Raw genomic sequence first — 115,343 nt, 5'->3', positions numbered from 1 at the left:
CGATGGGCAGTGGCGGCATGATCGCCATCGCCGACGGACTCAAGGCCTCGCGGTTGCGTGTGGACGCGCCCGGACTGAGCCGGCTTCTGGCGTCGAGGGAGAAGGTGCCGTCCCGCATCAGGTGGATGCGGGCGCTGAGCCTTCTCGTGGGCGTCGCGGCGGGAGTCTTCCACTTTCTCGTCGAACCAGGGGCCGTCTCCCTCGGCTTCCTCGTCGGCGGCTTCGTCGCCCTCGTGGCGCTGTCGGTGGCCAAGGCCGTCCTCGACGCCACCGGCGGTGCCACGCTCCTGGCGACGACTCCCGCGGGTCGGGCGGTCGTCGCGCAGGCCGGGGAACGCTACGAGGTGGAGGCCCAGTCCACGGCCGAGTTGGACCGCGCGGTGGCGGTGCGCTTCACGGCGGTGACCGGCTTCCGCGCCCTGCGCGGGGTGGCCACCGCCACGACTCGCACCAGGCCCGCCCGCAGGCACACGTCTCCCGCGCCGGGCTCTTCTGGAGGGACGGTGAACTCGGGAGGTGCCGAGTCCACGATCGATGACGGCGTCCGGCTTCAGTCCCTCTGCGCTTTCGCCGAGACCTGCCAGGGCGAAACGGGTGGGGCGGGATCGAGTTCCGGTGGTGACGGCTGGGGCGGAAGTTTCAGTGGGGGTGGAGACGTCAGCGGCGGGAGTGACAGTGGTGGAGGCGGCTGGAGCTTCGGCGGAGGCGACGGCGGGTCCGGCGGAGGTGGGGACGGCGGTGGTGGAGGTGGTGGCGGCGACTGATGTCGCCCGTGGGCCCCTGCAGCCGAGTGCGGTGGCCGGAGGCTGCGGACCGGAGATTCGCGGTCGCGGGGCCGCGTGCCGCACTTCGCTCGACGGCCGGTGACGGGCGCACGTCGGAGCGGCAGCCGGATCGCCTGCTCGAGACCGGCGCCCTGTGACCGGTGCTGTGACCGGTGTCCATGCGGAACAGGCGCGGAGTACCGCGGTCCGGACGGGGGCCGGGTGGAGGTTGCACAGAGGTCGGGCGGGGCCGTAGCCACGGCCCCGCCCGCCTGACCCAGGCTGGGAAGGTGGTGCCCCGCCTGCCCGCGGGACACCACCACCCTTGCCGCTCCCGGCCCGGACCGATGTGGGATCAGACGGTTGCCGACTCCGGTGCGGACTTCGTCAGCTCGAACAGTTCGGCCAGTGCCTCGTAGGAGTTCAGCCGGGCCTTCTGGTCGTAGATCATCGACGACACCATGATCTCGTCGACTCCGGTGTCGGTGATGAACTGTTCCAGCTTCGGGCGCACCGTCTCCGGCGACCCCACGAAGGAGTAACGAAGCATGGCGTCCAGTCGTTCCTTCTCTCCCGGACGCCACATCGTGTCGAGGCTGTCGACGGGCGGTTGCAGCAGGCCACGGGCACCGCGGACGGTTCCGAGAAAGGCCTGCTGCATCGAGGTGAACAACCGCCTGGCCTCGGCGTCGGTGTCGGCGACGAAGACGTTGGCGCCCGCCATGACGTAGGGCTTGTCCTGCTGCTCGGAGGGGCGGAACCCGGCGCGGTAGGCCTTGAGCGCGTCGTAGAGGGCGTCGGGCGCGAAGTGCGAGGCGAACGCGTAGGGCAGTCCGAGCTGTGCGGCGAGCTGGGCGCCGAAGAGGCTGGACCCCAGGATCCACAGCGGCACCCGCAGGCCTTCACCGGGCACCGCGCGGACGGGCTGGCCGGGCTCGGCCGGCTCGAAGAAGGCCTGGAGTTCCTGGACGTCGGCCGGGAAGGTGGAGGCCGCGCTGTGGTCCCGGCGCAGCGCCATCATCGTGCGGGGGTCGGTGCCGGGCGCGCGGCCCAGCCCCAGGTCGACACGGCCGGGGTAGAGCGACTCCAGCGTCCCGAACTGTTCGGCGATGACGAGGGGGGAGTGGTTGGGGAGCATGACGCCGCCCGCGCCGATCCGGATGGTCGAGGTGCCCTCGGCGATGAACCCGAGGGAGACCGACGTGGCCGCACTCGCGATCGCCCGCATGTTGTGGTGCTCGGAGAGCCAGAAACGCCGGTAGCCCCAGCGCTCCAGGTTCTGGGCGAGCTCCCGGGCGGAGCGGAGCGCGTCGCCGGCGGTGGAGCCCTCGACGATGGTGGCGTGGTCGAGCACGGACAGCGCGATCTTGGACACGTTGGACATGGTGGCCTTCATTCCCCTGCGTGGATGCGTGGAGCGGTTCCGGCGCCGGACGGTCCCCGATCGGCGGCCCGGGAACCGAGCCCCCGCTCCGTGAGTGACGGGCTCCGGTGGTGACGGCGGGCGGTCGGAACGGGGTGGCGATGACCCGTTCCGACCGACCCTGCTGTTCGATGATCGACGAACGTCGAACTACGACGGTACACTCACCCTGAGCTCGAACCAAATCTCTCGGCGAACCGGTCCGGACGCCGGTACCGGAGGTGAGCCGGCCGGGGGCCGTGCCGGTCGCGGCCTGGCGCCGGTCGCCACCGAGCGGACCGGACGACACCGGACGCCGTCGAACCGACCGCGCCGGGTGATACACCGCATGAGACCGTCAGGACACGAGGAGGACCGCCTTGGCTCCCAGGGAGCACGCGCACCCCGCCCTCTGCGACGTGGAACTGGTCACGGTGCTGTCGGCGCTGGCCGAACCGACCCGGCTGCGGATCGTGCGGATGCTCGCCGCGATGGAGGGTGAGCGGGCGTGGAAGGACATCGATCTGCCCATCGCGCAGTCGACACTCAGCCATCACCTGAAGATCCTGCGCAACGCCGGACTCGTCCACAACCGGAGCGAGGGCACGCGCTGCTTCATCTCGCTGCGCGACGACGAACTGGAGAGCCGGTTCCCCGGGCTGCTGGAATCCGTCCTGTCCTGTGGGGACGGACTGGCGCCCGAGGGTACTCGCGACGCCTAGGACACGGCTCTCCCGCGCTGGGTGACGGCCGGATGATCGGCTCGTGGAGGTCGCGCATGGCCGCGTTCGAGCGGGCGGGGTCAGGGCGTGATGACCGCATCAGTCGAGGTCAGCGCCCGGTCACAGCCGGACGGTAGCGGTGACCGGGCGCTGTGCGTGCCAGCGTAGACGGTGGTTCGGGCGGGGGCCAGTAGCGACGGACCGTTCACGCAACGTCAGTCGCACGGGGGTGCGGTGAGGCCGGGCGGAGGCCCCGCGAGGTCGTCGGCGCGTCGATCGCACGGGCTGCGCGAACCGACCGATGGGACGGGCTGCCCGACGGGGACCCGGCCGAGCGCCGGGGGCGCGGCGAGCGCGCGGCGGCCCGGGGCGAGAGCCCACCGGCCCCGGGCCGCGTCCGTTCGTTCCTCATGGCGAGCGGATCGCCGTTGCGCCTGCCCGCGGCGCTCAGTCGGCCCCGGAGGTGAGGAGCTGTCCGGCGGCCAGGTCGCGGTACAGGGCGTCGTCGGCGACGAGTTCGGCGTGTGTGCCCACGGCCCGCACCCGGCCCGCGTCCATCACCACGATCCTGTCCGCGCTGGTGACCGTGGACAGTCGGTGAGCGACCACGATGACGTTCGTACGCCGGGCGGCTTCCAGCATGACCGCCTTGAGCGCGCCCTCGTTGGCGGCGTCCAACTGGGAGGTCGCCTCGTCCATCAGCAGCAGGCGGGGATCGCGCAGCAGGGCCCGTGCGATGGCCACCCGCTGGCGCTCGCCACCGGAGATGGTCACGCCGCGGTGACCGATGGCACTGTCCAGTCCTTCGGGCAGACGACCGACCAGGTCGCTCAGGCGGGCCCGGTCCACGACGTCGGCCAGGGCGTCGTCGCCCGCCTCCGGCGCGGCCATCAGCAGGTTCTCGCGCAGGGTGCCGTCCAGGACGGGGGCGTCCTGTTCGACGTATCCGATCTGGGCACGCAGGGCTTGCAGCGGCCATGAGCGCACGTCGATGCCGTCCAGCAGGACCTGGCCGGACGTGGCGTCGTAGAACCGTTCGATGAGGGAGAAGACGGTGGTCTTGCCCGCACCGGAGGGCCCGACCAGAGCGGTGAGCCCGGCTCCGTCCGCGGAGAAGGACACGCCGTGGTGGACCGGGGGGAGTTCCGGGCGGTAGCGGAAGGCGACGTTGTCGAAGATGACGGTCGCGGGCCGGTCCGCCGAGGCCGGAGAGGCTTCCGGCCGCTGGGGGCGGGGCTCACGCGGGACGCTCTGGCCGCTGTGATCACCCGATCCGCTCTGAACACCGGACTTCCCTCGCTCACCAGGCGTTCCCGGCTTGTCTGACCCGCCTGGCCCCCTCGCACCATCCGGCGTACTCGGGTCGGCGGACGTGTCCGTCCCATTGGTCTCACGGGCCCCACCGGTCCTCCCGACCGTACCGGCGTCGGAGGTCGGCGCCCGGCCCATGCCGACGTCCTCCTGTTCGAGTTCGGCGACCTCGTCGATGCGGCGGACGGCGGCCAGACCGGTCTGCAACTGGGTGAGCGAGGACGTCAGGCTGCTGATGGGCTGCATGAGGTAGAAGAGCAGCAGGAGGAACGCGATGAGGTCCGACACGTCCATCGCGCCGGTGGCCACGCGCGCTCCGCCGATGGCCAGGATGCTGAGGAAGGCGATGTTGATCGCCAGCCAGGTCGCGGTTCCCGACACGGCGGTCCACCCGGCCACCGCGATCCCGCGGCGCCAGGACTCCTGGGCCGCCAGGTCCAGGCGGGTGGTCTCGACGTCCTCCGCGGAGGAGGCCTTGACGGTGCGGAAGGCGCCGAAGACCCGTTCCAGGTGGGAACCCATCTCGCCCAGGGCCGCCTGGGCGGCCTGCGTCGCGGCGTCGATGCGGGGCAGGACCACGCCCATGAGCAGGCCGACCACCACGATCATCGCCGCGGTCACCAGGAAGAGCCGCCAGTCGAGGAAGACCATGATCGCGACACCGCCGACCAGCAGGATGGAACTGCTGACGATCTCCGTCAGTCCGCTGGTGGCGACGGAGCGGAGCAGGGTGGTGTCGGCGGTCAGGCGCGCGACGAGGTCGCCTGGCTTGAGCCGGTCGACCTCGCTCACGCGCAGCCGGACGAGAGCGCCGACAAGGTTGCGGCGCACGTCGAGCACGATGCCCTGACCGGTGCGCTCGAGGAGGAACGCTCCGAAGGCGCCGATCACCGCGCCGCCGACGATGACGGCCGTCAGGGCCAGGACCGGACGCATGATGGGCTCGCCCGCGCCGAGGGCGTCGATGACGTACCTGGCCATGAGGGGTTGGGCCAGGCTCGTCGCGCCTCCGAGGAAGGAGAACACGGTTCCCACCACGAGCACGCGCCAGTGCGGTCGGGCGTAGTCCCACAGCCGGCGCAGGGGAGCCTTCGGAGGCGCCTTCCCCGGTGGAGCCGTCACGTCGTCAGTACTCAAGGAGCGCACTCTCGGGTCGATGCCGGAAACGGGGAGTCGATGCCTTGACTCAACGTTTGCCGGAGGTGTGGGGGTTCCGCCGTGAAGCCTGATCTGTAGGCCTTTGCCGCGTCGCGCACGCCGCCTGGGTGACGCGTCGCATGGCCGACCGCGCCCGACCGCCGACCACTGCCGATCGTCCCGACCGCGCACCGACTACTGCTGCCAGCCGTCCCGAGCACCGACCACTGCTGACTCAGCGCGGGGCACCGGCCGGCTCTCAGCCGGCCAGACGCCGGGCCGTGAGGTCGCGGAGCGCGTCGAGTCGGACCGCCACCGGCGGGTGCGTGGAGAAGGCCCTCCGCCCCAGCGCCAGCAGCCTTCGCCCGAAGCCGTCCCCGCCGTCCTTCCCCCGCCGGTGCGGACGGGTGTGCGGCAGGATCGACAGCGCCTCCATGGCCCGGAGGTCGCGCAGGCTCTGGGGCTGGGACGCCGGGATCGCCTCGGTCATGGACGCCAGCGCCGAGGCCAGGACCGCAGGGGCGCCGGTCAGCTCGGCGGCGGCGCGGTCCGCCGCCAGTTCGCGGCGTCGCACCAGCCGCAGCACGACGATCTGGCTGGGGAGTGCCGTGAGGACGAACAGGATCATGCCGATCAGGGTGGCGGGGAGGAGCGCGACCGCCGCGATGCCGAGCAGGACCCTGGCGAGCAGGACCGGGCCGCGCACCAGGAACCGGACGGGGAGGGGGAGCAGCCCGGACCGGCGGATCCTCTCCCGCTTCTCCTCCTTGTCCTCCACGGTGTCGAACACCGGGTTCCAGGAGGCTCCGGAGCGGACGGCGACCACCCACAGGCCCTCGTCGGCCCGGTAGATCAGGTCCAACGCCGCGGATGGGAGGTTGACCATCCACTGGCTCATCCCCTCGGCGAAGGCGATGACGCGCTGGTCGCGGTGGGCGAGGTGGGCCAGTTCGTGCGCCAGCACGGCTTCCAACTGCTCGTTGTCGAGCCGCTCCAGCAGGGCGGGCGTAACGTAGACGCACGCGGGACCGCGGTCCGGCGCGTGGGCCACCGCGTTGGGGCCCTCGGCCCCGTACAGGCACAGGACCGGACGCTCCTGGTCGGTCAGGGCGCACAGGCGGTCCAGGACGGCGTGGACGCGCGGGTCGTCGTCGCGCTCGATGACGAACGTGTCCTTGGTCGGCGGCTTGTTCTCACCGAGGACGTGGAGGGTTTCCGCGCCGATGAGGGAGAGTCCGAACGGCACCAGGCCGATCCACCAGGGGAGCCCCGCCCACCACAGGAGGGCGCACAGCGCGAGGCTGTAGGCCGCCGACACTCCGAGGACGAGGAGGAGGGCACTGAGGACGGGCCAGGAGGAGCGGAACCGCGCGAACATGGGCGCAAGGCTATGGGGAACAGCGTGTTCCCGGCCACGGCCGCGGCGGCCGGAAGCGGTCATCTCCCTTTCGGCCGCGGCCGCTTTGTCGGCACTCTGGCAGAAAGGTGTCCTCCCGTGTTCTGACTGGCCAGCGCGGGTGCGCGGCCGCAAGTGAGCGTCGGACACGGGGGCGTCGCGCGTGCGGGTGGGAGTGCCCCGGAGGTCGGGGGAGGAGTTCCGGAACACACCACCTGTCACTCGTCGTGAGCCGCGGGAACGGCCCGTAGGCACCAGGCTCCGCGTGGAACTGCGAACCACGCAATGCCGTCATAGTGGACGGACAGGTCAAGACTGCGAGGTTTCAGGTGTCATCCCCCGGATCAAACCGTTCGTTCCGCGGAGTCCCGAGTGCCATGAGCACCGACCGTTCGCGCACGGCGCGACCGCGCCGGTGGCTGTCGCTGCGGGGCGACCAGGGACGTCCGCGCCGGTTCGCCGAGGTCACACCCGAGGACCTGGGCGTGCACCGGGCCGCATTCGGTCCCGGTGGGAACGCTCCCTACGTGCGACGGGAGGCGGACGAGGCGATCGAGGAGGCCCTGCGCGACGACGGCCGACGTGTGGTGGTGGTCTCGGGTCCGCGCCTGGCCGGCTCGACCCGGGCCCTCGCCCACGCGGCGCGGGAGGTGCTGGGCGACCACGTCGTGGTGGCCTTCCTCGACGACCCCGACGTCGCGTTGGCCGCCATGATCGCCGCCGCGGCGGCGATCACCGGATCCGCGGGTGGCCCCGCGCCCGGGACGGTGCTCTGGCTCGACCGACTGTCCGCGCGCCGCTACGCCGAACTCGCCCGGATCGACGCCGCCCGCCTGCCCGGGGGACTGCGGATCCTGGCCGTCGCCGACAGCGCGCTCGTCCGTGGCCTGCGCGTACCGGCGGAGGTCGAAGGAGCCATGCGGGCCCACGGGGTCCCGATCGAGCTGGGCCCGATGACCGAATCGGAACGTCGGCGGCTGCGCGCGGGAGCCGACTACGCCGATCCGGCACTGCAGGCGGTGTTGGACGCCGACGACGGCACACTGCTGCTGGGGCGGCTCCTGGTGGACCTGGCTCCGTTCCGGGCGGACCTGCGCCCCGGGAGCAGCGCCAACCGCACCGCCCTGCTGCGCGCGGTCACCGATTGGCGGCGTATCGACCCGCCGAAGCGGCTGACCTGGGACGACCTCGAACGGTTGTACCGCGCCTACCGCCAGGAACTGACCGGAGCGCCGCAGAGCGCGGGCGTGTCGGCGATCGGTTGCGAGGCGGCGTTGAAGTGGGCCGCCCGCCCCACCCGCGAGCGTCCCGCCCTGGTGGAGGAGCGCTCCGACGAGAGCGGCACCTACTACAGCCCGCATCCCCTGCTCGCCGTCGTCGCCGACGATGCCGGGCAGGACTGCGCGTGGCCGATCGCCGACCCGATGTGGGAGCACGGTGACACCCGGTTCGAGGGGGACGCGCGCCGCGACATCGGCTACGCGGCGATCGAGGCGAAGGCGCTGACGGCGGCCCAACGGCTGCTGAGCCACACGGACACCCGGATGGATCCGGTGGCGCTGCTCTACCTGGGCCAGGTGCTCATGGACTCGGGGGACCTGGACGCCGCACGGCACTGGTTCGTCCGCGTCGCCGACCAAGGCGGCGGTGGCCCCGACACCGTGCCACTGGCCTACTTCGTTCTCGGTGGTCTGGAGGACGCCCGCGATGATGCCGAGGCCGCCCGGCGGTGGTGGAGGCTCGCGATCGACTCCGGGCACGCTGAGTGGGCCCCGGAGGCGATGGTCAGCCTCGGCGAGCTGGACTGGCGGCAGGGGGACACGGAGAGCGCCCGTCGCTGGTGGATCCGCGCCGCCGGGGCGGGGGAGGGGCAGGCAGGGGAGGACGGGCGCGGGTCGGTCGCGCACGGGGCCGCATCGGGCACTCCGGGAGCCGGGACGCAGGCGGCCGCGGGCGAGTCGGGAACCGTCGCCTCGGATGCCGCCGCCTCGGCGATGTACAACCTCGCGGTCCTGGAGCACCGCGCGGGGGACCTGGACGCCGCGCGTGGTTGGTACCAGCACGCGAGCGCCTCCGGGATCGTCGACGTGGCCGCCAAGGCGATGGTCGACCTGGGCACGCTGGACCGCGAGCGCGGGGATGTCGACGGCGCACGGACGTGGTGGGAGAGGGCCGCACGGTCGGGCGACCCCACGGCCGCGCCTCGGGCGAAGGCCCGACTCGACGAGCTGAACCGAAGGGTCGCCGTCAGCGAGGGGGCCGCCGCCCCTCGCGGGTCCGTCGCCGACGCGGGTCCGCACGTCGGGCAGCCCATGGATTCGGGGCGTGCGGGGGTCCCCGGCGACACCGTGTCGCTGGGAGAGGTCGGTGTGGCGGGGGAAGCGGAGGCGCCCCGGGAGGAGAACGCCCCTGCTTCGCGGGAGATCGGTGTGGCCGGGGAGGCGGGTGTTCCTTCGGGAGAGACCGCTTCTGCCCCGGGGGAGGCCGGGCCCTCCGGCGGCACCGCCGCGGACGTTCCGACCGATCCGCGGGCGCTGCTCGACCTGGGCCAGAGCGCCGCCGAACGGGGTGAGGCGGACGTGGCCCGCGACCTGCTCACCCGGGCCGCCGACTCCGGTGAGCCCGAGGTCGCGCCCCGGGCGATGAACCGCCTCGGTGCCCTCGAAGAGGGTCTGGGCGAGATCCACGAGGCGCGCGGCTGGTACATCCGCGCCGTCAAGAGCAAGCACCCCGACCTCGCGCCCCGCTCCCTGCTCGAACTCGGGATGCTGGACCACCGCCAGGGGTGGGTCGAGAACGCGCGCACCTGGTTCGGGCACGTCGTCAGGACCGGGCACGCCGAGGCTGCCCCGCACGCCCTGTACCTGCTCGCGCGCGTGGAACAGGAACAGGGCGAGATGGACGAGGCGCGCGCGTGGTTCGCCCGGGCCTCCGGGTCGAAGCACGGGGAGTGGGCGCCGCGGGCGATGGCCGACCTCGCGGAGCTGGAGGACCGAAGCGGTGACCCCGGCGCCGCACGCACCTGGTGGGACCGCGCCGCCGCGTCGGGCCACGCCGAGTCCGCCGCGCGAGCGCGCGCGGCGCTGGACGCCGCCTCGCAGGACCCCGACGACCACCCCTGAACCGTCGGACCGCCCGGGCCCGACCGGCGGCCGTGATCGCGCTGATCGTCAGCCCGCAGAGGGGAGCGGTGAACGTTCGGGTGCGCGTGGCGGTGATGAGCGCGGTCGGCCTGTTCACCGGTTGTCCGTGCCGCGGCGCCGCCACCCCCCGGCAGCGGGCGGGATCGGGCGGGCCCTCCTCGGGCAGCGCGGCTTCGGGCCGAACCACCTCCTTCGAGGTGTCCTGACCGGTTCTGGCCACCGGACCCGCCCCTGACCCCGAGGGCCTGGGCGTCTCCCCGGTCAGGTCCCGCTCCCGCGCACCGGCGCGGGAGGGCCTTCGCCGTCTCGCGTCCTCGTCGTGGGTGAAGGGGCGGCGGTCCGACGGGCGGTGGGGAGTTCGCACCGAATGCCGTACGGTCGTGGTGGTCTGGGTGGATTGTGGCTGGAATCGCCCCCTACGGCACCGGCCGACCCGCTCTTCCCCCCGATCACCCGACTCGCGGTTCCCCCTGACTGAGAGAAGTGACGATGAGCCTCATCAAGACCCTCACCCGCCGTGCGACCGTGACGGCGACGGCCGCCCTGATGCTGCCCGCCCTGGTGGCGGTCCCCGCGGCCAACGCCGCGGCGCCGTCCGGCACGTCGGTGGAGGAGGTGGAGATCCTGGTGACCGACGACCACGAGATCGTCGAACTCGGAGACGAAGGCGAGTACGAGGACGTCGACGACTACCTGGAGGAGAACTCGGACGAGGCCGGGGGCCCCGGAGACGAGTCCGGGGTCTCGACGCTGGGCACCGGACTGGGCTACATCAGCAGTGGGACCCTGAAGATCGTCACCTCGAACTGCACGTCGGCCAGGGTCTCCTACACCAAGCGGAGCGGAGCGACGATCACGGTGCGGTTCCGCGTGCACGGGAGCAGCGGCTGGTCCTCGCGTCCGTCCTCCTGGCGCAGTGTGAGCAACGGCGGCTACACGTCGGCCTACTTCTCGAACACCAAGAACGCCCGGCTGCGCGGGGAGATGCAGGTCTCCGGCCAGGGAGAGTTCATCACGACCTACGCCCCCTGCCGCTGACCGGCGGCCACCGATGGGCCTGGCCCGCCGGCTCCGGACGTCCCCCGGAGCCGGCGCCAGCGGCCAAGGCACGGGAACGTGCCCCGCTCATACGCGGACGAGGGGACGGAACAGCGTCTCGGCCGGACCGGAACGCCGGGAATCGGCCCGAGCGACGAACGGCGCCTGGCCCCACCGCCGGCGGTCGTGTACGTTGTTCGCGTGTCGCGTGCCTCCGACCAGAAGCAGTGGGCCGGTCGGCGGGTATGGAGGCACCACGAACATCCGGGGAGCCGCACTGTGAGTACACACACCGCGCACCGCATCTGAGCCGGAGGCGTGGTCGGTGACCTGTGCACCGTGACCACGTCCTGACGCGCTGACCCTTCGCGGCCTCCCCGAATCCACGGACCTTCCGGGCTTTCGCGTGCCCGGGACTCCCACACGCCCCACCCGCGCCCCGCACCGCTGTGTGCCGGTTCGTCGCGGGTGCCTTCGGGGCGGTCGCGCCATCCACACCATGAGCGATCACACCCGAGGGAGAACGTTGACCCAGAACCCGCACGCCCCCACCGAACCGCACGTCAGCGACTTCAACATCCCCGTCGTGGCGGAGTTCCGCGCCAACGGCGGCCGTGTCGGCGGCATGTTCGAGGGCGGCGACCTGTTGCTGCTGACCACCGTCGGCGCCCGGTCCGGCGCCGAGCACACCACCCCGCTGGGATTCGTCCGCGTCGAGGGCCGACTGCTGGTCGTCGGCTCGGCGGGCGGATCGGACCGTCACCCGGACTGGTACCGCAACATCCTCGCCCACCCGATGGTCACCGTGGAGCTGGGCACCGAGACGTTCGGCGCCGTCGCCGTGCCCAGCGAGGGCGCGGAGCGGGACCGCCTGTTCGACGAGATCGTGCGACAGGTCCCGGGCTACGGCGAGTACCAGAAGGGCACCGAACGGATCCTGCCGGTCGTGGCCCTGGAACAGCGGTACGAGGAAGCCGCCCAGGTGGCGACCAACTTCGCGGAGAAGCTCGTCGAGATCCACGCCTGGCTGCGCGGCCAGCTGGCACACGTGAGGGTGGAGGCCGAGGCCTACCTCGCCGACCGTGCCGAGCGCTCGGACGGCGCCGGACCGCCGGCGCCGGGCCTCAGCCTGCAGCTGCGCCAGCACTGCCTGGCCTTCTGCGAGTCCCTGCACTTCCACCACGGCAGCGAGGAGCTGATGTTCCCGCGGCTGGAGGAGGGCGACCCGGAGCTGGCCCGCACCCTGGACCGGCTGCGGGAGGAGCACCGCACGGTCGACCGGCTCCGCGGTGAACTGGAGGCGCTCATCGCCGACCTGGCCACCGCCGACCCGGAGCGGTTCCGCGCGGAGGTGGAGCGGATGTCCACCGAACTGATCGCCCACCTCGACTACGAGGAGGCCGAACTGTTCCCGACCCTGTCCGCCCTCCCGTTCCCGCCCGGCCCTCCGGCCTGACGGGAATCCCCGGGCCCGGCCGCGCACGTTCGTCCGAGCGCGTTCGCCGGGCCCTCGGGGAGGCGCGGCGGCTATCCGCCCAGGATCGCGCCGATGTTGACCTCGGTGCCCAGGAACATGGACCCGACGATGAGCAGGAGCAGCCCCGGCAACAGGGTCACCGCGGTCACCATGGTCACCCTGGGGTTCATCCGCTGGGCCTTGCGGCGCATGTACTGGGCGTTGGCGCGCCGCATGTCCAGGCTGATGTCCACGAGCGTGTCGCTGAGCGGGGATCCCAGCTCCTCGGCCTGCTGGATCGCGGTCACGAACTTGCTGAGGGCCTCGTTGCGGTTGCGCCGGCGCAGCGTCTCGAAGGCCTCCCGGCGGGACGTGCCCAGGTCCATCTGTTGCAGGACCAGCGCGAACTCGTCGGCCAGCACACCCGGCATGGACTCCGACACCCGCGCCACCGCGGCGCGGAACGACATCCCGGCGCTCACCGTCACCGCGAGCACGTCCAGGAAGTCCGGCAGCTGCGACTGGACCTGGTCGGCGCGCTCCTGGCCCTGCACGTAGAGGCTGAGGTCGGTCAGCCCCGCGAACGCCAGCACGAGCAGCCCGATCAGCGGGTTGCCCGCCACGAACATGAGCACGCCGACCGTGCCGTACAGGGCGACCTCGCCGACCTTGCGCTGGAGGTAGCGCTCCAGGGTCAGGCCGTCGGGGCGGCCCGCCGCCTCGATCCGCTCGGAGATCGACCGGCGCCGCCGCTCCCCGAGGGAGACCAGGATCGAGGGCGCGAAGGGCCGCCCGATGGCCTCGGTGATCCGGTGCAGGATGAAGGTCTGTTCGCTCCTGGTCCGCGGCAGGTGCGCGGCGGGGTCGTTCACCGGCACACGGGTCTGGGACATGGTCATGTACAGGCCGTAGCACGCCGCCAGTACCACGAGCGCGCCGGCCAGCGCGGCCACGAGGGGGAAGAGGAAGAGCAGGTCACTCACCGGGGCCTCACTACAGGTTGAACTTGGTGATGCGCGACACCAGGACGAAACCGATGGTGAACAGGGCCGCGACGGCCAGGAGAACCGCGATGCCCGCGACGGACGTGGTCATCACGCGCATGATGCCCGGCTCGATCGCGTTGATCATGAACAGCGCGCCCACCGACATGAACCCCAGCGCCCACACGGTGCTGGTGGTCTCGCTGAGGATCGTCTGCACCTCGCGTCTGGTCTCCTTGCGGTTCTCCAGGGTGGTGGAGATGTTGCGCAGGGCCGTGACCAGCGAGCCGCCGGAGCGGGACGCGACCACCAGGGTGGAGACCAGCACCCCGAGCTCGCGCGAGGGCATGCGCTCGCGGAGTTCGCCGACGGCTTCCTCCAGGCTCGCGCCGAGCTTCATCGACTCGGCCATGCGGCCCAGCTCCTCGCCCGCGGGGCCGTCCAGTTCGTCGGCGGCCATCGAGATCGCCGTCGGCAGCGCCAGGCCCGCCGAGGTGGCGTTGCCCAGGACCCGGGCCAGGTCCGGAAGCTGGGAGGTGAACTCCTCGCGCCGCTTGGACTCGGCGCGGTTGAGATAGGAGAAGAACAGGAAGGCCACGCCCGCCGCCGCCAGGAGCCCGAAGAACGGGGCGAGCACCTGCCAGACGACGATGACCGCCAGCAGGGAGCCGCCGAGCAGGGCTCCCACGAACGTGGACAGCCGCACCTCCGCCCCGGAGCGGGCGATCCGGCGGTGCAGCCGCGCTCCCCACTGGGTGCGGTAGATCGCCGCGTCCAGTCGGGCGGTGGGGGTCGCGGCCTCGTACTCGGCCTGGGCCAGGGCACTGCGGGAGGCGATCAGCCGCCGCTGCTCGGCGCTGGACACGAACTCCCACAGAGCCCACAGGGCCAGGGCGAGGACCAGGGCGAGACCGCCGAGGATCGCCATGATCTGCCAGTTCAACGGGGACTCCATTCGGATCGGGGGGAGGTGGGTCGTCCGGTGCGGGGGCGGCGACCGCGGGCCCCGGGCGGCGACCGCGGGCCGCGAGGCGGCCTCGGGCGACAGGCGGGCGGTCGTCGTCGGTGGTCGGGGTCTGCGCGTCAGCACCGGGTCCTTCCGGACCGACGCGCGGTCCGGGGCTGGCTCCGTGGGCGGAAGGGATCGCGCGGAGGCGGTGGGCGGCCGCGGTCCCGGTCTAGCGACCTCCTCTCATCCGGTCGTCGCTGATCACGCCGAACGCCGCCGGGATGGTCTCGCCCACGTGGTAGATCCGTCCGGCGACGTGCCGGGGCAGGGGATGGTGGCGGAACTCGCCCTCGACGGCGCGGTTGGCGGTCATGGGCAGGGCCTCGAAGAGCATCACCGGGTCCAGCCGGAACTCCTCACGGCGACGGGAGGAGACCACGGCGATCTCGTTGATCCGGCGCGACCCGTCCGGCCACCGGCCCAGGTGCACGATCGCGTCCACGGCGTTGTTGATCTGGTCGCGGATCGCGTCGTAGGGCACGTGGCCCTCACCCATGGTGGCCAGGGTCTGCAGGCGGTAGATGGCGTCCTCGGCCGAGTTGGCGTGCACGGTCACCAGGGAGCCGTCGTGGCCGGTGTTCATCGCCTGGAGCATGTCGATGGTCTCGGCGCCGCGGACCTCGCCCACGATGATGCGGTCCGGGCGCATCCGCAGCGCGTTGCGCACCAGGTCGCGGATGGCGATCTCGCCGCGCCCCTCGATGTTGGGCGGACGCGACTCCAGCCGCACCACGTGGTCCTGCATCAGCTGGAGCTCGGCGGAGTCCTCGATGGTGACGATGCGCTCGGTGGCGGGCACGAACGCCGACAGGGCGTTGAGGAAGGTGGTCTTGCCGCTGCCGGTACCGCCCGACACCACGATGTTGAACCGCGCCCGCACCATCGCCGCGAGCAGGATGCCGGTGGCGGGGTCCAGGCTGCCCATCCGCACGAGCTCCTCGACCGGATAGGGCTTGGGGAAGCGCCGGATGGTGAGGATCGGACCGGACAGCGACAGCGGCGGGATGATGACGTTGACGCGCTCCCCGGTGGGCAGGCGGGCGTCGACCATCGGTGACGACTCGTCCACCCGACGGTTGACCAGCGACACGATGCGGTCGATGGTCTGGTAGAGCTGCTCCTCGCCGTTGAAGGCCGCGTCCACCCGCTGCATGCGCCCGCCGCGCTCGATGAACACGTGGTCCGGCCCGTTCACCATGATCTCGGTGACGGTCTCGTCGGCCAGCAGGGGCTCCAGGACCCCCAGCCCCAGGGCCTCGTCGACGACGCGGCGGATGAGCACGGAGCGCTCGCGCTCGGACATCACCGGGCCCTCGCGGGTCAGGATGTGCCCGACGACCTTCTCCAACCGCACACGGCGCTGGGCGAGGGTCAGCCGGGTCAGGTCCTCCAGGTTGATCTCCTCCAGCAGGCGCCGGCGCCAGTGCGTCACGCTGCTGCTGTCCGTCCGCCCCTCGGCGGCGCGGTCCTCCTCCAGACGATCCTTCAGACCCATGGCCTGCGTCCCCCTTCCTCGGAGCGTGTTCGTCGGGTGCGCGCCCGGGCGGGCGGTGCCTCCGCGGCCCCGTTGCCACGCGGAGCCTCCGCGACCCCGTCGTCGCACGGCGTTCCCGCGGCCCCGCCGTCGTGCGGGCCGCCGGCCGGCCTCCCGTCCTCACACATCTGGCATGTCCACACGTCTGGTCAGAGTGAGGTCGAAGCCCGCCGCGGAGAAGACGATCGGCAGCGGGTGGGAGACCTCGACGTAGAACCCCGCGCTGTCGTTGGCCGCGGCGGTGACGGTGGCGTCGTCCAGCCAGGTCGGCAGGGCCGCACGCGCCTCGGCCTCGGCGCCGCCCAGTTCCTGGGTGCCCGCGACCCGGGCCCCCGCACGGGCGGCCGACTCCAGTCGCTCGGCCGCCACGAAGGCCAGGAACGCCTCGACCGCCACCACCGCGGTGATCAGCAGGATGGGGAAGATCGCGGCGAACTCCAGCAGGGGCCCGCCCCGGTCGGCGCCGCGCCCGCGTGCGCGCAAGGTGCTCACGGCGCCACCTCGCGGGGCTGGACCTCGGGCGCCGACTCCTCCGGTGGCAGGTCCCCGCCGGGCGTCCCGCCGCGGGGCGCGACCTCGGACACCACACGGGCCTCCCCGGTGATGTCCCACGGCCCGGACGCGCCCGGCAGCAAGAGCGGCATGGCCAGGGTCACCTGGGCGTAGCGCCGCCCGTCGCGTTCGACGACCGCCACGGTCATCACGTCGTCGCCGTCCCACGGGGGGCGGACGCGTTTGCGGGCCTCCTCGTCGATGCGCGCGGGATCGTCGGGGGTCACCGCGGCCTGGCGCGCGGCCTCGGCCGCGCCGTGCGAGGCGTACATCGAGGTGAGGCCGAGCAGGAGCACCTGCCACACCAGGGCCAGGGCCAGCAGGAGGAAGGGCACCGCGGCGGCGAACTCCACGATGACGCCGCCGCGGTCGTTCCCGCGCCGGAGTGGTCGCGGCCCGCGGGCCGGCGGGCGCTCACACACCGAACCCACCTGGGCCTCCACCGGAGCCGGGGGCTCCGGGGATCGGCGGGCCGGGGCGGCCCATCGGCGGCATGGGCCCGCTGTGGTCCGGCATCCGGGCGGGCGCCCCGGAACCGTTGAGGAAACCGGAGACGTCACGGGTGGAGGGCTGGGGCTCCGCGCGCGCGGCGAGGCGGGCCGTCAGGCCGCCGGGCGGCGTGGGACCCGCACCGCCCTTGCCCCCGCTGCCCGGCTGGGCGGGCGCGTTGAGCAGGTCCAGCTCGGAGGCCAGGCGCGCGAAGGCCTTGCGCAGCCCCTCGTCGGTGACCTTGGAGGGGTCGCCGTTGTTCTCGCCCGGCTCCAGGGCGCGATAGGCGGCCGGGACCGGGGTGCGCAGGACCTTGGTGCCCAGCAGCTGCTGGAGGAAGTCCGGCTGGATCTCGTTCTTGCGGCTGTGCCGGGTGACCAGTGAGAAAACGTCCTCGTGGGACCGGATCTGCAGGCGTTCCCACATGGCCATCAGCCGCTGGGCGCCGCGCAGCGCGGGGACGTCGGGGGTGACGGTGACGACCGTGCTGTCGGCGAGCTCGACGGCCATCGCGGTGGCGTCGTTCATGATGGATCCGCAGTCCACGATGACCAGCTCGTACCGGGAGCGCAGCGCGCCCAGGACCCGGCGGGTGGCGCGCGCGTCGACGTCCTCGCCGCGCTCCCCGTGCTCGGGGGCGAGCAGCACGTGCGGTCCGCGCGCGTCGACGTACAGGGTCTCGGCTAGCATCCCCGGGCTGATGTCGTCACCGGCGTCCGCCAGGTCGCTGATGGAGCGGCGGTGGCGCAGGTTGAGGAAGGCGGGCAGGTCGCCGGTCTGCAGGTCCAGGTCGACCAGGCACACCACCCGGCCGGCGGCCGCGGCGGCCATGGCCAGGTGCACGGCGCAGGTCGTGGTGCCCACTCCGCCCTTGGCGCCGCTCAGAACCACGATCCGGCCCCGGACACCGGAGGCGGGCACGTCCAGGGACGCCGACTCCAGATGGCGGCGCAGGGTGCGCGACCACTCGGCGGCCTTGCCGATCCGGGTCTCCAGCTCGGCGATGCCGGAGTCGTCGGGGAGCACCCCCCGGGCGCCGGACTCCATGGCGCCGGTGAAGGTGTCGGGGTCCATCGTGGGAGAGACCAGCAGGATGGCGAGCTGCGGGTGGCGGTGGGAGAGGTCGCGGATGGCGTCGAAGACCGGCGCCGGGCCCAGGTCCTGGTGGATGAGGACCACGTCGATCTCCGGGTACTCCCCGGCCGCGTCGAGCAGCGCCGACGTGGTGGACCGGGTGGCCACGAGCTCGGCGGTGGCCAGCTCCTCGAACCGCGCCGCCAGGACCATCTCCGTCTCGGAGTTGGGCATACCGGCCAGGACTCGGAAGTTCAACGTCTACTCCTCTCGCGGCGCGGGCCGCTGGTCGGTCTGGTCCGTCCCGGCGGAGGCGCTGTCGAAGAGCTCGTCGAAGTCGCCGCTGCAGAACTCGGCGTCACCGGGCGCCCCTCCGCCCTCCGCGCTCACCAGGGCCAGTCGGAGCTTGGTCGCGAACTCCTCGGCGTAGGCCAGCCGCAGCGCGGACTCCGGTTCCAGGCGGAAGGTCACCGGGACCACGCCGGAGACGCCGCCGCCCTCCTCCTCCTGTGTGCGCAGCTCGCCGATGTCCAGGACCTCCACCTCCGTGATGACGCGCACGGCACAGGCCTCACCGTGGTCGCGGGGCTGGAAGGTGCCGAAGATGTCCACGACCGATCCGCGCCGGACCTTGCCCGCCACGCCCGTCTCGGCGTCCACCATGATGGCGATCTCCCGCTCACCGTCGACGAGCGTGGGCTGGGGCTGCACCATGCCGCGCTGCAGGTAGACACCCTCCTCCAGGTGGGTGGAGGCGACCAGCTGCTGGTCGGCGGGGGTGTCGATCTCGTTGAGGTCGGTGATGAACACCTCGGGGTCGAAGTACTGGCTCGGCACCTCCACGCGCTCGACGGAGTCGGCGTCGACGGCCTGGTAGGCGTCCACGTCCTCGGCCAGGCGCAGGACCGTGTCGAAGGAGCCCAACCGGTCCTGCTGGGCGCTGAGGTAGGTGAACACGGACGCGAACACGGCGACGGCACCGAGGGCGGCCACGACCATGAGCAGGACGCCGCGTCGCTGACGGGGGTTCATGTGGGGTATCCGTTTCCAGTGTCGTCGTGGGCCGTGCGCGTCCGGGAGGCGGCGCCGCGCGCGGCCCTAGCGGGAGTAGGTCCGGGGGATCTCGGGCCGGAGCGCGCGGCCGGTGAGCGGGGGACCCTCCAGCGGTCGGGCGAGGGTCGCGGGCGGCGGGGCCGGCGAGGCGTCGGCGGTCCCGTGGGAGGGGCCGGTTCCGGGCCGGGGCCCGCGCGGGGGGTCGGCGACCGGTTCGGCGATCGGTGCCGGCATCGGTGCGGGCCGGTGTCCGTTCGGGGACGCTGGCGCGGCGGCGGTGTGTCCGCCGCCCAGGGGTCCTTCGACGGCTCTCCCGTTGCGCGGGGGGCCCTGAGGGGTGCCGGGTCCGGGACGTCGGGTGGGCGGGCGTGAGGCCGTCCGGGTGGAGTTGGCCGCACAGAACGGGCAGGGCTTGGCGGACATGGGCTCACCGCACCAGGAGCAGGCGGAGGCGCGGATGGAGCTGGCGGCGTAGGCCAGGGCCTGGGGGTGCGCGCTGAGGGCGACGAACTCGACGTACTTGGGCGTGCCCCAGTACACGGGCCCCAGGGGTTGGACGGGCAGGGTGCGGGTCGCCACGGGCTGGACGGCCTGCGGCAGGTGGTCGTCGAAGACGTCGGTGTGGGCCGGGTCCGGTGTGGAGCACAGCAGCTGGACCGGCTGCACCGGGCGGAAGGGCAGGGTCGCGGCGACGTCGGCGGGCCGCATGCGCTGGACCTGCTGGGTCGGCGCGCAGTAGGCGAGGAAGGACACCGTGGGCGCCAGTGAGCCCACGTGGTGCTTCAGCGTCGTCGGAATGGTGGACAGCCCCGCGACCGTCCGCAGCCAGGCCCCGGCGAGCAGGTGCTTGGGCAGCTCACCGCACAGGGCGGCGACCATGCCGGGCTGGAGGTAGGGGGCGAGATAGGCGAGCTGGTCGGCGACCAGGGACAGGGCGAGCGGGGAGAGGTCGAGGGCGATCCCGGCTATGTGGTCCGTGCGCAGGGAACCGCGGGCGAAGTTGATCGCCCGCTCGGCGTCGGTCGCCCGCCAGGCCGGATACAGCGCGACCACCTTGCGGCCCGTGTCGATCTCCTGTTGGGCGAAGGTGACGAACGCGGCGCTGCGTTCGCCGATGCCGTCGCCGTGCATCGTGAACCGCCGCGCCCGGACCTCGCCCACGTGGCCCGTGCTGGGGATGTCCGCCAACAGGGCGACGGTCGACGCCGACCGCGGTAGGGCTGTGGACACTGGGCAAGCTCCATCGGTTCTGCGCGCTGGGGAGGGGTTCCGTGGACCGGAGCGGCACCTCGCGGGGTGATGTGACACTCGGACGCATCGTAACGAATGTGTGCCCGAGCGCGGGAGGGCTCGCGTTTGTCATGACCTGGCGGGTGTTCGTGCGGATGGCGGGGGTCGGGACGCCCGGCGCGCGGGATCGCGCGGAGCGGCGGGGCGCTGCGGTGCTGGCGGAGCCGGTGTGCGGCGCCGACGCCTTCGTGCGCGTACCCACGGTGAGGGTCCGCTCGCGTTGGCCGCATGTGGCCATGGGGTGGACAAGGCGGGGTTGGGGTGTTGTGTGCGTACTCGGGTTGTTCGTGTGGTGACGGCACGCATAGGCACTCCCCGTCCCTTGTTCGTCAGTTGTCGTTCCCACCTAAGGATGCCCGTCCGCCACCCGGGTCACCAGGGCCGAAGGAAATCTGTGGACAACTCGAAGGGACGGCGCGGCCGTGCGACCTGCGCGGGCGATGCTCCGGTGGCCTGATGTGACTTCTGTGCCGTGTGGGACACGTGGGACTACAGGCGGGCCGCATGGCGCACGGTCGTGGCGCTCACTGTGGCGCACGCGACACGGGAAGGTCCTCTGAGTGGTGCGCGTCACGGCCGCGGGGGAGCCGGCGCGCGGGGAGCGCGCCCGCCCGGCCCCGGCGGTGAGTGCGGGGAGGGCGCCCGCGGGGTCACGCCCGGGTGCTGCGCGCCCCCAGGCGGTCGGAGAGCACGGCCCTGTGGGTGGGGAGGGCTTCGGCGTGGACGCGCCGCCCCTCCTCGGTGGGCGTCACCGTCACCGAGCGGCGGTCGTTCTCGCACATCGAACGCGTGACCAGGCCGCGCTTCTCCAGGCGGGCCACGGTGCGGGACAGGGCGCTCTGCGTCAGGTGCGTGGACGTGAGCAGCTCGTGGACGAGCCGCCTGTGGTCGGGGGCCTTCATCAACAGGTCCAGCGTCTCGAACTCGCTGAGGCCCAGGCCGTGCCGCTGGCTCAGTTCACGCTCCAGCGCGCACGCGGTGCCGTGGTAGCAGGACATCAGCTGTCGCCATTGTTCGGCCAGGTCAGGGTCCGGGTCCGCCATCTGGAACATGCCCGGGAGTTTAACATGCGATGACATCATATGCCTAGTCATTTTATGCGTGGACATTAGATGCGCGTGCATGTAATGTCCCCGGCATGTCCTCAGCACTGAACCGACCCGCGACCTCGCGTGGCCCGGAGGTCGACGGTTCCCGTTGGTCCCCCCGCCTCTGGGGCCTGCTCATCGTCCTCTCCCTCGCCCTGTTCCTCGACGGCCTCGACGTGTCGATGGTCGCCGTCGCGCTTCCCTCCATCGGTGCCGAACTCGGCCTGTCGACCGCGGCCCTCCAGTGGGTGATCAGCGGCTACGTGCTCGGTTTCGGCGGGTTCCTGCTCCTCGGCGGGCGGACCGCCGACCTCCTCGGCCGCCGCCGGGTCTTCCTCATCGCGCTCGGCGTCTTCGCCGCCGCCTCCCTCGTCGGCGGCCTGGTCGACAGCGGGACGCTGCTCATCGCCAGCCGCTTCGTCAAGGGCGTGGCCGCCGCCTTCACCGCGCCGACCGGCCTGTCCATCCTCACGACCACGTTCGCCGAGGGCCGCCAGCGCAACCGGGCGATGTCGGTCTACACCGTGTTCGGCGCCAGCGGCTTCTCCTCGGGCCTGCTCTTCGGCGGCCTCCTGATGGCCCTCGGCTGGCGCTGGACGTTCTTCTTCGGCGCGCCCTTCGCCCTCATCGCCCTCCTCGCGGGGCTCGCCCTCATCCCCAGGGACCGGCCCGACGCGCGGGGCGGCTACGACCTCGTCGGCGCGGCCACGCTGACGGCCACGATGCTCCTGCTCGTCTACACCGTCGTCACCGCGCCCGAGACCGGGTGGGCGCACCCCGTGACGATCGCCTCCTTCGCCGGAGTCGTCGCCCTCATGGCACTGTTCGTGTGGGTGGAGAACCGTGTCCGCCACCCACTGGTCCGGCTGGGCATCCTGCGGAGCGGAACCCTGGTGCGGGCGAACGTCGGCGCCATCGCGCTGATGGGCAGCTTCATCAGCTTCCAGTTCCTGCTCACCCTGTTCCTCCAGCAGGCGCTGGGGCAGACACCCCTCCAGATGGCCCTGTCCCTGCTGCCCGCCGGCATCCTCGTGGTGCTCAGCGCGCCCTTCGCCGATCGGCTCATCGGCCGCTTCGGCACCCCCAAGCTGATCGCCGCCGGGCTGATCGCCCTGTCCACGGGCTACCTGCTCTTCCTGCGGGTGGAGCCGGAGTTCGCCTACCTCGGCATGATGCTGCCCACCGCCCTGCTGCTGGGAGCCGGTTTCGCCCTCGCCTTCCCGGCGATCAACGTGCAGGCCACCGCCGGCGTCGACGACGCGGAACAGGGCCTGGCGGCCGGTCTGGTCCAGACCTCCGCCCAGGTGGGCGGCGCGCTGGTCCTCGCCGTCACCACCGCGATCATCGCCGTGGACCACGCCACCGGCCAGGGCGTCGCGGGCGGGGCCCAGGAGATGCTCGTCCAGTTCCGGCCCGCGCTGGTCTTCGTCACGGCCGTCGCCCTCACCGGCGTGCTGATCGCCCTCTACCCGCTCCTGATGCGGGGCCGCCGGTCGGCCGGCGCCCGGATGGCGGCCGACGCCGAGGCCGCGGACCGGCTGGCGGAGAAGGCGGGGGTGTGAGCACACGAGCGTGACGGCGCCCGCGCCCGCGCCGTTCGCCACCGCCTGCCGTGCCGGCCGTTCCCGCCGGACCTGGACGCCCCGCGGCGGGGGTCACGCCCTCCGACGGGGTTGATCGGAGGGCGTGGGGGAACGAATCAGAGTGACTTCGCGTCATATCTTGAGAAGTCACCCCCCTGAGGAGAGCGACGATGCGCAAGGAAAACCGTTCCGCGGCGGGTGCGGCCGCCTGGCAGGTCATACAGAACACCGACAGCCACATCTCGGTGTGGCAGCGGGCGGGTGCCGTTCCGCGCATGCTCGGCGCCCGGTTGCGCGGGCGCTACCAGCAGCTCAGCGGGGGCAAGCTGCTGGGGATGCTCGCTCTGGCGGTCTACATCGTCTCGCCGGTCGACTTCGTCCCGGAGCTGTTCGTGCCGCTCCTGGGACTGGCCGACGACGTCGGCGTCGCGGTGTGGCTGACCACGATGGTGCTCGGCGAGAGCGAGCGGTTCCTGCACTGGGAGCGCGACGCCCAGGCCCAGCAGGCCTTCCAGCGGGCCAACCCGCCCGGCACGGGGCAGGACGGCGGGACGGACCGGCGTGCCCAGGAACCGGGGGCCGCCGACGCCCGCGCCGAGCGCCCGGGCGCCGAGGGCCGGCGGCACTGATCCGACCACCCGGGGCCCCGCGCGATCCGCGCGGGGCCCGCACGTGTTCCGGGGCCCTCGCCATGAGCCCGGGGGCGGTCGGCCCCGACGCCCGACGCCCGCCCCTCCTGGACGGTCACTCCTCGGCGAGGACCTCGCGCGCGAAGGAGCGCACCTGCTCCGCCACCCCAGGGGTGGCCAGGACCAGGTGGGCGATCGAGTCGAGGATCGTGACCGGACGGGATCCGGCCGCCTCCACCGCGGCGTGAAAGCGGTCGGTGACCAGGCCGGCGATGTCGGCGCGGTCGTCGGGGTGCGTCCACGCGAGCGCGATCAGGGCGAACAGGGCCGCCTCGGTGACCCAGTCCTCCGGTCCGAAGGCCAGGTCGACCAGCGCGCGCCGCCGGATCGAACCCGGCCAGGGGCGGTCGGCCTCGTAGTGGGTCAGCCCGAGGCAGGCCCAGATCTGCACCAGGCGGATCCAGTCCGGCCAGACTCCGGGCTCGTCCATCGGCGGCTCGGGCGGGTGGACGAGCACCCCCAGCAGGTCGGCCAGGTCCAGGCCCGCGAGCCGGACACCCTCGTCGTAGGCGTGAACGGGGTGCTGCCATGTGCGCAGGGCCAGGTCGCGCATGGTCTCGGCGCCCGCGGCGGACGGCGGGGCGACGTTGGGGCGGGGGTCCGTTCCGTCGAAGACCCACACGCGCCGGCGGACGGGCTCCAGCCGGTCGCCGCCGAAGACCTCGGGGACGGTGTAGCGCGGGTCGGGCGGGTGGACGTCCCCCACGGTGATGTCGGAGCCGGGCAGGGCCCGGACGAAGGCCAGCAGGGCGCTGGGCGGCTCGGGGGAGGACAGGGCCACGGTGAGCGCGGGGGTGCCGGTGACGTCGGCGGACTCCAGGCCCTGGTGGAGCATGTTGACGACGGCCTCGGTCGGTCCCACGTACCTGCCGACCCACGGGAGGTCGTGGGCCAGTCGGGCCAGGACGCCGGCGGCGTGCGCGTTGTCCGGACGGGCGCGCAGGTGGTCGGAGAGAGCGACCAGGTGGGCGAGGTCGCCGTCCCGCCCGAACCGCAGCATGCACGCGGTCGGGAAGGCGCTGGGGTGGTCGGGATCCTTGCGCAGGGCGGCCTCGACCCAGGCGATCGCGTCGTCCGGGCGCCCGGCCTCGGCCAGCATCTCGGCCATGTCGGTGTGGACGGCGAGGTTGTCGGGTTCGAAGTCCAACGCCTGCCGCCACGCCTGTTCGGCCTGTTCCCAGCGGCCCTGGGCACGGTAGGCCGTGCCCAGCGCGACGGCGGCGAACGCGGACGGCTCGATGCGCGTCGACCGCAGCGCCAGATCGACGGCCGTCTCAGTGTCGCCGAGGCGGCGCACGAGGATCGACGCGCGCCACATCAGCGGGGCGTGGCCGGGGTGCGCGGCGGTGGCCGAGCGCACCAGCGACAGGAACGGCGCGAACGGCGCGCGCTCCGCCTCCGGCACGGGATCGCCCACCACACCGATGAGCCGGCCGACCGCGTCGCACACCGCCTCGGGGGAGAGCGCGGCGCCCAGGCCCGGGTCGTGCATCCAGGGCACGTCGGCCCAGGCGTGCTCGGGGCTGTGGCACTGCGCCGAGACCAGGAGCCGGACCGCCTCGGACCGGTCGCCGAGCGAGGCCAGCACGTTGCCGCGGCAGACGACGGTGCCCAGGTACACCCGCTCGTCCATGGGGAACAGGTCGGCGCCGCCCTGGGGATGGCGGGCCAGGTACGCCAGCAGCTCGTGGATCTCGGGCAGGGCGGGGGCGAAGGTGATGGCCGTGGCCACGTGGTCGGCGGCGTGGCGCAGATCGCCGCCGTCCAGCGCGAGCCGGGCCATGCTCAGCTCGCCCTCGGCCTCCAACCGCGGATCGGCGGTGCCCTCGTGTGCCTTGGTCATGGTTCTCCGTCTGCCTGGGTGTCGCGTCGTGGGGTTGACGCACCAGAACCCTCCCAGGTTCCGGACGGCCCGTACCGCCGGGGTGGGCGTGTCCGCCGCGACCGACCACGACCGGACACAGTGCACGGCCGCGCGCACGGGCCCCGCATGGGCGCCGAGCACGGCCGCCCCGTACGTGCGGGGCGGCCGCTGCGGTACCGCGCGGGCTTCGCCGTTGTCGCGCGGCGGGTCCCGACCGGCCCCCCTGCCGACCTAGGCCAGGGCGGCGTCCACGTGCTCGGCGAGGTCGTCGGTGAGCATCTCCACGTAGGTGCTGGTGATGTGGTGGGAGTCGCGGTACACGACCACGTTGCCGATCGCCGCGGGGCAGGTGCCGTCGGTGCAGAACCGGTCGCTCAGGTCCACCAGCGTCACACCGTCGCCGGTGTCCGCCGCGGCCTGCTCCTGGGGGTCGTCGCGGGGGAAGGCCTCGCCCTCGGGCAGCTCGCACGCGGACGGGTCCTCGCCGTGCATCTCCAGGCACTCCGTCACGTCGGCGCGGGTGCGCGGGGTGTCGCGCACCACCACCAGGCCGTCGCTCACCTCCAGCACGTCCGCCCACAGCAGGCTCATGCCGTCGGCGATCACCCGGCGGTCCTCCGCCGCCGACACGCTCTCCACGGGGCCGTTCATGACCGACGAACTCGTCACGACGAGGTCGGGGCGCAACTCGCCCAGTTCGTCCACGACCGCGCGGTTCCACTGTCGGCACTCGGTGTACGCGCCGCCGTCGGGACGCCGGATCAGTGTGTCCGTGAACGCGCACGAGGACTTCGTGAACACCGCCAGGCGCCAGTCCCGTTCCTCCGCCAGCCGTTCGAGCGCGGGGAACCACTGCGCGCTGTGCGAGTCGCCCAGCAGGGCGACGGTCCTTTCGGCGTCCTCGGGGCCGTACACGCAGGGGTCGGCGGGATCGCTGTCCTCGTGCGAGGCGTGGCACCCGTCGCCGTACAGGACCGGGATGTCGTCCTCGGCCGTGACCGGGGGCGGGTACAGGGCGGCGGGTTCGGGCGCCGACGCGAGGTCCAGGGCCGCGGGCCCCGTGTGCACGGCCGGGTCGAAGGCCACCGTCGCCTCCCGCTCCACGCGCAGCAGGGAGGCCCCGCCCACCGCCGAGGCCGCCAGCACGCTCGCCGCGACCACGAAGGCCGCGTGGCGGGCGTTGGGCACCAGCCTGCGGTCGCGGACCGGGTCCTCCACCCAGACCTTCGTCGCCCACGCCAGGAGCAGGGACGCCGCGGCCGCCGCCACGATCCACACGGCGCTCAACTGCTCCTGCCCCGTCACGGCCAACAACAGGATGATGACCGGCCAGTGCCACAGGTACAGCGAGTAGGAGACGTCGCCCACCCAGCGGGCCGGGGCCGAGCGCAGCGGCGCTGAGGCCGGAACCTCGCCCGCGGCGATCACGGCGACGGCGCCCAGGACGGGCAACAGGGCCGCCCACCCGGGGAAGGCCGTGCCGTCGTCGTAGAGCACCGCGGCGGCCAGGATCGCGACCGGACCCGCGTAACCCAGCGGCCGGCGAAGCCGCTCGGGTAGCTCGCGATCGGCCATGGCGACCGCGAGCAGGCCGCCGGCCGCCAGCTCCCAGGCCCGCGTGGTCGGCAGGAAGTAGGCGCCGGCGTCACCGCCGCCGGTCAGCAGGACCGAGCAGACCAGCGACGCCGTGAACACCGTCCCCAGGATGGCCGTCAGCGCCCCTGTGCTCCGCCGCCACCGCCAGGTGAACGCCCACACGACGAAGAGGAGCGGCCACACCAGGTAGAACTGCTCCTCGACCGACAGCGACCAGAAGTGCTGGACCGGGCTGGGCGGCACCTCGGCGGCCAGGTAGTCAACCGCCTGCCGCGCCAGGTACAGGTTCTCGACGTAGAGGGCCGAGGACACCAGTTGCCAGGCGGTGTCGGTCAGGCGCGACCCGGGCAGGACGGCGAACGCCGCGGCGCCGGTGACCACCAGCACCACGGTGGAGGCGGGCAGCAGGCGACGGACCCGGCGCACGTAGAAGCCGCTGATCGAGACGCGGCCGTGGGCGGTGACCTCGCGGTGGAGCAGCGAAGTGATGAGGAAGCCCGAGATCACGAAGAACACGTCGACGCCGACGTAGCCGCCCGGCAGGAGCGCCGGATTCAGGTGGTAGACGAGCACGATGAGGACGGCGACGGCGCGCAGTCCCTGGACTTCGGGACGGAACCGGCGTTCGGTCCTGGCTGGGGCGGCAAGCATGCGGTGGGCTCCGGAGCGGATTCGGCGTCGAGGACGGGCCGCGGGGGAGTCGGCCACGGAAGCGATGAACTGATCCTGTTATGTTCGGGCGACCGACGGCGACAACCAAGGCGACTCGGCGACCGGAGTTCGCCCATTCTGATGCCGCCCGTCACGTTCCCTTGTCCGGGAGTTCGCCTTCCCGTCGAATCGGGCCCCGGCGGCCCGGCGCGGACTGGGCGGTTCATGGCGCACGCACTCGGGAACTCGGGCACACTGTCGGTACGGACACATCCCGGTCGGCAGCGCCGTGTTCCCCGCACGGCCGTGTGCGCGACCCCCTCCACCGTGTCCGGTCACCCGCTGTGCCCGGTCCCCGCCGGCCGTGCCGCGAGAGGAGGCCCCCGTCACTCCCTTCACCCCCGTCCCTCCCGCCGCCAGGACACGACTCGTGGCCGCAGGTGCCGTGGTGGTACTCGTACCCCTGGCCCTGTACCCGGTCATCGGTCGGTGGACGCTCCTGTGGGCCCCGCTCGTGCTGCTGGCCGTGGCCGCCGTCGTGCTGCGTGCGAGGGCCCACGCCCAGGTCAGAGCGCGGACCGGGGTTTCCGGCGTGCGTGCCGCGGAGGGCGAGCCCGAGTCTGGGTCCGAGCCTTCCGGGCGGGGCGAGCGCTCCGCCGTCCCGGCCGGTGCCGGCCGGCGGATCCGGCCGGTGGCGCTGCCCAGCGCCGTGGAGGACTACGACCTGGTCTTCGCGGGAGTCGTGCACTGGCGCTGGAACGGTCATGTGGACCTGAGCCTGCGCAACCCCGTGGCCCCGGCCGTGCACGCGGTGGTGACCAGGGCCGCCGAGCTGGTCCGTGGCACCGAACCGGGCGACCACGGGGTGGCCGAGTACGACCTGGCGGCCCGGCTGGCCGTGGAGACGGCGGTCACGGGCGCCGGGATCGTGGTGTGGGCCGAGGACGTGGAGCTGCGGCTGCCGGAGGAGGACGCCGAGCGGCTGCGTTCGCTGGCGGGACTGCGCAAGGACCGCGAGGTGCGGGACGCGGTCCGGGCGATCGAGGCCGAGCGGTTCGGAGCGGCACCGCGGACGGCCGGGACGGGTCGGGACGCGTCCCCGTCGGAGGGCGGCGTGGGTGGAGCGGTGCGGGACCCGCGCGGTGTCGGGGACCGGCTGGTGGTGCGGGACCCGGACGGGACGGAGGGTCTGGAGGGTCTGGACGACCTTGAGGACCTGGACGATCTGGACGACGTGGACCCGCTGGACGACCTCGCGGGGTTGGACGGCCCCGCCCCCGGAAACGACGTCGACGGCGAGGGCTTCGAGAGTTACTGGTGGCCCGCCGAGACGCCGGGCCACGACGCGGCCGAACGGGACGTGCAGGTCGCGATCATCCGCGGCCTGATCGACTCGGTCGGGGAGGGGGCCGGTCGGCTGGAGTTCGCGCGGGCCCAGATCGACGTCCTGGAGCGGGGCGGCTTCGACGAGGTCGCCCGCCGCATCCGCGAGGTCGTCCCCGAACTCGCCGATGAGCCGCCGCCCGGAACCGATCCCTGACCCTGTCGTGGATCGCCCAGCCCGCTGGGGTCTTCGGTCGGGCCGACTGATCCCGGCCGGCCGTGAGGGCGGTGAGGGCTGACCTGGCGGTCGCCCCGCACCGGGGCGGGGCGGCGCGCCCGCGGCCGCGTGCCGGCCGAGAGCGGGACCCAGCGGGATCCGCGTTCCACGGGTGTCACCGCCATGGGAGGCCGGGATCGGACGTGCGGGCCTGATGGCGCGCGCCCTCGTGGGAGGGTGTGACCGGCCGGGCCCGCGGGCGCGCGCAGCCGCGGGAGAACCGGCACGGACGGCCTCGCGGGCGTGCGCCGCCATGGGAGAACGCTCTCGCCCGGCCCGAGACTAGGGCCGCTCGGCGTGCTCACCGTGACGGAGTCCGTGCGGCCGGTGGTCCGGCGTCCCGCTCAGTGACGGGTCCGACCCGTGCGCGGTGACCGTGCGCAGCATGTCCCGGATCTCCTGGAGCAGCGACCGCGGCACCACGCCGAGCCGGACCCCCTCCTCCGCGAGCAGGACGGCCTCGGTGAGCGTGCGCCACGCCCGCAGCAGGTCGCGGCGGGTCAGGATGCCCGCCAGGACCTTCATCGCCCGCAACTGGCCCGACCGGTGGCGCAGGCCCCGGTAGCCCTCCACCGCGATCCCCGCCAGCTCCTCGGCCTCGGCCAGGCGGTCGGCCTGGTGCAGGGACTCCGCCGCCATCCGCAGGGCCCGGGCGTGCCACCACTTGTCGCCCAGGGCCCGGAAGCCCTCGGCGGCCCGGAGCATGTCCTCCTTGCCGCGTGTCCGGTCCTGGGCCATCAGTGTCTGGCCGAGCACCAGGCACGTGCGCCAGCGGCCCCAGTCGTCACCGATGTTGGTGAAGTCGGCCTCGGCCCGCCGCAGACGGGCGATCTGGTCCGTGACCTGCCACGAGTCGCGCAGCCGCGGGCGGCGGCGCAGGAACCCTCGTGCCTCGGCCACGTCCGCGAACCGGGCGGCGTACTCCCGGCCTCCGTCCGCGAAGAGCCCGGCCACCCTGGCCGCCTGCTCCTCGTGCCACCGCGGATCGCGCGCGCTCAGGCGGCGCCGCTCGCGCTCGTGGGCGGGGGAGTGCAGCAGCTCGCACTCACGGGCCTCCTGGTTGAGCTGGTTGGTCGGCAACTGCCCCAGGCTGCGCAGGTAGCGGGCGTGCAGCCAGGTGCCGCGCGCGTCCCCGGTGAGCCGGTCGCGCTCGTCGTCCAGCACGAACCAGGCGTGCAGCGCGTACCCGCGCAGCCGCAGGACCTCGCCCTTCTGGAGCTGGACCCGCGCCCAGAGCTCCACCCCGTCCTGGGAGCCGACGAGCAGCTCCTCGGCGCGGGTGATCAGCGCGTAGGCCCGGTCCTGGTGCCCCTGGAAGCGGTCGACCTCGGCCAGGTTGCACAGGGAGCGCACCTGCCACCAGCGGTCGCCGTGGTCGGAGAAGATCCGCACGGCCTCCTCGATCTCGGCCCGGCCGTCGTCCAGGTCGCCGCGGCGGTACAGGTTCACCCCGATGACCTTGTGCGCCCGGGCCCGCCAGCGCGGATCCACCGACGGCAGCTGGTCCAGGACGTAGAGGGCGGTCAGGGCGCGCTCGTATCCGGTGTCGTGGTCACCGTGTCCGCTGGCCACCTCCGCCCGGTCGAGCAGCGAGACCCCGTAGGCGAACGGGTCGCCCAGCTCCAGCGCGAGCGCGGTGGCCCGCTGGGTGGCCTCGCGCATCGCGCCCCAGTGGGTGCGTGCGGCCCGGCACAGGACGGAGAAGGCCCGTCGCAGCCGCCACCCGTCCTCGGCGCGGTCGCGCAGGTCCGTCCACTGGAAGCAGACCTCGAACCCCTGGCGCTCGGTCTCCAGCCAGGAGGCGGGATCGGCGGGCGGGGCCGGACGGCCGGGGGTGCGGGGACCGCCGGGCACGGAGTCGTCGTCGGGGTGGCCGGTTCCGGGGACGGCGAGGGAGGGGAGCGGAGCCGTGCCGCGTCCTCCTGGTGCGCCGCCTCCACCGCGTTCGCCGCGTCCGGTGCCTCCCCGGCGCTCGGCGGGTTCGGCCCGGACCGGGAGGGAGCCGCCGAAGCTCCACTCATGGGGCGCGGCCCGGCGCGCCGCCGCCTCCGCGATCGCGACGAACGCCTTCAGCAGCCGGTCCACCGCCGGAACCAGCGCCTCCTGCGACCAGTCCGCCCGCTCCTCCTCCGGGACGCCGAGCAGGTGCGGGCCCACCGACAACAGGGTGTCGCGGACGTGGTCGTGCAGCTGGTAGCGGTCGAAGCCGCCCGCCTCGTAGAGGAACGTCACCAGGTAGCGATGGCTCATCCGGACCAGCAGCGGCTTGGCCTCGTCCTCGGTCACGCCCAGCAGGGCGGCCGCCGACCACGCCGTGAAGGTCGTCAGCCCGGCACCGGCCAACCGGTGCAGGAGCAGCCGCTCCCGGGGCTCGCACTGCCCCAGTCCGAACGCGAACGACCGGGCGATGGCCTGCAGCCCCGGAACCGTCCAGCGCAGGATGGGGTCGTTCATGTGCCGGAGGAGGTCGGTGGCGCCCGGCCCCCGCCCCGCGGAGATCCGCCGGCCCATGAGGCACAGCGCCAGGGGGAATCCGTGGCAGGCGGCGACGATGTCGGGGAGCACGGCGCGCTCGTCGGCCGTGAGCGGGTACGGGGACTCGTCCACGAACCGCTCCAGCAGCCGCAGGCCCGTCTCGGGGGACAACGGGTCCAGGTGGCGGCGCAGCACGTACGGGGAGGCGTCGCGGAAGTCGTCCCGGCTGGTGATCAGGACCGCGCACCGGTCACCGTAGGGCAGGAGCGGCTCCACCTGGGCGAAGTCCTCGGCGTTGTCCAGGACGAGGAGGAGCCTGCGGTGCTCGGTCGCGGTCCGCCACAGTACGCTCAGCTCGTCGAGGGAGGCCCCCGCCGGGGGAGTGGCGCCGATCTCGGCGAGCATCTGCACGAGGACGTCCTCGGGCCGGCGGGGATCGCGGCGCACCGGACCGATCGGGTCGGTCTCGTCGCCGTCGTCGCGGCGGTCGGCGCCGCCGCGGGTCAGCCACGCGCGCAGCAGCCGTCGGCCCGCGTCGCGCGCGGACCCGCGCGGGGCGCCACGTGCGCGGCCGCCGTCGGTTCCGTCGTGCACGAGGTCGCCGTAGAGCTGGAACTCCAGCGTGCCGTCGGGGAAGCGGTCCGCCACGCGGTGCACGATCTGTGCGACCAGCTGGCTCTTGCCGGTGCCGCCCTCGCCGGTGACCGCGATGGTCAACGGGCTCCGCGAGCGCCGCAGCCGGGACGTCCACGCCGGGCGGCTGACCAGGCGGCGGGGGCCGCTGCGCGGGTAGCGGTCGAACGCGCGCAGCAGCTCCGCCATGAGGTCGGCGTGGCCGGTGAAGTAGTCACTGGGCGGTGGCAGCCGCCGACGGATCGCGGGCCCCTCCCCAGAAGGGCGGGCCTCACCGGCGGGGCGTTCGAGGAGCCATCCGGCGACGGCGACCATTCCGGCGCCGAGGGCGCTCAGGCCCAGGACCAGGGGACCGCCGCCGTCGGGCACGAGGTCCGGTATCCCCTGCAGGGCCGTGCCCAGACCGAGGACCAGGAGGCCCGCGGCGAGTCCGATCCGGCTCGGACGCAGCACGCGGGGGGCCGGGGGATCGGCTTCGGCCCGGGGGAGGGGGAGCCTGTTCACGCCCATCCCTTCTGGGAGACGTCGTACATCCACGTATGTCGGACGGACTCGGGTCCGTGAGCCTCCGATCCTTGCGCCGCAGGGGCTGCGGTGTCCAGTCGGCCACCGTCGTCCCCGCGTCCGTTCACCCTCCCGTCACTCCGAGAGCGCCGGGAACCGACCCGGGTGGGTCCGGGACGACCGGCGGGGCGGCCCCATTTCGATGGGTTCTTCGAGGTGGGACGGGGCCGCAGCGGGCGGTCACGGGTGCCTGCTGGAACGACCCGGCCGGCCCCGCCCGGGACCCGGATCGAGCTGGACGGGGCCGGAGGGGGCCGATGGCCGCCCGGTGTGACTGGTTGCACTGAGTGCGTCGTTGCACTGAGTGCATCCACGTCTCTAGCCTGGTGGCATGGCAGACCGACAGCGCCCGCCCGCGTCCGATCGCAGGGAGGCCCTCAAGGCGAGGCACCGCCGGGCCATCGTCACGGCGGCGGCGGAGCTGATGACCGAGATCGGCGGCACGGACTTCACCGTCGACCAGCTCGCGGCCCGCGCCGACGTCTCCCGTCGGACGGTGTTCAACCACTTCACGACGGTGGACGACATCACCGTCGAGGTCTTCCACGAGATGCTCGGCGCGGTCCTCGACAACGTCGACGCCAACTTCGAGGCGTCGGCGGCCGACCGCCCCGGCGACTCCTCGATGTTCGACCAGCTGGCCGGGGCCCTGCGGGCCACCGACCTGGTCACCACCATCACCGAGCTCACCCGGATCTTCGGGCCCGACGACGGTCGGCGCAGTGCCCGCCAGGCGGTGCTCTTCGAGCGCGCGGTCAGCGACCTCGGCATCCGGATGGCCGCCATCACCCTGCGCCACCACCCCGCCGCCGACCCGCTGGAGGCCGACCTGATGTGCGGCGCGCTGGTCGGCGGAGCCCTCGTGGTGGTCCGCCACTGGGAGCAGAGCACCGGAGGCGTCGACTCCGTCGAGTCCCGCCGTGTCTGGGACCGGCTCCTGGAACGCATGATCTCCGTCAACCGCGCCGGGTTCGGGGCCCTGACCGCCCGCACCGGCGACTCCTGAGCCCACCGCTCACCCCACCCACTCCGTTTGCAGGGAACCATGGCTGAACTTCTCTATCGGCTCGGGCGTACGTCGGCCAGACGCGCCCGCACCGTCATCGCGATCTGGCTGGCACTCCTGGTGTCGGCGGGGACCGCCTACGCCCTCTTCTCCGGTGAGCTGGAGGACAGCTTCTCCATCCCCGGCACACCCACCGACGAGGTGAACCAGAGCCTCAAGTCGGAGTTTCCCGCGATGAGCGGCGGCAGGGGCACCGTCGTCTACCAGAGCGAGGACGGCGCCGCCCTCACCGAGGAACAGCGGACGGAGATCAGCGAGCGCGTCGACACCGCCGCCGAGGTCTCCGGCGTCGAGGACGTCATCGACCCGTTCGCGACCGAGGAGGAGCGCGCCGAACAGGCCGACCTCCTCGAAGAGGGGCGCGAGGAGAGCGAGGCGGGACGCGCCGAACTCGAGGAGGGCCAGGCACAGCTCGACGAGAGCCGCGAGCAGGCCGAGGCCGCCGGACCGCTCGACGAGCAGACCGAGGCCGCCTTCGACGCCCAGCAGGCCGAGATCGACGCCGGACTGGAGGAGCTGGAGGCCGGTGACGAGGACCTCGCACGGGGCGAGGCCATGATCGAGATGGCCTCCGGGATCCGCACGGTCTCCGAGGACGGCACGACCGCGCTGGTCAACGTGGCCTTCACCGAGAGCCAGGAGGAGGTCTCCCAGGAGACCAAGGACGCCGTGATGGCGGTCTTCGAGGATGATCCGGTGGCGGGTACCACGGTCGACTTCGGTGACGACATCGCGATGGCGCTGCCGAGCCTCGTCAGCGCCGCCGAGGTGGTCGGTGTCATCGTCGCGGGCATCGTCCTGGTGGTCATGCTCGGCACCCTGGTCGGCGCCGGGCTCCCGCTGGTGACCGCCCTGATCGGCGTCGGGATCGCCACCCTGGCCGCGATGTCGCTGTCCAGCGTGCTCGAGATCGCGACGGTGACGCCGATCCTCGGACTGATGCTCGGACTGGCGGTCGGCATCGACTACGCGCTGTTCATCGTCAACCGGCACCGCCGCCAGCTCAAGGAGGGGCTCGGCGTGCCCGAGTCCATCGGGCTGGCCAACGGCACCGCGGGCAACGCCGTGGTCTTCGCCGGTACCACCGTCCTGGTCGCCCTGCTCGGTCTGAACCTGACCGGCATCGGCTTCCTCGGCCTCATGGGCAGTGTGGGCGCCATCGCCGTCACGGTCGCGGTGCTGATCGCGGTGACCCTCGTCCCGGCGCTGCTGTCGCTGGTGGGCACGCGCATCCTCTCCCGCCGTGAGCGCGACCGCGTCGCCGCCGGGACGGCCGGGGGCGGTGCGGCCGCCGGTGCCGCTGAGCCGGACGAGAGCCCGGCCGACGGCGCTGAGACGGGCACTGACACGGGAGTCCGGCCGATGTCGACCGCCGGGGCTCTCGGCCGCGCCGCACTGGCGATCGCGGCGCTCGGCGTCATCGCACTGCCCGCCCTGGACCTGCGGGTGGGGATGCCCGACGGCTCCTCACAGCCCGCCGAGTCCACCCAGTACCAGGCCTACTCCATCATCGCCGAGAGCTTCGGGGACGGCCAGAACGGCACCCTGCTGGTCGCCGCCACGCTGCCCGGCGGCCCCAGCGACGAGGCTGCCGAGGCGGCCGAGGACAACGCGGAGCGGTACCAGTACGAGATCGCCGACGCGATCCACGCCCAGGACGGCGTCGCCGCGGTGGCCCCGATCGGGGTCTCCGACGACCAGACCCGGGCCATCTTCCAGGTCGTCCCGGTGGACGGTCCGGCCAGCGAGTCCACCGAGGCGCTGGTGCACACCCTGCGGGACCTGGAGCCGATCCACGGCACCGGGACGCTCGGAGTGGCCGGCATGGCCAGCGGCAACATCGACATCTCCGAGACGCTCAGCGAGGCCCTGCCGACCTACCTCGCGGTGGTCGTGGGCCTGTCGCTGGTGATCCTGCTGCTGGTGTTCCGGTCGGTCCTCGTGCCGGTCGTGGCCACGCTGGGCTTCATCCTGTCCTACTTCGCCGCGCTCGGCGGTGTGGTCGCCGTGTACCAGTGGGGCTGGCTCGGCGGGCTCATCGGGCTGCAGGAGCCGGGGCCGGTCCTGAACTTCCTGCCCACGCTGCTGGTGGGCATCCTGTTCGGCCTGGCGATGGACTACATGCTGTTCATCGGCACGGGGATGCGCGAGGCCTACACGCACGGCAGTCCGTCGCGGATCGCCGTCGTGCAGGGCTTCCGCGCCGGACGCGCGGTCGTCACGGCCGCGGCGATCATCATGATCTCGGTGTTCGGCGGGTTCATCTTCTCCGAGACGATGATGATCAGCTCGGTCGGATTCGCGCTCGCCTTCGGCGTCCTCATCGATGCCTTCGTGGTCCGCATGCTGCTCATCCCCGCGGTGATGCACCTGGCGGGCGACGCGGCCTGGTGGCTGCCCCGGTGGTTGGACCGGATCATGCCCGACATCGACGTCGAGGGCTCCTCGCTGGAGCGCGACCACGCGCGGCGGTCGGCCGGCACCGAGGAGGGCGCCGGCGCGGACGAGACCGCACCCGCCGCTGAAGCGGGCACCGGTACGGCGGACGCCGACGAGAGGATCGAGTCCGGCCGGCGCTGACCGGCCGCGGGCCCCTCGCGAGGACACCAGGAGGCCCGTCGGGGCTTTCCGGCCGAGTGCCGGACGCCCCGACGGGCCTCCTGGCCGCGTCCGGCTCTGCCCGCCGTACGAACGGACCGGCTGATCAATCACCGTCTCATGGCGGCGGACCCGCCTCTACGCGGGAGTCTCCTCGCCCGGGACGTCGGGAGTCGCTCCGAGAGCGGCGATGAGGCGTGTACGGATCCGCTGCTTGCGCTGCTCGAAGAACGCGGTGAATTCGTTCATGCCGAGCGGTACGCCGTCGAGGTCGTTCTCCGAGAGGTAGGTGGCGCGCTTGTCCTGGCTGGGGAACGCGATCCCGATCCAGTCTTCGGGGAGAGAATCCTGTTTCTCGATGTTGGCGGTTCCGGCGAGCAGTTGGAGATTGGGCAGCAGGTTCACCGCTGCCAGGTAGTCGTCGATCTCGTCGAGAGGTATCCCGGCTTCGGTGAGCTTCTTCTTCGTGAAACGGGATTTCGGGAAGATGTGGTCCTCGTGGAACAGCTTGCTCAGGTCCAGGCCCGGGTACAGCACCGACAGCACGGAGAAGGTGCGCCGTCCGGCGTACTTCAGATTGAGCAGCTCGTCGATCTCGCTGTTGTCGAAGGTGAGGCTTTTCCCGACCGCGGCCATCGCCTCCTCGACCGCGGCAACGGGGAAGACGCCTGTGGTGTTGGCGCTCAGCACATCGCGGATACGCGTGAGCAGGGTGTCGAGCCCCGAACCCCAGACGCCGCGCTTGATGAGTGAGCGGGTGACCCACCGCTGCAGTGCGAGCCGGTCGGCGGCGTCCGCGGTCGAGTCGAGGTAGGAGTCGCCCGCGCCGCGCAGGTGCAGGTAGTACGCGATCGGCGTGATAACGCTGTGGGCGGTGAGGTTGCGTTCGCTGTAGCCGAACTGCTGGAGCAGGGTCGCCGCGCGAAGGAGCGCCCCTTTGATCTCCGGCCAGGCCGCCTCCACCTTCGCCATGTTGGTCTGTGTGAAGTTGGTGACCTTGAACTTCATGTCAACGGCGGTGATGGTCAACGCGGTCTTCAACACCACGTCCTTGGAGAAGGAGAACTGCCGACCCGCGTTGTTGTTGATCTCGCTCACCAGTGAGCGGACCTCCTCACGAGCGTCGAGTTCCTTCCACTGGTTCGTGGCCATCGACATCAGCAGATCGGAGTAGGAGAGGGTGGTGCCGCCGCTGTTGACCCGAACGAAGATCTCCAGCACCTTGTCGGGGTCCTGGTCGGTGACCAGGAAATAGTTCATCGGCTTCAGCTCCCGTACCGCCTGGTAGAGGTCGTACAGTCGCCGAAACGCATCGGCTGAGCCGAGACAGCCTCGCTGCTCCAGTTCCCCCATGATCCCGGGCCCCGAGTCGGCGAGGTCGAGTACCGCCCCGACACGGAACCACTTGTGCACCTCGCCCTCCCCGGGTGCGGCGTCCTGGTCGGTCAGGAAGCGCAGGTCGTACTTGATCCCCAGCTCCTCGTCCTCGGGAGCGTCGACGAGGTTGAGGTAGAGCCGCTTGACGGGGAAGGCGTCGGCGCTGTTCCACCACGCGTACTTCTTCTTCTCCGCGAAACTGCCGTACAGCGCGATGTTCATGGCGGTGAGGCGCTGCTGTCCGTCGAGAACGGCGGTGGTGCCGCTGCCGCTGGGAAGAGTGGCCTTGTCCGCGTAGGGCTTGTCGCGTTCGTGGTAGTTCGTCAGGAACTCATAGAAGGTGTACGACTGTGCGGTCTCGGGCTCGACCTTCCACAGCAGGAACGAGCCGACGGGGTACCCGCGCATCAGGCTGTCGACGAGCTTGGTGATCTGATCGGCGTTCCAGACGAACTCACGCTGGATCGCGGGCATCAGGTACTCGTGCTTGTGGACGGTGGTGAGCATCTCTTCGATGCTGAGGGGAGTCTGGAAGGACATGCGGGGGGACCTCTTGTCGGCGCGGGCTCGGGCTGGTGTCCGCGGTGGCTGGGCCACGTGCTTGCGTCGTCGGCGGCGAACACGGTGTCATACAGGCCGTAGCGGCGTCGTTCCCCACGAGGATTCGATGCCGCTGCGGGCCAGGGGAGAATGCTCCAAGCAGGGGAAGCGAACACGGATGGGTGCGTGCGGGTGGCCGGCTGCCCCCTGGATGAGGTGGACAGTAACCGCCGTCGCAAGATACCAGCGGAATCGGTGCTGACCCGGTCACCTTTTGCAGATTCCGTGTGGGTCGGCTCGGTTCGTCCTGCATCGTGTTCGTGCGATGAGCCTGCGAGTTGCCCGCATGGCGAGGGCAGTGGAGATCATCTGCGCGGTGAGGCGGGTCGTCAACCTCGTCGCCTTGCTGCGCGGACTCGCCTCCCGACGAGTGCCGGCCAGGTTCCCTACTTGCGGCCCCGGCTGGGTGTGCTGGTCCTGTGTGGGGGCCGCGGGGTCGGGAACCCCGGTGCGCAGTTGGTTGCCTCAGCCTCGTTCGTCCTCGGACTTGAGCTGGGCAGAGTCGCGCAGGTTCACCTTCCCGAAGCGGGGGATCAGGTGGATGTCCAGGTCGCGGGCGTAGTCGGCGAACGGCACCGGCTCGGCCTCGGGTTCGTCGTCTTCGTCCGTCTTGATCCAGCAGTGTCCTGGGACCCACCCTCGGGCCCGGCCTCGGCGCCGTATCCAGTTCCCGGGCCACTGGTGGCCGGCGGATTCGACGTGAAGACGGAAGGTGTGGGCGCCGGCGTGGGTGTCGAAGGGTGGTCAGTCCGTGCCCCCGGCTCTCGCTAGATGCCGGTGGTCGATGCCTTCGTGTTGGCGGTGCCCTGGCCTTGGACTTCGGCCACGTCACGGATGACTTGCGTGATGACCTCAGGTGTGACCGTGGTCCTGATCGCCTCCGCGTCGACGTCCTTGGTCGGACGACGAACCGCGTAGACGGCGAGGAGGATGCCGCCCTTCAACACGAAGTCGTCCTTGTGCTCGGTGCGGGTCAGCCGGCCGAGGAAGGATTTGAGCGCATGCCTGGTGAGGTACACGGCGGTCGGTACGGGTCTGCCTTCCCTGGCCGCGACCGACCTCGCCTTCCTCTGGATCTGCTGGAACGCCTCATAGCCGCTGGTCACGTGAGCACCTCCAGCGCGTGCAGGACCGGGCCCTTGGCTCGGGGGAGGCGGGCGGCGATCGACATCAGGTGTGCGGGTTTGCCGCCACGGCGGAGCCATTCGCGCAGGGCGTCCCTCCCTAGCTCGTATCCGAGGTCGCCTCGGAGTCGGAACGCGTCCGCGATGCTGCGCTCGGGCGAGTAGATACCGATGCGCAGATCCGACCCTGGGATGGGGATCTCGGAGCGACCGAGGTCGAAGGTCTGCTTCGCGAGCACGTGCCACTTGATCGCGGCCTGGGTCGCAGGGATGCGGGTGCCGCGCGGGATCGCGATGTCAAGGGCGTCCGGGATGGCGTCGGTCAGGTCATGGTGGGCCAGCGCGGAGATGAGGCAGATGGTTGCCTCGGGCCGGCGGGTCGCTGCTTCGATCCAGTCCCAGTCCGCGGCCGGGGCGTCGGTGGCGCGGTAGATGCCTCGTGCGATGCGCTCGTAGGTTCCGTCGTGGGCGGCGCGGTACAGGGTGCTCTTGGACATGCCGAGGTCGGGTGTCTGCTTGGGGCGCAGAATCTCCAAGGCGGCCACCTCCATGATCCGTTCCGTGTACAGGTAACGTCATCTGTATACGTTCTGTTCCACAAGGCAGGTGCCTGGCCTGGACGGTCGATGCGTGGATCATCGATTGGGTGGGGCTGAGGCGAAGGAGATCGGAGAGGGTTCTCGACGATCCTTCCACAGGTCAGTGGGGGTGTCCGTCCCATCCACTGATGACCAGGATGCCCGGGTTGCGGGGGTTCGGCGCCGAACCGTGGCCGCTTCGTGCACCCGGGTGCACCCCCACCCGAGGAGTGAGTGACGGGATGGGTGGTGCACACTCACCGGGCAAATCTTCACCCCCGTGCACCCGCTGGTGCACCCCCGGCAACGCAAAAGCCCCTGACCGCTGCGCGTTTGCGCTGGTCAGGGGCTTAAGCCTCTGGGGTGAGTGACGGGACTTGAACCCGCGACTTCTTGGACCACAACCAAGTGCTCTACCGGCTGAGCTACACCCACCACGTGCGCCTGGCCTCGCGGCCCTGCGTACGTATGAAAGCTTAGCGGACTCGGAGGAGTGCTTCGATCAGTTTTCGGGCCCGTCCGGTGTGGCGGCCTTCTCACGGGCCTCCCGGCCAGTGCCTCCGGCCATGACCTCGGCGGCGATCGCGCGGGCCGTGGTGGTGCTCGGGCCGGGCTCGGGCACGAAGGCGGCGGCACGGTAGTAGCGCAGCTCCTTGATGCTCTCCGTGATGTCGGCGAGGGCGCGGTGCCCGCCGTTCTTGTCCGGGCTCGCGTAGTACACGCGCGGGTACCAGCGGCGCAGCAGCTCCTTGATCGAGGACACGTCGACCATCCGGTAGTGCAGGAAGGCGTCGAGGAGCTTCATGTCGCGCGCGATGAAGGTGCGGTCGGTGGCGATCGAGTTGCCGCACAGGGGGACCTTGCGGGGCTCGGTGACGTACCGGCGGATGTGCTCCAGGACCTGGTCCTCGGCCTCCTTGAGGGAGATGCCCTGGTCCAGCTGCTCCAACAGGCCCGACGAGGTGTGCATGTCGCGGACGAAGTCGCCCATCTGGTCCAGCGCCGCCTGCGGTGGCTTGACCACGAGGTCGACACCCTCGTCGAGGATGTTGAGCTCACCGTCGGTGACCAGACAGGCCACCTCGATCAGCGCGTCGTTCTCGAGGTCGAGCCCCGTCATCTCGCAGTCGATCCACACCAGACAGTCGTTCATACCGGTCACCCTACGGCGTGCCGGGGACTGCTGGGGATGGCCGGAGTGCGGCCGGGCACGGGCCCGGACGCACTCCGGATAACGCGGATCAGTTCCAGACGAACTGGCCCGGACCGACGTCGAAGATCGCGTACAGCCAGTCGTAGACCCCCCAGACCTGCAGGTAGGCCAGTGCCAGGATGACGACCGTGATCGCGAGCAGGGTGAAGCAGCCGCAGCCGCATCCGCCCTTCTTCTTCTTGCGGGGCGGTGGCTGCTGCGGGCGCGGGGCGGGGGGCGGCGGCTGTCCGCCCGGGCCCTGCTGACCCCACTGCGGGCGCGGCGGTCCGCCCATGGGGTGCCCGGGCGGGGGCCCGCCCGGAGGGCCGTTCCTGGGGCCGGGCGCGGGCGGGTAGCCGGGCGGCGGGCCCTGCGGCGGGCGGCCCATCGGCTGGGGCGCCGGACCGCGGCGGTGGTGCGGCGGCGGGCCGGCGGCCATGCCCGGTCCGCCGTGCTGCTGGGGCGGCGGATAGCCGCCGGGGGGCGGGAACCCGGGCGGCGGGCGGTGCGCCTGGTGGCCCTGCTGGCCACCGGTCGGCGGCTGCTGGTGGCCGGGAGGCGGTCCCTGGGGCCGGAACCCGCCGTGCTGCGGCGGAGCGCCGGGAGGCGCGCCGAACGCCTGCTGGGGGCCGGACGGCGGCTGCCCGGGTGCGCCCGGGTGCTGGTAGCCCTGCTGCGGTCCGGACGGGGGCTGCTGGCCGGGCGCGGACAGGCCGGGGGAGGGCTGGCCCGGGGGCGTCTGGCCCGGAGGCTGGGGCTGATAGCCCTGCTGCGGTCCCGACGGCGGCTGCTGCCCGGGTGCGGGCTGCCCGGGGACGGCCTGTCCGGGGACGGGCTGCCCAGGCGCGGGCTGCTCCGGTGTCCGGCCGGGCCAGGCGGCGGCCTGCTGCTGGGGGTCGCCGGGCGCACCGGCGGGACCGGGCGGCTGCTCGCCCTGCTCCTCGGCTCGCTTGCGGGCCTCCTCCCAGCGCTGCTTGGCCTCCTCCTCGCGCTGCTTGGCCTCGGCCTCCAGGCGTACGCGCTCTTCCTCGCGCTGCCTGGCGGCCTCCTCCTCGGCCTTGCGGCGCTCCTCGCGACGCTCTTCGCTGAGGTCGGCCCACCCCTCCTTGAGCTGGCCGAGCAGGCCCTTGAAGCCGCTCTTGGGCTTGTCGTCCTCGTCGCTCCCGGCACCGCCGGAGAACATCGGGTCGTCAGGGTTGAACACGGCGGTACGGGGAGCCTCGTCGCCGCCGGGGGAGAACACCGCGGTTCCGGGGGTGTCACCGATCTGGTCGGGATCGAACACGGCGGTGCGCGGCGCGTCGCCGGCGGCACCCGGGTCGAACACGGCCGTGCGCGGGGTGTCGCCGATGGCATCGCCGCCGAGGTCGGCCGTGGGCAGGTCGTCGTCGCCGTAGTGGGCGGTCGGCACCTCGTCGTCCCGCCCGCCTCCGCCGGGGAGGTCACCGGGGTTCACGCGCATGGTCGCGCCGACCCCGCCCAGGTCGGCGGTGGGCAGCTCGTCGTCCCGGCCGCCGCGGCCGGGCAGGTCGCCGGGGTCCACGCGCATCGTGGCGCCCACGCCGCCCGCACCGCCCATGTCGGCGGTGGGCTCGTCGTCGTCGGCCCCCTGCCCCCAGGCGGAGGGGCTGATGCGCATCGTGCTCGGCTCCTCGTCCACCGGGGCGGGGCCGGGCGGGGCGGTGTCGCGCTGGGGCGCGGACGGGCCGATCCGCATGGTGCTGGGTTCGTCGTCCACGGGGAGGGGAGCCGGGGGGCGCGGGGCGGAGGCGGATTCCTGGGACCAGGAGGGGTTGATGCGCATCGTGCTGGGTTCGTCGTCCAGGGGCGCGGGCGACGGCTCGGGGCTGGGTGGTGCCGAGGCCGTGTCCTGTGACCGGGACGGGCTGATGCGCATGGTGCTGGGTTCGTCGTCCACGGGGGTGGCCGGTGCGGAGGCCGACGGGCCGAGGCGGACCGTGCCCGGCTCGTCCTCGTCCACCTCGGTCGCGGACCCGTCCCGGCCCTGTCCGCCCAGGTAGGTGGTGGCGGCCTCCTCGTCGTCGGCGCCCGCGGCGCCGCCCTGGAGCTCGCTCAGTGAACGGGTATGCCGCGTCCACTCGTCACCGTTCCACCATCTGAGCGTTTGCGCGTCGCCCTGCGGGTCCGCATACCAACCCGGCTCGATAGATCCACCCATGGGCGACAGACTAAGGGGTTTTTGGTCTCCGCTTGACCAGCGATCCCCGAAACCTCGTGCCCGATGTGTTCCGGGCGCATTGACCCTGGCCGTGCGTGTCTAGGCGATTGCGGACGGTTGGTAGTCGTTCGAGGCGGTCGTGGACTCGAAAGGCCCTCCTGCCTGGTCGGCGGCGGTGTCCCTCCCGACGCGCGGGGACGGGCCCAGCAGGCGGGCGGGCTCGACGTGGCCGGGTCCGGTCGCGCCGGCGCCGGGCACGTGGTCCTGGCCGAAGTGCCCGCCGCGGCTCCAGGCGCGGGCGGAGGCCTCGTCGGGGGTCCCCGCTTCCGGCGGTGCGCCCGGGAGCGCACCGTTCCACCGCCGCTCCACCCCCCAGGCGTCCAGCCAGGCCAGCACCGGCTCCAGGCCGCGCATCGGGCCGTCGGTGAAGGGGGCCTCCGGGCGGGCGACCACCGCGACCACCAGGCACACGCGCCCCTCCAGACCGTGGTCGACGTGCTGTTCGTACTGGTGGGTGCCGCCGAGGTCGATCCGGCCGCGCCGGGTGGCGGGCAGCAGCTGCACGATCTCCCCGGTCAGGGGGTTCCAGACGAGATGGGTCTCGCGGTGCCGTTCCACCAGCCGCCGGGCCTCCTGGCCGGCCGACCGAGTGGCTGGGTCGGACCCGGTCACGCTCCACACGGCACGCGGCGCGCCGCGTCCCGGCGGAGCCACCGTGGCCCGGCCCTGGATCCTCTCGGCGGCCGACATCCACGCCTGCGTCATCGCAGTTCCCTCATCCCGTCGTCGGTGTGGGCCCCGCGGGTCGAGGTGGAGCCCCGGACACGCTCCGCACCTCCTGCGTACGCCACCGCGCGCGAGAAGTCCATATGTCCGCGCGCGTGGGACAGGGTCTTGTCACCTTCACGTCCGGCGTCCCGTGCTCACACGCGTCGCGGCCACCACGCGGTCCACACCGACGACGATCGACCCCGCCCACGATGCTCGGACCCGCCCACGACGACCGGGCCCGTCCCCGATGACCGGGCCCCACGACGACCGGCCCCACAAACGACGACCGGGCCGTGGCATCGCGCCACGGCCCGGTCGTCGTGAGCGGTCGGCCGCCGTCGCGGGCCGGTGCCCCCAGCGGTCAGCTCTCCTCGTCCTCCGCGATGCGCAGCGAGAACGCCTGGAGGAAGATGTCGCCGATCTCGGTCGGGTCCTCCGTCATGTACGCGGCGCCGCCCGTGGCCGCGGCGATCCGCTGCAGCGGCTCCAGGTTCTGCACGTCGGGGCCGAACGCGATCGTGATGATCGGGATCGGCCGCGACGCGCTGGCGATGCCGTCGATCTCGCTCAGCAGCTGGTCCAGCTCCATCCCGCCGGGGTTGTCGTTGTCCCCGTCGGTGAGCATCAGGATGACGTTGGTCCGGTCCGGCTGGTAGGTGCGCGACATCTCCTGGTAGGCGGCCAGGTAGGTGTCGTAGAGCGCCGTGTCCCCCTGGGGCAGCGGCTGCAGCTGGGCCAGGGCGTTGCCGATGACGTCCCGGTGCGCGGTCCCGGCCTCGTCGGTCGTCTGGAGCTCGCGGACCGGCGCGATCTCCTGGTAGTGGAGGTTGTTGTTGACGTTCGTGGAGAACTGCCACACGCCCAGCTCCGCCGTGGGGGTGAACATCCGCAGGCCCTCCGTCGCCGCGGCGGTCGTCACCTGCATCCGCGTCATGCCGGTCCCGGGCACCTCGGCGAGCATCGAGCCGGACACGTCCACGATCGTCAGGACCCGCGACTCCATCTTCAGCTGGTTCCAGGTGCGGGTGAGCTCGGTGACCGCCCCGCCCGAGGGCGCCGGCAGCGCCGAGGGCTCCTCCTCGCGGAACCCGACGTCCTCGGTGAGCACGGACGTGTCGATCTCGCCGTCGGAGCCGCGGAACCCGTCGGCGAGGTAGCGCTCCACCGCGCCCGGCGCGCGCACGGCCTCGCGGAACAGGTCCGCGGCGCGCGTGGTCTCGCTCTCCTCGCTGCGCACCACGTAGGGGTAGTCGAGGTAGTAGGTGCCGCCCTCCAGGTAGCGGGCCTGGGCGGCGGCGTCGTCGTGCTCGGCGTTGTAGCGCCACACGGCCTGTTCGGACATGACCATGACCGGCGGGGCCTCGGAGTCACCGCCGCTCAGTGCGAGGAAGGCGGCCTCCTCGTCGGAGGACGCGCCCTGGTGCAGGGACTGCAGCGCCGCGGTCATGTACGCGTTGAAGGTGTCGGTGTCGGGGCTGGCCTCCTCCAGGGCGCCCTGGAGGAGGTAGAGCGTGCCCAGTCCCGTGGAGCTGCGGGCGGGGTCCACCACGCGCACGGTACGGCCGGCGTCCTCGGACGGAGCGGCCGTGGGGATCACGTCCGACCACTGCACGTCCTCGCCCGCGCCCTGGCCGAACTCGGCGAGCTCGGCCAGGACCAGCGGGGAGCGGGCCACGGAGGTGCCGGTCTCGGTGATGACGGCGTCGCCGGACTGGCTCTGCACCAGCTGCGACCACACGCTGGAGTCGGGGACCCAGACGTCGGAGTCGGTGTCGCCCATGGTCGCGCCCGCGCCGGTGATGCCGAAGGCGACGTTGGCGGAGTCGACCGCGCGCACGCTGACCCGCACGCACGACCCGTCCACCTGCTGCTCCTCGGCGTTGAACTCCGTGGCGACGTCGTTCAGGGCGGGGGCGATCTCGGGGGAGGCCGCGACGTCGAGTTCGACGTCGGAACCGCCGCAGCCGTCCGACTGCCCGAACATGTACACGCCCGCGACGGCGAGGCCGATCACGATGACCAGGGCGGCGGCGAGGGCGGCGAAAGCCCCGCCGCGGCCGCGCCGACGCCTGTCCCGGCTCGGGGGCTCTTCTGCGTATCTTCCGCGGTGACGTCCCACAGCATTCCTCACGGGGTGGTGTACGGCCGGAGAGTCGTACAGGGGGTGTGTTCCGGGGGTCCGGGGAGCGGTCGTTCTGTCCGGTCCGCAACGGGACGCATCCGACCACTGGGCTGTTACTGGTGGGAACGGTACTCAACTGGTCATGGGGAGCGCATGCCGTGGGAGTCCGTTCATCGGGTGCTCGTCCGGTGACGGAGAGGCTCGGGGGGCGAAGCAGTACCGGTCACCTCGGGTGATCCGGGCCATGGCTCGCGCCCAAGTGAACGTGAAGTGGCCTGTCCGAAATTCTATTCCGTTATTTGATCGAGACGTTTTCGAGCCGAAATCCGGCCGCGCCGCCGCCCCCGTGCGGCCTCAGCTGTCGCAGTCGGGCACACACAGCCTCCGGGAGACCGAGCTGAGGAAGATGTCGCCGATCTCGTCCGGGTCGTCGGTGACGAAGAGCGAGCCGCTGGTAGCCGCGGTGATCTGGCGCAGGCGCTCCTCCTCGGCCTGGGCGCCGAACGCGATGACGAACAGGCTCACCGGCCGCTCGGGGTCGAACCGGTCCTGGAGCGCCGTCACCAGCTCCTCGTGGGACAGGTCGCTGGAGCCCTCGTCGGCCCCCGCGGTCAACAGGATGACGCTGTTGATCTTGTCCTCGTCGTAGCGGGCCTGCACCTCGTCGAAGGCGTCCAGGACGTTGTCGTACAACCGGGACCCGCCGCCCTCCACCGTGATGTCCTCGGCGACGCCCACGAGCTCCTGTCTGCGCGTGATGTCGCCGTCCTCGCCCGACACGCCGAGTTCGCGCAGGTCGGCGGCCTCCTCGCGTCCCCGCTCGCCGAGTTCGTCGGACATCAGCCACAGCCCCATGTCCGTCTCGTCGGGGAACAGCGACAGGCCCGTCAGCGCCGCCTGCCGGGCGACCTCCATCCGGCTCGGGCCGCCGTCGAGGCCGTCCGCCATGTTCGCCGAGGTGTCGGCGAGCACCAGGGCGCGGCTGGGCATGGACAGGCGGTTCCAGTCGGTGACCGAGGCCAGCAGGGCGTCGCCGGTCAGGTCCTCGTGCGTGGGAGGCTCCTCGGCCGCCACCCCCGGCCGCTCGGCCAGTCCGGCCGCCGCCCGGCCGCCGGGGTCGCGGAACCCGAGTTCACGCAGGCGGGTCCGGTAGGCGTCGTCGCCCAGCACCTCGTACAGGTCCGCGGCGGCCGCCTCCAGGGACGCGTCGTCGGTGACGGTCACGTAGGGGTAGTCCAGGCCGACCGTGCCCTCGGACGGGTAGAGCGCCTCCAGTGCCGGGGCGTCCTGCGCGCGGGTGCTGTTGTAGGACACCACGGCCTGCTCGGGCGCGGCGATGAGCGGGTCCACCCGGTCCCGCGCCGCCGGGGAGCCGGTGAAGAAGGTGCCCAGGTCGATCTCGCCGAAGGCGCTGTCGAGCTGGACGTCGCGCACGAAGTCGGTCATGGCGGTGTCGGCGTCGTCCCCGGTGCCCAGGTGGCGGCGGACCGCGTGCATGACCGTCATCCCGTCGGCGCCGCGGTTGGGGTCGACCATCACCAGGGGGCGCTCGGGTTCGCGCTCGCCCGGCAGGACCAGCGTCCAGCTGGCGTCCTCGGGCTCGGGCAGTCCCTCGGCGCCCTCGGGCGCGGCCAGCACCACGGGGGAGTTGGCCAGCGACGGGGGATCGGTCTCGATGCCCCGCGCCCCGCGCTCGGACACGCGCGCCAGCTCCACCCACGCGGAGGACTCGGGCACCCACACGTGCGGGGCGATGGTCGAGTCCCCGGGCCGGCCGCCGGAGACCGCCGTCATGATCCGGTGCGGAGCGATCTCGTCCACCTGCGCGTAGACGCAGTCGCCGCCGTAGCTGGGGCGGTCCTCGTTGAACTCGGTGGCGGCCTCGCGGAGCACGGGGGCGATGCTCTGGGTCGCCGACACCCGCAGGTAGCGCGTGTCGCCGCACCCGAGCACGTTCAGGCCGACCGGAACCGCGACCGCGGCCAGCGTGATGAGCGCGATGGCGATCACGGTGAAGCCCAACGGGGACCGGACCACCCTGCGGGTGGTCGAGACGGCCGGTGAGGCGATGCGGTGGCGTCCACTGGACACGGGCACTCCGGGGTCTGGCTGGGGGTCTGCTCCCGGTCGCGTTCGTTCGCGGGCGCCAGCGCCGCCAGGGGTGCCGCGGAGAGCCGCGCCCGGCGCTCACGGAGGCGAGTGTGAACCTTCACACGGAGGCAGGCATCACACGAAGGTGAACGCGAACGTCCGGGAGCCTGTCGCGAACGATTCCTCACCAGGACCTTACTCGCTGGTAATGGCGCAGCGGAAGGGGCCGGTCGGCCCTCCGTGACGGCGCCCGGTGGCCGGAGCGGGGAGATCCCTTTGTTACTGTGCCCACCCGAGAGCACACCGACCCCACCGTTACACTTGGGCCCCACTCCTGGACCCAGACCGACGCGCGGCCCCTGTTCCGCGCGGACTGAGGACCACGTGTCCACCGACCCCCGAGGGTTTTGGCATGTCCCCATCGCACAGTGACCACCGCGGCCGAGGCACGCTCGGCACCTACCTGCTCGTCGGCGCGTGCACCGTCGGCGCCGCGGCGTACGCGGTCCTGGTCGGGCCCTCGATGCTGCCGCCGGAGCAGGCGCACACCGCCACCTCCGCCGCGACGGTGGAGTCCGGCCCGGTGGTGGAGGAGCCCGAGGAGGTCGAACAGCAGGCCCCCGTCGGCTTCCTCCAGATCCAGGTCAGCGACCGGGACCGCGCCTGGGTGCAGACCCTGAGCTGCTCCGGCGACGCCGAGGAGGACCCCGAGACCTGCGCCGCGCTGGCCGAGGCCGCCGCCGAACTCGGCTCCGACCCCGTGGACACCACCGGCGTGGACACCACCGGCGTCGGTGAGCCCGCCGACGACGCCGGCACCGGCGCGGACGAGGTCGAGGGCGAGGACGAGGACGGGCGGTCCGACGGCGCCGTCGAACCGACCGTCGCCATCGACCCCGGCGTCGAGCAGCTGTTCACCGAGGTACGCGAGGGCACCGTGTGCACGGACAAGCTCTACGGCCCCCAGGAGGCCACCATCGTGGGTACCTGGGAGGGCATGGAGGTCGAGACGACGCTCTCCCGCAAGGGCTCCTGCGAGGAGGCCCGCTGGCAGCGCCTGCGCGCGGTCACCGACCAGATCAGCTGACCCGGACCGCGGCAGCCTCCGGGGCGGTGCGCCGCCGCTGGATAATGGGTGGCCATGGACGTGATCAAGGTCAGTGACCCCGCCGATCCGCGCCTGGCCGACTACACCCGCCTGCGCGACGTGAACCTGCGCCGCCACCTGGAGGCCGAGCACGGCCTGTTCATGGCCGAGGGCGACAAGGTCATCCGCCGCGCGGCGGCCGCGGGCTTCGAGCCGCGCAGCTTCCTGCTCACCGAGCGCCGGGCCGCGGCCCTGGACGACGTGGTCGCCGCCTCGGACGCGCCGCTGTACGTGGTCAGCGAGGAGACCGCCGAGCGGCTGGTCGGCTTCGACCTGCACCGCGGCGCGCTGGCCGCCTACCGGCGCCGCGCCCTGCCCGGCCTGGCGGAGGTCCTGGCCGGAGCGCGGAGCATCGTCGTCCTGGAGGACCTGGTGGACCACACCAACGTGGGCGCCATCTTCCGCAGCGCCGCCGGGCTCGGTATCGACGCCGTCGTGCTCGCCCCGCGCTGCGCCGACCCCCTCTACCGCCGCGCCGTCAAGGTGTCGATGGGCGCGGTGTTCACCCTGCCCTACACCCGCCTGGAAGACTGGTACGGAGGCCTGGACACCCTGCGCGAGGCCGGGTTCCGCCTCATGGCGCTCACCCCCGGAGCCGACTCGCTGCCGCTGCGCGAGGCGGTGGCCGCGCTCGGCCCCGACGACCGTGTCGGCCTGCTGCTGGGCACCGAGGGTGACGGGCTGTCCTCCCGCTGGCTGGAGCGCGCCTCCGACAGGGTGCACATCCCCATGGCCGACCGCGACGTCGACTCCCTCAACGTCACCGCCGCCGCGGCCGTGGCGTGCTACGAGCTGGCCGGGCGCGCCCGACGGCCGCCGCATGGCACACCCTAGAGTGGCCTCTGACACGGACCGAGCGGAGCGGAGGGGTGCGGCCTCATGGGCGGTAGGGCACTCGTGCAGTGGGAGCAGAACCGGAACAACGCGCCGAGTTCCCTGCACGTCGACATCTATGCCGGGGGACCCGCCCCGGAGACCGGCCTGGAGGACGTGGGCTTCTACCAGGTGCCCTACGCGCCCTCCACGCAGGGCGTGGACGGGCGCTACGACCTGGTGTCCCGGCTCCCGTCCTTGGAGGTCCTCCAGCTGGTGTCGGCCGGCTACGAGCACGTCCTGCCCCTGATCCCCGACCACGTGACCCTGTGCAACGGGCGCGGGCTGCACGACGCCAGCACGGCCGAGCACGCCCTCGGACTCATCCTCGCCGCCCAGCGCGACCTGCCCCGCTGGGCCCTGGACCAGAAGGGGCACCGGTGGGGGTCGGCCGACCTGCGCTCGCTGGCCGACTGCCGCGTGGTGATCGTCGGCTACGGCAGCATCGGGCAGGCGATCGAGCGCCGCCTTGTGCCGTTCGAGACCGACGTCGTGCGCGTGGCCGGCCGGGCCAGGCCGGACGAGGGCGTGCACGGGATCGGTGAGCTGCACGGCCTGCTGCCCCACGCCGACATCGTCGTCCTGGTCACCCCGCTGACCGAGCACACGCGCGGGCTCTTCGGGGCCGCCGAGTTCGCCCTTCTGCCCGACGACGCCCTCGTGGTCAACGTGGGCCGCGGCCCGGTGCTGGACACCGACGCGCTGCTGGCCCAGGGCGGGCGGGTCCGCGCGGCCCTGGACGTCACCGACCCCGAGCCGCTGCCGGCGGAGCACCCGCTGTGGGACCAGCCCGGGGTGTACCTGACGCCGCACGTGGCCGGGGGCTCCGCGGCCTTCTACCCGCGTGCCCGCGCGTTCGTCGACGACCAGCTCGCGCGGTGGGCCGCGGGCAGGCCCCTGGCCAACGTGGTGCGCCCCGGTCGCTAGACGGTGTTGTGTGCGGCATTCCGGGCTCGCGGCCGCCAGGCTGCCTCGCCGCGTCTCCGCGCCGCGTTTCCGCGCTCGTGCACACCTTCCGGCCGAACGTCGTCCATCGTCGTGCGGGAGAGGGACTGACGACCGCTCGCTCACCCGAAGGCCCACACTCCCTGGGCGTGTTCCGCGGACGCCGTCCGTAGCGAGGCGGGGTGAGCGTCCGCGGAACAGGCCCAGGGAACCCGCCGGATCGTCGTCGGCGCGGGCCACACTGGTCGTATGCGGATCGCGGTGGTCGCCGACGGCGAGGGCGGCGGGTGGATCCAGGAACTGGACGGGAGCCCCGGCCCGGTCCGCCGTGTCGCCGACCTCGCGGACGCCGTGCGCCGCGCCGAGGCGGAGGGCGTCCGCCCCCGGGGTGCCGCCTCCGGCCCGGGCCCGTCGGGTCCGCGACCGCCCAGGTGGGTCTGGTCGTCCGGCGAGGACGTTTACCCCGACCTCGTCCGGGCCGGTGCACGGGTGTCGCGCTGCCACGACGTCGCCCTCACCGAGGCGCTCCTGCTGGGGCACGACGTCCGCCACGCCGAACCGCACTCCCTCGGCGCGGCCTGGGCCCGGCTGCACGACCGGCCGGTGCCCGAGGACCCCGTGCGCCCACTGGGCGAGGGCACGGCCGCCCAGCCCGCGCTGTTCGAGGCCGACCGCTCCACGCTGCCGCCCGGGACCGACCGGCTCGCCGCCCTCGGGGAGGTGCACGACGACCAGCGCCGGCGCCTGGCCGCACTGCCCGACCGCGAGCGGATGGAACTGCTGGCCGCGGTGGAGTCCGCGGGCGGCCTCGCCGCCGTCGAGATGAGCGGCGACGGCCTGCCCCTGCGGCCCGACGTCCACGACGAGGTCCTCACCGAACTCCTGGGTCCGCGGCCTCCGGCGGGGCAGCGGCCCGCGGTCCTCGCCGACCTCGCCGCCCGCATCTCCGACGCGGTCGGGCGCGACGTCAACCCGGACTCGCCCGCCCAGGTCCTGCGGGCCATGGCGTGGATCGGCCACCCGGTCTCCTCCACCCGCTCGTGGGAGCTGGAACGCGTCGACCACCCCGTCGTGCCCCTCCTGCTGCGGTACAAGGAGCTGTCCCGCCTGCACTCGGCCAACGGCTGGGCGTGGCTGGAGACCTGGGTGCGCGAGCGCCCCGGCCCCGACGGTCTCCGGCTCGGCCGGTTCCAGCCCGACTACGTCGTCGGAGGAGTCGTCTCCGGCCGGTGGGCCACCCGCGGGGGAGGGGCGCTGCAGATCCCCAGGGCCATCCGCCGCGCGGTGCGCGCCGATCCCGGCTGGGTCCTGGTCCGGGCCGACGCCGGGCAGCTCGAACCCCGGGTGCTGGCCGCCGTCTCCGGCGACGCCGCCCTGGCCGCCGCGGCCGCCGAGGACGACCTCTACGCGCGCCTGGCCGACCAGGTGGGCGGCGACCGCGAGCGCGCCAAGATCGGTGTGCTCTCGGCCATGTACGGGCAGACCTCCGGCGACGCCGCGCCGCTGCTGGCCACCATGCGGCGCCTGTATCCGCGCGCCCTGGAGTACGTCGACGCCGCCGCGCGGGTGGGGGAGGGCGGGGGCATCGTGCGGTCCTGGCTGGGGCGGACCTCGCCCGCGCCGGCCGACTGGCAGGCCCGCACGGCCGGATCCGAGGGAGAGCGGCGCCGGCGTGCGCACGGCCGCTTCACGCGCAACTTCGTCGTCCAGGCGAGCGCGGCCGAGTGGGCGCTGGTCATGCTGGCGGCGCTGCGCCAGGGCCTGCCGGAGCTGCCCGAGGGCGCGGGGATCGTGTTCTTCGTGCACGACGAGGTCGTACTGCACGTGCCCCGCGAGTACGCGGACGAGACCGTGCGCGCGGTCGCCGAGGCCGAGACGCGCACACGCACGACCCTCTTCGGGGACACGCCGGTCCGCTTCCCGCTGTCCACCACGGTCACGGACTCCTACGACGAGCGGTAGGGCGGGTGTGCCGGGGCACGGGTGTGGCGTGTGAGGCGGGTGTGGTGGGTGCGACTTCGGCTGCGGATATGGCGTTGCGGCGCGTATGGCGGGTGTGGGCGGGGTGGCGCGCGTCGGGGCGAGTGTGGCGGGTGCGGCGTGTGGGGCCGGGGCGGCCTGCGGCGGGGTGGGTGCGACTTGGGCTGCGGATGCGGTGTTGCGGCGGGTGTGGGCAGGGCGGCGCGTGGTGTGGCGGGGGCACGGGTGTGGCGTTGCGGCGGGGCCGCGTTCCCCGGTTCCGTTCCGTCTGCGGGCGGGCGCGTATCGCTTCCGTGGCCGTGAGGTGGACGTCCGATATCGGACCGCGTGGGCTTCTTGCCAACCGGCGCCGCTACACCCATTCTTGGATCCGGAACGTACCGCACCGACATCGTGCCCCCGGGGACCCCGCCCCGACGGGTCCTGGAGAGGATGAGGCCCCCCGTGCGGAGCCGCTTGAGAACTTGCGCGGGCACCACGGCCGCGTTCGCGGTCGCCTTCACCGCCTTCGGTGCCGCCCCGGCCTGGGCCGACCCGGTGGTCGAGGACCGTCCCGCCGTCTCCGAACAGCTGTCCCCCGACGCCCCGAGCGGTTCCCACCCCCGGGACCGCGCCGCGGACTCCCCGTCCGAGGCCCCCGACGTGGCCGACACCGAGGACCTGCGCCGCGACGCCTACGTGGCCCCCTTCCGGGAGGCGCGCAGCGTCGAGTACTTCGTCGTGGCACCCACCACCCTGCCCCGGGAGACGGTGGACGCCGTCCGCGACATCGAGGGCGTGGAGCACGTCCTGAGGGTCGACGCCGCCCGCGTGCGCGTGGACGGGGAACCCACCTCCGTGCTGGGCGTGAACCCGTCCAGCTTCCGCAACCACGCCCCCGAGCCCTCCGCCGAGTCCGACGAGATCTGGCAGGGCGTCGCCGAGGGCCGCGTGGCCCTGTCCAACGACGTCGGCACCGAGCGCGATCTGAACGTGGGCAGCGAGGTGACCGTCGAGGGCGGCCGCGGCGACGTCCCCCTGGAGGTGTGGACGCACGCCACCTCCGGCATCGCGGGGATCGACGCCCTGGTCTCGCGGGAGCGCGCCGCCGAACTCGGCATGCCCGAGGGCAACGCACTGATCGTCTCGGCCCCCGACGCCGACCTGTACGAGCTGCACGAGGCCCTGGGCGAGGCGGTCGGCGAGGACGTCTCCCTCCAACTGGTCGCCGACGACCCCGAGCCGGACGTGTCCGGCGACGCGGTCCCGGAGACGGTGATCGAGGAGGTCATCGCGCACGCGGAGACCCAGCTCGGCGTCCCCTACGTGTGGGGCGGGACGACCCCGAACGTCGGTTTCGACTGCTCCGGGCTCCTGCAGTGGGCCTTCCGGGAGGCCGGGGTGACCATCCCGCGCGTGACGCACGACCAGTGGAACGCCGGCGAGCGCGTGGCCTTCGACGACATCGAGCGCGGCGACCTGCTGTTCTGGCGCACCGACCCGACGGCCCCCGACTACATCTCCCACGTGGCCATCTACCTCGGCGACGGCATGATGCTGGAGGCCCCGCGCACCGGACTGGACGTGCGTGTGACGTCCGTGCGCACCGCCAACTACGCGGGCGCGGTACGCGTCAACACCTGAATCGCGCCCCTGGCGTGCGACGACGCCGTTCCGCCCTGCCCCGAACTCGGGGCGGGGCGGAATTGTTTCCGTTCCGTCACCCGCCATTCATCCCGCGCGTCACAGGCATAACAGGAGTGGGCCGTGGCGCCACCGCGTCGGTGGCACCACGGCCCACTCGTTTCTCCTTGTCCGAAAAACCAGCCGGGAGGGGAAGGCAGGTCTCGGTGAGGAGGAGGAAACAGGGGCGTCGCTGAGGGAGGGGGAGACAGCGAACGGTCCCTGCTATTCGTGGTATTGAGTTCTGACAAAACTCGCGCCCGAAATCCGTGGGCGGGTCGTCGCACAGGGTCTACATAAGCAGTGACCGGACGATTTGGCAAGAGGAGCGAACAAGGCAAACAACCACCTTCAACCCGTTCCTATCACTCATCTCGGTCATCTCACCGGCGACTTCCTGGTCGATGCGTCTCCTTCCCGCCCGTCGCCCACCATCGCCCCGGGGCGCTTCGCGACAGGTGGGGCTTCCGCCCTCATCCGAGAGCCTTCGGCTCCAGCCCTTCCCGCCCGTCGCCCACCATCGCCCCGGGGCGCTTCGCGACAGGTGGGGCTTCCGCCCTCATCCGAGAGCCTTCGGCTCCAGCCCTTCCTGGTCAGCGCCCGGCCGCGTACCCCTGGGACCCGCGGGCGTCGGCGGCGGCACGCAGTTCGCCCGACTCCGGATCACGGGCCACGGCCGCCAGCCGACCCAGTGACCAGGGCTGCGCGACCTGCACTCGGTGACCGCGGGCGCGCAGGTCGCCGATGGTGTCCTCGCCCACACCCGGCTCCACGACCAGGTCGCCGGGGACGGTCTCGCGGGGGTGGAAGGAGCTCGGGAAGGCGTTGGTGTGGAACATCGGGGTGTCCAGGGCCTCCTGGAGATCGTCCACGCCGTTGAGGACGCGCAGGAGCGCGGTGAACGTCCACTGGTCCTGTTGGTCGCCGCCCGGCGTGCCGATGGCCAGGACCGCCTCGCCGTCCGCGCGGGTCACCAGGGTGGGCGACAGGGTCGTGCGCGGGCGTTTGCCGGGCTCCAGGGCGTTGGGGGAGGCGGGGTCCAGCCAGAACATCTGCGCGCGGGTCCCCAGGGGGAACCCCAGGTCGGGGATGACCGGAGAACTGCTGAGCCAGCCGCCGCTGGGCGTGGCGGAGACCATGTTGCCCGCGGCGTCGACGACGTCCAGGTGGCAGGTGTCCCCGCGAAGGTCGGCGGGTGTCGCCCCGGCCTCGTCGCCGACGGTGGGCTCGCCGGTGGTGCGGTCGCCCGGCGTCCGGCCCGGCAGGTACTCCGGCGGCAGGAAGGGCGGGCGGTCGCCGATCCGCCCCGGTCGCTGCTCCAGGCTCGCGGCGTCGTCGACGAGTGCGGCGCGCCGGGCGGCGTAGCCGGTGCTCAGAAGCTCCCGGAGCGGGACGTCGGTGTGCAGCGGATCGCCGTACCAGGCCTCGCGGTCGGCGAACGCGAGCTTGGCCGCCTCGGTCACCCGGTGGACGAACTCCGCGCTGACCCCGTCCAGGACGTCGCGGCCGGTGCCCAGCGCCTCGGCCAGCCGGAACTGCTGGAGCATCGCCGGACCCTGGCCCCACGGCCCCGTCTTGTGCACGGTGTGGTCGCCGTAGGACACGCTCACGGTGTCCTCGTAGTGCGCCCGCCAGTCCGCCATGTCCTGGGCGCTCAGCAGGGCCCGGTGCGGGACGCCCGCGCCGTCGGGGACGGGGGAGGAGAGGAACGCGCCGACCGCTTCGGCGACGAAGCCCTGGGACCAGGCGCGGCGTGCGGCCTCGATCTGTGCCTCGCGGTCGGGGCCCGCCCCCTCGGCCTCGGTGATGATCCTTCGGTAGGTGGCGGCCAGGGCGGGGTTGCGCAGGCGGGAGCCGGCGGCGGGCGCGGCGCCGTGCGGGAGGTAGACCGCGGCAGAGCCGGTCCAGTGCCGGGTGAAGACGGGGGCGAGGGCGCCGATGGCGAGGGCGATGCGCTCCAGGACGGGGTACCCGCGTTCGGCGAGCCCGACGGCGTGGTCCAGGACCTGGCGGACGGTCATGGTGCCGTGGTCGCGCAGCAGCAGCATCCAGGCGTCGAAGGAGCCGGGGACGGTGGCGGGCAGGACACCCGACCCGGGGATGCGGTCCATGCCGGCGAACGCGTCGATGGTGGCCGCCGCGGGGGCGACCCCCTGCCCGCACAGGACCCGGGGTCTGCCGCCCGCGGCCCGCAGGATGACGGGCACCTCGCCGCCGGGGCCGTTGAGGTGGGGTTCGACCACCTGGAGGGTGAAGCCCGCCGCGACGGCGGCGTCGAAGGCGTTGCCGCCGCGCTCCAGGACGGACATGCCGCTCGCGCTGGCGAGCCAGTGGGTCGAGGCGACCATGCCGAAGTCGCCGACCAGTTGCGGGCGGGTGGTGAAACCGGGCATCTGAGAGGGCCTTTCCGAGGCGGGGGATGTGGGAGTGGGAGGGGCGGGCGGTAAGCGGAGGAGCAGGGAAGGGAAACGAAAGGGCAGGACGGGAAGTGGAGGGCCGGGGACGGGGAGTGGGAGGGAAGGGGCGAAAGGGCGGAGAGCGGGTGACGGGACCGGTGTGCGGGGGGCGGCGGTGACGTCCGCCCCGTCCGCCGGGGCGGCGCCCGCCGTCCCGCCGGTCGCTGGTCCCACCGGTCCGGCCGGTCCCACCGAGCGCGCTGGATCCCGCGGGCCGGAACGGCCGACCGGGACCGAGCGGACGGATGCGGCCGTGGGTGACTGTGCGTGGCCGTGGGCGCTCCCGCGCCGGGGGGTACCTGTCGTGGACGATCCGGGACCGGACGTCGAGGCGACCGTACAGCAAGAGCGCGATGTCCGATATGGGTTCGACGGGTCGGTTGGTTTCCGTGCGCGGAATGAGTCCGGCGCGTTGTCCACAGACGCGAAACCGGGGCTGGTGCCAGGCACCAGCCCCGGATTGACTTGATTCAGGGGACCTTCAGGGTCCGCCGACCTCATGCTGCCCGCCGACCGCTCTCACTCCGTTCGGGACACCTCGTGAACCTCAGGAACCACTCGTGTCGGCCTCGGTCGGGAAGCTCCACGGCAGCGACTCCCACAGTTCCTGCCACTCCTCGTCGTCCACCGGGTCGATCTCGCCCTCCTCGGGCAGTTCCCCGTCCTGACCGGTCTGCGACACCTGGTCCATGCCCTCGGTCATCGCGTCCTCGGCCTCCTGGACCAGGGCGGCGATCTCGTCCGCCACGTCGTCCAGCACGCCCTCCACCGCGGCCGTGTCGATGTCGTTGGCCCGCGCGCACTCGGTGGTGGCGGAGTTCTTCTGCTCCTCGTCGCCGTAGTACCAGACGGTCGCGAGCAGGCGGTCGCGCTCGGCGTCGTCCAGATCCCCCTTGGAGAGGGCCTGCTCGACGAACGCCCCGGAGTCCGGGGTCAGGGACTCGGTGTCCAGCACGGTCTCGCCGGAACCGAAGTCCACGAACTGGTCGATGAGGCACTCCTTGACCTGGCGGGACCTGGTGTCCTCGACGGACTCCTCCGCGGGTGCCTCCTCAGTCGGGGCTTCCTCGGCCGGTGCTTCCTCGGCGGGAGCCTCAGCCTCGGGCTCCTCCTCAGCCGGGGCTTCCTCCTCCGGGGCCTCCTCGGCGGGAGCCTCGGCCTCGGGCTCCTCCTCTTCCGGAGCTTCTTCGGCCGGGGCCTCCTCAGTCGGGGCCTCCTCTGCGGGGGCCTCCTCAGCCGGGGCCTCCTCAGTTGGGGCCTCCTCGGCGGGAGCCTCAGCCTCGGGCTCCTCTTCCTCCGGAGCTTCCTCGCCCGGAGCTTCCTCCTCCGGGGCCTCCTCGGCCGGAGCCTCTTCCTCCGGCTCCTCGGCCTCCGGCGGGTTGGCCACCGGCTCGACCTCGGCGGTGTCCTCCGCGTCCGCGCCCGCGTTCTCCGCCTCCGCGGCGCCCTCGACCTCGTCCTCGACCTCGGCGGCCTCCACCGACGTCGCGAACTTGACCAGCTCGTTGCCGCCCCACCGGTCCGGCTGCAGGTGCGTGGTCACCGCGACGCCCGGCTCCTCCAGCCAGAACAGGTCGCCCGACTCCTCCGACAGGAAGGCGCCGCCGGTGAACGTCTCGTTCGGTTCCAGGCGTTCGAGTTCGCCCGTGGGAAGGTGCCCGTACCGGCTCTGGCGGAGGTCGTCCAGTTCCTGGAAGGCCTCGGAGCGGACCACGGCCACCCGGCCGTACAGCTGGTCGGGGCCCTGCGTCCAGGAGATCTGGGACTGCCGGTTGCCCTGCCGGTCGGTCGCGGACGAGGCGCTGATCCCGTACCGCTCCAGACCCGGCGGCAGGTAGCCGATCTCGTATCCGTCAAGGCTGTAGGTCGAGACGCCCTGGGTGATCAGCGGCCAGTTGAGCGACCGCGACTCCTTGTCGTCGGCCACCGCCGTCCCGCTGACGCCCATCAGCCCAGTCGTGGAGATGGCGGCGGCACTGAACAGCGCGACCCACCTCTTGTGGTGCTTGCGCATGCGTGTTCCTTCCCATCGACTACTAGGGGTAATGATTTCAGGGCAGTGAGTGATTATCGAGGGGATTCGTCGTCAAAATTCGTACATAAAGTGATCAAGTATGTGCATACGGTAGCGATCGCGGGGTTCGTCGGCACGTTCACCAGGCACCACCAGATGGTGGGACGCCGATCACCGGATGCTCCGCACACGGTCATCGCAGGGTCACCACGCGCGTTCACCCTGAGGTGGCAGTTGGCCAGACACGCGCACTTGGGAGGTCCGGTGCACCGCATCGGTATCGTCGGAGCCGTCTCGTTCATCGTCGTCACCAGCGCGAGCAGTGCGCTCGCCGCGCCCACACTCCACCCCCAGACGATCGCGGCCAGCACCCGCGTCGCCGTCGAGCACCCCCACCCCATCCGGCCCCTGGACGCCATCGCCCACCGCGGTGCCTCGGCGTACGCGCCGGAGAACACCCTGGCCGCCATCGACGAGTCCGCCGCCCGCGGAGCCGAGACCGTGGAGATCGACGTCCAGGTCACCGCGGACGACGAACTCGTGGTCATGCACGACACCACGCTCGCGCGCACCACGGACGTCGAGGAGCGCTTCCCCGGCCGGGCGCCCTACGACGTCGGCGACTTCACCATGGACGAGATCCGCCGGCTCGACGCCGGGTCCTGGTTCGATGCCTCCTTCGAGGGCGAGCCCGTGCCGACCCTGGGCGAGGCCCTGGACCGGCTGGAGCGGCACGACCTCAACCTCCTCCTGGAGCTCAAGGAGCCCGCGCGCTACCCGGGCATGGCCGAACTGGTCGCCGAAGAGCTCACCGAACGCCGGCACTGGCTGCGGCACAACCCGCCGTGGCGGCCGCGCCACCTGGTCGTGCAGAGCTTCGACTGGCGGGTGACCGAGCGCTCCAAGGAACTGATGCCGTCCGTGCCGCACGCCCTGCTCGGCCGGGTCCCCGAGGACCGCCTCGACGAGTTCGGCTGGGCGCACCTGATCAACCCCAACCACACCACCATCGACGCCGACTACGTGGACCTGCTCCACGAGTCCGGGTTCGAGATCATGCCGTACACGATCAACGACCGGGCCCGGATGGACGCCGTCCTGGAGATGGGCGTCGACGGCTTCATCACCAACCACCCCGACGTCGGCCGCGAGGCGATCGACGACTTCCCCCGGGGCCGCGTCCCGCACGCGCCCATCGTCGTGCCGCCGGCCAGACCCGCCGCCTGAGGCCGGTCGCCCTCCGGCCCCGGCCAGTCCCGCCGCCGGTGGGATGATCCCGGTGACCGACCACGGGCCCGCCCGGGACGGCGACGAGCGCCGTCCCGGGCCGGGCCCCCTTCAGGAGGCACACACGTGAGCCAACGGCTGACCATCCCCCGCGAACTCGTCGACTGGCGGACCAAGGGACTGTGGTGGACGGGCGAACCGATCACCCTGGAGGAGTTCGCCGCCCGGCGCGACCCGCTCTTCGGGGGCCCCTTCACCTGGCCCCTCATGGTGCTGCGGGCCTCGGCCCTGGACCGCAACATCGCCGCGCTCGCCGACTTCACCGCCCGTCGCGGGCTGCTGTTCGCGCCGCACGGCAAGACCTCTATGGCGCCCGCGCTCCTACAGCGCCAGCTCGACGCCGGAGCCTGGGGGATCACCGCCGCCACCGCCAACCAGGTCCTGGCCTACCGGCGTTTCGGTGTCTCCCGCGTCCTGCTGGCCAACGAGCTGCTGGACGCGCGCGTGCTGCGCACGCTCGTCGCAGAACTCGACCGGGACGCCGGGTTCGAGTTCCTCTTCTACGCCGACTCGGCCGAGGGCGTGGAGGTCGCGGCCGGGGCCGCCGCCCAGGCCCGGGGCGGCCGCCCCCTGCGGGTGCTGGTCGAACGCGGTACGCCCGGCGGACGCACCGGATGCCGGACCCGGGAGGAGCTGCTGGCCGTGGCGCGCGCGGTGGCCGCGGCGCCCGGGCTGGACCTGGCCGGGGTCGCCGGGTACGAGGGCCCGCTCAAGGACGCCGGGGGCGTGCGCGCCTTCGTCCGCGACCTGGTCGGCGACGCGGCCGCGCTCGCCGAGGAGTTCGGTGTGGCGCGCCCGGTGCTGTCCGTGGGCGGGAGCGCCTGGTTCGACGTCGTGGCCGAGGAGGCCGGCGGCCGACCGGAACTGGTGCCGATCCTGCGCAGCGGGGCCTACGTGGCGCACGACGACGGCCTGTACCGGCGCACGACGCCCTACCGCAGGCTGTCCGAGGGCCCCGGCGCGCTCGCCGGGGCGCTGGAACTGTGGGCCCAGGTCACCTCGACCCCCGAGCCGGGCCTGGCCATCGCCGGGATGGGCCGCCGGGAGGCCAACTCCGACCAGGGCTTCCCCCTCCCGCGCGTGCTGCGGCGCGCGGACGGCACCACGCTCCCGGCGACGGGCATGGAGGTCACCGGGCTCAACGACCACCACGCCTACCTCACCGCTCCTCCGGAGCTGGGTGTGCGTCCGGGCGACCTGGTGTCCTTCGGCGTCTCGCACCCGTGTACGGCCTTCGACCGCTGGCGGGTGCTGCCGGTGGTCGACGACGGGGACACGGTCGTCGACGCCGTGGCGACCTACTTCTGATGCGCGCCCGGTCCCCGCGGAGCGCGGGCGCCCCCGAACACGGTCGCCGCCACCGTCCCCCGCGCGCGCACGCGCCCGGGGCCGGCGCGGCGGCCCGGCGGGTGCCCCGCCTACGAGCCCCAGCCCACGAGCCCCGGGCGGGTGTGCCAGGGGCGCGGCCCGTCCAGGGGGCGGTACTCCACGCCGAGCGCCGCCAACCGGTCCAGGTGGGCGCGCAGGCGCGGCTCGAACTCGGCGTAGTCGCGCGGACCGGTCGACCACACCTGCTCGGCGAAGGCCGACAGCCGCGGGAAGACCATGTAGTCGAGCCTGCGGGGGGTGTCCATGTGCTCGGTCCAGACGTTCACCTGGGCGCCCAGCACGCGTTCGGCCTCCTCCGCGGTGAGGCCGGCGGGGACCGGTTCGGCGAGGTAGACGTCCTCGACGCGCAGCAGGGTGCCCACCGGGACCGGCTCGTCCTCGGACTCGGACTGCTTGTAGTCGAGGTAGGAGGTGTGGGTGGGGCTCATGACCACGTCGTGTCCGGCGCGGGCGGCGGCGATCCCGCCCTCCTCGCCGCGCCAGGACATCACCGTCGCGTCCGGCCTCAACCCTTCGCGCCGTCCGCCGCCCCCGACGGCGCCGCCGTCCTCGGAGGACCCCTCCGCCCGCCGTTCGGCACCGGTCCGCGCGTCGCCGTCCTCCCAGAGCCAGCCCTCCAGGATCTCGTCCCAGCCCAGCAGGCGGCGCCCGCGCTTGGCCAGGTGGGCGTCCAGTTGGCGGATGAACCAGCTCTGGAGCTCGTTCTCGTCGGCCAGCCCCTCGTCCCGGATCCGCTGCTGGGCCGACGGGCTGTCGCGCCACTGGGTCTTGGGGCACTCGTCGCCGCCGACGTGGACGTACGTGCTCGGGAACAGTTCGATGACCTCGTCGAAGACGTTCTTGTAGAAGTCCAGGACGTGGTCGGTCACCGCCAGGACCTCGTCGAAGATCCCCCACTGGGTGCCGACGGGGATGTCCCCGCTCTCCCCGAGTTCGGGGTAGGCGTGGATGGCCGCCTGGGAGTGGCCCGGCACGTCGATCTCGGGGACGACGCTCACGTGCCGGGCGTCGGCGTAGGCGACGATCTCGCGGATGTCGTCCTGGGTGTAGAAGCCCCCGTGCGGGCGCCCGTCGAACGTCGGCGGCCGGCCCGCGCCCTGCTGGCTCCGGGTGCGCCAGGAGCCGGACTCGGTGAGCTTGGGATAGCGGCGGATCTGCACGCGCCAGCCCTGGTCGTCGGTCAGGTGCAGGTGCAGCACGTTGAGTTTGTGCAGGGCCATCAGGTCGATGAACCGCAGCACCTCGTGCTTGGGCAGGAAGTGGCGGGCCACGTCCAGCATCACGCCGCGCCAGCGGAACCGCGGGGCGTCGGTGATGCTCACCGGCGGCAGCGTCCAGGCCGTGTCCCCCGTCGGGGCGCGGCGGTAGGCGGCGGCGGGCAGCAGTTGGCGCAGGGTCTGGGCGCCGTAGAAGAGCCCGGCCGGGTCGTGCCCGACGATGATCGCGCCCTCGCCGTCCACGATGAGCCGGTAGCCCTCGCGTCCCAGACCGGCCCTGGGGTCCACGCTCAGCCGGATCTGCGCGCTGTCCTCGTCGCCGGCGGCCAGGGGCAGGCCGGTGGCCGCGCCGACCTCGCGCTGGAGCCAGGCGAGGACGCCGGCGGCGGAGGCGTCGGCGGACACCCGGGTGGTCTGGGTGAGCGTGAGGGAGCCCGGTTCACCGGTGGCCGCCGACGCGGGACGGGGCAGGAGGGAAGGGAGGGAGGTATGAGGCACGGGGAGGTGCTCCTATCCGGTCTAGACCAATACCCGCCATAGTGCCACGCGGCACGGGCGCCGCACACCCTGGCAGCCGTGCCTGCCGGCGGCGGCACCGAGGGGCGCGCACGGCGCCGGACCGATGTCCCCTCCCGGCGCGGCGGGCACGGGAACCGTGCCCGTGTCAGGGGCGCGCGGCCCCCGGCGCCCCGGAGCACGGACCCTGACACGGGGTGGGGCGAGCACTACTCGGGAACCGGGGGGTGGCGTTATCGCAGGGAAAGATCGCCCGTCCGTACTGTTCTTGACAGACCCGCGGCCGGGCAGGCCGGGGGTCCTTCCCCGGGGCCGGAGGCCCGGCCCCGGGCACGAGTCGACCACACGCGCACAGGAGCGGACGGAAGGTGGAGCCGATGGTCTGGCCCGTCCTGATCGCCGTCGCCGGTGCCTTCACCCTGGCACTCGGCTCCGCCATGCAGGAACGCGACGCCGTGCGCGCACCCGGGCACCGGGTCGCCCGGGCCGGCTTCCTCCTGCACCTGGTGCGCCAGCCCCGCTGGGTGATCGGCAGTGGCGCGGCCGTCCTGGGCGCCTGCCTGCACCTGGTGGCCCTGAGCGGTGCGCCGCTCACCATCATCCAGCCCATCGGCGTCACGGGCCTGCTCTTCGCGATCGTGCTCTCGGCGGTCTTCAACCGCCGACGCGTGGGCGTGGGGCAGATCGTCGCGGGGGCGGCCGTCATGGTCGGCCTCGTGGGCGTCCTCTGGCTGTTCCCGCACGCCTCGAACGCCCCGGTGCTGCCCACGTCCGTGGCGCTGGCCCTGGCCGGGGGCACGCTCGGGTTCGGCGCCGCCGTCTACCTCACCGCGCACTGGATGCCCGACGGTGTCCGCGGCATCATGCTCGCCCTGGCCGGCGGGGCGGCGATGGGCACCACGTCGGGCCTGGCGCGCGTCATCACGGCGGGCGCGCACGAGGACTGGACCAGCGTCGTCAGCTGGCTGACGCCGCTCGCGCTGATCACCGCGGTCTTCGGCGCCCTGCTCATGCAGAACGCCTACCGCACCGGGCACTTCTCCGCCGCCTACGCGACGCTGCTCGTCACCGACCCCGTGGTCGGCGTGGGTATCGGCACCCTCCTCCTGGGGGAGGGTGCGCCCGAGACCCTGCCGGCCCAGGTCGCCGCGGCCCTCTTCGCCGCACTGGCCATCGCCGGAACCGTGAGCCTGGCCCAGGCCCGCCACCGCAATCCCGAAGCAGAGCACCAGCACACCGGCAGAACCGCCGACACCTGAGGATCGAAGGAGTTCGACCATGGCCCAGCCCACTCGCGCACTGCGTGTCCTGATCGCCACGGACACCTATCCGCCCGATGTCAACGGTGCCGGCTACTTCACCCACCGGCTGGCGGAGGGCATGGCCGATCGGGGCCACCGCGTGCACGTGGTGTGCCCGTCGGAGCGAGGAGCCCCCTACGTCGCGGTCAACGGCGCGGTGACCGAGCACCGGCTGCGCTCGGCGCTGATCCCGTTCCAGGAGAGCATGCGCGCCGCCCTCCCGCTGGGCATGGGCGGGCACATCGCGCGCCTGCTGGCCCGCCTGGAGCCCGACGTCGTCCACGTGCAGAGCCACTTCACGCTCAGCCGGGCGGCGCAGCGCCGGGCCAGGGCCGCCGGGATCCCGGTCGTGCTGACCAACCACTTCATGCCGGACAACCTCTACGCGCACGCCCACCTGCCCGGCGCCGTGCACGGCCTGGCGGGGGCGCTGGCGTGGCGGGACATGATCGGTGTGGCCGCCGAGGCCGACTACGTGACCACCCCGACGCCGCGCGCGGCCGAGCTGCTGCGCGAGAAGGGCTTCGCGGGCACGGTGGAGGACATCTCGTGCGGGATCGACCTGGAGCGCTTCCACCCCCGGGCCGGTGACCGGGAGGCCGCGCGGTCGAAGTTCGGGCTGCCGGAGCGGGAGACGATCGTCTTCGTGGGGCGCCTGGACGCGGAGAAGCGGATCGACGACACCATCCGGGCGCTGGCCGCGATCTCCGGCGAGCGCGACGTGCAACTGGCGCTGGCGGGGACCGGCCAGCGCGAGGGCGAGCTGCGCGCGCTGGCCGCCGAGCTGGGCGTGGCCGACCGGGTGTTCTTCCTCGGGTTCGTGCCGGACGCGGAACTGCCGCTGGTCTACGCGGCGGGCGACGTCTTCGCCATCGCCGGTGTGGCCGAGCTCCAGAGCATCGCCACCCTGGAGGCGATGTCGACGGGGCTGCCGGTCGTGGCGGCCGACGCGATGGCCCTGCCGCACCTGGTGGAGGAGGGGCGCAACGGGTTCCTCTTCCCGGCGGGGGACGCCCTGCACCTGGCCGACCGGCTGCTGACGGTGCTCGGCCCCCGGCGCGAGGTCCTGGGGCGGGCCAGCCGGGAGATCGCGCAGCGGCACGACCACCACCGGTCCCTCGCGCGGTTCGAGGACGTCTACCGGCGGCTCCAGGCCCGGGAGCCGCTGCGGACGCGGGCGGAGAAGACCACGGCCGCTTAGGTAGTTTGTCCATTTTTATCGCTTTCCGTATTCTTTGCGTAGCGATCGGTGAACTTGGTGCACTTCAGGAAAGACCAGACACTGTGTGGTTCGAAGGCATCAGTGCACAGACGGGGATCGGTCGGGTCGCCCGCGGTGGCAACGTCGCCGAAGGGCTGACCGAGCGGCTGATCAGGGCCGAACGAGAGGCCGGGTTCCACGAGCGCGACATGTCGGCGTTCCAGCGCGAGCGCATCGACCTGGAGCACAGGGTGGCCCGGATGGAGGCAGAACTGGAGGCGCTGCGTCAGCGGCGGCTGGAGGCCTACGCGCGGTGGTGGAACGCCCGGGACGACCGGGACCGCGCACTGCACGTGTGCCGCCGCCTCCGCCGCAGGATCGATCGGGGCCGACGCAGGGCGGCCGAGGACTAGGAGGCCGTCGGTGGAGCGCCGCACAGCGGGGCGAGGAGCCACCGGACAGGTCCAGGGGCCGTCCGGAGAACGAAGCGGGAAGTACGGAGAAGGGCCCGGCCGACCGGCCGGGCCCTTCTCCGTGTCCGCTGTGTCGTGACCGCGTGACCGGGGATCCGTGTGGTCAGGGGACGCGGCGCGGGCCGTCCGGGCCTCCTACACCGGGCCCTCGGCCGCCGACGACAGGAGTTCCTCGACCTGCCGTGCGGCGTCCCTGAGGGCGGAGAGCGTCACCTGCACGGCGGGGCGGCGCAGGGAGGCCGGGCGCAGCACCGCGTACACGTGCCGTTCGGGCGCGGAGGCGGGCAGGCGCCGGTAGGCCAGCCCCGCGGGCGCGCCCACCATCGCCAGCGCGGGCACCGCGGCGATCCCGATCCCGCGCGAGACCAGGCTCAGGATGGTGCCCAGCCCCTCGAACTCCCACGCCGCCCCGGGCAGACCGCCCACCTCGGCCAACAGGCGGTCGGTGCCGGAGCGCGACCGCTCGCCCTCGGGAGCGACGACCCACGACTCGCCCAACAGCTGCTCCAGCACGACCGGGCGCTCGGGATCGGCCAGAGCGTGGCCCTCCGGGACCGCCAGCACCAGCGGGTCGCGCAGCAGGTGCACGTGCCGCAGCCCGCTGTCGGGGCCGCGGCCGGGGTGCTGGCCCGACCAGTCGTCGACCAGCGCTACGTCCACCTCGCGTGAACGTACCTTCTGCGTCCCGGTCGCCAGCAGCGTCTGGCGCAGGACCAGCTGCATCTCCTCGTGCTGCCGCAGCGGGGGCGCCAGCAGCGGAGCGAACGCCACGGCGGCGGTCGGGAACGCGGTGACGGTCACGACGCCGAGGGCGACGTCCGACTGCTCGGCGATGACCGACTCCGTGGCCTCCACCAGGGCCAGGATCTCGTCCGCCTGCAGCACCAGCAGCCGTCCCGCGTCGGTCAGCTCCGCCCCGCGCGGCGAGCGGTCCAGCAGCGCCACCCCGGTCTCCCTCTCCAGGGCGGCCAACTGCTGGGAGACCGCCGAGGGCGTGTAGCCCAGGGCGTGCGCGGTGGCGGCGATGGTGCCCCGGGCGCTGAACTCGCGGAGCAGATGGAGGCGGCGCAGATCGAGCATAAGAACATCTTACGCTCAGCATCGAAAAGACTCGCTTGTACTGATGTTCCTCCCTGGGCAGTGTGTGGAGTGACAGACCGTAGCCCCGAGGCGCGGTCAAGAGCCTGAACATGAGCCGGAGATGAGTCTTGATGACCGTCACTGTGTCCGCGACCCTCGCCGTCAACGAAGCCCTCGCAGAGAAGCGACGCCAGGGGGTGCGCGTCCTGCCGCTCGGCTTCGGCGAGGCCGGGCTCCCGGTCCACCCCGTCATGCGGGACCGGCTCTCCGCGGGCAACGGCGCCAACGCCTACGGGCCCGTCGCCGGGTCCGCCGACCTGCGCTCCGCCGCCGCCGGGTACTGGGAGCGGCGCGGGCTGCCGACCGACCCCGACATGGTCATCGCCGGTCCCGGCAGCAAGCCGCTGCTCTACAGCCTGCTGATGGAGATCGGCGGCGACACGGCCATCGCCGCGCCCAGCTGGGTCAGCTACGCGGCCCAGAGCCGCCTGCTGGGACAGCGGCCGGTGATGGTCCCCACCGCAGCCGGCCAGGGCGGCGTACCCCAGCCCGACCTGCTCTTCGCCGCCGTGACCGCCGCGCGGGACGAGGGCCGGACCGTCAACGCCGTCGTGGTGACCCTGCCCGACAACCCGACCGGGACCGTCGCCGACGCCGAGACCGTCCAGCGCCTGGCCCGGGTCGCCCGCGAACTCGACCTCGTCATCATCTCCGACGAGATCTACCGCGACCTCGTTCATCCGGCCGCCGACGGCCAGGACGGGCCCCGCGTGCACAGCCCCGCCGAATACGCGCCCGAGCGCACCGTCATCTCCACCGGACTGAGCAAGAACCTCGCCCTGGGCGGCTGGCGGATCGGCGTGATCCGCCTGCCCGACTCCGAGATCGGCCACCGCCTGCGCGGCGGCCTGCTCGGCGTGGCCAGCGAGATCTGGTCCAGTCCCGCCGCGCCCGTCCAGGAGGCGGCCGCCCACGCCTTCACCGAACCGCGGGAGCTGCGCGACCACGTCGACCGCAGCCGCCGCCTGCACGGACTCGTCGCGACCGCGGTGGCGCGCCGGTTCGCCCTGGCCGGCGCCGCGGTCGCCACTCCGCGGGCCGCGTTCTACCTCTACCCCGACTTCGAGCCGCTCCGCGAGCGCCTGGCGGCCCTGCACGGGATCACCACCGGCGCCGGGCTCACCGGTCTCCTGCTGGAGCGCCACGGGATGGGGGTCCTGCCCGCGGTCGAGTTCGGCGAGGGGGCCGAGGCGCTGCGCATGCGCGTGGCCACCAGCCTGCTCTACGGCGACACCGAGGAGCGCCGCTACGCCGCGCTCGCGGCCACCGACCCGACCGCGCTGCCGTGGATCCGCGCCCACCTGGACCGGCTGTCCGAGGTGCTGGAGGCCATCGTCGGCGACAGCCCGAGCGCGGTCATCCCCGCTCCCGCGCCCGAGGCCGCGCCGGCCTCGCGCTGACCGTCCGTCCGCGCCCACCGCGCGCCAGGGGCGGCCCCGACCGCAGGACCCCGCCCCGTGTCCGCCCCGTCAAGGGGGCGGGGCGGACACGGGGCGGCTCGGCGCTCCCGGGCCACACGGCCCGAGAGCGCCGACCCGTCAGACGGGGCGGGCACCACCGGTCCCCACGGGGCGCGACCCGGGTGACGGGACGCCCGCGGCCCGTCCTCGGCGCGGGCCCCGGTGTCGCGCCGCCCGCCGCGCCCCGGACCCCCAACCTCACCGAACAGCACATCTGATATGTAGGGTTTTTTGTCAAGAGCGCAGCGCTGACCAGCGGTGATAGGTGGTAATCTGCCACCGCTGGTCTCCCTGCTGGGGTGGTCCCTGGTCTTCTTCGACAGATGCCGATCCCTCGCGCTGAGCTGGAAGTCAAGGTGGAGCGCCCCGAGCGCAGCGAGGGACGAACGACCTTGACCACCAGCGAGGGCGTGAGGATCCTGAAGCTGGTGGAGAAGGCGCCACAGGTTCGTTATGGGGACCGGTGGGAAGGCAGCCTGCGGCCCGCGTGTCATGCACGACGCGTGGTCAGACTGATATGCGCGGGTTGGCTACCGCAGGACGGGCTGTTCGGCGGGAACGAGGCCGCGGCTCTAGAGAACGAGCGTGGCCCAGGGGGTCAGCCCCGGGCTGCTCATAGCTGTATCGCGGATCGTTCCTCACGCGGCGGCACGCAGCGCCCTCCCACCGGTCGGCTTATCGCAAGGGCTCACTCCTGCACCACGGCCAGTGCCCAGCACCACCCGGCCAACTCCCGGGCAATCGCGACCACGGCCACCGACGGCTTCTTGCCGCGCTCATCGAAACGGGCCCAACGGCGGTGCAGGCGGTGGTTGCCCGCATGGCCCCGGGACCTGGCCGCTGCCGGGGCCCTCTCCCACCGGGCGCGCATCTCGCGGGTGGGCTGACGGTAGGGGCGGCGGTGGTGCCAGGCGGCCTCCACCAGCAGCCGGCGCACGTGGGTGTTGCCGGTCTTGGTGATCGGACCCAGCACACGGCGGGACCCCGAGGAGTGCTCGCTGGGCACCAGTCCCACATACGCGCCGATGCTGGACCCGGTGAAGCGGTGCCAGTCACCGATCTCGGTGGCCAGCCCGAACGCGGTGACAGTGGAGATCCCGCGCAGGCACCGCAGCCGGTCCACGACCGGGGCTCACTCGCCTTGGGTGGCCTGCCGGGTGATGGCCTCATCCAACCGGTCGCGGCGGTCCCGCACCATCAGGACCTGCTCGTGGGCGGCCTCGAAGGCCGCCTGCAGGGCCGGGTCGGTGAAGGATTGGCGGGCGATCCAGTCGTGGTGGGCCCAGGACCAGGTGTTCTTGCCCTCCCAGAGCAGACCCTGGCGCAGCAGGAGCTTGGACAGGCGGTGGCGGGCGCGCATCAGGTCGGCGCGGGCGTCCTCGCGGGCCCGGGACAGATCACGGGCGGCTTCCTGGGCCGGGGTGGGGACCCGGACCGGGGTGACCTCGCCGAGGCGGAGCAGGCGGGCCAGGTGCAGCGCGTCGCGGGCGTCGGTCTTGACCCGGTCTCCGCTGGGGCGCTGCAGTTTGGACGGGGCGGCCACCACGCAGTCGAGGCCGGCCCCGGCCAGGGTGCGGGCCAGGGCGAAGCCGGTGGGCCCGGCCTCATAGACGACACGGACCGGGGTCGCGAGGCCGGTGAGCCAGCCGAGGATCTGGGTGTGGTCGCTGCTCAGGCGGATGGTGCTGATTTCGCCGGTGGGGCCGCAGATCGCGCACGCGGTGGTGGAGCGGGCGTGCACGTCCAGCCCGACGGTCGTAGGCTCGAAAGACACCGGGACCTCCCACACATGTAGGCACTACCGTCCAGGTTCTGCCTGGTCGGCAACCCACGGCAACGTGTGAGCGGGGTCCCGGCCTCTTCGCGAACCCTCCCTACATACCGTCTAGGCGGTCGAGGCCTGGTGCTCCGCGCGGGCGACCAGCTCCTGGCTCGGTGTGATGACCGCGCGGTAGTGGTCGAGCAGCTGCTCGCCCACCGCCTCCCAGGTCCGGTGCCGCACCGAGGGCCGCGCCCGGGCGGCCATCCCCGCGCGCAGCTCGGGATTGTGGACCAGCCGTCCCACGGCCACGCGCAGCTCGCGCACCGAATCGGGCGCGAACAGCAGGCCGTTGTCCTCGGGCACCACCAGGTCCAGCGGGCCGCCGGCGGCCGGAGCCACCGCGGGCACACCCGAGGCCAGGGCCTCCTGGACCGCCTGGCAGAAGGTCTCGTCGGCGCCGGTGTGCACGAACACGTCCAGGGAGGCGTACAGCCGGGACAGGTCGGCGCCGGTGCGCTGCCCGGTGAACACCGCGTCCGGCAGCAGGCGGCGCAGCCGGGCCCGCTCGGGGCCGTCGCCCACGACGACCAGCCGGATGCCCCGGAGCCTGGCCAGGTGCGCCAGCATGTCCACCCGCTTGTCCTTGGCCAGGCGCCCCACGTAGCCCACGATGACCTCGCCGCCGGGCGCCAGGCGCCGCCGCAGGTCCTCGCTGCGGTGCTCGGGCGAGAAGCGGACGGTGTCCACGCCGCGCCGCCACAGGTCCAGGCGGGGGAAGCCGTGCGCCGACAGCGCCTCCATGCTCGCCGAGGACGGCACCAGGGTCCTGTCCACGGCCGCGTGCGTACGGCGCATCAGCGACCACAGGGCCTCGGAGCCGGGCAGGCCGTAGCGGTTCGCGAACCCCGGCAGGTCGGTCTGGAACACGGCCACCGTCGGCAGCGCCCAGCGGCGCGCGGTGTCCACCGCGGCCAGGCCGAGCAGGGCGGGCGAGGCCAGGTGCAGCACGTCCGGGGCGAACGCGCGGATGGCGGCGGTCATCGTGCGACGCGCCGGGAGCCCCACCGGGAAATCTCGGTAGAAGGGCAGCGGAAGGGCGGGCATCCGCACCACGGGGAAGCCCGCGTAGGAGGAGGGGCCGTGGCCGGGGGCGAGCACGAGCGCCTGGTGGCCCCGGGCCGCGAGAAGGTCGGCGACCCGGCACACGGAGTTGGTCACCCCGTTGACCTGCGGGAGGAAGGACTCGGTCACGATCGCCACGCGCAGCGGAGGCGAGGTGGCTCTCCGGTCGGTGCGGTCGGTTGCTGTGGGGGACATTCTGGCTGCTCCCAACGCCGGGGGATGGCTGCCTTCGACGCTAGGCTCGGGGAGTGAACCCCGGTCAGGCCTGGGGGGAACCGCTCCCGAAGGCCAGGCGTGGGTTCGCGGAGCACGCGGTGACCCGGCCGGTGCGGGCGGGTGGCCGCCGAGTGGCCCGGCGATGACTAAGATCGCCTTCTGTGACGAATGAATTGCTCTAAGGAGTCCTGTGGTGACCCTCGTGGAATGGGCGGAAGTCGTACGCGCGGAGCTGGACCTGGTGGGGACGGAGCCACTGGGCAAGACCGACGTGGACCGCGTCCTGGACCTGGCCAGAGACGCCGCCCACTCCGTCGCGCGGCCCGCCGCGCCCCTGACCACCTACCTGCTCGGCGTGGCGGTGGGCCAGGGCGCGGACCCGGAGTCCGCGGCCGCCGTCCTCAGCCGGCTCGCCCTGTCCCAGGGCGACGGTGCCCAGGACGCGTGAGCACCCGACCTGCAACGCTTGCGTCGAGTGAACGTGACGTCTCCGTGACGATTCACTGCAAATCTGACAGCACCCCGAGTGTGTCCGCGGCTCGTGGAGCCGCTCACACGGGAGGGACGCTGTTCCGCCGACCGCGGGTACACGACCATCCCCCGGCCCCTGATCGTGATAGGGAGATCCCCCATGGATCAACTCCTTGAGATGGCTGGCATCGTCAGCGGCATCGTGTGGGGACCCTTCGTCCTCATTCCGCTGCTGCTCTTTGTCGGCGTGTTCCTCACCATCCGGCTCAAACTGCTCCAGCTCTTCAAGCTGCCGCACGCGCTGTGGCTCGCCTTCGTGCGGCGCAAGGAGGACCCCTCGGTCGAGGGCGACATCTCCCACTACCAGGCACTGAGCACCGCGCTCGCCGCCACCGTCGGTGTCGGCAACATCGCCGGCGCCGCGCTGGCCATCGGCCTCGGCGGCCCGGGCGCCCTGTTCTGGATGTGGGTCGTCGGCTTCTTCGGCATGGCGACGAAGTACAGCGAGGCCCTGCTGGGGGTGAAGTTCCGCCGCACCGACTCCAAGGGTGAGCAGAGCGGCGGGCCGATGTACTACCTCAAGCACGGCCTGCCCGGCGGCCTGGGCACCACCCTGGGCATCGCCTTCGCCATCTTCGGCGCCATCGCGGCCTTCGGCATCGGCAACGGGACGCAGGCCAACACGGTCGCGCAGCAGATGGCGAGCATCACCCCGGCCCCGACCTGGGTGATCGGCCTCATCCTCATGGTGCTGGCCGGCGCGGTCATCCTCGGCGGCATCAAGAGCATCGGCCGGGTCGCCTCCGCACTCGTGCCGCTGATGATCATCGCCTACGTGGCCATCTGCCTGCTGGTGCTGGCCGTCAACTGGGCGCAGATCCTTCCGGCGCTGCAGCTCGTGGTCACGACCGCGTTCACCGGCACCGCCCCCGCGGGCGGCTTCGCGGGCGCGGGTGTGCTGATGGCGATCCAGTACGGCTTCGCGCGCGGCATCTTCTCCAACGAGTCGGGTCTGGGCACCGGGGCCATCGCCGCCGCGGCCGCCAAGACCACGCAGCCGGTCCGCCAGGCCATGGTCTCCATGACCCAGACCTTCATCGACACCATCATCGTCGTGACGATGACGTGCCTGGTCATCATCACGACCGGTGTGTGGCAGTCGGAGGACGCCGAGGACGGCTCCCTGCTGACCACGCAGGCCCTCACGGAGGGCCTGGGGTCGGTCAGCCCGGGTCTGGCGCCGGCCGGCGCCTACGTGGTCGCGCTCGCCGTCGCGGTGTTCGCCTTCACCACGCTGCTGGGCTGGGCCTACTACGGTGAGCGGTGCATCGAGTTCCTGGTCGGCCGGGGCTTCGTGACCCCGTACCGCCTGGTGTTCATCGCGGTCATCTTCGTGGGGTCGGTCGCCGACCTGAGCAACGTGTGGCTGTTCAGCGACATCGCCAACGGGCTCATGGCACTGCCCAACCTCATCGGGCTGCTGCTGCTGTCCCCGATCGTCGTCGCGGAGACCCGGAAGTTCTTCGGGTTCCCCGACTGGAAGAACCCCGACGCCGTCATGGACGACGTGCGCGGCTAGGGATTTCGCCGGGACGAACGGACGAGGGGGACCGCACGGTGTGCGGTCCCCCTTCGCGTCGCCCGGCCGCCCGGTCCGCGAGCCGAAGGCGGCCGCCTACCGCCGAACGTGGCCGTCGCCGTCGCCACCGGAGGCGGCTGCGCCCGCTGCCGCGCGAGGCGGCCGTGCCCGCGACCAGCGGGAGGCGGCGGTGCCCGCTACCACCACTGGTGGAAGTGGTGCACCGGGCCCTGGCCGCCGCCGGCGTCGATGTCGCCGGAGCGGCGCAGCGCCTCGGTCAGGTAGTCCTTGGCGTCGCGGACCGCCGACGCGGTGTCCGGGCGCTGGGGGAGCAGCGCCGCGACCGACGACGACAGCGTGCACCCCGTGCCGTGCGAGTTGCGGGTGTCCACCCGGGGCGCGCGCAGTTCCAGCGGCTCCTCGTCACGGGAGACCAGTACGTCGACGCTCTCCTCGCCGGGCAGGTGGCCGCCCTTGAGCAGGACCCGTCGCGGTCCGAGCTCCAGCAGCCGCTCGGCCTGGTCGCGCATCTGCTTGAGGCTGACGGCCTCCGACACGCCCAACAGGTCGGCCGCCTCCGGAAGATTCGGCGTGAGCAGGTCGGCGCGCGGCAGGAGCAGCGTGCGCAGGGCCTCGATCGCCGAGTCCTCCAGCAGCCGGTCGCCGCTCTTGGCGACCATCACCGGGTCCAGGACCACGTTCACCAGCCCGTGGCGGTCGATCGCCGCGGCCACGGCTCCGGTGACCTCGGCCGTGCCCAGCATCCCGATCTTGACCGCGTGCACGGTGGCGTCGGACAGCAGCGTGTCCGCCTGGCGGGTGACGAACTCGGCCGGGACGCCGTGGACGCCGGTGACGCCGCGGGTGGACTGGGCGGTCAGGGCGGTGACCACGGTCATCCCGAAGACTCCGTGGGCGGAGAAGGCCTTGAGGTCGGCCTGGATCCCGGCGCCGCCGCTGGGGTCGCTTCCGGCCACGGACAACACGTTGTACGCGCTCATGACGTTCCTTCGCTAGAACTACCTAGGGCAGGTTCGACGGGTGTGCTCTCAGCCGGGAGGACTGCTCCTCCCGGCACCCCGCGTCAGTGGGAACGACCTTAGTGGACGCGGGTGGGAGCGGCTCCGCCGCCCACCCCCGTCTCGGCCTTCTTGCGGTGCTCGTAGACGATCGCCGCGGCGACCACGACGAACCCGAGCACGGCGAAGGCCACGGTCACGGGCACGTCGGTGATGGGCAGCGGGTTGCGGTCGTGGTCCTGCCACGGCCACAGGGCGCGCAGCGAACCCGCCATCAGGCCGGTGAGGACCACCAGGGTGAGGTGGTGGAAGTTCTCCAGCAGGTACTGCAGGAGCTTCACGAACAGGGCCAGCCCGGTCACCATGCCGATCGCCATGGTGGCGAGGTAGACCACGTCCGCGTCCCGCACGGCCTGCATCGTGGGCTCGTACAGTCCGAGCGTGAGGAGGATGAACGAGCCGGACAGGCCCGGCAGCACGAGCGCGCAGATGGCGACGGCGCCGCCCAGGAACACGAACACCGGGTTGGTCGGCAGGTTCGCACCCGGCAGGCCGGTCAGGAGGAAGGCGAGGACGGCGACGACCAGCGCCACCAGGTAGTGCCAGGCGCGCCACTTCCTGCCCGCCCCGGTGTAGGGGATCCACAGGCAGGCCAGGACGAGCCCGAAGAACAGGGCGTAGGCGTACCGGGTGTACTCCTCCACCAGGGGGGAGAGCAGGACCGCGGCCAGGAGGAGCGCGACCGCCATACCGATCAGGGCGGGGACGAGGACACTCCAGTCCACCTGCCGGAACTGCTCGTTGGCGCGGTCCCTGCCGCGGCCGCGCGGCACGTCGGTGACGTAGCGCTTGATGCCGCTCACCATGTGGCCGGCGCCGCCGATGAGCTGGTCGTAGAGGCCGACGATGAGCGCGACCGTGCCGCCGCTGATGCCGGGCAGCGCCTCGGAGGTGCCGACGGCGCCGCCACGGACCGCGTTGAAGATGAAGGAGCCTGCTGACTTGGCCATCTGAGTAGTAGGGCGCCGACCCGGGTCGGGCCCGGGGGCGCCGTCCTCCGTCCTGTGTCGTCACCGTACCCACCCGCGGGACAGCGGGTCGGTTCAGGGGCGCGGGGCCGGGACGCGTTCGTGGAGGGGCGCTGGGCCGACCACCGCTGGGGTATGTGCCGCCCGGGGCGTGCTGGGGGAGGGACCGGCGAGGTCCCGGGGCCGGCCGGGTCCGGCCAGTCTAGCGGCGGCGCGGGGTGGCGGTGGTGCGTGCGGTGTGGGGCCGACCGGGTTTCGGATGTCTGGTGTGACTGATGTTCAGAGTCCGAAACTCGGTGTGGTGCTCTCGCCGCTCTGGGCGACCGACGCCGCCCACCGGTAGTCCTGCTTGCCGACCGCCGTGCGCCGGACCCGGTCGACGAAGTGCACCGTGCGCGGCACCTTGAACCCGGCCAGCCGCACGCGGCAGTGCGCGCGCAGCTCGGTCTCGCCCAGGCGGGCGCCCGCGGCCACGGAGACCAGCGCCGTCACGCGCTGGCCGAGGTGGTCGTCGGGGGCGGGCACCACGATCGCGTCCTCCACGGCCGGATGCGCCTTCAGCGCGGCCTCGACCTCCTCGGGGTAGACCTTCTCCCCGGCGGTGTTGATCACGGCGTTGCCCCGGCCGAGCAGCGCGATGGACCCGTCGTGGGCGCGCGTCCCGTAGTCGCCGGACAGGGCCCAGCGGCGGCCGTCGGGGCCGGTGGGGAAGGTCCGGCCGGTGGCGATCGGGTCGTTGTAGTAGCCCAGCGGGATGCGGCCGCTGCGCGCGATGCGGCCCACCGCGGGCGAGCCGGGCGGGAGCGGACGCAGGTCGTCGTCGAGGACGGCGATGCTGCCGCCCATGGTGAAGCTGCGCGGGTCCGCGCCGCCGGAGAGCGTCGGGCCGTCCTCGCGGGCCCCACCGGAGCCGTCGCCCTCCCCGGTGGCCGACCCGCACACGCCGGTCTCCGAGCCGCCGTAGGCGTCGGCCAGGACGACGTCCTCGCGCCAGGCGCGCCAGAGCGCGCGCACGGCCGGGGTGAGCGGGGTGCCGCCGGAGCGCACCGAGGTCAGGTCCGGGCACAGTCCGGGCTCGGTGAGCAGGTGGCGCGCCAGCGGGCGGGCCATGGCGTCGCCCACCAGCTGGACGGCGTGCACGCCCTCGCGGTGGGCGAGTTCGAGGACGCGGTCCGGCCGGTAGCTGCGGTCGGTGGAGAGCACGACGCGCTTGCCGCAGAGCAGCATGCTCAGCGCGTTCCACTGGCCGGCGGCGTGCATGAGCGGGCCGAGCACGAGCATGCGCTGGGGGAAGCAGGCGGCGGCGCGCGCGGCGACGTCGGCGGGCGACTCCGCGCGCGGTGCGCCGGGGGCGCGGCGCTCCAGCGCGGCGCGGAAGATGTCCGCCTGGCGCCACAGCACGCCCTTGGGGTAGCCGGTGGTGCCGCCGGTGTAGAGGAGGTAGTGGTCGTCGCCGCCGGTCGGGGGCAGGGCGGGGGCGTCGTCGGACTCCGGGGCGCGGGCGGCCAGCGCGGTCTCGTAGTCGGTGCCGTCCAGGGCCGCGTCGCGCACGCCGCCGTCCTCGATCAGGAGCACGTGCCGCAGGCGGGGCAGGTCGGGGCGGATCGCGGTGACGGCCGCCGCGAGGGAGTCCTCGGCGATGAGCGCGACCGCGTGCGCGTCGGCCAGCACGTGGCGCAGCTCGCCCGCCACGTAGCGGTAGTTGACGTTGACCGGGACGGCACCCGCGGCCAGGATTCCGAGGAAGGACTCCATCCACTCCGCGCGGTTGAAGGACAGCACCGCCACGTGTTCGCCGGGGCGCACGCCCTCGGCCACGAGGTGGCGGGCCAGGCGCACAGAGCGGTCGTGCAGGGCGCGGTAGGTCAGCCGTCGGGGCCCGGCCACCAGGGCGACGCGGTCCGGGACGGCGTCGGTGACGGCGGACACCAGGCGGGACAGCGAGAAGGGCGCGTCGGGGGACTCGTTCGCAGACGCGTGGATGGACACGCCCGACCTCCCTGGATGGTCCGGGGCCGCCCGCGGGGTCACGGCGGCCGAGTGGCTTTCACGCGACGGTACCCCTCGGGGGCCGACCCGATCGCCAGCGGGGTTGTGGACCGCGTCACTCACGGAGTCCTCGCAGGTCACACCGAAAGTGACGGCCCCGCTCAGAGGGTGTTCCCGGCCCTGGCGCCCGAGGTTTCGGACCGCGGCCCGGCGCGTGACATCGCTTACCTCTTGTGGGGGCGCCGTGTGATCTGTTCAACTCTTGATGGTTTCCCGCCCCAGGGCTCTACCGGGCCCGGCGGTGGGTATCTCAGGACTGACAACGGTCAATGGTGATCGGAGCGGCTAGATGAGCAGCACCCAGAATCTGGGCGAGCAGGACTCCGCCGGAAACCCCGGTGGACAGGCACTCACCAGCGCGGATCACATCGCGCTCGCACAGGCGCGTTCGGCGCACAACTACGCACCCCTGCCCGTCGTGATCGCCGAGGGCCGCGGAGCCTGGGTGACCGACGTCGAGGGGCGCCGGTACCTGGACTGTCTGGCCGGGTACTCGGCCATGAACTTCGGCCACCACAATCCCGACCTCCTCGCGGCGGCGCACGAGCAGATCGACCGGGTGACGCTCACCAGCCGCGCCTTCTACAACGACCAGTTCGGCCCCTGGGTCAGCGCCCTGGCCGAGATGGCGGGCAAGGAGAAGGTCCTGCCGATGAACACCGGCGCGGAGGCGGTGGAGACCGGCATCAAGGTGGCCCGCAAATGGGGCTACGAGGTCAAGGGCATCCCGCAGGACCAGGCGACCATCGTCGTCGCGGGCGCGAACTTCCACGGGCGTACGACCACGATCATCTCGTTCTCGTCCGACACCGAGGCCAGGACCGGGTTCGGCCCCTACACCCCGGGGTTCCGCTCGGTGCCCTACGGGGACGCGGAGGCCATCGCGCAGGCGATCGACCACACCACGGCGGCGGTGCTGATCGAGCCCGTCCAGGGCGAGGCGGGCGTCATCGTGCCGCCGCCGGACTACCTGCCGCGGGTGCGGGAGATCTGCGACCGCGAACGGGTCCTGTTCATCGCCGACGAGGTGCAGTCGGGGCTCGGCCGGACCGGGACGATCCGGGCTTGCGAGCACACCGGCGTGGTCCCCGACGCCTACCTGTTCGGCAAGGCGCTGGGCGGCGGCATCCTGCCGGTGTCGGCGATGGTCGCCGACGAGGACGTCCTCGGGGTGATCCAGCCGGGCCAGCACGGCAGCACGTTCGGCGGCAACCCGCTGGCGGGCGCCGTGGGACGGCGGGTGGTCACCATGCTGACCGAGGGCCCCTACCTGGAGAACGCGCGGCGCCTGGGCGAGGTCCTCAAGCGTCGGCTCAAGGAGTTCGAGGGCGACGGCGTGGTGTCGGCGCGCAGCATCGGGCTGTGGGCGGGCATCGACGTCGACCCGGCGCTGGGCACGGGCAAGGAGCTGTGCCTGAAGCTGGCCGAGCACGGTGTGCTGGTCAAGGACACGCACGGTTCCACGGTGCGGATGTCGCCGCCGCTGGTCATCAGTGAGGACGACCTCAACTGGGGTCTGGACCGCTTCGGCGAGGTCCTGGCCGAGCTGAGGGCCGGGCGCTAGGGCGGGGAGCGTGGCGCCGTCGGGCACGGCCCGGCGGCGCCACGGAAGGCCGCGGTACGGTTCCGGAAGGCCGCGGTACCGCTCCGGAAGGCCGCGGCGCCCGCTACTCGCCGTCCTCGGCGGAGCCGGGGGCGGGCGGCCCGATGACGGGGGCCAGGGGACCGCCGAGTTCGGCCGCGAGTTGGTCGGGCTCGGCGGTCGCCAGCGTCTCCGGCGACACGTAGAGGACGCGCTCGGGGCCCTCCTCGATCTGTTGGCGGACCCGGTCGGCGATGGACATCTGGCCCTGTGCCGTGGGGTGGAAGCTCGCCCGGTCCACGCGCAGTCCCTCACCGAACTGGCCGAGCACGATGCCGTTGAGCCAGGACTCGTCGGCGTTGACCTCGTAGCCGTTGAAGGCGCTGTAGGTGTTGACGAACTCGACGCTCCCGGTCTGGCGCTGTCCGTACACCCGCCCGTCGACCTCGTACACGACGTCGCGGATGCGCTCGTTGAGGCCTTGGCCGATCCCGTTCAACCACTCCTGGTCGCTGACGGTCAGCGTGTAGTACATGCCCAGGGGCTCCTCGGGGAACAGCCGCGGATAGCCCAGGACGAGCACGCGGGCGTCGGGGGCGCGGTCGCGGATCTCTCCGAGCACCTCGGCCAGGTCCTCCTCGAACGCGTCGAGCCGCCGTCCGATCTCCCCCTCCTGGGCCTGGCAGGCGCCGTTCTCCAGCAGCGGCATCCGCACGATGCAGGTGCGCAGGACGGGGATGAAGCCGAGGTCGTTGCCGCCGATGCCGAGCGTGACCAGCGAGGTGTGCTCGGTGACCCGCTCGATCTGCGACTCCGGGGTGCCGATCTGCTCCAGCATGTGGGTGGCCCGGTGGCTGCTGCAGGCGTAGAAGCCGAGCGCGCCGGCGAAGTCGAACTCCTGCTCGATGAGCCGGGAGTAGGCGTGCTCGGACCGCCAGCACCCGCCCGGTTCGGCGGTGGCGGGGTCGTAGTCGCCCGCGCCGTCGCCGGAGGAGTAGGAGTCGCCCAGCGCCACGTAGTTGCCCCACAGCGCCGCCTCCTCCGGCTCCATGCGCACCCGGGGGTCGGTGTCCTCGTCCTCGGTGATGGGCGGGAGTTCCTCGACCGGGCAGACGCCGTCGGTGACCTCGCACCAGAGGTCGACCAGGCCGTCGCGGGCCGGGGGCACGACCAGGGTGACGATCAGGGAGAGGACGAGGACGGCACTGGCGATGAGGGCGATGCGGGCCCTGCGCCGCCCGCGGGGCCGGCGCGGTTCGGCCGCGGCCGAAGCCGCGCCGTCCGCTCCGGAACCGTCGGTCGTCGCCGGCTCCTCCCAACGCGCGGGCTCCTCCGCGGGAGCGTGATCGCCCGCACGCGCGCCGTCACCGGCCCGGGCGTCGTCGGAGGGGGACCCGGGCGGATTCTCGGGGGTCTCCGCCCCGGAACCGTCGTCACCACGCTCAGACACCGCTGCTACCGCCTCCCGAACAAGGGCTCCAGCATGGGCCAGGCTACCCGGGTCGGGTGGTGGAGACGACGTCGAGCACCCGGCGCACCGCGGCGTCGTCCAGGGTCGCGCGGGCGGTCAGCCGCAGCCGCGACCGCCCGTCGGGCACCGACGGCGGGCGGAAGCACCCCACGCGCACGCCCGCCTCCAGGCAGGCCGAGCGCCAGGCGAGCGCGGACTCGCGGGACGGGGCGATCACCGACACCACGGCCGCGTCCGGCGTGCTCACCGTCAGCCCGCGCTCGCGCAGCCCCTCCGACAGCTCCGCGGCCCGGCCCCGTACCGCCTCGGCGCGCTCGGGTTCGGCCCGCAGCACGCGCAGGGCCGCCAGCGCCGCGCCCACCGAGGCCGGTGCCAGCCCCGTGTCGAACACGAACGTGCGGGCGGTCTCCACCAGGTGCCGGACGACCCGGCGCGGACCGAGCACGGCGCCGCCCTGCGCGCCCAGGGACTTGGACAGCGTCACCGACACCACGACGTCGCGGGCCCCGCGCAGCCCGGCGAGGGTGAGCGCGCCGCGCCCTCCCGGACCCACGACGCCCAGGCCGTGCGCGTCGTCCAGGAGCAGGGCGGTGCCGTCCGTCCCGCGCGCCGTCTCCGCCAGCCGGGCCACGTCGGTGAGGTCGCCGTCCACCGAGAAGACCGTGTCGCTCAGCAGCAGGGCACGGTCGCGCGCGCCCTCCAGCGCCGCGGCGGCGTGTTCGGGGTCGGCGTGGTCGAAGACCGCCACCCGGGCGCCGGAGGCCTTGGCCAGCCGGGTGGCGTCGATCAGCGAGGCGTGGTTGTAGCGGTCGCACACCACCAGGGGCGCGTCCCCGCCGTCGGGGGCGGCCAGAGCCGAGACCATCGCGAGGTTGGCCGCGTAGCCGGAGGAGAACACGAGCGCGGCCTCGGTGCCGTAGAAGTCGGCCAGCTCGCGCTCCAGCTCCCCGTGCAGTTCGGTGTCCCCCGTCACCAGGCGCGATCCCCCGGCCCCGGCCCCCCAGGCGTAGGCGGCCCCGGCCGCCGCGCGCACCACGTCCGGGTGGCGCAGCAGGCCCAGGTAGTCGTTGCCCGCCAGGTCCAGGAGCCCGTCGTCGACCGAGCGCGGCACCGTGCGGCGGGTCAGACCCGCCTCGGCGCGCCGGCGGGCGGCTCCGTCCAACCACGCGAAGGGCAGGGACGGGCCGGACCCGGCCGGTCCCGGGCGGCCGGCGCGCAGGGGCCAGGGGCGCGGTGGCGCGGTGGTCGCGGCGCTGTCCATGTCGGTGGTCTCCTCGTGTCGGTGGCGGGGCCGACGCACGCGGTCGGTGGCGGGACCGGCGCACGCGGTGTCGGGCGAGGGGGACGGGGCCCGGCACCAGGAGGCGCGGGCGGCGCGCGGACGCGGCGGTCCCGGCCGTCGCGCACCGCGGGCGGAACCGGCCCAGCGGCGGCCAATCACGCTGGGACGGTCCGGTCCACGTGCCAGGGAGGCCTCTACGACTCTGCCGTTCGGGCACGGGACCGTCACCCGCGGAAGCCCACAAAGTTCGGCCGCGATTCCTGGCGGCGCCCACGTGGCCGCCGCCGGCGCGCCCGGTGAACAATGGGGCACCATGACGTCGACCCCTCTCGATCCCGCGCGCGTGCGCGCCGCGGACCGCGCCCACCTCTGGCACCCGTACACGACCGTCCCCGCCGCCGAGGAGCCGTACGTGGTCACCGGGGCGCGGGGCACGCGTCTGGACCTGTGGTCGGACGGCGCGACGCACAGTGTCGTCGACGGGATGGCGTCGTGGTGGTCGGCGATCCACGGCTACGGGCACCCCGCGCTGGACGCGGCGGTACGGGGGCAGGTGGACGCGTTCGGCCACGTGATGTTCGGCGGGCTGACCCACGGCCCCGCCGCGGAGCTGGGCCGCACCCTGGTCGAGATCACCCCGGACGGGCTGGAGCACGTCTTCCTCGCCGACTCCGGCTCGGTGTCGGTGGAGGTCGCGATGAAGATGTGCCTCCAGTACCACCGCTCCACCGGCCGCCCCGAGCGGCGCCGCTTCCTGACCTGGCGGGGCGGCTACCACGGCGACACGTTCCACGCGATGAGCGTGTGCGACCCCGACGGCGGCATGCACTCCCTGTGGGACGACGTCCTGCCGCGCCAGGTGCACGCTCCCCGGCCGCCCGCGGGCTTCGACGCCCCGGTGGATCCGGCCTGGGCGGCGGAGTTCGAGCGGTTGGCCGCGGAGAACGCCGACACCCTGGCCGCCGTGATCGTGGAGCCCGTGGTCCAGGGCGCGGGCGGGATGCGCTTCCACCATCCCGGCCATCTGCGCGAGCTGAGACGGATCGCCGACGAGCACGGCCTGCTGCTGGTCTTCGACGAGATCGCCACGGGTTTCGGGCGCACCGGTGAGCTGTTCGCCGCCGACCACGCCGGGGTCACGCCCGACATCATGTGCCTGGGCAAGGCGCTGACCGGCGGCTACCTCACCCTGGCCGCCACCCTGTGCACGGGCCGGGTGGCCCGTGGCATCGCCGAGGGGGAGGTGCCGGTCCTGGCGCACGGGCCCACGTTCATGGGCAACCCGCTGGCCTGCGCCACCGCCCTGGCCTCGATCGAACTGCTCACCGGCGGCGACTGGCGGTCCGACGTGCGGCGGATCGAGTCCGGGCTGCGCGAGGGGCTGGCGGCGGCCGAGTCGCTGCCGGGGGTGCGCGAGGTGCGCGTGCTCGGCGCGATCGGCGTCGTGGAGCTCGACGAACCGGTGCGCATGCGCGAGGCCACGCGCGCCGCCGTGGCCTCGGGGGTGTGGTTGCGCCCCTTCCGCCACCACGTCTACGCCATGCCGCCCTACGTGTGCACCGACGAGGACGTCGCGGTGATCGCGGCGGGGATGGTCGCCGCGGCCGAGGCTTCGCTGGGGGCGCGGTGAGCCTGCTCGTGGTGACCGGGACCGGCACCGAGGTGGGCAAGACCGTGGTCACGGCGGCGATCGCCGCCGCGGCACGGGACGCCGGACGGCGGGTGGCGGTCCTCAAGCCCGCGCAGACGGGGGTCGCCGCGAGGGAGCCGGGGGACGCGGCCGAGGTCGCGCGGCTGGCCCCGGGCGTGACCACCGCGGAACTCGTCCGCTATCCGGACCCCCTGGCCCCGGCGACCGCCGCCGCCCGGTGCGGCGCCGGGTGCGTGCGGGCGGAGGAGGTCGCGGACGCCGCCGTGCGCCTGACCGCCGACCACGACCTGGTACTGGTCGAGGGTGCGGGCGGACTGCTGGTGCGGCTGAACGCCGAGCGCGAGACCCTCGCCGACGCGGCCGTCCTGTTGTCCGCGCCGGTCCTGGTGGTGGCCCGGCCCGACCTGGGCACGCTCAACGCCACGGCGCTGACCGGCGAGGCACTGCGCGCCCGCGGCCTGGGGCCGGTCGGCGTCGTGGTGGGCTCCTGGCCGCGCGAGCCGGACCTGGCGGAGCGCTGCAACCTGGCGGACCTGCCGACCATGGGCGCCGGACCGCTGCTCGGCGCCGTCCCCGAGGGCAGCGGCGGCCTGGACGCCCCCGCGTTCGCCGACACCGCCCGGGCAGCGTTGGCCCCGGGTCTGGGCGGCACCTGGGACGCCGCCGCCTTCACGGCGCGCCATCCCGCCTGACCCCACCGGCCCCGAAGCCCACCTGCTCGTCCCTGGCAGGCGGGACCGGTCGTCTCCGTCACGTCACCCGCGGCTCCGCGGGCCTGGGGACGGGGGCGGCCAGGGTGAAGGCGTAGGGACCCGGGCCGTACGCGCGCAGGTGCTCGGTGCGCCGGTCGGCTTCCGCCGCCGTCACCTCCGTGTCGGCCGGCGACCACCACAGGGTCCGCTCCACCGTGGGGAAGCCGCCGCTCGCCGCCCGGTAGTCGAGCAGGTCGTCGTGCGCCTGCTCCACGAAGACCCGCAGCTCCTCGGCCGACCGCCACCGCGACACGATCCGCACGCGGTTCCCCTCGTCGGAGAAATGGACCTCCTCCAGGTACCCGGAATGGTCCTCGGCGCGTCGGCGCATGGCCAGGACCAGTGAGAACAGCGCGCAGTGGTCGCCGTCAGGGGTGGTGAGGGTCCTCGCCTCGGCGAGCACCGCCCCCGACACGGGCGCGGGTGCCGACCGGGCGGTCGGCACCGAGTGGCGGACCGAGGTGCGCTGGTGCGGGATCAGGGACGGCATCGGTTCTCCCCAGAAGAGTGGACTGGCAATGAAGGGGCCACTTTGGTGCTGGTGGTATCCCTTCCGGTGATGCCAGTATGGAGAGACGCGGTCCATCCAGACAGATCCAATGGAGCGGTAAATGGACTCTTCTCGCGAAGTCGGCGTGTTGGTGGACCACCTCGGCGCCTGGTCGGCCGGCAGCGGCGCGCTCTACCGGCGCCTCGCCGACGCCCTGCACGGCCTCGTCACCCAGGGCACCGTCCTGGCCGGGGAGCGGCTGCCCTCCGAGCGGGCGCTGGCCGCCGCGCTGCGGCTCAGCCGCACCACGGTGGTCTCCGCCTACGACGCCCTGCGCGCGGAGGGCGTCCTGGAGAGCCGGCAGGGCAGCGGCACGCGCGTCAGCGCCAGCGTGGGCCCGGTCCGCGGGGACGGCTGGGTGCCCGGCAGTCTCGCCAACCCGATGTACCAGAACCTGCTGAGGGAGACGCCGCGCGTCATCTCGGTGGCCTGCATGCGCACCCCGGCACTGGACATCGTGGGAGAGGCCGTCCGCGAGGTCGCCGAGCACGACCTGCCCGCCCTCATGGCGGAGGAGAGCTACCAGCCGCGCGGGCTGCTCGTCCTGCGCGAGGCCATCGCCGACCACTACGAGCGGCAGGGGCTGCCCACCTCGCCCGACCAGATCGTCGTCACCACCGGCGCGCACCAGGCCGTCGCCCTCGTCTCCCAGCTCTACCTGCGCAAGGGGTCCCCCGTGGTCACGGAGGACCCCGGGTTCGCGGGGTGCCTGGACCTCATGCGCGACCGGGGGGCGGCCTTCCACCCGGTGCCGCTGGACGAACAGGGCATCGACCCGAACGCGCTCCGCCGGGCCATCGCCGAGTACACGCCCCACCTGCTGTACGTGATGCCGTCGTACCACAACCCCACCGGGCGGCTCATGAGCGCGGCGCGGCGGCGCGAGATCGGCGAACTGGCCGCCCGGTACGGCACGCCCGTGCTGGAGGACAGCGCCTTCACCGGCCTGCGCGCCGAGGGGGAGCCGCCGCCGCTCGCCGCGTTCGCCCCGCGCGGGACGGAGGTCATCACCGTCGAGTCGCTGACCAAGGTGGGGTGGGCCGGGCTGCGCCTGGGCTGGCTGCGGGCCCCCGTGGAGATCGCCATGCGGCTCAGCCGCCGCAAGGTCCTGGCCGACCTGGGCAGTCCTCTGCTCGACCAGGGCGTCGCGGTGCGCCTGCTGCCGCGCTACGACGAACTGGCCGCCGCGCGTTCCGAGCACCTGCGTGAGGCACTGCACCGGATGGAGGCGCTGCTGCGCGAGGCCGTGCCCACCTGGGAGTGGCAGCGCCCCGACGGCGGAGCCGCCCTGTGGGTGAAGCTGCCCGGGGTCGACGCCCGTGCGTTCGCGCAGGTGGCCCTGTGCCACGACGTCGAGCTGATCCCCGGCCCGATGATGTCGGCCGCGGAGGACGGGCGCTACGACGAGTACTTCCGCCTGCCCTTCGCCTTCGACGAGGACACCGCCCGGGAGCTGGTCTGGCGGCTCGGCCGCGCCTGGCGCGAACTCGACCGGCACGGACCCGTGGTCGAGGACCCGGACCGCCTGGTCGTCTGAGCGCCGGTCCCCCCGCAGCACGAGGGCGGCACCACCCGGGGGGTGGTGCCGCCCTTGCGTCACGCGGCCCGTGCCGTGCCCGCCGTGTCCGGGCAGGCGTGCGGTGACGCCCGCACTGGGCGCGCCGCTCGGGCGCGCCGTCCTAGAACTCGACCGAGCGGGCCTTCTCCAGGCGCGCCTGGACGTCGGCCCAGTTGACGACGTTCCAGAAGGCCTTGACGTACTCGGCCTTGACGTTCTTGTACTGCAGGTAGAACGCGTGCTCCCACATGTCCAGCATCAGCAGCGGGGTGGTGCTGTGCGGGATGTTCGCCTGCTGGTCGTAGAGCTGCTCGATGATCAGGCGCTGGCCCAGGGGCTCCCAGGCGAGGATCGCCCAGCCCGAGCCCTGGATGCTGTTGGCCGCCGCGCCGAAGTGCCCGCGGAAGGCGTCGAAGGAGCCGAACTGGTCGTCGATGGCCGAGGCCAGCTCGCCGGTCGGCTTGTCGCCGCCCTCGGGCGAGAGGTTCTGCCAGAAGATCGAGTGGTTGACGTGGCCGCCGAGGTGGAACGCGAGGTTCTTCTCGAGCATGGGGATGGTGCCGAAGTCGCCGGACTCCCGGGCCTCCGCCATCTTCTCCAGCGCGGTGTTGGCACCGGCGACGTAGGCGGCGTGGTGCTTGGAGTGGTGGAGCTCCATGATCTGACCGGAGATCCACGGCTCCAGGGCCGCGTAGTCGTAGGTGAGTTCGGGCAGCGAGTACGGCGCAGACATCTCTGATGCACCTTTCCAGTGACGTGAATCGTCGTGCTTACCAGCGATGGGATCGCTACCGAGCAAGCTATCAGCCAGTGCGCGGGGTGCCCGATGTCAGCCTCTCGACACCGCGACCCGGGAATAAACACCAGCGGAAGCCGCCCTGGGTAGACCACCGGTGATGGCACAGGGTCATGCGCCGGACGCGTGGCGTGTCGCGGGGTCCGTGGGGCGTCACGTCGACCGCGGGAGCTGCCCGCTCGTTCGCCCGCCCTTCACCCGGTCGGCACCGGAGGGGGCGATCATTCGGCGCCCGAAGCGACGGGGCCGTTCCCGCTGCCCGCCCCCTTTCGGTCCGGCGCCGCCCCCATTCTTCGGGTCCCGTCACCATTCATGGCCGTTCCTGTCACAGGGGCGGCCGCCTTCCGGTCGGACCCGCCGCCGATGACCGGACCCGCCGTTCGGCTCCGCACCGGCGTCCGTTCCGTGGTCCGGCGGTGTCCGCGTCCGGGTGGTCCCGGCGGTGGCCGCCCGGACGCCGGCCGGGCGGTCGGGCGGCCGGGGCGTGGAGCGCGTGGAGTGGAAGCCGGACCGGTGTGCCCCGTGGGTGAAACGTGAGTCGGTGTTCCCGGTGTTCCCGGTGCTCCCGGTGTTCCCGGTGCTCCTGGTGCTCCCGGTGTTCTTGGTGCTCTCGGTGTTCCCGGTGGCCGGGTGGCCTGGTGGTCCGGTGACCCGGCCTTCGGCGTGGTGCCCGGACAGGTCACGGCGACGGACCTCGCCGGTTGCGTGTGTCCTTCCGGCGAGTGCGGCGCCGTCGTGGGTAACGTGCTGGTGTTCTGGGACTACTCGGACAAGACCGCCGCCCGCGCCCGTACGCTCCCATCGATGGACGAGGAGGCCCTGTTGGAGGCCAGTGGACGGCCGCCGTCCCGGTCGGGGAACGCCGGGCCTCGCGGAATCGATGCCTGGGTGAGGGGCTGGTGAACAATGGGGGAATTGGGTGTCATTCCGGTTTTGATTTCCCTTGGACGGGGCCGTGCTATTCCCTAGGGGCGTTAGTGTCGACATCGCTTCGCGGGAGTTTCCCGGCGCCGTCGGAGACGCGCTCGAAACTGGTCGTTTCACACGGAGAACACCGCCATGTCCCCCGCACGCCCCACGTGCCGTGTCCGAAACCCCGGAGGTACCCACCCATGGCAACACCACGACGCGGACGCCGCCCCCTCCTCCTCGCCGCCGCGGCGCTCGCGATCGTCGCGCTGGCCGCCCCGACGGTCCTGGGCGTGCTCGGGCTGCTGACCGTGGCGGAGTCCTTCGTCGTCACCGGCCTGGTCGCACTGGCCGGCGCGGTGGTCGCGCTGGGAGCGGCCGTCCTGCTGCTGCGACGCTCCATGCTGGCGGTGTCCCAGGAGGTCAGGACACAGACGCGCAAGGTCACCGAGACGCTGGGCCGGGACCGCCTGGAGACCATCCGCGCTCTGGACGCCACCCGCGCCCGCGTCAACCGCATCCAGTCGCACTCCCTGCCCACCATGACCCGGAAGATCACCGGCGCGATCGACAGGCAGGGCCGCCACGACTACGAGCAGCAGGTGGCCTGGAACGAACTCACCCGCCACCTGGACACCGCCCCCTTCATGCCGCCGCTGCGCGGGTGGGCCGCCTCCCCGGACGTCCTCCGGGTCCTGGTGCGCCACATCGACCGCCTGCGCCCCGACCTGGTCGTGGAGTTCGGCAGCGGGGCCTCCAGCGTGTGGATGGGCTATGCCCTGCGGCGTGCCGGGGGCGGACGGCTCGTCGCGGTCGAGCACGACGCCCGCTACGCCGAGCTCAGCCGCGCGCTCGTCGCCTCCCACGGGCTGGACGACATCGTCGAGGTCCGCACCGCGCCCCTGACCGGGATCGAGGCCGTCACCGTCGCGGTCGGCGACGAACAGGTCTCCACGGCCGACCGCTGGTACGACGCCGCCATCCTGGACGACCTGGAGGGCATCGGTCTGGTGTTCGTGGACGGCCCGCCCAAGGCCACCGGCAGGCATGCCCGCTACCCCGCGCTTCCGAACCTGATGCCGCGCTGCACGGAGGACGTCGTGTTCGTTCTGGACGACGCCGACCGGCCAGACGAGCGGGCGATCGGCGACCGCTGGCTGGCCGAGTACCCCGCACTGCACCGGACCGAGGAGCACGCCGAGAAGGGGGCGCACGTGTTCAGCCGCAAGGGCGTCTGACGACGCCGCAGCCCACGGTCCGGTCCCGGCCACGCGGTTCCGGCCGTACCGCCCACGCACCCGAGGTCACCAGATGATCACCACCGCAGTCCGCAACGCCCTGCGCACGCGCGACCGGGAACCCGCCGTGCTGTGCCACACGGGCGCGCACCGGAGCGCGCGTGTCCCCCTGGACCGCCTGCCGCTCCGGCCCGCCGACCGCGTCGTCGACCTGGACACCCATCCCATGGGCGTGTCCGTCCTGGGGGACCAGGAGGCGGGTCTGGTCGCGGTCGTGGCCGCCACACCGACCGACCTGCACCGGGCCGTCACGGTGAGCGTCCACCTGCCCCGCGCCGCGCACGTGCTCGTCGCGCTGGTCGACACCGGGGGGCTCCAGGAGCCGCCGATCCCCGCCGCGCCCGGAACGGGGCAGTGGCGCGACGTGCAGGAGGTCCGGGTCCGGCGCGTCGGCCGCCGCGGATGGCTGTGCGAACTGTTCTTCCCCAACGCCGTGGAGACCTCCGAGGTGCTCGACGCGGTCATGCACGGCACGCGGGGCCGCCGCCGCGGCCCCGCCGTCGCCCCGCTGCCCGTCCTCAGCGGCCACGAGGGCGCGCTCTGGCGGCCCGGCGACACCGGGGTCCACGGCATCGAGGGCGAGGGGCCCGTCCCGCTGCGCCGGGTCACGCCCGTGGGCGACCTCGCGCTGCGCGTGGGAGCCGGCCGGCCGCCGGAGTGGACGGACACCACCGTGCCGGTGCTGGACCGCCGCACCACGTCGGCCGACTCCTGGACCGCGATCACCGGCGGGACCTCCCGCGCCCGCGAGGTCAGCGAGTCGGACGGCATCCCGGTGGACGAGCGGATCCACGCCGTCGCGCCGATCGACGAAGTCACCGTCAACCCCACCGGGTTCGTCCGGGTGTCCGGTGGCCCGCTGGCCGACCTGACCGTCCACGGATCGCGCGCCGTGGTCCGCGAGGGCACGAAGGACCTGGTCACGGTCGCGGCGGACGGGACGGTCACCGACGTCGACCTCGCCCGGCTGCGGCACCTGGGCGGCGTGCGCGTCGACTGGTCGGGCCACACCGGGCCCAGCGCCGCCGTCCGCGCGGTGGCCTCCCTGGCCGCGGGCGGTGTGCCGCTGCTGAGCGGCCCGGTGCCCGGCTGGGCCGGAGGGCTGGGCGGGGCGCTGACCGACCTGATCACCGGCGCGGAGGAGGCCGACGTGGCCGACGCCCTGCGCCGGGAGGAGTACAGCGTCCGCCTGCGCCGCGCGGCCCTGCGTACCCACGGCCACCGCGCCCGCTGGCGCGCCCTGGCCGCCCGGGCGGGCGTGCCGGTCCCGCCGGAGCCGACGGTGTCGGTGGTCCTGTGCACCCGCCGCCCGGAGATGGTCGGGTTCGCGCTCGCCCAGATCGCCCGGCAGCGCGGCGTGTCCGTCGAGGCCGTGCTCACCCTGCACGGCTTCCCGGCGGACCTGCCCGAGGTCGCCCCGGCCCTCGCCGGGTTCCGGGCCACGGGCATCCCGCTGACCGTGCACGAGGCCGACGCCGACCAGGTCTTCGGCGCGGTCCTCAACGACGCCGTCGGCCGCGCGGGCGGCGACCTCGTCGCCAAGTGGGACGACGACGACTGGTACGGCCCCGACCACCTCGCCGACCTCGTCCTCGCCCGGACCTACTCCGGAGCCGAACTCGTCGGAGCCGGCCAGGACTTCGTCTACCTCCAGGAGGTCGACCTCACGGTCTGGCGCAGCCGCGCCTGTGAGATCGCCTCCCCCTTCATCGCCGGGGGCACGATCCTCACCGACCGCGTGGTCCTGGAGGAGACCGGCGGTTTCCGGCCGCTGCCCCGGGCCATCGACACCCAGCTCCTCATCGCCGTCGCACGCGGCGGTGGACGCATCTACCGCACCCACGGACTCGGGTACGTCCTCCGCCGCACCGGCGGCGGACACACCTGGTCCGAGGACATGGCCTCATTCCTGCACGACCACACGCGACAGTGGCCCGGCTGGTGCCCGAGCGCCCTCCTGGAGGGGGAGCCGGCACCGCTGGGCCAGCCCGTCACCGAGTACACGGGGGGACTCCGTTGACCACCTTGGACACCGGCCGAGGGCCGGCCGCAGGCGAACCGCGCTCAGCACACGCTCTCAAGCGGGGCGAGGCGGGCCACACCGAGCAGCCGCGCCTGACGCGCAACGACTACTCACCGCTGGAGCCGCCGGCCCTGGGCGAGTGGACCCCGACGCTGTCCGTCAGTGTCGTGATCCCGGCCCACGGGCAGCCCGAGAAGCTGGCCCTGGTCCTGGCCTCCCTGGCCGCGCAGAGCTACCCCGCGCACCTGACCGAGGTCGTGGTCGTCGACGACGGCTCGCCCGAGCCGCTGACCCTGCCCGAGGTGCGCCCCGAGAACACCCGGCTGATCACCTCCGCGCCCGGCGGATGGGGGTCGGCGCACGCGGTCAACACCGGTGTGGCCGCCACCTCCGGACAGGTCGTCCTGCGGCTGGACGCCGACATGCTCGTCTACCGCGAGCACGTCGAGTCGCAGATGCGCTGGCACCACCTCCTGGACTACGGCGTGGCCATGGGGCACAAGCTGTTCGTGGACTTCGACCCCAAGGCCATGACTCCCGAGTACGTGCGCGACGAGGTCGCCCAGGGCCGGGCGGACACCCTCTTCGACCGGGAGGGCGCGGACCCGCACTGGGTCGAGGACTACATCGCCAAGCGCGACGCGCTGCGCTCCGCCGACCGCCACGCCTACAAGGTCTTCATCGGCGCCACCGGGTCCCTGCACCGCTCCCTGCTGGAGGCGGCGGGCGGCCTGGACCGGGACCTGGTCCTGGGCGGTGACACCGAACTCGGCTACCGGGTGTCCCAGCAGGGCGCGGTGTTCATCCCGGACCTGGACACCAGCAGCTGGCACCTGGGCCGCACCCAGATGCAGACCCGCCGCGAGGCGGGCATGCGCTACCGCGGCCCGTACGTGTCCAACCGCGTGCCCGACCACCACCTGCGGCGCAGGCGCCACGACCGGGTGTGGGAGGTGCCCTACGCCGACGTCGTACTGGACGTCGCAGGGGCGACCCTGGAGCAGGTCGACGCCACCGCCGCCGCCCTGCTGTCCGGCACCACCCCCGACATCCGGGTGTGGATGGTCGGAGCGTGGGGCGAGCTCGACGACGGCCGCCGCGCGCCGCTGGACGAGGAGCTCCTGGACCTGCGGCTGGTCAAGGAGACCTTCCGCGGCGACGCCCGGGTCCGCTTCGTGGAGGAGACCCCCTCCGCGGACTCCCAGGTCCCCTTCGTGCTGCGCGTGCCCGTGGGCACCACGCCGGTCCGCACCCTGGTGGCCGACCTGATCGGGGCCGCCGACAAGAACAAGGCCGGACTGGTGTGCGCGCCCCTGCCCGGGGCCGCGCGCGCCGACGACGGGGTGCTGCGCCTGGAGCGCAGGGCGGCCTTCGCGCGGGCGCTCCACCTGGAGCCCGGAGCCGAGGGACGGCAGCTGGACCGCGCCGTGGACGAGGTGTACGGCACCTACTGGATGCCCGGGAACGACTGCGTCGTGCAGGCGGAGGCCGAGGAGAGCGCGGAGACCAAGAGCCCGCAGGCGCTGCGCCGCGAGCTCGACCGGGCCCTGGCCGAGGTCGAGCGCATGCGCGGGCGGGCCAAGCGTGCCGAGCGCAAGCTGCGCTGGTTCACCCCGGGCCTGGCGCGCCGCGTCCTGCGCCGCATCGCCCGCTGAGGCCGTGGCCGGTGGGCGCCCGGACCGTTCCGCGGCGCCCACGGCCCATGGCCACGACCTGTCATCGCACCGGTGCTTCCAGTGCTCGCTCCCGCCGCGCTGGGCCCGGCAGTCGCGCCTCCGACGGGGCACTCGCACCGCGTACCCAAACCACCCGAGGTCACCGATGATCACCAATGCCCTTCGCCAGGCGCTGCGCACGCGCGGCGACGAACCCGCCGTGCTGTGCCGCGCGGGTCTGCCCAACCGGACGCTGGACGCCCTCGACCGCCTGCGCCTGCGCGCGCACGACCGCCTCGTGGACCTCGACACCCACCCCGTGGGCGAGCCGCTGACCGTGCCGGGCGTGCGCGGCGAGGGCACGTCCGGCTCGGTCGCGCTGTGCGTCGTCCTGGCCGCCACCTACACCGACCTGCGCCGGGCCGTCACGGTCATGACCGGCTTCCCCGCGGCCGCGCACATCCTGGTGGCCGTGACGGACGCGCCCGAGCACAGCCGCCCGCCCATCCCGGCCGCACCCGGCCTGGGGGAGTGGCGGGGCCTACAGGAACAGAGCACCCGCCGGCTCGGCAAGCACGGGTGGATCTGCGAGTTCTTCTTCCCCGCGGGCACCCCCGTGGCCCCGGTGGTCGCCGGGGTCTTCGAGGGCACCGGCGGACGGCGCCCGGTGCCCGCCCCGCGGCCCCTGGCCGCCCTGTACGGCCCGGAGGCCGCGACGTGGCGCGCGGGCGACCCGGGGGCGCTGTGGGCCCCGGCGGCGGGGCCCGCGCCCCGGCTCAAGGCGGTCCCGGCGGTGGACCTGGTCCTGCGCACCGACGACGGGTCGGCGCTGCCCGACTGGGACGACCCGGAGATCGCGGTGGCGGACCGGCGCGCCAGCGGGGCCGACGTGTGGGAGGCGGACACCGTGCGGTCCGACGAGGAGGCGTCCGCCCCGGCGCTGCGGATCAGCGAGAGCGACCCCGTGCTGGCGGTACCGCCCATCGACGAGCGCACCGTCAACCCGGTCGGGTTCCGGTCGCGGGTGACGGGTCCGGTCGCCGAGCTCACCGCCGTGGACGGGCGCACGGTCGTCGCCGATGGCGGCAAGGTGGTGGCCGAGGTCGCTCCGGACGGCACCGTCACCGACGTCGCGCTGGAGCGCATGCGCCACCTGCGCGGTGTCCGCGTGCGGTGGGAGGGGCACGGCGGCCCGGTCTCGACGGTCCGCGCGGTGGCGTCGCTGGCCGCGGGCGGTGTGCCGCTGCTGAGCGGTCCGGTGCCCGGCTGGGCCGTCGGGCTGGGCGACACCCTGGTCGACCTGCTGTCCGGGTCGGAAGGGGTCGAGTTGGACGACCCGCTGCGCCGGGAGGAGCACAGCGTGCGGCTGCGCCGCGCGGCACTGCGCACGCACGGCCAGCGCGCCCGCTGGCAGGCGCTGGCCGCGCACATGGGCGTCCCCGTGGCGCCCGAGCCCCGGGTGTCGGTGATCCTGTGCACCCGGCGGCCGGAGATGGTCGGGTTCGCGCTAGCCCAGATCGCCCGCCAGCGCGGGGTCCGGCTCGAAGTGGTCCTCACCCTGCACGGGTTCACCGCCGACCTGCCGGAGGTGGCGGCCGCCGTCCGTGAGTTCACCGGGACCGGGCTGCCGCTGATCGTGCACGAGGCCGACGCCGACCAGGTCTTCGGTTCCGTGCTGAACGACGCGGTCGACCGGGTGTCGGGCCACCTGGTGTCCAAGTGGGACGACGACGACTGGTACGGCCCCGACCACCTGGCCGACCTGCTGCTGGCCCGCGCCTACTCCGGAGCCGACCTGGTCGGCAACGTCCAGGACTTCGTCTACCTGGAGGAACTCGACCTCACCGTGCGGCGCGGCAAGCAGAGCGAGATGCCGATCCGGTTCGTCTCCGGGGGCACGCTGATGTTCGAGCGGGGCCTGTGGGAGGAGGTCGGCGGGTTCCGTCCGCTGCCCCGCGCGATCGACACCCAGCTGATGACGGCCCTGCTGCACAACGGGGGCCGCATCCACTCGGCGCACGGCCTGGGCTACATCCTGCGCCGCGCGGGTGGCGGCCACACCTGGAACGAGGACCTGTCCTACTTCATCGGCAAGCGGGTCGACCAGTGGTCGGGCTGGCGGCCGAGTGAGATTCTGGAGGGCGAGCCGGTCCCGTTCGGTGAAGTGGACCGGGACGCCGCCCGCGTCGGCGGGCAGGCGTGAGCCGGGCCGGTCAGGCGACCCAGAGGCCGAGGGCGTCGGCGACCAGGGCGGGGCGCTCCTGGCCCTCGATCTCCACGGTGTGCGAGACGGTCAGCAGCGTGCCCTTGGGGGTCTCCTTGACCTCCGAGAGCACGGCGGTGTCGCGGATCCGCGAGTCGACCGTGACCGGCTGGAGGAAGCGGACCTTGTTGAGGCCGTAGTTGACGGTCATGGCCGGCCGCTTGGTGACGGTCAGCAGCTGCGGTGAGAAGAACGCCAGCATGGACAGCGACAGGTAGCCGTGGGCGATCGTCGTCCCGAAGGGGCCGGCGGCGGCCTTCTCGCGGTCGATGTGGATCCACTGGTGGTCGCCGGTGGCGTCGGCGAAGGTGTCGATACGGGTCTGGTCGATGCTGATCCAGTCGGTGGGGCCGAGGGTCTCGCCCTGGGCCGCGGTCAGTTCCTGGATGTCGGCGAATACGCGCACGATGTCTCCGTTCGTCGGGTCCGGGCTGGGGGCCGGACGGTGCCGCCACTCTACCTAACACTGTTCGGTTTGCGTGGTCCCGGGGCCCCGTCCGCACGTCCGCGGACATGCGGCAGCGCCCGCAGGGCGGTCTCGTGCGGTCCCGGGGCCGCGGGGGCGGGTGTGGGCGGCGGGGTGGCCCGCCCCGCGGGCTGGGGGCTGTGGCGGCGGCGGGCAGGCGTGCACACGCGGCGCGCATCGAACGGCGGGTGCGCGTCGTGCGGTCAGCGCTCCTGGGCGCGTCGCCCGCGGGTGCGCCGGGTGGGGAGTTCGCGCAGTCCGTCGGCGTCCACGACCACCGCGCGGGCCGTGTGGTCGGCCACCGCGGCGCGGTCGACGCCGTGCCCCAGGCCGCTCTCCGTCAGCGGCACCGGGACCACGCCCTCGTGCGCGCGCACCGGGGGGACGACCAGGTCCCGGCCGCGGCTTCCGGCCCCGGGCACCTCGACCGGCAGCGAGGCCCCGGCCAGCGACGCCAGCGCCACGGTGGCCGCGCGGCCGACGCCGGTCCGGGCCGACGACCCGCACCAGACGGTCCAGCCCGCGTCGACCGCCCGGTCCACGGCGCGGCGGGCCTCCGTCAGGCCGCCCAGGCGTGCCGGGTCCACGTTCACGGCGCTTCCGGCCTCGGCGCGGACGGCCGCGCCCAGGTCGGCCACGGACGTCAGCGACCGGTGCAGTGCCACCGGGGTGCGCAGTTCGCCCGCCAGGCGGGCGTAGGCGGCCAGGTCGTCGGGGTCGAAGGGGTCCTCGATCGCCAGCAGGCCCATGCCGTCGAGCGCGCGCAGGGAGTCCAGGTCGGCGGCCGACTCGGTGTACCGGCCGCCCGCGTCCGCCTGCAGCACGAGGAAGGGGAAGCTGCCCTGGACCGCGCGGACCACGTCGGCGTCCCAACCCGGTTCGATCTCCAGGCGGATCCGCCGGAACCCCGCGCCGACCTGCCGGTTCACCTCCGTGACGACGGACTCCAACGTCACCTGGCGGGCCAGGGTCACCCCGGCGGTCAGCGCGGTGCGCTCGCCGCCCAGGGCGTGGGCCAGCGGCGTGCCCCGCTGGCGGCTCCACAGGTCCCAGCAGGCGGTGTCCAGGGCACCGGCCACGGCCGGGTCCCAGGGCAGGTCCGCCCAGGCCTCACCGGCCTCGGTGGGGCGCAGCCAGGCGTGGTCGAGCAGCGCGGGAGCGAAGGACGTGGTGAGGGCCTCCCACCGCGCGGGGCCGGCCCAGGGGATCTCGCCCCAGCCGCTGACACCCTCGCCGTCGGCCACGCGCACCAGGGCCGGGCCGCCGCCGGCGCCCCGGCCGGCGGCCGAGTCCCGCAGGCCGATCAGCTCCAGCTCGACGATGCGTGTGGCCGTCGCCGATCCAGTATGTGGTGCCACGCTGTCCCACCTCGGTGTCTGCGGTGTCCCGGACCTCGGCCGGACGTGCGTCCGCGGCGCGGGCTGTCCCTTCGACGGTACCCGCGCCGGACCGGGCCGACCACCCCGCCGGTGCGGCGAACACCACCCGGAAGCCCCGGTCGGAGCCGAAACGCGGGGCAAGCGTGGCACGGTCCGGGGCTCGCGCCGGTTCCCGTCGGTGTCAGGGGGTGTCGGAGATGCCCTGGAGTCCCCGCACGGCGCGGGCGTAGGAGTCGGGCTCGACGTCGGCCATGAGCAGGCGCTGCAGCACGAACCCCGGCATCAGACCGAACAGCGCGTGGGCCACGAGCTCGGCGTCCTCGGCGGGGTCGAGGCGGCCGACGGCCTGCGTCGCGCGGACCAGCTCGGCGAAGCGGCTGCGCATCCGGCGGTAGCGGGCGCTCACCAGGTCGCGGACGGGGTCGTCGCGCATGGCCTCGGCCCACACCGCGACCGCCACACGGGTGAGGTCGCCCTGCTCGCCCCGCTCCATGCCGGTGATCGTGGTGGTGATGTGCTCGATCATCTCGGACAGGGTCGGCAGGGGGTCGGTCTCCAGGAGTTCCCCGATGGTCCGGTCGGCCAGCGCGGTCGCCTTGTCGGCGATGGCGACGATCAGGTCCTCCTTGTTGCGGAAGTACCCGTAGACGGCCCCGGCCGACATCCCGGACTCGCGGATCACGTCGGCCATGGTCGTCTTGTGGAAGCCCTGCGCGGACACGCACCTCATGGCGGCGTGCACGATCTGCAGGCGGCGCTCCTCGCGGCGTTCGTCGGAGATCTTCGGCATGGCGCCACTGTAGGACGAGTCCTCGTTTCCGGGACCGCGGCGAGGGACGGGGGCGCGGGTCCCGTCGGCCGCCGGGCGCGGAACCGGCGCCCGCGCTACCGCGACGGCCGGAGGGACCGCCCCCGCTGGGCGGTCCCTCCGGCTCGCGCTTCCGTCCGGCCCGAACCCGGACCGGTACGGGATCAGCTCTGCGCCAGGACCTCGTCCAGCGGCACGTGCTTGAGACCGTGCGCCTCGGCCACCGGGGCGTAGACCACGGCGCCGTCGAAGGTGTTCAGGCCCCCGGCCAGCGCGGCGTCGTCGCGCAGCGCCTGGCGCCAGCCCTTCTCCGCCAGGGCCACCGTGTAGCGCAGGGTGTCCTTGGTGAGCGCGTGCGTGGAGGTGTTCGGCACGGCGCCGGGCATGTTGGCCACGCAGTAGAACACCGTGTCGTGCACCCGGAAGGTCGGGTCGTCGTGTGTCGTGGGACGGGAGTCCTCGAAGCAGCCGCCCTGGTCGATGGCGATGTCGACCAGCACCGCGCCCGGGCGCATCCGGGAGACGAGCTCGTTGGAGACCAGCTTGGGCGCCTTGGCCCCGGGCACCAGGACGGCGCCGATCACCATGTCCGACTCCAGGACCGACAGCTCCAGCTCGAAGGCGTTGGACACCACGGTCTTGACCTGGCCGCGGTAGAGCTCGTCGACGTGCCGCAGCTTGTTGACGTTGAGGTCGAGCACGGTCACGTCGGCGCCCATGCCCACCGCGATCTGCGTCGCGTTCAGGCCGGACACACCGGCGCCGATCACGGTGACGCGCGCCGGGCGCACGCCCGGGACGCCGCCCATCAGCACGCCGCGCCCGCCGTTGGGGCGCTGGAGGGTCACCGAGCCCACCTGCGGGGCGAGCCGGCCGGCGACCTCGGACATCGGGGCCAGCAGCGGGAGCCCGCCGTCGGGCAGCTGCACGGTCTCGTAGGCGATGCCGGTCACGCGGCGGTCCAGGAGGGCGTCGGTGCACTCGCGGGACGCGGCCAGGTGCAGGTAGGTGAAGAGGGTCTGCCCCTCGCGCATGCGGTGGTACTCCGCGGGGATCGGCTCCTTGACCTTGAGGATCAGGTCACCGGCGGCCCACACCTCGTCCGCGGTGTCGAGGATGGTCGCCCCGGCGGTCGTGTACTCCTCGTCGGTGATGGAGGAGCCGACGCCGGCGTCACGTTCGACGAAGACCTCGTGGCCGCGACCGACGAGCTCGTGGACTCCCGCCGGGGTGATGGCCACCCGGTACTCGTGGTTCTTGATCTCGCGGGGGACGCCGATGCGCACTGTTCCTCCAACTGGTATCTCCGTTGATACCCCCACTGTGACCTGGGAAGCCACCGTGGCGCTATCGCCAACATGCAAAGCCGTCAGCAACCTTGTTGACAGCGTGTAAGCGGGTCGTGTGGGGTGTGACACGGGTGCCACGCGGTTCGAGCGGGTTCAGGCGGTGATGTCCGAATCCCGGGGCGGGCGGCGGCCCATCACCCAGACGGGACCCACCGCGCCCGTCAGTTCCCTACCCGCGTACGGGCTCGGATCATCCGCCGGGACGGTCCGGCCGCGCAGGTGGTCGAAGGCCACCAGGTCGGCGTCGCAGCCCACCGCGATCCGGCCCTTGCCGGTCAGCCCGACCAGGTCGGCCGGGGCCCGCGACGCCCACCGCGCCAGGTCGGCCAGGCCCAGTCCGCGCCGCACCGCCGCCGTCCACAGCGCCGGAAGGTTCCAGTCCAGGGTGTGGATCCCGTTGGCGGGCAGGTGCCCGGACCCGACCGTGCTGATCGCCGAGTCCCCCGACAGCAGAGCGCTCCACAGCGCCTTGCGGTTGGCGTCCGAGCGCACCGGCGGCCGACACGCGTGCGCGGGGGAGCCGGGCGGGAGCGCCTCGGCGGGCAGGCACAGGTAGTGCGCGCAGGTCTGCGCGGACAGCGCCACTCCGATCGACTCCGCCGCCGCCAGCAGGGCGGCGCACTCGGCCGCGGAGAAGGGGCCCACGTGCGTGCGCGTGCCCACCGCCCGCGCCGCCGCGATCACCCGTTCCAGCCCGCGCCGCTCGGCCCGGGGCGGGCGCTGCTCCGCCGACACGGCCGGGGTGCCCAGCTCGTCGGCGTCCTCGGCGTGCACCAGCAGCACCGAGTCCAGCGCCGCGATCTCGGCCATCGACTTGCGCAGCCGCGCGTCGCTCAGCGCGGCCATGTCGGGAGCGCCCCCGTCCGAGAGCGACCCCCGGAAGGCCACCGCGCCGGCCGCCTGGAGGTCGGCCAGGTCCAGCGGTCCGGTCCCGCGGGTCACCCCGCCCAGGAAGTACACCGACACCGGCGTGCCGGCCGCCGCCCGCTGGTGGACGTGCAGGGCGTCGGCGCACGTGATGGCGGGCCGCGCGGGCGCGGGGGAGGCCACCACACTGGTCACTCCGCCGCGTAGTGCCGACCGGCCCACGCGCCGGTAGGCCTCGGCCAGGTCCTGGCCCGGCACCTGGACCCCGGTGTCGAGGTCGACCGCGCCCGGCAGGAGGGCCACGGCCCCCAGGTCGGTCTCCCGCGCGGCGGACAGGGGCGCGTCGTAGGCGCCCACGGCCTCGATCCGGCCGTCCCGGACCGCCACGCTCGCGGGCCGCACCCCGTCCGGTGCGACCACACGCGTGGAACGGACCACAATGTCGAACTCGGTCATCTCGATTGGCTCCAACGCTCGCGTCGAGAAGCAGGGCCGGGGTACCGCGGGAAGCGCCGCGTCCGGACGTCGGGTGCGAGAAGGAGACGGGAGGGGCGCTGTCCCGGCTCGGACACCGAGCGTATCGCGCAAAGCCCGGCCACACGGGGGAAACGTCACTTCCCGCGGCGCGGATCGGTACCGCGGCCCCCGGTCGGCCCTCCGGGGCGCCCGCGCGGGGAGCGACCCGGGTCCGACGCCCGCGGACCACCGTCTAACCTGGGCTCCGGTGTTCCTCCGCGCGAGGCCCCCGCCGGAACGGAGCTGGCCAGCGGCGGGTGGACCGGGGACGCCGTCCAGCACCGGACCGACCTCGACGACGGAGTGGCGAGTGGCTCCTCCCGCACAGAACACGACTTCCTCCCCGCAGGAACGCGACGAAGCGCCCGGCACCGGTCGCGTACCGGTGATCGCGGGTGCCGCCGCGGCCCTGTGTCTGGGAGCGCTCGTCCTGACCCTGATCCTGGGCGGAGCGGCCTTCCCCGTCCTCATCCCCGGACTGCCGGACGCGGGGCAGGCGGTGCGCTGGGGCCTGCCGCTGTCCAAGGTCGTCATGGACGCCTCCGCCGTCCTGGCCGTCGGACTGCTGCTGCTCGCCGCGGTCCTGCTCCCCTCCGAGCGCGGACGGCTGAGCGAACAGGCCACCGAGTACGTGCGCGGGGCCACCTGGGCGGCGCTCGCCTGGGCCGTGGCCGCGGTGTTCACGATGTACTTCCAGGCCTCGGAGTTCCTGGCGCGGCCCTTCGGCGGGGTGAGCGTCGACGAGGTCACCGCCTACGCAGGATCGGTCTCCACCGGCATCGCGCTGATGTTCGTCGTCCTCATCACCACCGGGATCGCCCTGTTCGGCCGCACGGTCGTCACGGCCACCGGGGCCCTGTGGCTGCTCGCCCTCGGCCTGATCGCCGTCACCCCGCCCGGGCTGACCGGGCACTCGGCCTCCTCCGGCTCGCACGAGCTGGCCGTGACCGGACTGGCCCTGCACGTCATCGCGATCACGGTGTGGGTCGGCGGGCTCGCCGCGGTCACCTACCACGCCGTGCGGCGCGACGGACAGAATTCGGCCGTCGCGGTCGCCCGGTTCAGCCGGATGGCCCTGTGGGCCTACGCCGGTGTGGCAGTCAGCGGCGCGGCCAGCGCCGTGGCGCGGCTCGCCGCACCGGCCGACCTGATCGCCACCGAGTACGGGCTCATCATCCTCGTCAAGGTCGTGCTGTTCGCGATCCTGGGCGCGTTCGGCTACCTGCACCGCGAGTACGCGCTGCGGCGGATCGAGGACGCGCCGCCCGGGAAGGAGGGGCGCTCGTTCCGACGCGGCGCGTTCCTGCGGATCGCGGCCGTGGAGATCCTGGTGATGGCCGTCGTGATCGGTGTGTCCGTCGGCCTGGGGCGCACCGCTCCGCCGCCGCCCCTGGAGGGCACGGTCGACCCGGCCGCCGCGATCCTGGGCTTCCCCGTCCCGCCGCCCATGAGCCTGGAGACGCTGCTGACGCTGTGGCGCCCGGACCTGTTCTTCATCATGCTGGTGGTGGTCGGGGGCGGGCTCTACGCCGCGGGCGTGGCCCGGCTCCTGCGGCGCGGCGACTCCTGGCCGGTCGGACGCACGGTCGCCTGGGTGCTGGGCCTGCTCACGATCGTGGCCGTGCAGCTGACCGGGTTCGCGACCTACTCCATGGTGCTGTTCTCCACGCACATGATCCAGCACATGGTGCTGTCGATGCTCGTGCCGATCCTGCTGGTGATGGGCGCGCCCGTCACCCTGGCCCTGCGCGCGCTCAAGCCCGCCAGGCGGCGCGGCGACCGGGGCCCGCGCGAGTGGCTGAACCTGTTCCTCAACAGCCGCTTCTCCAAGGTCGTGACGCACCCGGCGGTCGCCACCCCGCTGTTCGTGATCAGCCCGTACGCGCTGTACTTCACGCCGCTGTTCGCGAACCTGATGAACGACCACCTCGGCCACCTGTTCATGGGCGTGCACTTCCTGCTCGCCGGGTTCCTCTTCTACTGGATCATCGTGGGCGTGGACCCGGCCCCGCGGAAGGTCCCCTTCCTGCTGCGGATCCTGTTGCTACTGGTGGCGATGGGCTTCCACGCCTTCTTCGGCATCACGATCATGATGCAGTCCGCGCCGATCGCCATGGAGTTCTACGACCAGTTCGACGTGCCGTGGCTGGAGGGCCAGGCCGAGGACCAGTACGAGGGCGGCGGGATCGCGTGGGCCCTCGGCGAGATCCCGACGGTGCTGGTCATGCTCGCGCTCGTCGTGCAGTGGTCGCGCGACGACGAGAAGGAGGAGCGCCGCCGCGAGCGCCACAGCCGCCGCGGCGGGTCCGACGACGCCGACATGGACGACTACAACGCCTACCTGGCCGAGCTGGACCGCCGCTCGCGGGGGCTCCCGGCGACGGACGAGGGCACGGCCGCGGACGCGAACGACTGAGCCGGGCGGGGGTTCGCCCGCCGGGTTCGGGCCTCGGGCCCCGGGTGCCTCTCGTGCCAGAGGAGCCCCTCGCGTCTCACGACCGTCGCCCCGCGCGTACGGAAGGGGCGGGAGAGCGCATGGCCGAAGGGGTGTGAACCGCCTTCGCCACGGACGGACGGAGGGGGCCGGTCCGCCGGGTGGCGGACCGGCCCCCGGGGTCGGGGTCCCGCTCAGACCGCCAGCGCGGCCACTCCGGCGCCCAGCAGGCCGAGCACGAGGCAGAAGACCAGGCCCAGGGCCAGGACCGGCAGTGACGGCGTGAGCCCGGCGGGAAGGGCGCTTCCGGTCGCCGTGGCCTGACGGCGGGCGATGACGGGCAGCAGCGCCACGTTCACGGCGTAGACCACCGCCACCACGCAGCTCGCGACGGCGAAGGCCGTCCAGAAGCCCCGGCCACCGGCCAGGGTGTTCGCCGCGGCCAGCGAGGGCAGCGCGACGAGCAGGACCACCGAGGCGACCCCGAACGCCACCCGCACCGGGGGCGTCACCCCGCGGGCGCTCCCGGAGAGCACGAGGAGAAGACCGATGAGGGCGGCCATCATGATGGCGCCCACGATTCCGAACACGGCGATGTTGACCAGCGAATTCACGCTGGTCATTCTCCCACCGCCCCGGCGCGCCCCCGACCCGGGTCGGCCGAAGCCCCCCGCACCCCGCCCGGTCGTCTAGCTCCCCCACCCGGCGTTGGTCCCACCCACCCGGGGTTGCTCTCCGCCACCAGGGGGGTCGAAGGTGAGCGGTCCCACCTACCGGAACCACAGGGGGTTGATCCGGGCCAAAGCAGGAAGGACCGCGCCGGAGGCGTCCGTTGAGGGTGGTGGCGGGCGACGGTGCGGGCACGAGCGGCGGCCCAAAGAAAGCACAGGTGTGAGGGGCGCGCTGGTGCCTGCGGGAGGGGTCTCTGCCGCCAGCGAGCCAGGAATGGGGCTGCGGCCGAAGGCCGTCCGTTGAGGGTCGTGGCGGGCGACGGGCGAGCCAGGCAGTAGCGACGACGAAGACCCCAGCGTGAGAAGGCCCCAGCGTGAGGCGCCCCGAACACACCCCCTCACCCGACATGCTCCAGACGCGAGCCGGAGGCGCCCTTGACCACTCTGAGCCGGGTGGTCACCCGCTGGCGCAGGTCCGCGACGTGACTCACCACGCCCACGGCCCGACCGCCGTCGCGCAGCCGGTCCAGCACGTCCAGGACCTCCTCCAGGGTGTCCTCGTCCAGCGTGCCGAACCCCTCGTCCACGAACAGGGTGTCGATGTCGGTCCCGCCCGCCTCGGCCGAGGCGACGTCGCCCAGGCCGAGCGCGAGCGCCAGCGAGCTGAAGAAGGTCTCGCCGCCCGACAGCGTCGCCGGGTCGCGCTCCACCCCGGTCCAGGCGTCCACGACCCGCATGCCGAGTCCGCCCGCCGAACGGGCGCGGCCGTCCCCGGCCGCCTTGTCCACCGTGTACCGCAGCTCGTACCGGCCGTCCGACATGGTCAGCAACCGGTCGTTGGCGGCGGCCACGACCTGTTCCAACCGCGCGGCCAGCACGTAGGCGGACAGCCGCACGCTGTCGGTGTTGTCCGCCGACGTGCCCGCCGCCAGGCCGCGCAGCCCCTCGGCCACCGCGTACCGGCGCAGGACCGGCTCGCAGCCCGCCAGACTCGCCACCAGTTCCCCGCGCAGCGCGGCGAGCCGGTCAGCCCGCTCCCGGAGCATGCTCCGCCAGGCCACCGCGCGGTCCGCCGCGGCGGCGGCGTGCCCGGCCGCCGCCTCCATCGCGGCCAGGTCCGGGACGGGGACCGCGTCGGCGGCGGCCAGCTCCGGATCGGCCAGGACCGCCTCGGCGGCGGCCACCCCGTCGTCATGGGCCCGGGCCCGCTCGCGCAGCTCCCGCCGCCGCGGCTCCTCCAGGGCGGCCTCCCGCACCTGGAACTCGTCGTCGAAGCCGGACGCGGCGCGGCGGTGCTCGGCGTCCGCGGCGGCTGCGCGCAGTTCCTCCGCGGCCAGGTCGCGGGTGTTGACGGCCTCGGTCGCCGCGTGCAGCAGGTCGGCCTCCTCGGAGAGCCGTACGATGCGCTCCTCCAGCCCGGGATCGTCGCCGCGGGCCCGGTCGAGCAGCGCGGTGAGCCGTTCGTGCTCCCGGCCCGCGTTCTCACGGTGGGCCCGCACCTCCGACTCCTCCCGCGCCAGGTCGGCCTCACGGGCGCGGCCCCGCTCCAGCTCGGTGGTGAGCTGGTCCAGCGCCTCCTCCAGCCGCTGCGCCTCCCCGGCGGCGGCACGCGCCTCGTCCAGAGCGGTGCGCAGGTCCCGGGCCTCCTCCCGGGCGGCCGGGACGGTGCGCCCCTCGGCGCGCTCGGCGGCGGCCGTGCGGCGCTCGCGCAGCGCCACGACCGCGGACTCGGCCTCCGAGCGGGCCGTCCACGCCCGGTCGGCGGCGGTGTGCGCGGCCTTCTCCTCCTCCGCGGTCACCAGGCCGCCCTGGGAGGGGAGGGCCGGACGGGGGTGGTGCTCGGAGCCGCAGACCGCGCAGGGCTCGCCGTCGACCAGCCCGGCGGCCAGCTCGGCCGACATCTGGGTGATCCGCCGCTCGCGCAGGTCCAGGGCGCGGTCGCGGGCGTTCTGCGCCGCGTCCACGGCCGCCCGGTGGCGCTCCTCGGCCGCCGCCAGGTCCGCGCCCAGCCGCTCGTGCTCGACGGCCGCCGTCCGGCGCCGCTCGGCGGCGGCCAGCGCGGTCTCGGCCGCCTCCGCCTGGCCGCCCAGTTCGCGCGCCCGGCGCAGTTCGCCGGTGACCCGTTCGATCCGCGCGGGCAGGTCGGCCAGGCGGGCACGGACCTGCGCCAGGTCGCCCTCGATACCGGCCAGCCGCCCGGTGAAGCGGGTGATGGCCTGCCCCAGCGACGTTCGACGCTCGGCGTCGCCGCGCATCAGGTCCAACCGGGCGAGCTCGTCGCGCCTGCGCTGCTCGGCGGCGCGCAGCAGGGCCTGCGGGCGTCCGCGCCCGGCCGGGCCCCCGTCGATCGGCTCGACCCCCGTGTTCGAGCCGGTGCCCGCCCTCGAACCGACACCCGTGCCCCGGGGGAGACCCGCGCCCGGGCCGCCGGCCGGGCTGTCGCCTGCTCCCGTGCCCGCGTCCGCTCCCGGATCGGTGCCCGCTCCCGCTCCCGCCGCCGCGCCGACGTCGGCGCCGATGCCGGGGCCGACGTCCTCCAGCCCCGCGACCAGGGACACCTGGTCGGCCACCGCGATCTCGGCCTTGTCGAGTTCGGTGCGCCGGTGGTCGCGGGCCCGCAGGAACGGCAGAACGGCCTCGGCGCGCTCGGCCTCGGCCAGTCGGACGTCGATCCGGGCCCGCTCCCGCGCGTCCCCGGCCAACCGGGCGCGCCGCTCCCGGGCCGCGGCCAGCCGCTCCTGGCGCGACCGGATCTCGCGGCCCTCGGTCAGGGCGCGCTGGGCCGACGCGCGCGCCTCGGTGAACCCGGAGGCCACGGCGTCGGCGTCGGCGGCGGTCGCGCCGGTGACGCAGGCGAGCTCGGCCGCCCAGGCCGACAGCTCCTCCGGCAGGTCGGGCGCGGGGGAGCGGCCGACCTCGGCGATCCGTCCGGCGACGGACCGCACCCGGTCGTTGGCGGTCTCCACCTCGCGGCGCAGCCGGTTGGCGTGCCCCTTGAACCAGTCCTCGACGTCCCGGAACACGCGGGTGTTGAAGATCCGCTCCAGGGACTCGCGGCGCTCGTCGGACTTCGCGCGCAGGAACCGGGCGAAGTCGCCCTGGGGCAGCATGGCGATCTGGCAGAACTGGTCGATGGTCAGGCCGACGAGGTCGCCGATGAACTGCCCGGCCTCGTCCGGCCGGGTGGTGACGCCCTCCCAGCGGCCGTTCACGCGCTCGCTCACGACCACCTTGGCGTTCTCCGTGATGGTGCCGGTGCCGCGCTTCTTCGGCCGCTCCCAGCGGGGGCGGCGCTCGATGCGCACGCGGCGCCCCCGGACGGTGCACTCCAGGGTCACCTCGGGGATCCGGTCCAGTGGCGCGTGGTCGCTCTTGGGGGAGCGGTCCTTGCCGCGCGCCCCGGGCAGGGAGCCGTAGAGCGCGAAGCACACGGCGTCCAGCACGGAGGTCTTGCCCGCGCCGGTGGGGCCGTGGATGAGGAAGAGGCCGCCCGCGCCGAGCCGGTCGAAGTCGACGCGCTCGGTGTCCGCGAACGGCCCGAACGCCCGCATGGTGAGCGTGTGCAGCCGCATCAGCGCGTCCCCTCCTGGAGCCGGACCTGTTCGATCGCCGCGTTCACCAGTGCTTCCTCCTCGGGTGTGGCGGGGGTGCCGCGCGCCCACTCGACGAAGTCGGCGATCACCTCGCGCTCGCTGCGGTCGGCGACCGGCGAGGTCACCGCGCGGGAGCGTTCGGCGCCGCCCTCGGGGTCGAACTCCAGCAGCAGCGCGTGCGGGAAGCGCTCGCGCAGCCGGTCCATGGGGTGGGCGGGGCGACGGGGGTCGGTGAGGGTGATCTGCAGCCAGTGCCCGGTGTAGGCCTCCCACTCGGGCCGGGTGAGCAGGTCCTCGATCCGTCCCCGGATCCGGGCGAGCGGCCGCGGGACGGGCGCGGGCAGGAATGCGCACCCGGCCAGGCCGTCGGCGTCCAGGTCGACGATCCAGTAGCCCTTGACGTGGTGCTCCTCGGAGAAGGAGTAGGCCAGGGGGCTGCCGGGGTAGCGCACGGACGGGGTGATGGTCTGGCGGCCGTGCAGGTGGCCCAGGGCGACGTAGTCCACCCCGTCGTAGACCGCGGCCGACACGTGCGAGGCGCCGCCCACCGAGATGTCGCGTTCGCTGTCGGAGGGCTCGCCGCCGCTGACGAAGGCGTGCGAGAGCACCACCGAGCGGGTGCCGGGACGCTCGGCCAGGTCGGCGCGGACCAGGTCCATGGCGTGCCCGAGGGCGGCGGAGTGCCCGCGCTCGGGCAGGTCCCAGTGGTGCCGGGCGATCTCCGGTTCCAGGTAGGGGATGCCGTAGAAGGCGACGGGTCCGTGCGCGTCCTCGACCACGACGGGTGTGCCGACCCCGTCCAGCGAGCTGCGCAGGTGCACGCCGGAGGCGTCGATGAGCCCGGTGGCGAACGACATCCGGGTCATGGAGTCGTGGTTGCCGCTGATGAGGACGGCGCGGGCGCCGGTGGCGCGGATCCGGCCGAGCGCGTGGTCGAACAGCCGGACGGCGTCCACCGGCGGCAGCGCGCGGTCGTAGAGGTCGCCGGAGACGACCACCACGTCGATCCGCTGGTCGGCGATGGTGTCGACGAGGTGGTCGAGGAAGACGGCCTGGGCGTCGATGAGGTTCTCCCGGTGGAAGGAGCGACCCAGGTGCCAGTCCGAGGTGTGCAGCAGGCGCATGGAACTGGACACTACCCAAGTGGCGCGCGGCGGGTGGCGGATTCCCGCGCCTGTGGACGACCGCTTGGGGCCGGCCGCCGGTGGCCGACCGTTCGCGGACGAGCGCTCGTGGACGACCGCCGGCGGACGGCTCCGGTGCCCCCGCGGCGCCTCAGTTCTTGCGGGCCAGGGTCAGGCCGTCGCCGATCGGGAGCAGGACCTGGGTGACGCGGTCGTCGGCGACCAGGTGGTCGTTGAAGTCGCGGATCCCCTGGACGGCCTCGGCCGTGACGCTGCGCTCCACCACGCGCCCGTGCGAGAGCGTGTTGTCGGCCAGCAGGAGGCCGCCCGGGCGCATCCGCGGCACCAGTTCCTCCCAGTAGCCGATGTAGCCGGTCTTGTCGGCGTCCACGAAGGCCAGGTCGAAGCGGGGTTCGCGCGGCAGCGCGCGCAGGGTGTCCAGGGCGGGGCCGATCCTGAGCGTGATCTTGTGGTCGACTCCGGCGCGCTGCCAGTAGCGGCGGGCGACCGAGGTCCACTCGTCGCTGACGTCGCAGGCCAGCAGGGTACCGTCGTCGGGGATGCCGCGCGCCAGGCAGAGGGAGGAGTATCCGGTGAAGGTACCGACCTCCACGACGTCGCGGGCCCCGGACGCCTGGGCCAGGAGTGTGGTGAAGACGCCCTGTTCGGGGCCGATCTGCATGCCCTTGTAGTCCGGGAAGAGCCGCTCGGTCTCCGCCACCAGGTCCGCGAGGACGTCGTCGACGGGCGTGGTGTGGGCGACGATGTAGGAGTGCAGTTCCGGGCTGAGGTTCTCCGAGGTTCGAGTCACGGGGACCAGCCTAGGGCGTGTCCGGGGGCGCCGCCCGTCGCGGGCGGTGCGTCCAGTGGTGCTCTGGCCAGGCCGAAGGAGGAGTCGGCCCGGGGCCGGCCGTCGACTGACGAGGACGCCGTGGGAGTGCCGCGGGGGCGACGCGCGGCAGGGCGGGTATCCGCCGGACGCACCCGAGGGACGGGGCTCAGTACTCCGGGAGCAGGGCCGACCAGTCGAAGAGGTAGACGGAGAACAGCACGACCCCGATGGTCAGCAGCGGGGTGACCACCTTCTGCTCGACCGGGCCGTCGGTCTTGAACCCCTTGTTCTGCCCGATGCGCTTCTTCCAGAAGGGCCAGAACATCGGCACGCCCATCTTCGTGATCATGTCGCCGAAGAAGTGCAGCACCACGCCGAAGGCCACCGCCGCGCCCAGCCAGGTGTAGTTGAGCTCGGACGAGTACAGCGCGAGGGTGATCGCGCCGGTCGCCATGGCGTTGATGATGCCCGACGCCGCCTTGTTCTTGTCCAGGCCGAAGCCGAGGCCCTGGAGTGCGATGCCGATGAGCAGGAACACGAAGATCTGCACGGCCAGCTCCGACCACAGGGCCAGCAGCGTGACCACCACGCCCATCAGTGCCGCGAAGAAGAACGAGTGCGTTCCCATGCGGTGGCCGCCGAAGGCCCAACTGAAGATGTCGCTGAGCACCTCGGTGACCTTGCCGTAGGTCTTGGTGATCGTGGCGCTCTTGTGGTCGAGGTCGGGCAGCAGGGCGGCCCCCGCGCACACGAGCGAGCCGGCGATGATCTCGCCGGGACCCAGGTCGAAACTGAGCCCGAGGAATTCCTGGCCCTGAACGAGCGGAACGACCGCCATCCAGCCGACCACGCCAGTCAGTGCGTGCGAGTGCCCCATCATGGCGGGAACCGTAGCGGAGTATCGCAACAGCCGCGAATCGGGCCCGGTTTCGGGCGGACACTTCGGACACTTCGCGCACACGAAACACGGCCGTCGCGGACCGGGGACGCGAATGTGTTGCGATGTCACGGACCCTGGCGTAGATCATTGACCTTAATCGCGTTCCGTTGGTAAACAACCAACCACCCCCAGGTGGTTCGCCACCAGCCCACGATCCTGACAGGGGCCGACCATGTCGATCCACCCCGCCCGTCGCCCTTCACCACGCCCCGCCGGCGGCCCCCGGCCGCGGCGGGTCCGCGCCGGCGCCCCGGCCCGGCGCGCGACCGCCGCGGGGGCCGCGCTGCTCCTCCTCGGCGCGACCGGCCCCGGCCCGGCCGCCGCCGAGGACGCCGGTGCCGACACCATGACGATCGCCGTCTCCCAGCAGGTCGACTCCTTCAACCCCTTCACCGCGCAGCTGGCCGTGACGACCAACATCCTGCGCCACGTCTACGACTCGCTGGTGACCGTCGACCCCGAGACCAACGAGCCCGCGCCGGCCCTGGCCGAGGAGTGGGAGTCCAGCGACGACGGCCTCACCTGGACCTTCCACCTGCGCGACGGCGTCGCCTTCACCGACGACGAGCCCCTCACCGCCGACGACGTCGTGTGGACGTTCACCACCATCATGGAGAACGAGGCGGCGGCGATCGCCTCGGGCAACTACGTCGCCGGATTCGAGTCCGTCACCGCCGAGGACGACCACACCGTCGTCGTCGAACTCGACGAGCCCCAGGCCACCATGGCCTCGCTCGACGTGCCCATCGTCCCCCGCCACGTCTGGGAGCCGATCCTGGAGGAGGAGGGCGACGCCTTCGCCGAGTACGCCAACGAGGCCTTCCCCCTCGTCGGCAGCGGCCCCTTCGTCCTCACCGAGCACGACCGGGGCCGGCACATCACCCTGGAGGCCAACCCCGACCACTGGCGCGGCGGCCCCGCGCTGGACCGCGTCGTCCTGCGCTACTACTCGGAGAAGGACGCCGCGGTCGAGGCGCTGCGCAGCGGCGAGGTGTCCTTCGTCTACGAACTCACCGACGCGCAGGCCACCTCCCTGGAGGGCACCGACGACATCGCGGTCAACATCGCCGAGGGCAAGCGGTTCCAGGCCTTCACCGTCAACCCCGGGGCCGAGACACAGGACGGCGAGGCGTTCGGCGACGGCCACCCCGCCCTGTCCGACCGCACCCTGCGCCAGGCCATCGCCATGGCGATCGACAACGAGGAGATCGTCGAGAAGGCCCACAACGGGCAGGCCGTCGCCGCGGGCGGCTACGTCCCGCCCCGCTACGAGGACTTCCACTGGTCGCCCGAGGGCGGGGAGGCGACCCTGGCCTTCGACCCCGACGCCGCCAACGCGATGCTCGACGGGGCCGGCTACGAGCCGGGCGAGGACGGCGTGCGCGTCTCACCCGACGGCGACCGCCTGGCCCTGCGGCTGCACGCCCACGCCGACCGGCCCGACAACGTGCAGGCGGCCCTGATCATCGTCGAGAGACTCGCCGACATCGGGATCGAGGTCGAGAACAACACCGTCGACCCCGGCGTGCTCAGCGACGCCCTGCACGCGGGCGAGTACGACCTGATCTTCACCGGGTGGACGGTCAACCCCGACCCCGACTACGTGTTCAGCATCCACACCTGCGGCGCGCTGCCCGACGAACCCGGGACGATGCAGGGCGACGCCTACTTCTGCGACGAGGAGTACGACGCGCTCTACGAGGCCCAACTGGCGGAGTACGACCGCGCCGCGCGCGTCGAACTCGTGCACGAACTCCAGGAGGTCCTCTACACCGAGGCCGTCGTGAACGTCCTGGCCTACCCCAACATCCTGGAGGCCTACCGCACCGACCACGTCACCGGCCTCCAGGTCCAGCCCGACCCGGGCGGCAACATCTGGGGCCAGGACGGCTACTGGGCCTGGTGGTCGGCCGAACCCGCGGCCGCGGGCGAGGCGGCCGCCCCGCCCGGTGCCTCGACCGGGGTCCTGTGGGCCGTCGGCGGCGGTGCGGCACTCCTGGTGGCCGTCGGCGCCGTGGTCCTGCTCGTGCGGCGCGCGACCGCAGGGGACCGCGAGTGACCGGCGCTCCCACCACGTCCGACCGCCCCGCCGGGACCGGGGCGCCAGGCGCACGCGCCCCGGCGGGACCCGCTGGGACCGGACACCTGGCGCGGGTGCTGGTCTACGTGGCCGGGCGCCTGGCGACCGCGGCCTTCTCCCTGGCGGCGGTGGTGGCCGCCGCCTTCTTCCTCTTCCGGATCCTGCCCGGCGACCCCGTGCGGGCCATGACCGAGGGACGCGAGGTCAGCGCGCGGCAGCGGGAGGAGCTGCGCCGCCAGTTCGGCCTGGACCGGTCGCTGGCGGAGCAGTTCCTCGACTACGCCTCCGGCCTGCTGCGCCTGGACCTCGGCATGTCCTTCCAGTACCGCGAACCGGTGGCCGAGCTCATCCTCGACCGCCTGGGCCCCACCCTGCTGCTGGCCGGGACGGGCACGGTCGTCGCCGCCGCCCTGGGCCTGTTCCTGGGGGCCCGCTCCGGGTGGCGGCCCGGCGGGACCGGCGACCGCGTCCACACGGCCGTCGCCCTGTTCTTCTGGTCGGTCCCCACCTTCTGGCTGGGCCTGCTGCTCATCGTGGTGCTGGCCTCGGGGCGGGGGTTCGTCCCCGCCCTCCTCCCGGCCGGCGGCATGGTCGACCCCGACACCACCGGCCCGTGGGAGACCGCGCTGAGCGTCGCCCGGCACATGGTCCTGCCGGTGGCCACGATGGTCGCGGTCGTCTACGCCCAGTACCTGATGATCATGCGCTCCTCGCTCATGGACGAGAAGGGGGCCGACTACCTCACGACCGCCCGGGCCAAGGGGCTGCGCGACGCCCTCGTGCGCCGCAGGCACGCCGTGCCCAACGCCCTGCTGCCCACGGTCACCCTCGTCTTCCTCAACCTCGGACAGGTGGTCTCCGGAGTGATCCTGGTGGAGACGGTGTTCTCCTGGCCCGGACTGGGCCAGCTCTTCTACTCCGGGCTGCGCGTGCCCGACCTCGGGCTGGTCCAGGGGCTGTTCGTGGTGTTCGCGGCCTCGGTGATCCTGATGAACCTGCTGGCCGACCTGGTGTACCCGCTGCTCGACCCGCGGGTGCGGCCGTGAGCGCGCCCGCCGCCGCGGCGGCCTCCCCCCGGGCGCTCGCCGGGCAGCGCCGCCGCCGGGCCCTGCGCCGCTTCGCCCGCGACTACGCCCGCCACGGCGCCGGACTGGTCGGCCTGGCCGCGCTGGTGGCCATCACCGGCATCGCCCTGGCCGCGCCGTGGTTCGTCGACCCCGCGCACCTGACGATCACGGGGGCGCCGGGCGAGCCCTACGAACCGCCGAGCAGGGCCTTCCCGCTGGGCACCGACAACTTCGGCCGCTCCGTGCTGGACCTGGTCGTGTGGGGCTCGCGCGTCTCGCTCACGGTGGGGTTCCTGGCGACCGCCGTCTCCGTGTCCCTGGGGACC

82 protein-coding genes, 1 tRNA gene and 1 riboswitch (2 of these 84 cut by a window edge) are annotated in these 115,343 nt (G+C 73.3%); of the genes, 35 read left to right on the top strand and 48 right to left on the bottom strand.

Features of this window, described 5'->3' with window-relative positions:
• Positions 1-764, top strand: partial view of a TIGR04222 domain-containing membrane protein gene (locus ADL05_RS01185; protein WP_082376009.1) — the 3' portion only. 385 nt of this gene lie to the left of the window's left edge; only the last 764 of its 1,149 coding nucleotides appear in the window; its start codon lies beyond the left edge, outside the window; it ends in the stop codon at positions 762-764.
• 355 nt (positions 765-1,119) lie between these two features.
• Here the strand turns inward: ADL05_RS01185 and ADL05_RS01180 are convergent, their stop codons facing one another.
• On the bottom strand, positions 1,120-2,148 hold the full coding sequence (locus ADL05_RS01180; protein ID WP_197285640.1) for an LLM class flavin-dependent oxidoreductase: 1,029 nt from the start codon (positions 2,146-2,148) through the stop codon (positions 1,120-1,122).
• Between the two features lie 398 nt (positions 2,149-2,546).
• On the opposite strand from ADL05_RS01180, the gene ADL05_RS01175 reads away from it, so the two are divergent.
• A complete protein-coding gene (locus ADL05_RS01175; RefSeq protein ID WP_053614929.1) occupies positions 2,547-2,888 on the top strand; it encodes a helix-turn-helix transcriptional regulator in 342 nt (113 codons plus the stop codon).
• Positions 2,889-3,335: 447 nt separating this feature from the next.
• Here ADL05_RS01175 and ADL05_RS29215 read toward each other — a convergent pair whose 3' ends face one another.
• Together ADL05_RS29215 and ADL05_RS01160 are read right to left on the bottom strand one after the other, a co-directional pair.
• A complete protein-coding gene (locus tag ADL05_RS29215) occupies positions 3,336-5,336 on the bottom strand; it encodes an ABC transporter ATP-binding protein (RefSeq protein WP_231640552.1) in 2,001 nt (666 codons plus the stop codon).
• Between the two features lie 259 nt (positions 5,337-5,595).
• Positions 5,596-6,714, bottom strand: a complete 1,119-nt coding sequence (locus ADL05_RS01160) for a M48 family metalloprotease (RefSeq protein ID WP_053614928.1) — start codon at positions 6,712-6,714, stop codon at positions 5,596-5,598.
• A 395-nt stretch (positions 6,715-7,109) separates the two neighbouring features.
• Between ADL05_RS01160 and ADL05_RS01155 the strand changes: the two genes are divergently transcribed.
• The 3 genes from ADL05_RS01155 to ADL05_RS01140 all read left to right on the top strand — a co-directional run bounded on the left by ADL05_RS01155 (position 7,110) and on the right by ADL05_RS01140 (position 12,369).
• On the top strand, positions 7,110-9,854 hold the full coding sequence (locus ADL05_RS01155) for a tetratricopeptide repeat protein (RefSeq protein ID WP_053614927.1): 2,745 nt from the start codon (positions 7,110-7,112) through the stop codon (positions 9,852-9,854).
• Positions 9,855-10,364: 510 nt separating this feature from the next.
• A complete protein-coding gene (locus ADL05_RS01145; RefSeq protein WP_053614925.1) occupies positions 10,365-10,913 on the top strand; it encodes a hypothetical protein in 549 nt (182 codons plus the stop codon).
• A 526-nt stretch (positions 10,914-11,439) separates the two neighbouring features.
• Complete coding sequence (locus ADL05_RS01140; RefSeq protein WP_053614924.1) at positions 11,440-12,369, top strand: nitroreductase/quinone reductase family protein; 930 nt, start codon at positions 11,440-11,442, stop codon at positions 12,367-12,369.
• A 71-nt stretch (positions 12,370-12,440) separates the two neighbouring features.
• Here ADL05_RS01140 and ADL05_RS01135 read toward each other — a convergent pair whose 3' ends face one another.
• The 9 genes from ADL05_RS01135 to ADL05_RS01090 all read right to left on the bottom strand — a co-directional run bounded on the left by ADL05_RS01135 (position 12,441) and on the right by ADL05_RS01090 (position 21,405).
• Positions 12,441-13,352, bottom strand: a complete 912-nt coding sequence (locus ADL05_RS01135; protein ID WP_053614923.1) for a type II secretion system F family protein — start codon at positions 13,350-13,352, stop codon at positions 12,441-12,443.
• A gap of 10 nt (positions 13,353-13,362) precedes the next feature.
• Positions 13,363-14,295: a type II secretion system F family protein gene (locus ADL05_RS01130; RefSeq protein ID WP_053614922.1), complete on the bottom strand. Its 933-nt coding sequence runs from the start codon at positions 14,293-14,295 to the stop codon at positions 13,363-13,365.
• A gap of 235 nt (positions 14,296-14,530) precedes the next feature.
• Complete coding sequence (locus ADL05_RS01125) at positions 14,531-15,856, bottom strand: CpaF family protein (RefSeq protein WP_053614921.1); 1,326 nt, start codon at positions 15,854-15,856, stop codon at positions 14,531-14,533.
• A 159-nt stretch (positions 15,857-16,015) separates the two neighbouring features.
• The gene (locus tag ADL05_RS01120) at positions 16,016-16,387 is read right to left on the bottom strand and encodes a TadE/TadG family type IV pilus assembly protein (RefSeq protein WP_053614920.1); all 372 of its coding nucleotides are present in this window, start codon (positions 16,385-16,387) and stop codon (positions 16,016-16,018) included.
• Entirely contained in the window at positions 16,384-16,800 is a 417-nt protein-coding gene (locus tag ADL05_RS01115) for a hypothetical protein (RefSeq protein WP_053615049.1), read from the bottom strand. The genes ADL05_RS01120 and ADL05_RS01115 overlap by 4 nt, the downstream gene beginning before the upstream one ends.
• Positions 16,801-16,861: 61 nt before the next feature.
• Positions 16,862-18,268: an AAA family ATPase gene (locus ADL05_RS01110; RefSeq protein ID WP_053614919.1), complete on the bottom strand. Its 1,407-nt coding sequence runs from the start codon at positions 18,266-18,268 to the stop codon at positions 16,862-16,864.
• A gap of 3 nt (positions 18,269-18,271) precedes the next feature.
• Entirely contained in the window at positions 18,272-19,042 is a 771-nt protein-coding gene (cpaB, locus tag ADL05_RS01105) for a Flp pilus assembly protein CpaB (RefSeq protein WP_053614918.1), read from the bottom strand.
• Positions 19,043-19,108: 66 nt separating this feature from the next.
• Positions 19,109-20,293 (bottom strand): hypothetical protein, encoded by a 1,185-nt coding sequence (locus ADL05_RS01100; RefSeq protein WP_231640551.1) that lies wholly within the window; start codon positions 20,291-20,293, stop codon positions 19,109-19,111.
• Positions 20,294-21,003: 710 nt separating this feature from the next.
• Complete coding sequence (locus ADL05_RS01090; protein WP_053614916.1) at positions 21,004-21,405, bottom strand: MarR family winged helix-turn-helix transcriptional regulator; 402 nt, start codon at positions 21,403-21,405, stop codon at positions 21,004-21,006.
• 86 nt (positions 21,406-21,491) lie between these two features.
• Between ADL05_RS01090 and ADL05_RS01085 the strand changes: the two genes are divergently transcribed.
• On the top strand, positions 21,492-23,003 hold the full coding sequence (locus ADL05_RS01085) for an MFS transporter (RefSeq protein WP_053614915.1): 1,512 nt from the start codon (positions 21,492-21,494) through the stop codon (positions 23,001-23,003).
• Between the two features lie 191 nt (positions 23,004-23,194).
• Complete coding sequence (locus tag ADL05_RS01080; protein ID WP_053614914.1) at positions 23,195-23,653, top strand: YkvA family protein; 459 nt, start codon at positions 23,195-23,197, stop codon at positions 23,651-23,653.
• 115 nt (positions 23,654-23,768) lie between these two features.
• Here the strand turns inward: ADL05_RS01080 and ADL05_RS01075 are convergent, their stop codons facing one another.
• Entirely contained in the window at positions 23,769-25,556 is a 1,788-nt protein-coding gene (locus ADL05_RS01075) for a tetratricopeptide repeat protein (protein WP_053614913.1), read from the bottom strand.
• 252 nt (positions 25,557-25,808) lie between these two features.
• On the bottom strand, positions 25,809-27,824 hold the full coding sequence (locus tag ADL05_RS01070) for an acyltransferase family protein (protein ID WP_082376007.1): 2,016 nt from the start codon (positions 27,822-27,824) through the stop codon (positions 25,809-25,811).
• Between the two features lie 448 nt (positions 27,825-28,272).
• Between ADL05_RS01070 and ADL05_RS01065 the strand changes: the two genes are divergently transcribed.
• Positions 28,273-29,364, top strand: coding sequence for a hypothetical protein (locus tag ADL05_RS01065; protein WP_231640550.1), 1,092 nt, complete (start codon positions 28,273-28,275; stop codon positions 29,362-29,364).
• Between the two features lie 342 nt (positions 29,365-29,706).
• Here ADL05_RS01065 and ADL05_RS01060 read toward each other — a convergent pair whose 3' ends face one another.
• Positions 29,707-33,036, bottom strand: a complete 3,330-nt coding sequence (locus ADL05_RS01060) for an NB-ARC domain-containing protein (protein ID WP_231640549.1) — start codon at positions 33,034-33,036, stop codon at positions 29,707-29,709.
• A 391-nt stretch (positions 33,037-33,427) separates the two neighbouring features.
• Between ADL05_RS01060 and ADL05_RS01055 the strand changes: the two genes are divergently transcribed.
• Together ADL05_RS01055 and ADL05_RS01050 are read left to right on the top strand one after the other, a co-directional pair.
• Positions 33,428-34,102: a TetR/AcrR family transcriptional regulator gene (locus tag ADL05_RS01055; protein ID WP_053614911.1), complete on the top strand. Its 675-nt coding sequence runs from the start codon at positions 33,428-33,430 to the stop codon at positions 34,100-34,102.
• Positions 34,103-34,141: 39 nt separating this feature from the next.
• Positions 34,142-36,742 carry an MMPL family transporter gene (locus ADL05_RS01050; protein WP_053614910.1) on the top strand — a complete coding sequence of 867 codons (2,601 nt, stop codon included), beginning with the start codon at positions 34,142-34,144 and terminating at the stop codon, positions 36,740-36,742.
• Positions 36,743-36,898: 156 nt separating this feature from the next.
• On the opposite strand, the gene ADL05_RS01045 is transcribed toward ADL05_RS01050, so the two are convergent.
• The 9 genes from ADL05_RS01045 to ADL05_RS01005 all read right to left on the bottom strand — a co-directional run bounded on the left by ADL05_RS01045 (position 36,899) and on the right by ADL05_RS01005 (position 48,794).
• Entirely contained in the window at positions 36,899-38,677 is a 1,779-nt protein-coding gene (locus tag ADL05_RS01045) for a DUF262 domain-containing protein (RefSeq protein ID WP_053614909.1), read from the bottom strand.
• A gap of 827 nt (positions 38,678-39,504) precedes the next feature.
• A complete protein-coding gene (locus ADL05_RS01040) occupies positions 39,505-39,843 on the bottom strand; it encodes a nucleotidyl transferase AbiEii/AbiGii toxin family protein (protein WP_053614908.1) in 339 nt (112 codons plus the stop codon).
• A complete protein-coding gene (locus tag ADL05_RS30210; protein ID WP_156365667.1) occupies positions 39,840-40,397 on the bottom strand; it encodes a type IV toxin-antitoxin system AbiEi family antitoxin domain-containing protein in 558 nt (185 codons plus the stop codon). The genes ADL05_RS01040 and ADL05_RS30210 overlap by 4 nt, the downstream gene beginning before the upstream one ends.
• A 401-nt stretch (positions 40,398-40,798) precedes the next feature.
• A tRNA-His gene (locus ADL05_RS01030) sits at positions 40,799-40,874 on the bottom strand.
• Between the two features lie 67 nt (positions 40,875-40,941).
• On the bottom strand, positions 40,942-41,592 hold the full coding sequence (gene orn / locus ADL05_RS01025) for an oligoribonuclease (protein ID WP_053614906.1): 651 nt from the start codon (positions 41,590-41,592) through the stop codon (positions 40,942-40,944).
• An 88-nt stretch (positions 41,593-41,680) separates the two neighbouring features.
• Complete coding sequence (locus ADL05_RS31455) at positions 41,681-43,810, bottom strand: DUF2510 domain-containing protein (protein WP_156365666.1); 2,130 nt, start codon at positions 43,808-43,810, stop codon at positions 41,681-41,683.
• A 99-nt stretch (positions 43,811-43,909) separates the two neighbouring features.
• Positions 43,910-44,575: a hypothetical protein gene (locus ADL05_RS01015; protein ID WP_197285639.1), complete on the bottom strand. Its 666-nt coding sequence runs from the start codon at positions 44,573-44,575 to the stop codon at positions 43,910-43,912.
• A gap of 367 nt (positions 44,576-44,942) precedes the next feature.
• Positions 44,943-46,700: a substrate-binding domain-containing protein gene (locus ADL05_RS01010; protein WP_053614904.1), complete on the bottom strand. Its 1,758-nt coding sequence runs from the start codon at positions 46,698-46,700 to the stop codon at positions 44,943-44,945.
• Positions 46,701-47,057: 357 nt separating this feature from the next.
• Positions 47,058-48,794, bottom strand: coding sequence for a substrate-binding domain-containing protein (locus ADL05_RS01005; RefSeq protein ID WP_053614903.1), 1,737 nt, complete (start codon positions 48,792-48,794; stop codon positions 47,058-47,060).
• A gap of 412 nt (positions 48,795-49,206) precedes the next feature.
• Between ADL05_RS01005 and ADL05_RS01000 the strand changes: the two genes are divergently transcribed.
• The 5 genes from ADL05_RS01000 (at position 49,207) to ADL05_RS00980 (ending at position 55,362) form a co-directional block, all read left to right on the top strand.
• Positions 49,207-49,881, top strand: a complete 675-nt coding sequence (locus ADL05_RS01000) for a hypothetical protein (protein ID WP_053614902.1) — start codon at positions 49,207-49,209, stop codon at positions 49,879-49,881.
• A gap of 54 nt (positions 49,882-49,935) precedes the next feature.
• Positions 49,936-50,775, top strand: a complete 840-nt coding sequence (locus ADL05_RS00995; protein ID WP_053615046.1) for an RNA methyltransferase — start codon at positions 49,936-49,938, stop codon at positions 50,773-50,775.
• 45 nt (positions 50,776-50,820) lie between these two features.
• Positions 50,821-51,741: a 2-hydroxyacid dehydrogenase gene (locus tag ADL05_RS00990; RefSeq protein WP_053614901.1), complete on the top strand. Its 921-nt coding sequence runs from the start codon at positions 50,821-50,823 to the stop codon at positions 51,739-51,741.
• Between the two features lie 267 nt (positions 51,742-52,008).
• Positions 52,009-53,721, top strand: coding sequence for a bifunctional 3'-5' exonuclease/DNA polymerase (locus tag ADL05_RS00985; RefSeq protein WP_053614900.1), 1,713 nt, complete (start codon positions 52,009-52,011; stop codon positions 53,719-53,721).
• 462 nt (positions 53,722-54,183) lie between these two features.
• A complete protein-coding gene (locus ADL05_RS00980) occupies positions 54,184-55,362 on the top strand; it encodes a C40 family peptidase (RefSeq protein ID WP_231640548.1) in 1,179 nt (392 codons plus the stop codon).
• A gap of 632 nt (positions 55,363-55,994) precedes the next feature.
• Here the strand turns inward: ADL05_RS00980 and ADL05_RS00975 are convergent.
• Positions 55,995-57,794 carry a gamma-glutamyltransferase family protein gene (locus ADL05_RS00975; protein ID WP_053614898.1) on the bottom strand — a complete coding sequence of 600 codons (1,800 nt, stop codon included), beginning with the start codon at positions 57,792-57,794 and terminating at the stop codon, positions 55,995-55,997.
• Positions 57,795-58,404: 610 nt separating this feature from the next.
• Positions 58,405-59,871 carry a hypothetical protein gene (locus tag ADL05_RS00970; RefSeq protein ID WP_053614897.1) on the bottom strand — a complete coding sequence of 489 codons (1,467 nt, stop codon included), beginning with the start codon at positions 59,869-59,871 and terminating at the stop codon, positions 58,405-58,407.
• Between the two features lie 264 nt (positions 59,872-60,135).
• On the opposite strand from ADL05_RS00970, the gene ADL05_RS00965 reads away from it, so the two are divergent.
• Complete coding sequence (locus tag ADL05_RS00965; RefSeq protein ID WP_053614896.1) at positions 60,136-61,098, top strand: glycerophosphodiester phosphodiesterase family protein; 963 nt, start codon at positions 60,136-60,138, stop codon at positions 61,096-61,098.
• Between the two features lie 126 nt (positions 61,099-61,224).
• Positions 61,225-62,466: an alanine racemase gene (locus tag ADL05_RS00960; protein ID WP_053614895.1), complete on the top strand. Its 1,242-nt coding sequence runs from the start codon at positions 61,225-61,227 to the stop codon at positions 62,464-62,466.
• A 110-nt stretch (positions 62,467-62,576) separates the two neighbouring features.
• Here ADL05_RS00960 and ADL05_RS00955 read toward each other — a convergent pair whose 3' ends face one another.
• Positions 62,577-64,262: a beta-N-acetylhexosaminidase gene (locus tag ADL05_RS00955; protein ID WP_053614894.1), complete on the bottom strand. Its 1,686-nt coding sequence runs from the start codon at positions 64,260-64,262 to the stop codon at positions 62,577-62,579.
• 395 nt (positions 64,263-64,657) lie between these two features.
• Here ADL05_RS00955 and ADL05_RS00950 point away from each other — a divergent pair, with 395 nt between their 5' ends.
• From ADL05_RS00950 to ADL05_RS00940, 3 genes are all read left to right on the top strand, one after another.
• The gene (locus tag ADL05_RS00950) at positions 64,658-65,539 is read left to right on the top strand and encodes a DMT family transporter (protein ID WP_053615045.1); all 882 of its coding nucleotides are present in this window, start codon (positions 64,658-64,660) and stop codon (positions 65,537-65,539) included.
• A 19-nt stretch (positions 65,540-65,558) separates the two neighbouring features.
• Positions 65,559-66,782 carry a glycosyltransferase gene (locus tag ADL05_RS00945; protein ID WP_053614893.1) on the top strand — a complete coding sequence of 408 codons (1,224 nt, stop codon included), beginning with the start codon at positions 65,559-65,561 and terminating at the stop codon, positions 66,780-66,782.
• Between the two features lie 83 nt (positions 66,783-66,865).
• Positions 66,866-67,195: a hypothetical protein gene (locus ADL05_RS00940; protein ID WP_053614892.1), complete on the top strand. Its 330-nt coding sequence runs from the start codon at positions 66,866-66,868 to the stop codon at positions 67,193-67,195.
• Positions 67,196-67,390: 195 nt separating this feature from the next.
• Here the strand turns inward: ADL05_RS00940 and ADL05_RS00935 are convergent, their stop codons facing one another.
• Entirely contained in the window at positions 67,391-68,335 is a 945-nt protein-coding gene (locus tag ADL05_RS00935; RefSeq protein ID WP_053614891.1) for a LysR family transcriptional regulator, read from the bottom strand.
• Positions 68,336-68,466: 131 nt separating this feature from the next.
• Between ADL05_RS00935 and ADL05_RS00930 the strand changes: the two genes are divergently transcribed.
• The gene (locus tag ADL05_RS00930) at positions 68,467-69,795 is read left to right on the top strand and encodes a pyridoxal phosphate-dependent aminotransferase (RefSeq protein WP_053614890.1); all 1,329 of its coding nucleotides are present in this window, start codon (positions 68,467-68,469) and stop codon (positions 69,793-69,795) included.
• Between the two features lie 748 nt (positions 69,796-70,543).
• Here ADL05_RS00930 and ADL05_RS30955 read toward each other — a convergent pair.
• From ADL05_RS30955 to ADL05_RS00920, 3 genes are all read right to left on the bottom strand, one after another.
• The gene (locus tag ADL05_RS30955) at positions 70,544-70,978 is read right to left on the bottom strand and encodes a transposase (RefSeq protein ID WP_197285637.1); all 435 of its coding nucleotides are present in this window, start codon (positions 70,976-70,978) and stop codon (positions 70,544-70,546) included.
• Positions 70,979-70,987: 9 nt separating this feature from the next.
• Complete coding sequence (locus tag ADL05_RS30950; protein ID WP_197285636.1) at positions 70,988-71,629, bottom strand: transposase; 642 nt, start codon at positions 71,627-71,629, stop codon at positions 70,988-70,990.
• A gap of 111 nt (positions 71,630-71,740) precedes the next feature.
• Positions 71,741-72,934 carry a glycosyltransferase family 1 protein gene (locus ADL05_RS00920; RefSeq protein WP_053614889.1) on the bottom strand — a complete coding sequence of 398 codons (1,194 nt, stop codon included), beginning with the start codon at positions 72,932-72,934 and terminating at the stop codon, positions 71,741-71,743.
• A 214-nt stretch (positions 72,935-73,148) separates the two neighbouring features.
• On the opposite strand from ADL05_RS00920, the gene ADL05_RS00915 reads away from it, so the two are divergent.
• Both ADL05_RS00915 and ADL05_RS00910 read left to right on the top strand, forming a co-directional pair.
• Entirely contained in the window at positions 73,149-73,403 is a 255-nt protein-coding gene (locus ADL05_RS00915; protein WP_053615044.1) for a DUF6457 domain-containing protein, read from the top strand.
• Positions 73,404-73,586: 183 nt separating this feature from the next.
• Positions 73,587-75,005, top strand: a complete 1,419-nt coding sequence (locus ADL05_RS00910; RefSeq protein WP_053614888.1) for a sodium:alanine symporter family protein — start codon at positions 73,587-73,589, stop codon at positions 75,003-75,005.
• 197 nt (positions 75,006-75,202) lie between these two features.
• Here ADL05_RS00910 and thiD read toward each other — a convergent pair whose 3' ends face one another.
• The 3 genes from thiD to ADL05_RS00895 all read right to left on the bottom strand — a co-directional run bounded on the left by thiD (position 75,203) and on the right by ADL05_RS00895 (position 79,041).
• Positions 75,203-76,006 carry a bifunctional hydroxymethylpyrimidine kinase/phosphomethylpyrimidine kinase gene (thiD, locus tag ADL05_RS00905; protein ID WP_053614887.1) on the bottom strand — a complete coding sequence of 268 codons (804 nt, stop codon included), beginning with the start codon at positions 76,004-76,006 and terminating at the stop codon, positions 75,203-75,205.
• A riboswitch (TPP riboswitch) is annotated at positions 75,994-76,097 on the bottom strand. (Overlaps the previous gene by 13 nt.)
• A gap of 7 nt (positions 76,098-76,104) precedes the next feature.
• Positions 76,105-77,034: a DUF368 domain-containing protein gene (locus tag ADL05_RS00900; protein ID WP_053614886.1), complete on the bottom strand. Its 930-nt coding sequence runs from the start codon at positions 77,032-77,034 to the stop codon at positions 76,105-76,107.
• Positions 77,035-77,331: 297 nt separating this feature from the next.
• Positions 77,332-79,041 (bottom strand): acyl-CoA synthetase, encoded by a 1,710-nt coding sequence (locus ADL05_RS00895; RefSeq protein WP_231640547.1) that lies wholly within the window; start codon positions 79,039-79,041, stop codon positions 77,332-77,334.
• Between the two features lie 349 nt (positions 79,042-79,390).
• Here ADL05_RS00895 and rocD point away from each other — a divergent pair, with 349 nt between their 5' ends.
• Positions 79,391-80,665: an ornithine--oxo-acid transaminase gene (gene rocD / locus ADL05_RS00890; RefSeq protein WP_053614885.1), complete on the top strand. Its 1,275-nt coding sequence runs from the start codon at positions 79,391-79,393 to the stop codon at positions 80,663-80,665.
• Between the two features lie 103 nt (positions 80,666-80,768).
• Here rocD and ADL05_RS00885 read toward each other — a convergent pair whose 3' ends face one another.
• Together ADL05_RS00885 and ADL05_RS00880 are read right to left on the bottom strand one after the other, a co-directional pair.
• Positions 80,769-82,133, bottom strand: coding sequence for an SGNH/GDSL hydrolase family protein (locus ADL05_RS00885; RefSeq protein WP_053614884.1), 1,365 nt, complete (start codon positions 82,131-82,133; stop codon positions 80,769-80,771).
• A 43-nt stretch (positions 82,134-82,176) separates the two neighbouring features.
• The gene (locus ADL05_RS00880; RefSeq protein WP_053614883.1) at positions 82,177-83,415 is read right to left on the bottom strand and encodes an 8-amino-7-oxononanoate synthase; all 1,239 of its coding nucleotides are present in this window, start codon (positions 83,413-83,415) and stop codon (positions 82,177-82,179) included.
• Positions 83,416-83,749: 334 nt separating this feature from the next.
• Between ADL05_RS00880 and ADL05_RS00875 the strand changes: the two genes are divergently transcribed.
• Both ADL05_RS00875 and bioD read left to right on the top strand, forming a co-directional pair.
• Positions 83,750-85,066: an adenosylmethionine--8-amino-7-oxononanoate transaminase gene (locus tag ADL05_RS00875; RefSeq protein WP_053614882.1), complete on the top strand. Its 1,317-nt coding sequence runs from the start codon at positions 83,750-83,752 to the stop codon at positions 85,064-85,066.
• The gene (gene bioD / locus ADL05_RS00870; RefSeq protein ID WP_053614881.1) at positions 85,063-85,779 is read left to right on the top strand and encodes a dethiobiotin synthase; all 717 of its coding nucleotides are present in this window, start codon (positions 85,063-85,065) and stop codon (positions 85,777-85,779) included. The genes ADL05_RS00875 and bioD overlap by 4 nt, the downstream gene beginning before the upstream one ends.
• A 58-nt stretch (positions 85,780-85,837) precedes the next feature.
• Here bioD and ADL05_RS00865 read toward each other — a convergent pair whose 3' ends face one another.
• Positions 85,838-86,329 carry a DUF3291 domain-containing protein gene (locus ADL05_RS00865; RefSeq protein ID WP_053614880.1) on the bottom strand — a complete coding sequence of 164 codons (492 nt, stop codon included), beginning with the start codon at positions 86,327-86,329 and terminating at the stop codon, positions 85,838-85,840.
• A gap of 121 nt (positions 86,330-86,450) precedes the next feature.
• Here ADL05_RS00865 and ADL05_RS00860 point away from each other — a divergent pair, with 121 nt between their 5' ends.
• Positions 86,451-87,926 carry a PLP-dependent aminotransferase family protein gene (locus ADL05_RS00860; protein ID WP_053614879.1) on the top strand — a complete coding sequence of 492 codons (1,476 nt, stop codon included), beginning with the start codon at positions 86,451-86,453 and terminating at the stop codon, positions 87,924-87,926.
• 142 nt (positions 87,927-88,068) lie between these two features.
• Here the strand turns inward: ADL05_RS00860 and ADL05_RS00855 are convergent, their stop codons facing one another.
• Entirely contained in the window at positions 88,069-88,680 is a 612-nt protein-coding gene (locus tag ADL05_RS00855; RefSeq protein ID WP_053614878.1) for a superoxide dismutase, read from the bottom strand.
• A 1,175-nt stretch (positions 88,681-89,855) separates the two neighbouring features.
• Between ADL05_RS00855 and ADL05_RS00845 the strand changes: the two genes are divergently transcribed.
• From ADL05_RS00845 to ADL05_RS00830, 4 genes are all read left to right on the top strand, one after another.
• Entirely contained in the window at positions 89,856-90,890 is a 1,035-nt protein-coding gene (locus ADL05_RS00845; protein WP_053614876.1) for a class I SAM-dependent methyltransferase, read from the top strand.
• 73 nt (positions 90,891-90,963) lie between these two features.
• Entirely contained in the window at positions 90,964-92,970 is a 2,007-nt protein-coding gene (locus ADL05_RS00840; protein WP_053614875.1) for a glycosyltransferase family 2 protein, read from the top strand.
• A complete protein-coding gene (locus ADL05_RS00835; protein WP_053614874.1) occupies positions 92,967-94,628 on the top strand; it encodes a glycosyltransferase family 2 protein in 1,662 nt (553 codons plus the stop codon). The genes ADL05_RS00840 and ADL05_RS00835 overlap by 4 nt, the downstream gene beginning before the upstream one ends.
• Positions 94,629-94,794: 166 nt before the next feature.
• A complete protein-coding gene (locus ADL05_RS00830) occupies positions 94,795-96,831 on the top strand; it encodes a glycosyltransferase family 2 protein (RefSeq protein WP_053614873.1) in 2,037 nt (678 codons plus the stop codon).
• 10 nt (positions 96,832-96,841) lie between these two features.
• Here the strand turns inward: ADL05_RS00830 and ADL05_RS00825 are convergent, their stop codons facing one another.
• The 5 genes from ADL05_RS00825 to ADL05_RS00805 all read right to left on the bottom strand — a co-directional run bounded on the left by ADL05_RS00825 (position 96,842) and on the right by ADL05_RS00805 (position 102,216).
• Positions 96,842-97,297 (bottom strand): MaoC family dehydratase, encoded by a 456-nt coding sequence (locus ADL05_RS00825; protein ID WP_197285635.1) that lies wholly within the window; start codon positions 97,295-97,297, stop codon positions 96,842-96,844.
• Positions 97,298-97,560: 263 nt separating this feature from the next.
• Positions 97,561-98,715 (bottom strand): enolase C-terminal domain-like protein, encoded by a 1,155-nt coding sequence (locus tag ADL05_RS00820; protein WP_053614871.1) that lies wholly within the window; start codon positions 98,713-98,715, stop codon positions 97,561-97,563.
• Positions 98,716-98,917: 202 nt separating this feature from the next.
• Entirely contained in the window at positions 98,918-99,526 is a 609-nt protein-coding gene (locus ADL05_RS00815) for a TetR/AcrR family transcriptional regulator (RefSeq protein ID WP_053614870.1), read from the bottom strand.
• 182 nt (positions 99,527-99,708) lie between these two features.
• On the bottom strand, positions 99,709-100,830 hold the full coding sequence (ald, locus tag ADL05_RS00810) for an alanine dehydrogenase (protein WP_053614869.1): 1,122 nt from the start codon (positions 100,828-100,830) through the stop codon (positions 99,709-99,711).
• A gap of 156 nt (positions 100,831-100,986) precedes the next feature.
• Complete coding sequence (locus tag ADL05_RS00805) at positions 100,987-102,216, bottom strand: amidohydrolase family protein (protein ID WP_053614868.1); 1,230 nt, start codon at positions 102,214-102,216, stop codon at positions 100,987-100,989.
• 370 nt (positions 102,217-102,586) lie between these two features.
• On the opposite strand from ADL05_RS00805, the gene ADL05_RS00800 reads away from it, so the two are divergent.
• Entirely contained in the window at positions 102,587-104,692 is a 2,106-nt protein-coding gene (locus ADL05_RS00800) for a cytochrome c oxidase assembly protein (protein WP_053614867.1), read from the top strand.
• A gap of 212 nt (positions 104,693-104,904) precedes the next feature.
• Here the strand turns inward: ADL05_RS00800 and ADL05_RS00795 are convergent, their stop codons facing one another.
• The 5 genes from ADL05_RS00795 to ADL05_RS00775 all read right to left on the bottom strand — a co-directional run bounded on the left by ADL05_RS00795 (position 104,905) and on the right by ADL05_RS00775 (position 111,810).
• The gene (locus tag ADL05_RS00795; RefSeq protein WP_053614866.1) at positions 104,905-105,333 is read right to left on the bottom strand and encodes a hypothetical protein; all 429 of its coding nucleotides are present in this window, start codon (positions 105,331-105,333) and stop codon (positions 104,905-104,907) included.
• Positions 105,334-105,779: 446 nt separating this feature from the next.
• Positions 105,780-108,953 (bottom strand): AAA family ATPase, encoded by a 3,174-nt coding sequence (locus tag ADL05_RS00790; RefSeq protein WP_053614865.1) that lies wholly within the window; start codon positions 108,951-108,953, stop codon positions 105,780-105,782.
• A complete protein-coding gene (locus ADL05_RS00785) occupies positions 108,953-110,098 on the bottom strand; it encodes an exonuclease SbcCD subunit D (RefSeq protein WP_053615042.1) in 1,146 nt (381 codons plus the stop codon). Before ADL05_RS00785 ends, ADL05_RS00790 begins: the two co-directional genes overlap by 1 nt.
• A gap of 151 nt (positions 110,099-110,249) precedes the next feature.
• Positions 110,250-110,909, bottom strand: coding sequence for an O-methyltransferase (locus ADL05_RS00780; RefSeq protein ID WP_053614864.1), 660 nt, complete (start codon positions 110,907-110,909; stop codon positions 110,250-110,252).
• Between the two features lie 187 nt (positions 110,910-111,096).
• Positions 111,097-111,810, bottom strand: a complete 714-nt coding sequence (locus tag ADL05_RS00775) for a metal-dependent hydrolase (protein WP_082376003.1) — start codon at positions 111,808-111,810, stop codon at positions 111,097-111,099.
• 232 nt (positions 111,811-112,042) lie between these two features.
• Between ADL05_RS00775 and ADL05_RS00770 the strand changes: the two genes are divergently transcribed.
• The 3 genes in view from ADL05_RS00770 to ADL05_RS00760 are tightly spaced (each overlapping or abutting the next) and all read left to right on the top strand, a layout consistent with a single transcriptional unit that may run on beyond the window.
• Positions 112,043-113,929: an ABC transporter substrate-binding protein gene (locus ADL05_RS00770; protein WP_082376002.1), complete on the top strand. Its 1,887-nt coding sequence runs from the start codon at positions 112,043-112,045 to the stop codon at positions 113,927-113,929.
• A complete protein-coding gene (locus ADL05_RS00765) occupies positions 113,926-114,996 on the top strand; it encodes an ABC transporter permease (protein WP_053614863.1) in 1,071 nt (356 codons plus the stop codon). Before ADL05_RS00770 ends, ADL05_RS00765 begins: the two co-directional genes overlap by 4 nt.
• On the top strand, positions 114,993-115,343 hold the 5' end (the start) of the coding sequence (locus ADL05_RS00760) for an ABC transporter permease (RefSeq protein ID WP_053614862.1). Its footprint extends 579 nt past the window's final position; only the first 351 of its 930 coding nucleotides appear in the window; the start codon lies at positions 114,993-114,995; the stop codon falls past the right edge of the window. Before ADL05_RS00765 ends, ADL05_RS00760 begins: the two co-directional genes overlap by 4 nt.

The sequence above is a fragment of the Nocardiopsis sp. NRRL B-16309 genome, from assembly GCF_001279585.1.
Classification (GTDB): Bacteria; Actinomycetota; Actinomycetes; order Streptosporangiales; family Streptosporangiaceae; genus Nocardiopsis.
Note: the sequence above shows the minus strand (reverse complement) of the source record. Positions and strands in the feature narration are given on the sequence as shown.

Excerpts from the sequence above, each read along its gene's own strand:
- orn (WP_053614906.1), bottom strand. The coding sequence starts at position 41,592 with ATGAACGACTGTCTGGTGTGGATCGACTGCGAGATGACGGGGCTCGAC.
- ADL05_RS01090 (WP_053614916.1), bottom strand. The coding sequence starts at position 21,405 with ATGTTCCAGATGGCGGACCCGGACCCTGACCTGGCCGAACAATGGCGA.
- ADL05_RS00995 (WP_053615046.1), top strand. The coding sequence starts at position 49,936 with ATGGACGTGATCAAGGTCAGTGACCCCGCCGATCCGCGCCTGGCCGAC.
- ADL05_RS01080 (WP_053614914.1), top strand. The coding sequence starts at position 23,195 with ATGCGCAAGGAAAACCGTTCCGCGGCGGGTGCGGCCGCCTGGCAGGTC.
- ADL05_RS01125 (WP_053614921.1), bottom strand. The coding sequence starts at position 15,856 with ATGGGTCTGAAGGATCGTCTGGAGGAGGACCGCGCCGCCGAGGGGCGG.
- ADL05_RS01055 (WP_053614911.1), top strand. The coding sequence starts at position 33,428 with ATGGCAGACCGACAGCGCCCGCCCGCGTCCGATCGCAGGGAGGCCCTC.
- ADL05_RS00795 (WP_053614866.1), bottom strand. The coding sequence starts at position 105,333 with ATGACCAGCGTGAATTCGCTGGTCAACATCGCCGTGTTCGGAATCGTG.
- ADL05_RS00815 (WP_053614870.1), bottom strand. The coding sequence starts at position 99,526 with ATGCCGAAGATCTCCGACGAACGCCGCGAGGAGCGCCGCCTGCAGATC.
- thiD (WP_053614887.1), bottom strand. The coding sequence starts at position 76,006 with ATGAGCGCGTACAACGTGTTGTCCGTGGCCGGAAGCGACCCCAGCGGC.
- cpaB (WP_053614918.1), bottom strand. The coding sequence starts at position 19,042 with ATGAACCCCCGTCAGCGACGCGGCGTCCTGCTCATGGTCGTGGCCGCC.
- ADL05_RS00935 (WP_053614891.1), bottom strand. The coding sequence starts at position 68,335 with ATGCTCGATCTGCGCCGCCTCCATCTGCTCCGCGAGTTCAGCGCCCGG.
- ADL05_RS00790 (WP_053614865.1), bottom strand. The coding sequence starts at position 108,953 with ATGCGGCTGCACACGCTCACCATGCGGGCGTTCGGGCCGTTCGCGGAC.
- ADL05_RS00775 (WP_082376003.1), bottom strand. The coding sequence starts at position 111,810 with ATGATGGGGCACTCGCACGCACTGACTGGCGTGGTCGGCTGGATGGCG.
- ADL05_RS00785 (WP_053615042.1), bottom strand. The coding sequence starts at position 110,098 with ATGCGCCTGCTGCACACCTCGGACTGGCACCTGGGTCGCTCCTTCCAC.
- ADL05_RS00975 (WP_053614898.1), bottom strand. The coding sequence starts at position 57,794 with ATGCCCGGTTTCACCACCCGCCCGCAACTGGTCGGCGACTTCGGCATG.
- ADL05_RS01145 (WP_053614925.1), top strand. The coding sequence starts at position 10,365 with ATGAGCCTCATCAAGACCCTCACCCGCCGTGCGACCGTGACGGCGACG.
- ADL05_RS01180 (WP_197285640.1), bottom strand. The coding sequence starts at position 2,148 with ATGTCCAACGTGTCCAAGATCGCGCTGTCCGTGCTCGACCACGCCACC.
- ADL05_RS00910 (WP_053614888.1), top strand. The coding sequence starts at position 73,587 with ATGGATCAACTCCTTGAGATGGCTGGCATCGTCAGCGGCATCGTGTGG.
- ADL05_RS00945 (WP_053614893.1), top strand. The coding sequence starts at position 65,559 with ATGGCCCAGCCCACTCGCGCACTGCGTGTCCTGATCGCCACGGACACC.
- ADL05_RS31455 (WP_156365666.1), bottom strand. The coding sequence starts at position 43,810 with ATGGGTGGATCTATCGAGCCGGGTTGGTATGCGGACCCGCAGGGCGAC.
- ADL05_RS01070 (WP_082376007.1), bottom strand. The coding sequence starts at position 27,824 with ATGCTTGCCGCCCCAGCCAGGACCGAACGCCGGTTCCGTCCCGAAGTC.
- ADL05_RS00805 (WP_053614868.1), bottom strand. The coding sequence starts at position 102,216 with ATGACCGAGTTCGACATTGTGGTCCGTTCCACGCGTGTGGTCGCACCG.
- ADL05_RS00985 (WP_053614900.1), top strand. The coding sequence starts at position 52,009 with ATGCGGATCGCGGTGGTCGCCGACGGCGAGGGCGGCGGGTGGATCCAG.
- ADL05_RS00990 (WP_053614901.1), top strand. The coding sequence starts at position 50,821 with ATGGGCGGTAGGGCACTCGTGCAGTGGGAGCAGAACCGGAACAACGCG.
- ADL05_RS00860 (WP_053614879.1), top strand. The coding sequence starts at position 86,451 with ATGGACTCTTCTCGCGAAGTCGGCGTGTTGGTGGACCACCTCGGCGCC.
- ADL05_RS01075 (WP_053614913.1), bottom strand. The coding sequence starts at position 25,556 with ATGACCAAGGCACACGAGGGCACCGCCGATCCGCGGTTGGAGGCCGAG.
- ADL05_RS00930 (WP_053614890.1), top strand. The coding sequence starts at position 68,467 with ATGACCGTCACTGTGTCCGCGACCCTCGCCGTCAACGAAGCCCTCGCA.
- ADL05_RS01000 (WP_053614902.1), top strand. The coding sequence starts at position 49,207 with ATGTCCCCATCGCACAGTGACCACCGCGGCCGAGGCACGCTCGGCACC.
- ADL05_RS01160 (WP_053614928.1), bottom strand. The coding sequence starts at position 6,714 with ATGTTCGCGCGGTTCCGCTCCTCCTGGCCCGTCCTCAGTGCCCTCCTC.
- ADL05_RS00855 (WP_053614878.1), bottom strand. The coding sequence starts at position 88,680 with ATGTCTGCGCCGTACTCGCTGCCCGAACTCACCTACGACTACGCGGCC.
- ADL05_RS01085 (WP_053614915.1), top strand. The coding sequence starts at position 21,492 with ATGTCCTCAGCACTGAACCGACCCGCGACCTCGCGTGGCCCGGAGGTC.
- ADL05_RS00840 (WP_053614875.1), top strand. The coding sequence starts at position 90,964 with ATGATCACCACCGCAGTCCGCAACGCCCTGCGCACGCGCGACCGGGAA.
- ADL05_RS01045 (WP_053614909.1), bottom strand. The coding sequence starts at position 38,677 with ATGTCCTTCCAGACTCCCCTCAGCATCGAAGAGATGCTCACCACCGTC.
- ADL05_RS00950 (WP_053615045.1), top strand. The coding sequence starts at position 64,658 with ATGGTCTGGCCCGTCCTGATCGCCGTCGCCGGTGCCTTCACCCTGGCA.
- ADL05_RS01015 (WP_197285639.1), bottom strand. The coding sequence starts at position 44,575 with ATGACGCAGGCGTGGATGTCGGCCGCCGAGAGGATCCAGGGCCGGGCC.
- ADL05_RS00900 (WP_053614886.1), bottom strand. The coding sequence starts at position 77,034 with ATGGCCAAGTCAGCAGGCTCCTTCATCTTCAACGCGGTCCGTGGCGGC.
- ADL05_RS00875 (WP_053614882.1), top strand. The coding sequence starts at position 83,750 with ATGACGTCGACCCCTCTCGATCCCGCGCGCGTGCGCGCCGCGGACCGC.
- ADL05_RS00865 (WP_053614880.1), bottom strand. The coding sequence starts at position 86,329 with ATGCCGTCCCTGATCCCGCACCAGCGCACCTCGGTCCGCCACTCGGTG.
- ADL05_RS00770 (WP_082376002.1), top strand. The coding sequence starts at position 112,043 with ATGTCGATCCACCCCGCCCGTCGCCCTTCACCACGCCCCGCCGGCGGC.
- ADL05_RS00830 (WP_053614873.1), top strand. The coding sequence starts at position 94,795 with ATGATCACCAATGCCCTTCGCCAGGCGCTGCGCACGCGCGGCGACGAA.
- ADL05_RS00845 (WP_053614876.1), top strand. The coding sequence starts at position 89,856 with ATGGCAACACCACGACGCGGACGCCGCCCCCTCCTCCTCGCCGCCGCG.
- ADL05_RS01050 (WP_053614910.1), top strand. The coding sequence starts at position 34,142 with ATGGCTGAACTTCTCTATCGGCTCGGGCGTACGTCGGCCAGACGCGCC.
- ADL05_RS00970 (WP_053614897.1), bottom strand. The coding sequence starts at position 59,871 with ATGCGCAAGCACCACAAGAGGTGGGTCGCGCTGTTCAGTGCCGCCGCC.
- ADL05_RS00880 (WP_053614883.1), bottom strand. The coding sequence starts at position 83,415 with ATGGACAGCGCCGCGACCACCGCGCCACCGCGCCCCTGGCCCCTGCGC.
- rocD (WP_053614885.1), top strand. The coding sequence starts at position 79,391 with ATGAGCAGCACCCAGAATCTGGGCGAGCAGGACTCCGCCGGAAACCCC.
- ADL05_RS00920 (WP_053614889.1), bottom strand. The coding sequence starts at position 72,934 with ATGTCCCCCACAGCAACCGACCGCACCGACCGGAGAGCCACCTCGCCT.
- ADL05_RS01155 (WP_053614927.1), top strand. The coding sequence starts at position 7,110 with ATGAGCACCGACCGTTCGCGCACGGCGCGACCGCGCCGGTGGCTGTCG.